The organism is Demequina iriomotensis, assembly GCF_000971395.1.
GTDB classification, from domain to species: Bacteria; Actinomycetota; Actinomycetes; order Actinomycetales; family Demequinaceae; genus Demequina; species Demequina iriomotensis.
In genome coordinates this window covers 56,341-169,907 of sequence record NZ_BBME01000015.1, presented here as the reverse complement: position 1 = coordinate 169,907, position 113,567 = coordinate 56,341, and the positions used below count along the sequence as shown (strand labels likewise).

106 protein-coding genes (2 of these 106 only partly in view) are annotated in these 113,567 nt (G+C 71.0%); 73 read left to right on the top strand and 33 right to left on the bottom strand.

The genetic code is table 11. The features are described 5' to 3' along the window. On the top strand, positions 1-153 hold the 3' end of the coding sequence (locus tag AOM09_RS10650) for a L,D-transpeptidase (RefSeq protein ID WP_062388022.1). It extends 651 nt beyond the left edge of the window; the window shows 153 of its 804 coding nt (coding positions 652-804); its start codon lies beyond the left edge, outside the window; the stop codon is at positions 151-153. Positions 154-224: 71 nt separating this feature from the next. Here the strand turns inward: AOM09_RS10650 and AOM09_RS10645 are convergent, their stop codons facing one another. After that, positions 225-2,354 (bottom strand): hypothetical protein, encoded by a 2,130-nt coding sequence (locus AOM09_RS10645; protein ID WP_062388019.1) that lies wholly within the window; start codon positions 2,352-2,354, stop codon positions 225-227. 343 nt (positions 2,355-2,697) lie between these two features. Between AOM09_RS10645 and AOM09_RS10640 the strand changes: the two genes are divergently transcribed. Further along, positions 2,698-3,363: an arsenate reductase/protein-tyrosine-phosphatase family protein gene (locus tag AOM09_RS10640; protein ID WP_062388017.1), complete on the top strand. Its 666-nt coding sequence runs from the start codon at positions 2,698-2,700 to the stop codon at positions 3,361-3,363. Here AOM09_RS10640 and AOM09_RS10635 read toward each other — a convergent pair. Further along, a complete protein-coding gene (locus tag AOM09_RS10635; RefSeq protein ID WP_062388014.1) occupies positions 3,351-4,109 on the bottom strand; it encodes a hypothetical protein in 759 nt (252 codons plus the stop codon). The two genes, AOM09_RS10640 and AOM09_RS10635, sit on opposite strands and share 13 nt — an antisense overlap. 116 nt (positions 4,110-4,225) lie before the next feature. Here AOM09_RS10635 and AOM09_RS10630 point away from each other — a divergent pair, with 116 nt between their 5' ends. From AOM09_RS10630 to AOM09_RS10585, 10 genes are all read left to right on the top strand, one after another. Continuing rightward, positions 4,226-7,096 carry an FAD-binding and (Fe-S)-binding domain-containing protein gene (locus tag AOM09_RS10630; protein ID WP_062388012.1) on the top strand — a complete coding sequence of 957 codons (2,871 nt, stop codon included), beginning with the start codon at positions 4,226-4,228 and terminating at the stop codon, positions 7,094-7,096. Beyond that, positions 7,093-8,214 (top strand): Gfo/Idh/MocA family protein, encoded by a 1,122-nt coding sequence (locus AOM09_RS10625; RefSeq protein ID WP_062388009.1) that lies wholly within the window; start codon positions 7,093-7,095, stop codon positions 8,212-8,214. The genes AOM09_RS10630 and AOM09_RS10625 overlap by 4 nt, the downstream gene beginning before the upstream one ends. An 86-nt stretch (positions 8,215-8,300) precedes the next feature. After that, on the top strand, positions 8,301-8,837 hold the full coding sequence (locus AOM09_RS10620; protein WP_062388007.1) for a YdcF family protein: 537 nt from the start codon (positions 8,301-8,303) through the stop codon (positions 8,835-8,837). After that, positions 8,831-9,292 carry a CAP domain-containing protein gene (locus AOM09_RS10615; RefSeq protein WP_062388004.1) on the top strand — a complete coding sequence of 154 codons (462 nt, stop codon included), beginning with the start codon at positions 8,831-8,833 and terminating at the stop codon, positions 9,290-9,292. Before AOM09_RS10620 ends, AOM09_RS10615 begins: the two co-directional genes overlap by 7 nt. Positions 9,293-9,546: 254 nt before the next feature. Next, entirely contained in the window at positions 9,547-10,065 is a 519-nt protein-coding gene (locus AOM09_RS10610) for a hypothetical protein (RefSeq protein WP_062388001.1), read from the top strand. Between the two features lie 135 nt (positions 10,066-10,200). Beyond that, positions 10,201-11,589, top strand: coding sequence for a sugar transferase (locus AOM09_RS10605; RefSeq protein ID WP_169747650.1), 1,389 nt, complete (start codon positions 10,201-10,203; stop codon positions 11,587-11,589). Between the two features lie 142 nt (positions 11,590-11,731). Further along, a complete protein-coding gene (locus AOM09_RS10600) occupies positions 11,732-12,679 on the top strand; it encodes a UDP-glucuronic acid decarboxylase family protein (RefSeq protein ID WP_369346098.1) in 948 nt (315 codons plus the stop codon). 62 nt (positions 12,680-12,741) lie between these two features. Continuing rightward, on the top strand, positions 12,742-13,620 hold the full coding sequence (locus AOM09_RS10595; protein ID WP_062387990.1) for a glycosyltransferase family 2 protein: 879 nt from the start codon (positions 12,742-12,744) through the stop codon (positions 13,618-13,620). Further along, on the top strand, positions 13,617-14,777 hold the full coding sequence (locus AOM09_RS10590; RefSeq protein ID WP_062387986.1) for a glycosyltransferase: 1,161 nt from the start codon (positions 13,617-13,619) through the stop codon (positions 14,775-14,777). Before AOM09_RS10595 ends, AOM09_RS10590 begins: the two co-directional genes overlap by 4 nt. Next, the gene (locus tag AOM09_RS10585) at positions 14,774-15,700 is read left to right on the top strand and encodes a hypothetical protein (protein ID WP_062387982.1); all 927 of its coding nucleotides are present in this window, start codon (positions 14,774-14,776) and stop codon (positions 15,698-15,700) included. Before AOM09_RS10590 ends, AOM09_RS10585 begins: the two co-directional genes overlap by 4 nt. Before the next feature lie 28 nt (positions 15,701-15,728). On the opposite strand, the gene AOM09_RS10580 is transcribed toward AOM09_RS10585, so the two are convergent. The 4 genes from AOM09_RS10580 to AOM09_RS10565 all read right to left on the bottom strand — a co-directional run bounded on the left by AOM09_RS10580 (position 15,729) and on the right by AOM09_RS10565 (position 20,469). Continuing rightward, positions 15,729-16,661: a hypothetical protein gene (locus AOM09_RS10580; protein ID WP_062387978.1), complete on the bottom strand. Its 933-nt coding sequence runs from the start codon at positions 16,659-16,661 to the stop codon at positions 15,729-15,731. 61 nt (positions 16,662-16,722) lie between these two features. After that, complete coding sequence (locus AOM09_RS10575) at positions 16,723-17,997, bottom strand: glycosyltransferase family 4 protein (RefSeq protein ID WP_062387975.1); 1,275 nt, start codon at positions 17,995-17,997, stop codon at positions 16,723-16,725. After that, positions 17,994-19,124 (bottom strand): glycosyltransferase, encoded by a 1,131-nt coding sequence (locus tag AOM09_RS10570; protein ID WP_062387971.1) that lies wholly within the window; start codon positions 19,122-19,124, stop codon positions 17,994-17,996. Before AOM09_RS10570 ends, AOM09_RS10575 begins: the two co-directional genes overlap by 4 nt. Before the next feature lies 1 nt (position 19,125). Next, the gene (locus AOM09_RS10565) at positions 19,126-20,469 is read right to left on the bottom strand and encodes a hypothetical protein (RefSeq protein ID WP_082099038.1); all 1,344 of its coding nucleotides are present in this window, start codon (positions 20,467-20,469) and stop codon (positions 19,126-19,128) included. Positions 20,470-20,761: 292 nt separating this feature from the next. On the opposite strand from AOM09_RS10565, the gene AOM09_RS10560 reads away from it, so the two are divergent. Next, positions 20,762-22,477 (top strand): tyrosine-protein kinase domain-containing protein, encoded by a 1,716-nt coding sequence (locus tag AOM09_RS10560; protein WP_062387965.1) that lies wholly within the window; start codon positions 20,762-20,764, stop codon positions 22,475-22,477. On the opposite strand, the gene AOM09_RS10555 is transcribed toward AOM09_RS10560, so the two are convergent. Then, the gene (locus AOM09_RS10555; RefSeq protein WP_062387962.1) at positions 22,474-23,019 is read right to left on the bottom strand and encodes an arsenate reductase/protein-tyrosine-phosphatase family protein; all 546 of its coding nucleotides are present in this window, start codon (positions 23,017-23,019) and stop codon (positions 22,474-22,476) included. The genes AOM09_RS10560 and AOM09_RS10555 overlap by 4 nt on opposite strands. Before the next feature lie 188 nt (positions 23,020-23,207). On the opposite strand from AOM09_RS10555, the gene AOM09_RS10550 reads away from it, so the two are divergent. Both AOM09_RS10550 and AOM09_RS10545 read left to right on the top strand, forming a co-directional pair. Continuing rightward, on the top strand, positions 23,208-24,959 hold the full coding sequence (locus AOM09_RS10550; RefSeq protein WP_156162337.1) for a DUF4012 domain-containing protein: 1,752 nt from the start codon (positions 23,208-23,210) through the stop codon (positions 24,957-24,959). 114 nt (positions 24,960-25,073) lie between these two features. Continuing rightward, the gene (locus tag AOM09_RS10545; protein ID WP_082099036.1) at positions 25,074-26,405 is read left to right on the top strand and encodes a glycosyltransferase; all 1,332 of its coding nucleotides are present in this window, start codon (positions 25,074-25,076) and stop codon (positions 26,403-26,405) included. Between the two features lie 30 nt (positions 26,406-26,435). Here AOM09_RS10545 and AOM09_RS10540 read toward each other — a convergent pair whose 3' ends face one another. The 6 genes from AOM09_RS10540 to AOM09_RS10515 all read right to left on the bottom strand — a co-directional run bounded on the left by AOM09_RS10540 (position 26,436) and on the right by AOM09_RS10515 (position 31,828). After that, positions 26,436-27,416 (bottom strand): GDP-L-fucose synthase family protein, encoded by a 981-nt coding sequence (locus AOM09_RS10540; protein WP_062387956.1) that lies wholly within the window; start codon positions 27,414-27,416, stop codon positions 26,436-26,438. Further along, positions 27,413-28,462: a GDP-mannose 4,6-dehydratase gene (gene gmd / locus AOM09_RS10535; protein ID WP_062387953.1), complete on the bottom strand. Its 1,050-nt coding sequence runs from the start codon at positions 28,460-28,462 to the stop codon at positions 27,413-27,415. Before gmd ends, AOM09_RS10540 begins: the two co-directional genes overlap by 4 nt. A gap of 117 nt (positions 28,463-28,579) precedes the next feature. Then, positions 28,580-29,173: an arsenate reductase/protein-tyrosine-phosphatase family protein gene (locus AOM09_RS10530; RefSeq protein WP_062387950.1), complete on the bottom strand. Its 594-nt coding sequence runs from the start codon at positions 29,171-29,173 to the stop codon at positions 28,580-28,582. A 141-nt stretch (positions 29,174-29,314) separates the two neighbouring features. After that, a complete protein-coding gene (rfbA, locus tag AOM09_RS10525; protein ID WP_062387947.1) occupies positions 29,315-30,208 on the bottom strand; it encodes a glucose-1-phosphate thymidylyltransferase RfbA in 894 nt (297 codons plus the stop codon). Between the two features lie 10 nt (positions 30,209-30,218). Further along, positions 30,219-31,211, bottom strand: a complete 993-nt coding sequence (gene rfbB / locus AOM09_RS10520) for a dTDP-glucose 4,6-dehydratase (protein WP_062387945.1) — start codon at positions 31,209-31,211, stop codon at positions 30,219-30,221. Continuing rightward, a complete protein-coding gene (locus AOM09_RS10515; RefSeq protein WP_062387942.1) occupies positions 31,208-31,828 on the bottom strand; it encodes a dTDP-4-dehydrorhamnose 3,5-epimerase family protein in 621 nt (206 codons plus the stop codon). Before AOM09_RS10515 ends, rfbB begins: the two co-directional genes overlap by 4 nt. A gap of 59 nt (positions 31,829-31,887) precedes the next feature. Between AOM09_RS10515 and rfbD the strand changes: the two genes are divergently transcribed. The 3 genes from rfbD (at position 31,888) to AOM09_RS10500 (ending at position 35,095) form a co-directional block, all read left to right on the top strand. Further along, entirely contained in the window at positions 31,888-32,751 is an 864-nt protein-coding gene (gene rfbD / locus AOM09_RS10510) for a dTDP-4-dehydrorhamnose reductase (RefSeq protein WP_062387938.1), read from the top strand. After that, on the top strand, positions 32,748-34,508 hold the full coding sequence (locus AOM09_RS10505) for a DUF4012 domain-containing protein (protein WP_062387935.1): 1,761 nt from the start codon (positions 32,748-32,750) through the stop codon (positions 34,506-34,508). Before rfbD ends, AOM09_RS10505 begins: the two co-directional genes overlap by 4 nt. A gap of 62 nt (positions 34,509-34,570) precedes the next feature. Further along, complete coding sequence (locus tag AOM09_RS10500) at positions 34,571-35,095, top strand: hypothetical protein (RefSeq protein ID WP_062387932.1); 525 nt, start codon at positions 34,571-34,573, stop codon at positions 35,093-35,095. 283 nt (positions 35,096-35,378) lie between these two features. Here AOM09_RS10500 and AOM09_RS10495 read toward each other — a convergent pair whose 3' ends face one another. Continuing rightward, complete coding sequence (locus tag AOM09_RS10495) at positions 35,379-36,758, bottom strand: tyrosine-protein kinase domain-containing protein (protein WP_062387928.1); 1,380 nt, start codon at positions 36,756-36,758, stop codon at positions 35,379-35,381. Positions 36,759-36,881: 123 nt separating this feature from the next. On the opposite strand from AOM09_RS10495, the gene AOM09_RS10490 reads away from it, so the two are divergent. The 8 genes from AOM09_RS10490 (at position 36,882) to AOM09_RS10460 (ending at position 47,180) form a co-directional block, all read left to right on the top strand. Beyond that, positions 36,882-38,357 carry a sugar transferase gene (locus AOM09_RS10490; RefSeq protein WP_169747649.1) on the top strand — a complete coding sequence of 492 codons (1,476 nt, stop codon included), beginning with the start codon at positions 36,882-36,884 and terminating at the stop codon, positions 38,355-38,357. A gap of 78 nt (positions 38,358-38,435) precedes the next feature. Further along, positions 38,436-39,551 carry a glycosyltransferase gene (locus AOM09_RS10485; RefSeq protein ID WP_156162336.1) on the top strand — a complete coding sequence of 372 codons (1,116 nt, stop codon included), beginning with the start codon at positions 38,436-38,438 and terminating at the stop codon, positions 39,549-39,551. Then, complete coding sequence (locus AOM09_RS15235; protein WP_156162335.1) at positions 39,548-40,534, top strand: glycosyltransferase family protein; 987 nt, start codon at positions 39,548-39,550, stop codon at positions 40,532-40,534. Before AOM09_RS10485 ends, AOM09_RS15235 begins: the two co-directional genes overlap by 4 nt. Next, positions 40,527-42,101, top strand: a complete 1,575-nt coding sequence (locus tag AOM09_RS10480; protein ID WP_156162334.1) for a hypothetical protein — start codon at positions 40,527-40,529, stop codon at positions 42,099-42,101. The genes AOM09_RS15235 and AOM09_RS10480 overlap by 8 nt, the downstream gene beginning before the upstream one ends. Beyond that, positions 42,102-43,550: an oligosaccharide flippase family protein gene (locus tag AOM09_RS10475; protein WP_062387915.1), complete on the top strand. Its 1,449-nt coding sequence runs from the start codon at positions 42,102-42,104 to the stop codon at positions 43,548-43,550. Between the two features lie 127 nt (positions 43,551-43,677). Further along, positions 43,678-44,580, top strand: a complete 903-nt coding sequence (locus AOM09_RS10470) for a sulfotransferase family protein (RefSeq protein ID WP_062387912.1) — start codon at positions 43,678-43,680, stop codon at positions 44,578-44,580. A gap of 249 nt (positions 44,581-44,829) precedes the next feature. Continuing rightward, a complete protein-coding gene (locus AOM09_RS10465; RefSeq protein WP_062387909.1) occupies positions 44,830-46,602 on the top strand; it encodes a DUF4012 domain-containing protein in 1,773 nt (590 codons plus the stop codon). Between the two features lie 53 nt (positions 46,603-46,655). After that, positions 46,656-47,180 (top strand): hypothetical protein, encoded by a 525-nt coding sequence (locus tag AOM09_RS10460; protein ID WP_062387906.1) that lies wholly within the window; start codon positions 46,656-46,658, stop codon positions 47,178-47,180. A 101-nt stretch (positions 47,181-47,281) separates the two neighbouring features. Here AOM09_RS10460 and AOM09_RS10455 read toward each other — a convergent pair whose 3' ends face one another. Further along, entirely contained in the window at positions 47,282-48,667 is a 1,386-nt protein-coding gene (locus AOM09_RS10455; RefSeq protein WP_062387903.1) for a tyrosine-protein kinase domain-containing protein, read from the bottom strand. 119 nt (positions 48,668-48,786) lie between these two features. Here AOM09_RS10455 and AOM09_RS10450 point away from each other — a divergent pair, with 119 nt between their 5' ends. Together AOM09_RS10450 and AOM09_RS10445 are read left to right on the top strand one after the other, a co-directional pair. Then, positions 48,787-50,250: a sugar transferase gene (locus AOM09_RS10450; RefSeq protein ID WP_169747647.1), complete on the top strand. Its 1,464-nt coding sequence runs from the start codon at positions 48,787-48,789 to the stop codon at positions 50,248-50,250. A gap of 31 nt (positions 50,251-50,281) precedes the next feature. Continuing rightward, on the top strand, positions 50,282-52,411 hold the full coding sequence (locus AOM09_RS10445; protein ID WP_062387898.1) for an acyltransferase family protein: 2,130 nt from the start codon (positions 50,282-50,284) through the stop codon (positions 52,409-52,411). Positions 52,412-52,420: 9 nt separating this feature from the next. On the opposite strand, the gene AOM09_RS10440 is transcribed toward AOM09_RS10445, so the two are convergent. From AOM09_RS10440 to AOM09_RS10430, 3 genes are read right to left on the bottom strand one after another with little or no spacing between them, the layout of a single operon-like run. Next, a complete protein-coding gene (locus tag AOM09_RS10440; RefSeq protein ID WP_062387894.1) occupies positions 52,421-53,368 on the bottom strand; it encodes a hypothetical protein in 948 nt (315 codons plus the stop codon). Beyond that, positions 53,365-54,900: an oligosaccharide flippase family protein gene (locus AOM09_RS10435; RefSeq protein ID WP_082099033.1), complete on the bottom strand. Its 1,536-nt coding sequence runs from the start codon at positions 54,898-54,900 to the stop codon at positions 53,365-53,367. The genes AOM09_RS10440 and AOM09_RS10435 overlap by 4 nt, the downstream gene beginning before the upstream one ends. A 42-nt stretch (positions 54,901-54,942) precedes the next feature. Then, positions 54,943-55,632, bottom strand: a complete 690-nt coding sequence (locus AOM09_RS10430; RefSeq protein WP_062387881.1) for a sulfotransferase family 2 domain-containing protein — start codon at positions 55,630-55,632, stop codon at positions 54,943-54,945. 250 nt (positions 55,633-55,882) lie between these two features. On the opposite strand from AOM09_RS10430, the gene AOM09_RS10425 reads away from it, so the two are divergent. Further along, positions 55,883-57,019: a glycosyltransferase gene (locus AOM09_RS10425; RefSeq protein ID WP_156162333.1), complete on the top strand. Its 1,137-nt coding sequence runs from the start codon at positions 55,883-55,885 to the stop codon at positions 57,017-57,019. Here AOM09_RS10425 and AOM09_RS10420 read toward each other — a convergent pair. From AOM09_RS10420 to AOM09_RS10400, 5 genes are read right to left on the bottom strand one after another with little or no spacing between them, the layout of a single operon-like run. After that, positions 56,979-58,304: an O-antigen ligase family protein gene (locus tag AOM09_RS10420; RefSeq protein WP_062387875.1), complete on the bottom strand. Its 1,326-nt coding sequence runs from the start codon at positions 58,302-58,304 to the stop codon at positions 56,979-56,981. The two genes, AOM09_RS10425 and AOM09_RS10420, sit on opposite strands and share 41 nt — an antisense overlap. 8 nt (positions 58,305-58,312) lie before the next feature. Beyond that, positions 58,313-59,443, bottom strand: coding sequence for a glycosyltransferase family 4 protein (locus AOM09_RS10415; protein ID WP_062387872.1), 1,131 nt, complete (start codon positions 59,441-59,443; stop codon positions 58,313-58,315). Further along, the gene (locus AOM09_RS10410) at positions 59,440-60,360 is read right to left on the bottom strand and encodes a sulfotransferase family protein (protein ID WP_062387868.1); all 921 of its coding nucleotides are present in this window, start codon (positions 60,358-60,360) and stop codon (positions 59,440-59,442) included. The genes AOM09_RS10415 and AOM09_RS10410 overlap by 4 nt, the downstream gene beginning before the upstream one ends. Next, positions 60,357-61,343, bottom strand: a complete 987-nt coding sequence (locus AOM09_RS10405; RefSeq protein ID WP_062387866.1) for a glycosyltransferase family 4 protein — start codon at positions 61,341-61,343, stop codon at positions 60,357-60,359. Before AOM09_RS10405 ends, AOM09_RS10410 begins: the two co-directional genes overlap by 4 nt. Next, on the bottom strand, positions 61,340-62,458 hold the full coding sequence (locus AOM09_RS10400; RefSeq protein WP_062387863.1) for a glycosyltransferase: 1,119 nt from the start codon (positions 62,456-62,458) through the stop codon (positions 61,340-61,342). Before AOM09_RS10400 ends, AOM09_RS10405 begins: the two co-directional genes overlap by 4 nt. Before the next feature lie 173 nt (positions 62,459-62,631). Between AOM09_RS10400 and AOM09_RS10395 the strand changes: the two genes are divergently transcribed. The 10 genes from AOM09_RS10395 to AOM09_RS15565 all read left to right on the top strand — a co-directional run bounded on the left by AOM09_RS10395 (position 62,632) and on the right by AOM09_RS15565 (position 70,077). Then, positions 62,632-63,603 carry a nucleotidyltransferase family protein gene (locus AOM09_RS10395; RefSeq protein WP_169747643.1) on the top strand — a complete coding sequence of 324 codons (972 nt, stop codon included), beginning with the start codon at positions 62,632-62,634 and terminating at the stop codon, positions 63,601-63,603. After that, the gene (locus AOM09_RS10390; RefSeq protein ID WP_062387859.1) at positions 63,600-63,920 is read left to right on the top strand and encodes a PqqD family protein; all 321 of its coding nucleotides are present in this window, start codon (positions 63,600-63,602) and stop codon (positions 63,918-63,920) included. Before AOM09_RS10395 ends, AOM09_RS10390 begins: the two co-directional genes overlap by 4 nt. Positions 63,921-63,950: 30 nt before the next feature. Then, positions 63,951-65,519, top strand: a complete 1,569-nt coding sequence (locus tag AOM09_RS10385; RefSeq protein ID WP_062387857.1) for a tyrosine-protein kinase domain-containing protein — start codon at positions 63,951-63,953, stop codon at positions 65,517-65,519. Between the two features lie 34 nt (positions 65,520-65,553). Further along, positions 65,554-66,921, top strand: coding sequence for an arsenate reductase/protein-tyrosine-phosphatase family protein (locus tag AOM09_RS10380; protein ID WP_169747642.1), 1,368 nt, complete (start codon positions 65,554-65,556; stop codon positions 66,919-66,921). Further along, positions 66,921-67,205, top strand: a complete 285-nt coding sequence (locus AOM09_RS10375) for a hypothetical protein (RefSeq protein ID WP_062387850.1) — start codon at positions 66,921-66,923, stop codon at positions 67,203-67,205. Before AOM09_RS10380 ends, AOM09_RS10375 begins: the two co-directional genes overlap by 1 nt. A 127-nt stretch (positions 67,206-67,332) precedes the next feature. Beyond that, positions 67,333-67,818, top strand: coding sequence for a hypothetical protein (locus AOM09_RS10370; protein WP_156162332.1), 486 nt, complete (start codon positions 67,333-67,335; stop codon positions 67,816-67,818). A gap of 78 nt (positions 67,819-67,896) precedes the next feature. Then, entirely contained in the window at positions 67,897-68,352 is a 456-nt protein-coding gene (locus tag AOM09_RS10365; protein ID WP_062387844.1) for a hypothetical protein, read from the top strand. Positions 68,353-68,406: 54 nt separating this feature from the next. Then, complete coding sequence (locus tag AOM09_RS10360) at positions 68,407-68,895, top strand: hypothetical protein (RefSeq protein WP_062387841.1); 489 nt, start codon at positions 68,407-68,409, stop codon at positions 68,893-68,895. Positions 68,896-68,988: 93 nt separating this feature from the next. Beyond that, positions 68,989-69,450, top strand: coding sequence for a hypothetical protein (locus AOM09_RS10355; protein ID WP_062387835.1), 462 nt, complete (start codon positions 68,989-68,991; stop codon positions 69,448-69,450). Between the two features lie 63 nt (positions 69,451-69,513). Further along, positions 69,514-70,077 carry a hypothetical protein gene (locus AOM09_RS15565; protein WP_062387832.1) on the top strand — a complete coding sequence of 188 codons (564 nt, stop codon included), beginning with the start codon at positions 69,514-69,516 and terminating at the stop codon, positions 70,075-70,077. 4 nt (positions 70,078-70,081) lie between these two features. Here the strand turns inward: AOM09_RS15565 and metX (AOM09_RS10345) are convergent, their stop codons facing one another. Continuing rightward, entirely contained in the window at positions 70,082-71,326 is a 1,245-nt protein-coding gene (gene metX / locus AOM09_RS10345) for a homoserine O-acetyltransferase MetX (protein WP_082099030.1), read from the bottom strand. Next, positions 71,323-72,681 (bottom strand): bifunctional o-acetylhomoserine/o-acetylserine sulfhydrylase, encoded by a 1,359-nt coding sequence (locus AOM09_RS10340; protein WP_062387830.1) that lies wholly within the window; start codon positions 72,679-72,681, stop codon positions 71,323-71,325. Before AOM09_RS10340 ends, metX (AOM09_RS10345) begins: the two co-directional genes overlap by 4 nt. 421 nt (positions 72,682-73,102) lie before the next feature. On the opposite strand from AOM09_RS10340, the gene AOM09_RS10335 reads away from it, so the two are divergent. Both AOM09_RS10335 and AOM09_RS10330 read left to right on the top strand, forming a co-directional pair. After that, on the top strand, positions 73,103-73,921 hold the full coding sequence (locus AOM09_RS10335) for a hypothetical protein (RefSeq protein ID WP_062387828.1): 819 nt from the start codon (positions 73,103-73,105) through the stop codon (positions 73,919-73,921). 162 nt (positions 73,922-74,083) lie between these two features. After that, positions 74,084-75,286 carry an acyltransferase family protein gene (locus AOM09_RS10330; RefSeq protein ID WP_062387825.1) on the top strand — a complete coding sequence of 401 codons (1,203 nt, stop codon included), beginning with the start codon at positions 74,084-74,086 and terminating at the stop codon, positions 75,284-75,286. 7 nt (positions 75,287-75,293) lie between these two features. Here AOM09_RS10330 and metX (AOM09_RS10325) read toward each other — a convergent pair whose 3' ends face one another. Both metX (AOM09_RS10325) and AOM09_RS10320 read right to left on the bottom strand, forming a co-directional pair. Beyond that, entirely contained in the window at positions 75,294-76,490 is a 1,197-nt protein-coding gene (gene metX / locus AOM09_RS10325) for a homoserine O-acetyltransferase MetX (RefSeq protein WP_082099029.1), read from the bottom strand. Between the two features lie 66 nt (positions 76,491-76,556). Beyond that, positions 76,557-77,783, bottom strand: a complete 1,227-nt coding sequence (locus AOM09_RS10320; RefSeq protein WP_062387823.1) for an acyltransferase family protein — start codon at positions 77,781-77,783, stop codon at positions 76,557-76,559. 183 nt (positions 77,784-77,966) lie between these two features. On the opposite strand from AOM09_RS10320, the gene AOM09_RS10315 reads away from it, so the two are divergent. Continuing rightward, complete coding sequence (locus AOM09_RS10315; RefSeq protein ID WP_156162331.1) at positions 77,967-79,376, top strand: NlpC/P60 family protein; 1,410 nt, start codon at positions 77,967-77,969, stop codon at positions 79,374-79,376. Positions 79,377-79,576: 200 nt separating this feature from the next. On the opposite strand, the gene AOM09_RS10310 is transcribed toward AOM09_RS10315, so the two are convergent. Beyond that, positions 79,577-80,101, bottom strand: a complete 525-nt coding sequence (locus tag AOM09_RS10310; RefSeq protein ID WP_062387818.1) for an inorganic diphosphatase — start codon at positions 80,099-80,101, stop codon at positions 79,577-79,579. A 77-nt stretch (positions 80,102-80,178) separates the two neighbouring features. On the opposite strand from AOM09_RS10310, the gene dacB reads away from it, so the two are divergent. From dacB to AOM09_RS10235, 15 genes are all read left to right on the top strand, one after another. Next, positions 80,179-81,615 carry a D-alanyl-D-alanine carboxypeptidase/D-alanyl-D-alanine endopeptidase gene (dacB, locus tag AOM09_RS10305; protein ID WP_156162330.1) on the top strand — a complete coding sequence of 479 codons (1,437 nt, stop codon included), beginning with the start codon at positions 80,179-80,181 and terminating at the stop codon, positions 81,613-81,615. Beyond that, complete coding sequence (gene tilS, locus AOM09_RS10300; RefSeq protein ID WP_228375119.1) at positions 81,605-82,654, top strand: tRNA lysidine(34) synthetase TilS; 1,050 nt, start codon at positions 81,605-81,607, stop codon at positions 82,652-82,654. Before dacB ends, tilS begins: the two co-directional genes overlap by 11 nt. Positions 82,655-82,668: 14 nt before the next feature. Beyond that, the gene (gene hpt / locus AOM09_RS10295; protein ID WP_062388126.1) at positions 82,669-83,208 is read left to right on the top strand and encodes a hypoxanthine phosphoribosyltransferase; all 540 of its coding nucleotides are present in this window, start codon (positions 82,669-82,671) and stop codon (positions 83,206-83,208) included. 247 nt (positions 83,209-83,455) lie between these two features. After that, positions 83,456-84,295, top strand: a complete 840-nt coding sequence (locus tag AOM09_RS10290; RefSeq protein ID WP_062387808.1) for a type IV toxin-antitoxin system AbiEi family antitoxin domain-containing protein — start codon at positions 83,456-83,458, stop codon at positions 84,293-84,295. A gap of 177 nt (positions 84,296-84,472) precedes the next feature. Further along, on the top strand, positions 84,473-86,530 hold the full coding sequence (gene ftsH, locus AOM09_RS10285; protein ID WP_062387804.1) for an ATP-dependent zinc metalloprotease FtsH: 2,058 nt from the start codon (positions 84,473-84,475) through the stop codon (positions 86,528-86,530). Between the two features lie 2 nt (positions 86,531-86,532). Then, positions 86,533-87,099 (top strand): GTP cyclohydrolase I FolE, encoded by a 567-nt coding sequence (gene folE / locus AOM09_RS10280; protein ID WP_228375118.1) that lies wholly within the window; start codon positions 86,533-86,535, stop codon positions 87,097-87,099. A 37-nt stretch (positions 87,100-87,136) separates the two neighbouring features. Beyond that, entirely contained in the window at positions 87,137-87,952 is an 816-nt protein-coding gene (gene folP, locus AOM09_RS10275) for a dihydropteroate synthase (protein WP_267127879.1), read from the top strand. Next, a complete protein-coding gene (gene folK / locus AOM09_RS10270) occupies positions 87,949-88,998 on the top strand; it encodes a 2-amino-4-hydroxy-6-hydroxymethyldihydropteridine diphosphokinase (protein WP_062387794.1) in 1,050 nt (349 codons plus the stop codon). The genes folP and folK overlap by 4 nt, the downstream gene beginning before the upstream one ends. 52 nt (positions 88,999-89,050) lie before the next feature. After that, entirely contained in the window at positions 89,051-89,518 is a 468-nt protein-coding gene (locus AOM09_RS10265; RefSeq protein ID WP_156162328.1) for a DUF3180 domain-containing protein, read from the top strand. 35 nt (positions 89,519-89,553) lie between these two features. Continuing rightward, positions 89,554-90,036 carry a PH domain-containing protein gene (locus AOM09_RS10260; RefSeq protein ID WP_062387789.1) on the top strand — a complete coding sequence of 161 codons (483 nt, stop codon included), beginning with the start codon at positions 89,554-89,556 and terminating at the stop codon, positions 90,034-90,036. Beyond that, the gene (locus tag AOM09_RS10255) at positions 90,033-91,661 is read left to right on the top strand and encodes a PH domain-containing protein (RefSeq protein WP_062387787.1); all 1,629 of its coding nucleotides are present in this window, start codon (positions 90,033-90,035) and stop codon (positions 91,659-91,661) included. Before AOM09_RS10260 ends, AOM09_RS10255 begins: the two co-directional genes overlap by 4 nt. After that, complete coding sequence (locus AOM09_RS10250; protein ID WP_062387784.1) at positions 91,654-92,583, top strand: Rossmann-like and DUF2520 domain-containing protein; 930 nt, start codon at positions 91,654-91,656, stop codon at positions 92,581-92,583. Before AOM09_RS10255 ends, AOM09_RS10250 begins: the two co-directional genes overlap by 8 nt. Next, positions 92,583-93,443, top strand: coding sequence for a pantoate--beta-alanine ligase (gene panC / locus AOM09_RS10245; RefSeq protein WP_062387781.1), 861 nt, complete (start codon positions 92,583-92,585; stop codon positions 93,441-93,443). Before AOM09_RS10250 ends, panC begins: the two co-directional genes overlap by 1 nt. A gap of 127 nt (positions 93,444-93,570) precedes the next feature. Next, positions 93,571-94,038, top strand: coding sequence for an aspartate 1-decarboxylase (gene panD, locus AOM09_RS10240; protein ID WP_062387778.1), 468 nt, complete (start codon positions 93,571-93,573; stop codon positions 94,036-94,038). Positions 94,039-94,183: 145 nt separating this feature from the next. Beyond that, positions 94,184-95,878: an L-aspartate oxidase gene (locus tag AOM09_RS10235; RefSeq protein ID WP_062387775.1), complete on the top strand. Its 1,695-nt coding sequence runs from the start codon at positions 94,184-94,186 to the stop codon at positions 95,876-95,878. 270 nt (positions 95,879-96,148) lie between these two features. On the opposite strand, the gene AOM09_RS10230 is transcribed toward AOM09_RS10235, so the two are convergent. Both AOM09_RS10230 and AOM09_RS10225 read right to left on the bottom strand, forming a co-directional pair. After that, positions 96,149-97,831: an FAD-dependent oxidoreductase gene (locus tag AOM09_RS10230; RefSeq protein WP_062387771.1), complete on the bottom strand. Its 1,683-nt coding sequence runs from the start codon at positions 97,829-97,831 to the stop codon at positions 96,149-96,151. Between the two features lie 104 nt (positions 97,832-97,935). Continuing rightward, on the bottom strand, positions 97,936-98,196 hold the full coding sequence (locus AOM09_RS10225; protein WP_062388123.1) for a metal-sensitive transcriptional regulator: 261 nt from the start codon (positions 98,194-98,196) through the stop codon (positions 97,936-97,938). 111 nt (positions 98,197-98,307) lie between these two features. On the opposite strand from AOM09_RS10225, the gene nadC reads away from it, so the two are divergent. The 3 genes from nadC (at position 98,308) to AOM09_RS10210 (ending at position 101,145) form a co-directional block, all read left to right on the top strand. Next, positions 98,308-99,234, top strand: coding sequence for a carboxylating nicotinate-nucleotide diphosphorylase (nadC, locus tag AOM09_RS10220; RefSeq protein WP_082099024.1), 927 nt, complete (start codon positions 98,308-98,310; stop codon positions 99,232-99,234). A 230-nt stretch (positions 99,235-99,464) separates the two neighbouring features. Beyond that, complete coding sequence (gene lysS / locus AOM09_RS10215) at positions 99,465-100,928, top strand: lysine--tRNA ligase (protein WP_082099047.1); 1,464 nt, start codon at positions 99,465-99,467, stop codon at positions 100,926-100,928. A gap of 1 nt (position 100,929) precedes the next feature. Beyond that, positions 100,930-101,145: a hypothetical protein gene (locus tag AOM09_RS10210; protein WP_062387765.1), complete on the top strand. Its 216-nt coding sequence runs from the start codon at positions 100,930-100,932 to the stop codon at positions 101,143-101,145. Positions 101,146-101,158: 13 nt separating this feature from the next. On the opposite strand, the gene AOM09_RS10205 is transcribed toward AOM09_RS10210, so the two are convergent. Continuing rightward, a complete protein-coding gene (locus AOM09_RS10205) occupies positions 101,159-101,347 on the bottom strand; it encodes a hypothetical protein (RefSeq protein WP_062387761.1) in 189 nt (62 codons plus the stop codon). Positions 101,348-101,623: 276 nt separating this feature from the next. Between AOM09_RS10205 and AOM09_RS10200 the strand changes: the two genes are divergently transcribed. The 4 genes from AOM09_RS10200 to AOM09_RS10185 all read left to right on the top strand — a co-directional run bounded on the left by AOM09_RS10200 (position 101,624) and on the right by AOM09_RS10185 (position 104,553). After that, on the top strand, positions 101,624-101,947 hold the full coding sequence (locus tag AOM09_RS10200) for a histone-like nucleoid-structuring protein Lsr2 (protein WP_062387758.1): 324 nt from the start codon (positions 101,624-101,626) through the stop codon (positions 101,945-101,947). Further along, the gene (locus AOM09_RS10195) at positions 101,944-103,011 is read left to right on the top strand and encodes a lactonase family protein (protein ID WP_062387755.1); all 1,068 of its coding nucleotides are present in this window, start codon (positions 101,944-101,946) and stop codon (positions 103,009-103,011) included. The genes AOM09_RS10200 and AOM09_RS10195 overlap by 4 nt, the downstream gene beginning before the upstream one ends. Positions 103,012-103,232: 221 nt before the next feature. After that, on the top strand, positions 103,233-103,976 hold the full coding sequence (locus tag AOM09_RS10190; RefSeq protein WP_062387753.1) for a phosphoglyceromutase: 744 nt from the start codon (positions 103,233-103,235) through the stop codon (positions 103,974-103,976). Between the two features lie 94 nt (positions 103,977-104,070). Next, the gene (locus AOM09_RS10185; protein ID WP_156162327.1) at positions 104,071-104,553 is read left to right on the top strand and encodes a hypothetical protein; all 483 of its coding nucleotides are present in this window, start codon (positions 104,071-104,073) and stop codon (positions 104,551-104,553) included. A 91-nt stretch (positions 104,554-104,644) separates the two neighbouring features. Here AOM09_RS10185 and phoU read toward each other — a convergent pair whose 3' ends face one another. Further along, complete coding sequence (phoU, locus tag AOM09_RS10180; protein ID WP_062387747.1) at positions 104,645-105,304, bottom strand: phosphate signaling complex protein PhoU; 660 nt, start codon at positions 105,302-105,304, stop codon at positions 104,645-104,647. A gap of 139 nt (positions 105,305-105,443) precedes the next feature. On the opposite strand from phoU, the gene AOM09_RS10175 reads away from it, so the two are divergent. The 6 genes from AOM09_RS10175 to pstB all read left to right on the top strand — a co-directional run bounded on the left by AOM09_RS10175 (position 105,444) and on the right by pstB (position 111,480). Next, on the top strand, positions 105,444-106,556 hold the full coding sequence (locus AOM09_RS10175) for a sensor histidine kinase (RefSeq protein ID WP_062387744.1): 1,113 nt from the start codon (positions 105,444-105,446) through the stop codon (positions 106,554-106,556). Beyond that, positions 106,553-107,248, top strand: coding sequence for a response regulator transcription factor (locus tag AOM09_RS10170; protein ID WP_062387740.1), 696 nt, complete (start codon positions 106,553-106,555; stop codon positions 107,246-107,248). The genes AOM09_RS10175 and AOM09_RS10170 overlap by 4 nt, the downstream gene beginning before the upstream one ends. Positions 107,249-107,488: 240 nt before the next feature. Beyond that, positions 107,489-108,628, top strand: a complete 1,140-nt coding sequence (gene pstS / locus AOM09_RS10165) for a phosphate ABC transporter substrate-binding protein PstS (protein WP_062387736.1) — start codon at positions 107,489-107,491, stop codon at positions 108,626-108,628. Positions 108,629-108,726: 98 nt separating this feature from the next. Next, positions 108,727-109,725 carry a phosphate ABC transporter permease subunit PstC gene (pstC, locus tag AOM09_RS10160; protein WP_062387732.1) on the top strand — a complete coding sequence of 333 codons (999 nt, stop codon included), beginning with the start codon at positions 108,727-108,729 and terminating at the stop codon, positions 109,723-109,725. After that, the gene (gene pstA / locus AOM09_RS10155; RefSeq protein ID WP_062387729.1) at positions 109,725-110,681 is read left to right on the top strand and encodes a phosphate ABC transporter permease PstA; all 957 of its coding nucleotides are present in this window, start codon (positions 109,725-109,727) and stop codon (positions 110,679-110,681) included. The genes pstC and pstA overlap by 1 nt, the downstream gene beginning before the upstream one ends. A gap of 19 nt (positions 110,682-110,700) precedes the next feature. Further along, complete coding sequence (pstB, locus tag AOM09_RS10150; RefSeq protein WP_062387726.1) at positions 110,701-111,480, top strand: phosphate ABC transporter ATP-binding protein PstB; 780 nt, start codon at positions 110,701-110,703, stop codon at positions 111,478-111,480. Between the two features lie 114 nt (positions 111,481-111,594). Here the strand turns inward: pstB and AOM09_RS10145 are convergent, their stop codons facing one another. Next, positions 111,595-112,059 (bottom strand): hypothetical protein, encoded by a 465-nt coding sequence (locus tag AOM09_RS10145; protein ID WP_062387723.1) that lies wholly within the window; start codon positions 112,057-112,059, stop codon positions 111,595-111,597. A 206-nt stretch (positions 112,060-112,265) separates the two neighbouring features. Here AOM09_RS10145 and AOM09_RS10140 point away from each other — a divergent pair, with 206 nt between their 5' ends. The 3 genes in view from AOM09_RS10140 to ispF are tightly spaced (each overlapping or abutting the next) and all read left to right on the top strand, a layout consistent with a single transcriptional unit that may run on beyond the window. Further along, positions 112,266-112,748: a CarD family transcriptional regulator gene (locus tag AOM09_RS10140; protein ID WP_062387720.1), complete on the top strand. Its 483-nt coding sequence runs from the start codon at positions 112,266-112,268 to the stop codon at positions 112,746-112,748. After that, a complete protein-coding gene (locus AOM09_RS10135; protein ID WP_156162326.1) occupies positions 112,745-113,428 on the top strand; it encodes an IspD/TarI family cytidylyltransferase in 684 nt (227 codons plus the stop codon). The genes AOM09_RS10140 and AOM09_RS10135 overlap by 4 nt, the downstream gene beginning before the upstream one ends. After that, positions 113,425-113,567: the start of a 2-C-methyl-D-erythritol 2,4-cyclodiphosphate synthase gene (ispF, locus tag AOM09_RS10130; RefSeq protein WP_062387714.1), read on the top strand. The gene runs 334 nt beyond the window's last position; only the first 143 of its 477 coding nucleotides appear in the window; its start codon is at positions 113,425-113,427; its stop codon lies beyond the right edge, outside the window. The genes AOM09_RS10135 and ispF overlap by 4 nt, the downstream gene beginning before the upstream one ends.

Genomic DNA, 113,567 nt, shown 5'->3' with positions numbered 1-113,567 from the left:
GACGCGGTCATCGGCATCCATGGCACGGACGACCCGGGCTCGATCGGCGAGGCCGTCTCCCACGGCTGCATCCGTCTGCCCAACGACGTGATCACGGAGCTGGTCGAGGACATCGGCATCCCGCTCGGCACGCCGGTGTACATCGAGGGCTGACCGGGAACGGCGAAGCCCGGGGGAACGGACCGCTGAGGTAGGTCCGTGCCCCCGGGCGGGCACACCGGGGATCAGCCGGTGTACGTGGCCACGCCGGTGACCGCGGTCGCGGGCGGGGCGTCCAGGACGACCACGATGTCCGTGGGCGGCTCCGAGTTGCACTCGGGCGTGGCCGGCGGGTACGTGACCGTGAACTCCTTGGTCGGGTTGACCTCGATGATCACCTGGGTGTCGGGCTCGCGGGTCCAGCCGTAGTTGCCGTCGCCGACGGGCTCCCACTCCTCGGTGGCCGCGTTGTACTCCCAGCTGGGCCAGGCGATCGCGACGCCGTCCTCGTCGACGTCGGCGCCCGGCCACAGGATCCGGCCCGAGCCGATGTCCACCGTGGTGGTCCAGTCGAGGGCCGCGTCGGTCGGGTGGACGAACCGGATGGTCGCCGTGCCGTCGTCGGTCGACAGCCCGTCCGGGTCGTCGAGCACGATGTCGTACGTGAGGTACGGCGCGTCGGCGGTGCACTGCTCGCCCAGGAGCGTGCCGTCGATCGACGGCTCCTGCGGCTCGCCGGCGCAGCCGTCGGTGAGCTGGTCCTCGATCGTGTACTCGACCGCCAGCTCGCTGGCACCGCCGGCGAAGGCGTGTCCCGCGGCCGCCACGAAGGTCACCGTGTGGGTGCCGGGCGTGGTCGCCGGCTCCTCCTGCGCGGTCGCGTGCTCCGCGGTCACGGCGCCGAGCGCCCCGGGGGCGTCGCACCTCGCGGGCGTCACGTCGATGGAGGCTGCCGCGTCCTCGCAGGGGACGACCTCCTCGAGGTCCACCTTCATGTAGAAGGTGCCCAGGTCCTCGACCGTGTCGACCACCCACTCCCACACGCCGTCGACCAGGGCCGGGGCGTACGTGGTGAGCGTGCCGGTGCGCCACTTGGTGTACGAGCTCACGCCGCACACGGGCGCGCCGTTCCAGTCGCCGTAGGCCGTGGTCGCCTCCATCGCGCAGTCGCCGTGCTCGTCGACCTCGACGCCCGCGGGCAGCTCGGCCTGGACGCCGTCGACGTTGAGGCAGAGGTCGGTGGGCGGCGGGGCGCACGTGCCCTCGTCGTCGACCTCCATGCCCTCGGGCACCTCGGCCTGGTCGCCCTCGATGTTGGCGCAGACGTCCACGGGCGGCGGCGTGGTGCAGCGGCCCTTCTCGTCGACCTCCATGCCCTCGGGCACGGTGGTCTGGTCGCCGGGGAGGTTGGTGCAGACATCGACCTTCGGCGGCTTGCACTTCGAGCAGGTGCCGTCGCTGTTGGCCGTCCACCCGGACGGCGCGGACGTCTGGATGCCGTCGATGTTCGAGCACACGTCGATCTCGGTCGTGCCGCAGTGCTCGGCCTTCTCCTCGGCGGTCATGGCGCGCGTCTTGGTCTCGGTGGAGGTGGAGGATGCGGTGGCGGGCTTCCACTCCCACGCCGTCGCGTCCCAGGTCCAGTCCGTGGTGGTGACGGTCCGCGTCTTCTTCACGGTGGACGTGCCGCACAGGTAGTCGGAGATCTCCCAGCTGCCGGTGGTCACCCGGGGCTCAGGCTTCGCCGGCTTCTCGCGCTCGCCGCACGACACCGAGCCCTGCCAGTGGTGGTTGGTGCCGGCGACCTGGATCCAGGTCACCGCGTACTGCGACCAGCCCGGCCACTGCGGGTGGGAGGCGAACGTGAACGTCTGCGTGCCCGACCACGTGCCGTAGCCCTTGTGGAAGTTCAGCGTCTTCGTCGCGCCGGTCGCGGTGTTCTTGATGGTGACGTTGACGTCCTTGGCCTGACCGGACGGCAGCGTCGCGGGGTACTCGACCGTGAGAGCGGCGCACGTGGGCGCGTCGTAGGTCCAGTCCCAGTCGAACGTGCGCCCGGTCGGGCAGGTCGCGCCGCCGCTGTAGCTGCCGTCGCGCGCGGTGGTGCGCCACGTCACCTGGTCGAGCACGTAGGACTGCCCGTGGCGGTCCTTGAACCACGTCCCGGTGGTCGCCGAGGCGCTCACCGCGATGGGGTTCTTGCCGCTCTTGAGCGTCTCGTCCACGTACGGGGTGCCGGAGTACTTGCAGACCCACACCTTCGCGGTGCCGCCGTCCCCGCCGGTCCCGCCCTGCGTCGCCTGTGCGGCGGGCGCGACCCCCATGATCATCAAGGCCGTCGCCACCATGGCGACAGCCAGCTCCCTCAGCTTCATGTCGTCCTCCCGACCTGGGAGGCTGACCGACGCCCTCAGCGATGTCGGTGGTCCTCCAGGTCGCCCCCATGCTCGGGCCGGGCCTCGGGGCCGTCAAAGGTGTGGCGACCGTCACATCAACGCATGTGCCGTGGATATACGGGCGTGAAGGATGTGACAGAAGTGAGAGCGTTATCGGCTCAAGTCTGACCCCGCCGCGGCCGACCGCACGCGAACGTGGCACGGCGTGTCGCAGGTGCATCGTCGCTGGTGCCCCGCGTGATCGCGGCGGGCGAGAGGCGCGAGAAGGGCGCGGCAAGGGTGCCCGGCGGTACCTCAAGCCGGGTTGAGATAACGTGTGTCCATGATCGATCGCGCCCACATGCTCGCCGCGCTCGCGGACGCGCATCGGCTCGCGATCGTCGACGCGCTCGCCGCGAGCGACCTCGCCCCGGGCGAGCTCGCCTCGCGCAGCGGCCTCGCGTCGAGCCTGCTCGCGCACCACGTCCGCGTGCTCGAGCGCGCGGGCGTGGTCGCACGCCGCCGCTCCGACGCCGACGGCAGGCGCTCGTACCTCACGCTCGTGTGGTCCCCGCTCGTGGTGGCGACCGTGGAGGCGGAGTCGCGTCCCGAGGGTCAGCCGGCGCCCGCGCGCGTGGTGTTCGCGTGCGCCGCCAACGCCGCGCGCTCGCAGATGGCGGCCGCGATGCTCGCCGCCGAGCGCATCGTCCCCGTGGCCTCGGGCGGCACCGACCCTGCCGGGCGCATCCACCCGCTCGCGCTCGACGAGCTCGACCGGCGCGGGCTTGCGCCGGCGGCCTTCGCGCCCGCGCGGCTCGACGATGTGCGACGCGAGGGCGACCTGCTCATCACGGTGTGCGACCTCGCCTACGAGGAGTGCGGCGGCGACGCCCACTGGTCCGTGCCGGACCCCGCGGCCGAGGGCACCACGCGCGCGTTCGCGGCGGCGTTCGACGCGCTCGCGCCGCGCGTGCGCCGGCTCGCGGCGACGCTCGCTCAGCCCGTGTAGCCCGCCGTGCCCGGCACAGGGTCCGCGCCGCCGACCCCCGCTACGCCGGAGCCGCCGCCGCCGTCGACGCCTCCCACATCGGTGCCGCCGTCGTCCGTCGGCTCCGGGGTGGGCTCGACCACCACGTCGCACGCGACGCCCGAGTCCGTGCCCGTCCAGGTCACGGTGGTGGCGCCGTCCGCGAACGAGTACCCGTCCGCGGCGATCGCGGTGACGATGAGGAGGTCGCCGTCCGTCGAGGTCTCGTACGTGTAGCCCTCGCCCGGCTCGGGCAGCGTCCAGGACGCGTTGTCAGGGCCGCACGGGTCGGTGAGCGTCGGCTCCTGCGGGGTCACCTCGACGGTGCACACCACCTCGCCGCTGAACGCGCCGGGGAAGAGCTCCTCGCCGTAGTGCGCGTCGACCGACCACGTGTAGTTGACGTCGGGCAGCTGGTCCGCGGCGACCACGCCGTGGAAGCCGCGCAGGTCCCCGTCCTCGTCGTCGAGCGTGGTGAGGTACTCGCCGTCGATGTAGACGTCGAAGGACCAGTCGAACAGCCAGGAGTTGAAGCCGTCCTCGGGGTTGTCCGGCGTGCCGTAGGTGAGGTCGAGGTTCATCTGCGTGCCGCACGAGACGTTGACCACGCCCATCGGCGGGTCGACCCCGGGGGCGAGCTCGCCGGACGGGGCGGTGGCGATCACGGCCGCCCCCGCGGTGACGAGCATGACGGCGCCGGCGAGCGCGGACGCGCGCAGCAGATTCATGGTGGCCTCCCTCGAGCCTGCTCTCATCATGCGTCCGATGTGCCCGGTTCGCGCGGTGAGCGCCGCTCGCCCCGGGCCCGATGTCCCTGGCACGAGCGCGGCGCGCGGGTGGAAGAATGGCCCGCGTGACGACGACGGCCTCGCAGTCCCTCGCCCCCGCCGACGCCGCGGACCTCGCGGCCTCCCTCGCGCGCGCGATGGAGGGGGAGGTCGACACGGGCGCGCGCCGGCGCGCCGAGTACAGCACCGACGCGTCGAACTACCGGATCCCGCCGCGCGTGGTGGCCTACCCGCGCGACGCGGACGACGTGCTCGCGGCGCTCGCGGTCGCGCGCGAGGCACGCGTGCCGGTGACGATGCGCGGTGGCGGCACCTCGGTGGCGGGCAACGCGATCGGCACGGGCATCGTGCTCGACGTCAGCCGCCACATGAACCGCATCCTCGACGTCGACGTCGAGGCGCGCACCGCGCGCGTGCAGCCGGGCGTCATCCTCTCGGACCTGCAGAAGCGCGTCGCGGGCGCCGCGCTGCGCTTCGGCCCGGACCCGAGCACCTCGACCCGCGCGACGCTCGGCGGGATGATCGGCAACAACGCGTGCGGTCCGCACGCCGTCGCCTTCGGCCGCACGGCCGACAACGTGGTCGCGCTCGACGTGGCCGACGGCCTGGGACGCCGCTTCGACGCGGTGCGAGGCGGCGTCGGGGCGGTGCCGGGGCTCGAGGACCTGGTGAAGGCGAACCTCGCGCTCATCCGCACCGAGTTCGGCCGCTTCTCGCGCCAGGTGAGCGGCTACTCGCTCGAGCACCTGCTGCCCGAGCTGGGCGGCGACCTCGCGCGCTTCCTGGTCGGCACCGAGGGCACCCTCGCGACCGTGCTCGAGGCGACCGTCGCGCTCGTCGACGTGCCGCCGGTGCGCCTCACCGCTGCGTTCGGCTACGCGGACATGCCCGCGGCGGCCGATGCGGTGGTGCCGATGCTCCGCCACTCGCCCCAGGCGGTCGAGGGGCTCGACGCGCGCCTGGTCGCGCGCGTGGCCGGGGCGACCGGGCCCGTGCCGGACCTCCCCGCGGGAGCGGGCTGGCTGTTCGTCGAGGTGGGCGGCGCGACCGAGGAGGAGGCGCGCGCCACGCTCGCCGCGCTCGCCGCGGACTCCGGCACCGACGCCTGGCGGGCCGTCGACGACCCGAGGGAGGCCGCCCGCCTGTGGGCCATCCGCGCGGACGGCGCGGGGCTCTCGGGCCGGACGCCCGACAACCACGAGGCCTGGCCGGGCTGGGAGGACGCCGCCGTCCCGCCCGAGCGGCTGGGGCAGTACCTGCGCGACTTCGACGCGCTCATGGACCGCCACGGCGTGGTCGGGCAGCCCTTCGGGCACTTCGGCGACGGTTGCATCCACGTGCGCCTCGGGATCCCGCTGCAGGAGGACGGCCGCCCCCTGCGCGCCTTCATGGAGGACGCCGCGGCACTGGTCGCCTCGCACGGCGGCTCGCTGAGCGGCGAGCACGGCGACGGCCGCGCCCGCTCCGAGCTGCTCTCGGCCATGTACAGCGCGGAGGCCGTGGACCTCTTCAAGGGCGTCAAGCATCTCTTCGACCCCGAGAACGTCCTCAACCCCGGCGTCATCGTCGACCCCGACCCGCTCGACGCGCACCTGCGCCGCCCGGCCGCGCCGCGCACCCCGAGCATCGGCCTCGCCCTCGAGCACGATCACGGCGACCTCGCGGAGGCGCTGCACCGCTGCACGGGCGTGGGCAAGTGCCGCGCGGACTCCATCGGCTCCGGCTCGGGCTTCATGTGCCCCAGCTATCAGGCCACGGGTGACGAGAAGGACGTGACGCGCGGCCGCGCCCGCGTGCTGCAGGACGCGCTCAACGGCACGCTCATCGGCGGCCTCACCGCGCCCGAGGTGCGCGAGAGCCTGGACCTGTGCCTCAGCTGCAAGGCGTGCAGCAGCGACTGCCCCAGCGGCGTCGACATGGCCGCCTACAAGTCCGAGGTGCTCCACCGCACGTACAAGAACAAGGTGCGTCCGGTGACGCACTACTCGATCGGGTGGCTGCCCCGCTGGCTCAAGGTGGTGGGCCTCGCGCCGAGGCTCATCACGGCGGTGCTGCGCCCCGCGCCGATCCAGCGGATGGCGGTGTCGATCGCCGGCATGGACACGCGCCGGCGCCTGCCCGCGTTCGCGGTGCCGTTCCGTCGTTCCGAGGTCGCGCGCACCCGTCGCGCCGATCCCGACCGCGCGACCCGCCTCGACAACCTCGTGGTGCTGTGGGCCGACAGCTTCACGGACGGGCTCGACCCGCAGATCCCCACGGCGGTGGTCGAGGTGCTCGAGGACGCGGGACTCGACGTGGTGGTGGTCGCGGGCGACGCGTGCTGCGGCGTCACCTGGATCTCGACCGGGCAGCTCGACGGCGCCAAGAAGCACCTCGAGCACCTGCTCGGGGTGCTCGGGCCGTGGGCGGTCAACGGCGTGCCCATCGTGGGCGTCGAACCCAGCTGCATGGGCGTGCTGCGCGGCGACCTCACGGAGCTGCTGCCCGAGGACCCGCGCGCGCATGCGGTCGCGTCGCACACCTACACGCTCGCGGAGGTCCTCACGGGCCGCGCCCCCGCCAAGCCCCGCGAGGACTGGCGCCCGCCGAGCCTCGAGGACGTCACCGCGGTGGTCCAGCCGCACTGCCACCAGTACTCGGTGCTCGGCTACGCCGCCGACCGCGAGCTTCTCGCCCGTGCGGGCGCGACCGTCACCGAGACGGCGGGCTGCTGCGGCCTGGCCGGCAACTGGGGCACCGAGAAGGGCCACTACGACACGTCGGTCAAGGTCGCCGAGAACTCGCTGCTGCCCGCCCTGCGCGAGGCGCCTCCCGGGAGCATCTACCTCGCCGACGGCGTCAGCTGCCGCACGCAGGCCGACGACCTCGCGGGCGTGCAGGGCCGCCACCTCGCGGAGCTCCTCGCGGAGCGCCGGGCGTCGCGATGAGCGCGCCCGTCCGCTTCGCGGTGGTCGGCACGGGCTGGCGCACCCGGTTCATGCTGCGCCTCGCCGCGATGGCGCCCGAGGCGCTCGAGCCCGTCGCCGTCGTGGGACGCACGCCGTCCCGCGCGCGCGACGCCGTGCGCGAGGCCCGCGTGGACGCCTCGCCGCACACCGCGCACCTGGACGATCGCCTGGCCGTCGACGGTCTCGACCACGCGCTGAGCCTCCGCCCCGACTTCGTGGTCGCCGCCGTCCCGTGGGAGGCGAGCCCCGGCGTGATCCGCGACGTGGTCGCCGCGGGCGTGCCCGTGCTCGCGGAGACCCCGCCGGCACCGGACCTCGACGGTCTGCGCGCGCTGTGGGACGCCGTCGGCGCGAGCGGACTGGTGCAGGTCGCCGAGCAGTACACCCGCATGCCCGGCCATGCTGCGCGCATCGCGCTGCTCGAGCGCGGCGTCATCGGCGCGCCGCACACCGTCGAGCTGTCGTCGACGCACCTCTATCACGCGGTCTCGCTCATGCGGACGATGCTCGGGGCGGGCGACGCGTCCCGCGTCACCGGGGCCACCGTGACCGCGCGCACGTTCACCGCGCCGATGGTCGACCCCCTCACCCCCGCCGGCTGGACCGGCTCCGGCGAGCCCGAGCCGCGCACCACCACCATCGCGACGCTCGACTTCGGCGACGGGCGCATGGGCCTGTACGACTTCGTCGACAACCAGTGGTGGAACCCCTACCTGCACCGGCGCATCGTCATCCGCGGCTCGCACGGCGAGATCGCGGACGACGCGGTGCTGCGCCTCACCCCGGACGGGCCCGTGGGCTCGCGTCTCGAGCACCGCCGCACCGGCCACGACCTCAACTTCGAGGGCAACGCGCTGTGGCACAGCTCGTTCGACGGGGAGGTGGTCTACCGCAACGCGTGGCACGCGTCCCGCATGTCGGAGGACGACCTGGCGGTGGCGCAGATCCTGCTCGACACGGGGCGCTGGGCGCGCGGCGAGGGGCCGGAGCCGTACCCGCTCGCGCAGGGCCTGTGGGATCACGCGTTGGGCCTCGCGATCGTGGAGTCCGCGCGCACGCGCGCCGACGTGGTCGTCGCGGACCAGCCGTGGGGGTGAGCCGCGCGTCCGCGGCGCTGCTCGCGATGGCACTCGCGCCATCCGGCGGCTGACCCTGCAGGTAGGGTGCGCGTGTGGGTCGGGGGATGAGGATCGTCATCGGCATGCTCGCGTGCGGCGTCCTCGCGACCGCGCTCGGCTGGCCGTTCTACGTCGCGCCTGCGCACGATGAGCCGCGCGATGTCGACGCCGTCTACGTCATCGGTCCGCCGACGGACGAGCGGATCGCGTTGGCGGAGGGCATGGTCCGCGACGGGCTCGCGGACACGTTGGTGGTCTCGCTCGGCGAGGATCCGGTGGAGCGATCCCAGCGACCGGCCGCCGTGCGCGCGTGCGAGGAGCCGCAGGACTTCGCGGTGCTGTGCTCGGAGCCCGACCCGTTCGCCACGCGCGGCGAGGCGCGCTGGCTGCGCGACCTGGCGGACGAGCACGGCTGGGATGCCGTCGCGGTCGTCACCACCACCCCGCACCTCACCCGGACGCGGGTCATCATGGAGAGGTGCTGGGACGGGGACCTCGCATACATCGACTCGGAGGAGAGGCTCTGGCCATGGCAATGGGCGTACCAGTACGCGTATCAGACGGCGGCGTTCGCGAAGGTGGCCGCGCAGGACGGATGCTGAGGCGAGCGGTCGCCCTCGCCGGGGCGGCGCTGCTGCTCGCCGGCTGCTCGAGCACGCCTCCGCCGCCGGACGAGCTCGCGCGCGAGATGTTCGACCTGGCCAACGAGGAGCGCGTCGCGGAGGGCGTCGCGCCCGTCGAGTGGAGCGACTGCCTCGAGGAGAAGGCGCTCGAGCGCGCGGAGCCCTTCATCGACAACCCTCAGCTCGAGCATGACGTCCTGGTGTCGACGTGCCACGAGGGCGCGAAGGCGGGCGAGAACCTCTCCCGTGCGGACCTGCCCGCGGCGGACGTGGTGGACGCCTGGATGAACTCCGCGGGCCACCGCATGAACCTCCTCGACGCCGACTTCACCATCGCGGCGGTGGGCTGCGTGGCCGCGGATCCGGGACCTGAGGGCCAGGACAGCGGCATGCGCGCGTGCTCGTTCCTCTACGAGGGCGAAACCCCCGACTGAAACCCCTGGTCCGCATCGATCTTCTCCAGATCGGAATGCCGCGAACAAGAAAATAGCGACATTCCGCCCGCACGGTGCTAGCGTCAGGGGAGCAGCCGCGCGGTCAGGGGGGCCACGCGGGTGGAGGGGGTTGAGGGACCATGTTTGGTCGTGCCGTCGTAGCGACACTTCTTGCCGGCGGACTGGCGCTTGCGCCAGCGGTCGCGGTCGCGAGCACCGAGCCGCCGCCGGACTATCCGAGCGGAGGGCCGCGCATGGCGTGCGCCCCGCTCTTCACTCCGCCCGGCAACCCGTTCATCGTGGTCATCACGGGCCCCGAAGGCGCCGAGGCCACCATCCAGGTGACCAACGACGGCGGCGACGCGATCATCGCGGGCAGCGTGACGTCCTCGCCTCGGGCGATCGTCGACGGCCGGGTGATCTTCAACATCACCACCGCCGCGGATGCGACGTCCTCCACGGTCGCCACGGGATTCGTCGACGGCGTCGAGGTGGGGACGTGCCGCATCGGCCTCATCGAGGTGCAGAGCGGCCCGACGCCGTCGCCGTCGGAGAGCACGCCGGAGCCCTCGGAGTCCGGCAGCACGCCCGAGCCGAGCGAGATCACCGTCGTCGAGAACGCGCCGCCCACCGACACCACCACGGGTGCGGTCCTGTCGGGCACGGGCTTCGACGGCGTTCCCATGGCGGCGGGTGCGGCGCTGCTGCTGGTCGCAGGCGCGGCCGTCGTGGTGGTCGCCGCGCGTCGCACCACGTCGAGGCAGAGCGAGTAGCGAGGAGACCGGCGCGCCGCGCCGACGGAATCACACGATGAAGCTGACGGGGGGTCGGTGATGTCGGTAGCGGTTGCCGCACCCGTGCGGGTCACGGTGCGCCCCTGGGAGGTCTCTCTCCAGAGGCGCATCGCCGTGACGGACGCCTTCGTGATCGGCCTGGTCATGGTGATCGCGCACGGCCTCCGGTTCGGGTGGGACCCGTTCGTGGGGCTGATGGGTCCGTCTGGCCCCGCGCCGTGGTGGCTGACCGTGTCGATCTCCGCGCTGTGGCTGCTGGAGCTGTCGTGGACCCGCTCGCGTGACATCCGCATCGTGGGCACGGGTCCGGAGGAGTACGAACGGGTGGCAGCGGCAGGCTGGCGGACCTTCGCCATCGTCGCGATCATCGGCTTCCTCACGCAGTGGGGGATCAGCCGCGGATACCTGTTGTTCGCGATCCCGCTGGGCACGCTCGTGCTCTTCGGGTATCGGCGTGCGTGGCGGCTGTGGCTGCAGGAGCAGCGCAACCTGGGCCGCATGCGCCAGCGCGTGGTGCTCGCCGGGCCGCAGCGCACGGTCGAGCAGATGATCCGTCGCCTCCGCCGCAGCGAGAAGGACCACCCCTACGAGATCGCCGGCGTGTGCCTGTCGGGTTCGCCCACCGCCGCGCTCGCCCCTGACATCGGGCCGATGCGGGTGCTGGGTCCCATCGGCGACGCGCCTCGCCTCGCGGGCGACGTCGAGGCGGAGTTCATCGTGCTTGCCGGCACCGAGGAGGTGTCGCTGCGCGAGGCGCGCAAGCTCGAGTTCGCGCTCGAGGACACGGGCGTCGGGCTGATCGTCGCGCCGACCGTCGCCGACGTCGCGATCCCGCGCGTCGCGGTGAGCGAGGTCGCGGGGCTGCCGCTCATGCATGTCGACCCGCCGCGCTTCACGGGTCCCACGCGGGCGCTCAAGTACGGGGCCGACAAGGTGAGCGCCGCCGTGATCCTCGCGATCGTCGGGCTGCCGATGCTGGTGATCGCGCTCGCGATCACGCTCACCAGCCCCGGGCCGGTCCTGTTCCGCCAGCGCCGGGTGGGGCTGGGGCACGAGCACTTCGAGATGCTCAAGTTCCGCTCGATGTACGTCGACGCAGAGGAGCGCAAGGCCGAGGTGATGGCGGCGGAGGACGACGGCAACGGCGTGCTCGCCAAGCGCCGGGACGACCCGCGGGTGACGTCGGTCGGGCGCATCCTGCGCCGCTACTCGCTCGACGAGCTCCCGCAGCTCATCAACGTCCTCAAGGGCGACATGTCGCTGGTCGGGCCGCGCCCGCCGCTGCCCGCGGAGACCGAGCTGTGGGACGAGGACGTGTCGCGCCGTCAGCTGGTGCGTCCCGGCATGACCGGGCTGTGGCAGGTGAGCGGCCGCTCGAACCTCTCGTGGGACGAGAGCGTGCGCCTGGACCTGCACTACACGCAGAACTGGACGCTCGGGCTCGACGCCGTGATCATGCTCCGCACCGTGCGTGCGGTCCTGGCCGGCAAGGGGGCGTACTGATGGTGCCCGGGCGAGGTCTCGCGCGCATCGTCGGGCGAAATATGGCTATTGAGCAGTCTGCGCACGTTGTGCTTGGATAACCACGTCATGTGAATGACGTCCGAAGGTAGGGGGGCCACGGATGGATATGGAACGTGTACTGGTGACCGGGGGCGGGGGCTTCCTCGGTTCTCACCTGGTCGACAGGCTGATCGCCGAGGGGCACGAGGTCCTCTGCGTCGACAACTTCTTCACCGGCTCGCGCCGCAACATTGACCACCTGCTGGGCCACCCGCGCTTCGAGCTGCTCCGGCACGACGTGACGTTCCCGCTGTACGTCGAGGTGGACCGCATCTACAACCTCGCGTGCCCGGCGTCGCCCATCCACTATCAGCGCGACCCCGTGCAGACCACCAAGACCAGCGTGCTGGGCGCCATCAACATGCTGGGCCTGGCGAAGCGCCTGCACGTGCCGATCCTCCAGGCGTCCACCTCCGAGGTGTACGGCGACCCCGAGGTCCACCCGCAGGACGAGTCGTACTGGGGCCGCGTCAACCCGGTCGGGACGCGCGCGTGCTACGACGAGGGCAAGCGGGCCGCGGAGACGCTCTTCTTCGACTACCGCCGCCAGCACGGGCTCGACATCAAGGTCATCCGCATCTTCAACACGTACGGGCCGCGGATGGACGCGAACGACGGACGCGTGGTGTCGAACTTCATCGTGCAGGCGCTCAAGGGCGAGCCGATCACCATCTACGGCGACGGCTCGCAGACCCGCTCGTTCTGCTACGTCGACGACCTGATCGACGGCATGGTGCGGCTCATGGGGACCAAGCCCGGATTCACCGGGCCGGTGAATGTGGGCAACCCCGTGGAGTTCACGATCGCGGAGCTCGCGGAGGCGACGGTGCGGCTCACGGGCAGCCAGTCCAGCATCGAGTACCGGCCGCTCCCCGCGGACGACCCTCGCCAGCGCAAGCCCGACATCGGCATCGCGCGGGACGGCCTGGGATGGACGCCGCACGTGCCGCTCGAGCAGGGCCTCGAGAAGACCATCGCGTACTTCCGTGGCGTCCTCGAGGCGCAGCGGCCGCTCGACCGGGCCGCGTGAGCCGGCGCGCCGCCGGCCTCCCTGTCACCACGACGTCGACCACAGCTGAAGGAACCGATGCCATGTCGCTCTCACCCGCCACCCAGGACGAGGCCACCATCACCGCCCTCCCGATCTCCGTCATCGTGTTCGCCAAGAACGAGGCCGAGACCATCGGCAACACCCTGTCGCACCTCGACGCGTTCGAGGACGTCGTGGTGATCGACTCGCTCAGCGAGGACGGCACCGCGGACATCGCGCGTGCCGCCGGCGCGCGGGTGGTCGACTTCGCGTGGAACGGCGAGTACCCGAAGAAGAAGCAGTGGAGCATGATGCACGCCGGCTCGAAGCACCGGTGGGCGCTGCTGCTCGACGCCGACGAGTTCCCGAGCGAGGAGATGGTGGACGAGCTCCGGGAGCTGCTGCCCGAGCTCGAGAGCGGGCGGTACGGCGCCTACGAGATGCACCTGCGCTACCGCTGGGAGGGCGAGTTCCTCAAGCACGGACACCGCGTCACCAAGCGCTCGCTCGTGGACCTCGAGCAGAGCTTCTTCCCCGAGGTGGACGATCTGTACGCGCCGGGCATCCGCGAGATCGAGCTGCACTTCCAGCCGCAGACCGAGCTCCCGATCGGGATGATGCGCACCCGCCTGGTGCACGACGACCGCGACCCCGTCACCAGCTGGTTCGCGCGCCACAACCACTACTCCGACTGGGAGGCGCACCTCCACATGCACCCCCAGGCGCGCCGCGACCTCGCGACCAAGCGCACCGCGAAGGGCGAGTTCTGGGATCGCGTGCCCATGAAGCCCCTGGTGTTCTTCGTCTACTCGTACATCGTTCGCCTGGGCTTCCTCGACGGCCGCCGCGGCTTCGACTACGCGTTCGGCCTCGCCGCCTACTACTGGCAGATCGGCGTGAAGGTGAGGGAGCTGCGGCGGCGCGAGCTCGCCGGGGCATGACCTGCCCCACCCCTGCGCGGCTCTCGGTCCTGCAGGTGGTGAACACGCTGGCCGTCTCCGACGGCGGGCCGGCGCGGCACTCGCTCGAGGTCAACGCCGCGCTCAACGCACGCGACGACGCGCGAGCGCGGCTGCTGTGGTTCCGCGGCGCGGCCCATGCGTCCCACCTCGCCGACGGCGTGCCCGCGCACGTGCGGACGGCGGAGCGCCCCAGCGGGCCGCGCGAGGTCTGGCAGCGGGTCGGCGCGTCCGAGGTGGTGGTGATCCACGGCATCTACCTCCCGTGGGTGCCATGGGTGGCGCTCGCGTGCCGGATCCGCGGCGTGCCCTACGTGGTGATGCCGCACGGCGTCTTCACGGGGTATCAGCGGCGGCAGTCGCGCCTGAAGAAGGCGGTGTTCGACCTCCTGGGCGGCCGCGCCGCGCGGCGCGGCGCGGCGTCCTTCGTGGTCGCGACCGAGGACGAGCGCGGCGAGCTCGCTCAGGCCTACCCGGGCATCGCGGCCGTCGCGGTGGGGGTCGGCACCGCTATGCCTGAGTCGCCGGCCGCGGGAGAACGCCACGAGCCGCTGCGCCTCGTGACCCTGTCGCGGATCGCGCCCAAGAAGCGCATCGACGTCGCGATCGAGGCGGTCGCGCTGCTGCGTGAGCGCGGGGTCGAGGCGAGGCTCACCGTCGCCGGTACGGGGGATCCCGAGCTCATGGCGACGTTGCGCGCCCAGGTGACGGAACAGGACCTCGAGGAACGCGTCGAGCTCGCGGGCGAGGTACGCGGGGGAGCGAAGGGCCCGCTGCTGTCGGGCGCGGACGTCATGCTCGCGCCCAGCGAGGACGAGAACTTCGGGATCTCCATCGCGGAGGGGCTCGCGCATGGCCTCCCCGTCGCCGCGACGCGCTTCGTGGGTGCGGCGCTGCCCGCGGACGGCGTCGCTGGCCGCGTGATCGCGGAGGTGTCCGCGGAGCAGCTCGCCGATGCTGTCGAGGAGCTGCGCGCGACGCCCGACTTCGCACGGCTGCGCGCCGGCGCGCGCGCGGTCGCCGCGGAGCACTACGCCTGGGAGGCGGTGGGCGGACGCTGGCACGATGCGCTGGTCGCCGCCGCGGGGGCGACCGGCCGGGCGGTGCCGGCCCCGGCTGCCGCGGGTGGCCGCGGATGACCGTCATCACCGGGCGTCGCGAGGAGGCCGCCGCAGGGCGCTCGGGCGGCCTCGCCCGCGTGCGCGCGCTCGCGGTGCGCGCCGGGCGAGCGGTGCGCGTGCGGCTCCAGGACCTCGCGGCCACGGCTGTCGTGGACGCGCACGCGGTCCTCTCACGCAGGCCGCTCGTCGATCGCGGCGGCTACGGGATCGTCACCTACACGTCACACGGCAAGCGTGCCGGGAAGGCGTGGCGCGCGGCGGTGTCGATCGGGCGCGGCGTCGAGCGGCCTGCGCGGTTGATCCTGTGGCTCGAGCCCACGGACCTGCCTGCGGTCAGCGGGCGGCGATGGGACCGGTTGCGCGCGCGCGGGCTCGAGGTCCTCGAGGCGCGGCCGGGCCTGGGCCCGCACACCAAGTACTTCGGCGCGCTCGAGCTGGCCGTCGCGAGCGGGCGGCCGCTCGTCACCGCGGACGATGACGTCATCTACCCGCGGCGCTGGCTGGCGGACCTGCGGGCGGCGCAGGAGGCGGAGCCGCGCGGAGGCATCGTCACGTGCTTCCGGGCGCGCGCCATGACCGCCCCGAGGGGCGCTCCGTCCCGCTACGACGCGTGGCCGCTCGCGACGGCCGCGACCCCCGCGGAGGACCTGTTCCTCACGGGCGTGTCCGGCGCGGTGTACCCCAGCGGCTTCGCGGCGCTCGCGCTCGCGCGCGGCACGGACTTCCTCAACCTGTGCGCGCGCGCCGACGATGTGTGGCTGAACCGCCTCGCGCGCGACGGCGGTTTCACCATCCGCCTCGCGGACCCGGTGAGCGTCGACTTCGCGGCGGTGGCGGGCACACGGAACACGGGGCTCAGCCGCGGCAACGTGGTGCGGGACGAGAACACCGCGCAGATCGAGCGCACCTTCGCCGGCATGGCGGGATGGCCCCGGGGCTGAGCCGCGGATCCGCGCCGCCGCCCGGGCCTCAGGCGCGGCGGTAGAAGCGCCCGATGAGCGACGCCGTGCGCTGCGACGCGCGCATGCGCCGCAGGTCGCGCTCGCTATGGCTGCGGACGGGGCCGTCGGCGTAGCCGAGGTAGGCCTTCGCCGCCTTCGACGGGGGTGTGCCGCGCAGCGCGTGGCGCACGAAGCGCCCGCGCCACGGCTTGTGCGGGCCCACGGCGTGGGCGAGATACTCGCCGCCCGGGGCAAAGTCCATCGCGGCCTGGCCCGCGGCGCCGATGGAGACGTCCGTGATCATGAACGCCATGTTCATGGCGTCCTGGTCGGGCGTCGAGAACAGGCTGGTGGCGTGGCCCGCCTTGAGCCCGGCCTCCTTGCCGAGCGCATCGCGCGCATCGGTGCACAGTCGCTGCCACGTCTCGAGGAACACGCGCGCGGAGCGGGCGGTGCTGACGAAGCCGCCGTTGAAGTAGACGTCCATGGGCCGGACCTCCGCGAGGCCCTTCTCCGTGAGGTGCCGGCGCCACAGCGCGCGCATCGGCGCGCTGCGGGGCAGGTGCGCGTTGACATCCTCGACCACGCACACGTCCGCGCTCTCGAGCCACGGCGCGAAGTTGCCCCACGGGCACTTGAGGACGATGTCGGGGTCGATGTAGGCGACCACGTCCGCGTCCGGCGCGTGCGTGTCCAGGACCTCGAGCATGAAGTCGGGCTTGTAGAGCGTGAGGTGCATCGGCGTGGTGAGCGGCACGAACCTCACGTCGAAGCCCGGCGCGACCGTCAGCGAGGTCGAGCCATCGGCGGCGGTGGCGCCGGGCTCGGCCCACGCAGGCGCGGGTCCGCGGACGCCGACCACCAGCTCGCCCGCGAAGCCGTTCGACGCGAGCGAGTTCGCCAGCGCCGCGACGCCGTGGTGGTAGTCGCCCTCGTAGAGAGTGCACAGCACGATGCTCACGATCGGTCCCCCCTCAGTCGTGCCTCGATCATGCCGCGCGCCGGCGGCCGTGTGAAGGGGCTCACGCGCGGTGCGCCCGCGGCGCGCCCTCTCGCGCGGGTGCCGGCCTCAGCGCCTGGTCCACCGCGGCGCCGAGCGCGTCGCGGTGGACGCTCCACGGCAGCTCGGCCGCACGGGCGAGCGCGGCGGCGCTGCTCGCCTCGCGCAGGTCCCTGTCCTGCGCGAGCGCGGCCAGCCGCGAGGCGATCGCGTCGGCGTCCCGGATGGGGACGATCCATCCGGGGGCGCCCTCGCCCGCGCGGTCGCCGACCAGCTCCGGGCCCGCGGTGTGGTCGGTCGCGATGAACGGCGTGCCTTGCGACAGCGCCTCGGCGAGCACCAGGCCGAAGCCCTCGAACAGGGACGGGAGCACCAGCACGTCGTGCGCGCGCATGAGGGCGAGCACCCCGGTCAGCGGCAGCGAGCCGATGTGGGTGACGCGGGCCAGCGCCGTACGGAGCGCGGCGTTGCCGGCGTCCGCCGGGCGCCCCACCACGGTGAGGGCGACGTCGCCGCCCAGCGCCGCGACCGCATCGAATAGGTACGAGATCCCCTTGCGCTGCGACAGGCCGCCGACGTAGAGCACCTTGAGCGGACCGGTCGAGGGAGTGCGCGCCTCGCGCGTGGGCTCCGGCACGCCGTAGGGGATCACGGAGACATCGAGCGCGTGCGCGCCCGGCGCGGCCTCGAGGGTGCGCCGCGTGAACGAGCTGGCCACCACGATGGTCGACGCGAGCTCGATCTCCCGGTCCTTGCGCGCGAGCTTGTCGGGCGGATCCTGGAGCCCCGCCATCGTCGAGGCCCACGCGGGCCGCCGCTCCGCCTCCTCGCCCAGGATCCGGCGCGCCTCGCGCCAGTAGCCGATCGGGAGGTCGTAGATGCGCGGCAGGCCCAGGTCCCGCGCAGCCTCGAAGCTGGTGGCGGCGCAATCCTCGTAGAGGTAGACCCCGTCGAACGTGCCCGTGCGGAGACGTGCGGCGACCGCGGCGTCGATCGCCTCGCCGCGGCGGCGGATCGAGAAGTAGCCGTCGCGCATGTCGACGCGGACGATCCGCTGGCGCTCGAGCAGCAGCCGGGTGGCCTCCGGGACGGGGTGCGTGCGGATCGCGCTCGCGAGGCGCGGGTCGAAGGAGCGCCGCCCGAGCTCCCCGCGCAGCCGCGCGGGGGCCCGGCGCGCGAGCCGGGTGGTGTCGAGGCCCACGTGGAACTCGGCGAGCAGGCCGCGCTCGTGGAGCGCGAGCGCGGCCTCGCGCACGTTGGCGTTGGCATTCGGGTGGCCGAGGATGACGCGGCTCATGCATGGACCTCGCTCGAGAGGTGGGCCTCCACGGCATCGGCGGTGGCCTCCCACGAGGCGAGGGTCAGCCCGGGAGCCTCCAACGCGCGGGTCATCGCCGCTCGCGTGGGCGCGGACACGCACAGGTCGCGCGCCGCGACCGCGTACGCGCAGACCTCGGACGCGGTGAGCGTCAGCGCTCCGGCGGTGGCCGCCTCGTGCAGGAAGCGGTCGGTGTCCGGGCCCCCGTTCGTGACGGTGGGCAGGCGGTGGTCGAGGCATGCGGCGAGGCTGCCGCGCTTGCCGCTCGCACCGTCGCCGAACGGGCAGAAGCCCACGTCGGCCGCGCGCAGGGCGAGCGCCGCATCGTCCGGCGCCGCCTGCGCGAGGACCACCGCGGGGACCTCCGCGCGGGCCGCCAGCGCGCGGGCCGTGGATTCGTCCTTGCCCACGTACAGCAGCCGGATCGGCGCATCGGCGCTCGCGTTCGCCAGGGCCGCCTCGAGGTACGCGAGGCGGCCGGGGTCGAGGTGACCGAACACCGCCGCGTACAGCGCGGCGGCATCGAGCCCGAGCGCCTCGCGGGCGGCCGCGCGCGTCGCGGTCGACTGCGGCAGGTTGGACGGCACCGGTACCAGCGTGACGTGGTCGGTGAACGCGCCGATGCGACGCATCCCCAGGGCGCAGTTGGCGAGCACGCCGTCGGCGCCGCGCGCGAGGGCTCGCAGCTGACGGCGCTGGTAGGCCCACATGAGCGTGTGGGACCACGAGCCGCGCGAGACGTAGGTCTCGTGGGCGAAGAGCAGCAGCTGCGCCGTCGGCGCGGCCCTGCGAAGGCGGCGCATGAGCGTGAGCAGCTCCGGGTTGAAGCCGTACGCGCCGTACGCGAACTGCTCGAACTGCAGCACCAGCAGGTCGGGCGGTGCCTCTCTGACGGCCTCGACCACGCCGGTGAGCCGCCGCAGGGGGCGATCGCCCCACGCGTCGATGTGGGGCGAGGGGTATCCGTGGCCCGAGGTGGTGGCGCGGGTGAGGATGCGCACGTGGTGGCCGCGGTCGCTCAGCGCGGCGGCGAGGCGCGCGGTGTGGTCGCCGATGCCGTTGAAGGGGACATCGGCGGCGGGGAACACCAGGTCGATGCGCGCCACGTCAGCCTCGCCTCGGGCCGGGCGCGGCGAGGGTGCGGGCTGTCGAGCCGGGCGCCTCGGGAGCGTCTCCGGGCGGGGGATCGAAGCCGCGGCCGGTCAGCACCAGCAAGGTGACCATGATCGCGAAGCCGCCCTGGGTGCTCGGCTGCTGGGTGACGCCCACGAACAGGAGCGTCGACGCGAGGATGGCGAGGACCATGAGCCGGTCGGGCGGTGCGGAGCCGCCGCGCACGATGATGTGGAGCAGCGCCCACACGGCGCCGGCGAGGGCGATGAATGCGAGCGCGTAGCCGAGCACCCCGAGCTCGGCGACGTACTTGTCCTTGTCCACCTCTTCCCACGAGGTGCCGAGCCGCTGCGAGCCCAGAGGTGAGTACGCGCCGGCACCGGCGCCCCACAGGTCCATGGGGCTGGTGATGAAGCCGAAGATGCTGTCGAGCACGCGGCCGCCGCTGTCCTCCTGCTTCGAGGCCTGGTCGACGCGGTCGGAGAACGCCTCGAGGACCGTGGCGAACACGCGGTTCGCGACCATGAGCCCGACCCCGACGGCGGTGAGCATCCCCAGCACGGCCATCGCGGACCGCACGGTGAACCGGCGGGCGGCGATGTAGAGCAGCACCACCACGAGCGCGACGCCCACGATCGCGATGGTGCGCGAGCCGCTGATCGCCGACATGAGCGCGAGGGCCCCGAGCGCGAAGCCGTGCAGGGTCCGGCGTCGCGTGCCGAACGTCACCCGCGAGACCGACACCGCCAGCCCGAGCGAGATGAACGAGGCGAGACCCATCGGCGCGGTGAAGGTCCCCGAGGGGCGCACCACGCCGTCGCCGTTGACGAAGTTGGCGGACTCGGCGACGGTCTCCTGGTTGATGACCGCGTCGGGCGCCGAGAGCACCTGGGTGATGACGATCGGCAGGCTGATGAGCGCGAGGATCGCGATGGCGTCCGTGAGCGTGTCGAGGATCGAGCCGTCGGCGTAGGTGAGGGTGAAGACCAGCAGCATCAGGCCCGACAGGTAGCCGCGCATGCCCATCGCCAGCGTCATCGGGTCGATGGTGCCGAGGATCATCGCGATCGCGCCGTGGATGCCGAGGATCAGCGCCCCCGCCCACAGGAGCGGCCACCAGGGGTGCCGTCGGCGCGGGAGCCCTTGGATGTAGAAGGCGAGCAGCGCGCCGACGAGCATGACGTCGCGGCCGATGTAGAAGACCTCGTCGAGAGCGCCGGGGCCCCACTTGCGGGCCGCCCCCTCGAGCACCCACAGCACCAGGTAGCCGACCACCACGCGACGCGCGGCGATGCGGGTGACGATCTCGAGCGTCTCGTGGGACACCGCGCGGGTCATCAAGCGGACGCGAGGGGCCGTGGCGGACACGCGCGCGGGAGGCGCCGCGACTGATGCGCGCATCTTCGACCCCCCTCGTCAATGCACGGAGACCGGGAGCCCGGGTCCGCGCTGCGGTCGGGTGGTCTTCCCGCCGATGGTAACCGTGCGCAGCTGCCTCTGCCTAGGGCCGGGGGCGGCATCGTGGGAGGGTACGGGCGCATGGATCGCAAACGAGGGCGAAAGCGATCTCTGGGAGGAATCGCCGGATACGCCTATGCTGTCTCGGAGAAGGGCGGGAGGGGGACCCGGCATGGAGTTTCGCGACTATCTGGGGGTGTTGCGAGCGCGGTGGCTGGCCATCGTGCTGTGCGCCGTGCTTGCGGGAGGGATCGCCTACTGGTGGTCCGACTCCCAGCCACGCGTCTACCGCGCGTCGGCCGAGGTGCTCGTCACGCCGGTGGGCAACGTGACTGCGGACGGCCAGTCCGTCAACGTCGACCAGCGGATGTCGGTCTACACCGAGCTGGCGACGTCGGATCAGGTGGCGGCCGCCGTGGTGAAGATGGACGGCATGAACGGCACCGCGGATCAGCTGCAGGGGCGCGTCTCCGTGTCGGGATCCGCCGAGACCGCGATCATGAAGTTCACCGCGAGCGGGCGCACCCCGGAGTCGGCCCAGGAGCTGGTCAACGCCTGGATCGACGCGACGTTCCAGGTGGTGAGCGACATCGAGCGATCGTCGCTCGGGATCTCGAACCCTGCACGCGCCGTCATCAACGTGATGGTGCTCCAGCAGGCGCGCCTCCCCGTGGTGCCGGCCTCGCCCGCGATCAAGCAGAACACCGCGATCGGCGTGCTGATCGGCCTGGTGATCGGGCTCGCCTACGCCTTCACGCGCGCCGCGCTCGACCGGCGCCTGCGCTCCCGCAACGATGTGGAGCTGCAGTTCGGCGTGCCCGTGGTGGGCACGGTGCCGTGGGACGGGGCGGTCGCGAAGCGCGGCCCGCTCAACGCCGTGCCCGCGTTCGCGTTCACCGAGGCGATGCGGCAGCTGCGCACCAACCTCCAGTTCATGGACGTCGACCATCCGCCCCGCGTGCTGGTCATCACCTCGCCCGTGCCCGGCGACGGCAAGTCGACGATGTCGATCATGCTCGCGGCGGCGATCGCGGAGTCGGGGCGCGACGTGGTCCTGGTGGACGCCGACCTTCGCCGCCCGACGCTCGCCAAGGCGCTGGGCATCACGTGCGAGGCGGGGCTCACCTCGGTGCTCGCGAACCAGGCGTCGATCTCCGAGGTCATCCAGCCCGTCGGCGACTCGGGCCGCTTCAGCGTCATCACCGCGGGGGTGATCCCGCCCAACCCGTCGGAGCTGGTCGGGTCCGACACCATGCGCGCGCTGCTGTACTCGTTCCCCGAGGACACGATGGTGATCGTCGACAGCCCGCCGCTGGTGCCGGTCTCGGACGGCGCGGTGCTCGCCGCGCGCACCGATGGAGCGCTGGTGGTGGCGCGCTCAGGCGCGACCAGCTCGGACATGCTCGAGGAGGCGCTGCGCATCCTCGAGCGGGTCCAGGGCCGCGCGCTCGGCGTGATCCTCGACGGCGTCGCCCCGGTCGGGCCGCGGGTCAAGCACTACGGCTACAGCTATGGCAACGCCGCGACGCCGGGCCTGTCGACGCTCACCGCGCCGATCGCGGCGGAGGCCACCCTCTCGGAGGGCGGCGTGGCGGCAGCGACGTCGCCGCCCGAGGCGGTGCTGAGCGTCGGCGACGACCTCAACGGCCTCGTCGGGAGCGACGACGAGCTCGCGTACGGCCCGGCGCCGGACGGCGACGACCTCGCGACGGAGCATGCCGGCGAGGACGATGCGCCGGACCCCGCTGACGCCGCGCCCGAGGAGCTCCTGGGTGGCGACGGCGGCGGTCCGGGCGGCGACGCGGTCGAGGTCGCCGTCGGCGGGAGCGGCGTGGAGGACGGCGACTCGATGCGCCTCGCGCACCTGGGCCGGCTGTTCCGGTCCTAGCCAGCGCCCCGCAGCCAGGCGTCGATCTCGGCGACCGCGCCGCGGATGAGCACGTAGGACTCGTGGTAGGCGGCCTCGTCCTGGCGGTACGGGTCGGGGACGTCGTCCAGGTCGTAGCCCGCGAGCACGGCACGATGCGCGGCGACGGCACGCGGCACGTCCGCGAGCCGCTCCTCGGGCGTCGCACCCTCGAGCACCGCACCGGTGCCGGCCGCGGCGGCCAGCTCCGAGAGCGTGAAGGTGCGCTTGAGCGCCGAGGGGCCGGTCGACACGGCCAGGCGACGGTGCTCGGCGGTCATGGTGATGATGAGGTCCGCCTCGCGCATGAGGCCGTCGGTGAGCAGGCGCGCGTGGTGGCCCGCGCCGTCGATGCCGTCGCGCGCGAGCTCCGCGAGCATCGGGTCCGGGATGCCGTGGCCCACCAGCGCGTGGGTGCCGGCGCTCGCGACCGTGGCGTGCGAGCCGAGCGTGCGGGCCAGCAGCAGCTCCGTCGCAGGTGACCGGCAGATGTTGCCGGTGCACACCGTGAGAATCGTCGGCATGGTGCTCCTCGCCTCGTCGGGGACGCGGCTCGACCCCGACCCATGAGGATACCTGACCGGATGCGGTCCCAGCAGGCCCGAATCGATGCGCACCCATGTCCGAATCACCCGGTTCTGCGTATTCTCGGAGGCAGGGACGCGGGGCCGCGGCTGAGGGGCGGCGGCGACCGGCGGGACTGGGGGCACGGATGGCTGAGGGTGGGCGCAAGCGTCGGCGGCGCTGGCCGTGGATCGTCGCGGGGGTGGTGGTCGCGATCCTGGTCGCGGGCGGCCTCATGGCGGCCGATGCGTGGCGTGCGTATCAAGCGTCGGAGGACCTGTCCTCGCACTCGACGGACGCGCGCGCCGCGCTGATCGCGCGCGACGCCGACGCCTTGCGGGCCGAGGTCGGCGGGCTGCAGGACGCCGCGCATCGTCTCGAGGACGCGACCGACGGTCCCTTGTGGGCGGCGGCTGCCGTGATGCCGTGGGTGGGGGACCAGGTGCGGCCGGTGCGTGCGATGGCGGAGTCCTCGGTCGCGATCGCCGACGAGGCGCTCGCCCCGCTCGCGGAGCTGGCCGACCTCGATGCGCTGTCCGGGCCGAGCATCGTCAAGGGCCGCATCGACCCGTACCTGCTCGAGCCGGCCCGCGAGCCGCTGGGGCAGGCGGCCGCGACGCTCGTGGCCCAGGAGGAGGCGCTCGGTGCGGTGTCGCTCGCCGGGACCGAAGATTTTCTCGCGGACCAATACCGCGACGCCGCCGACCAGGTGGGGGAGATGGCGGCGCTGGTCGACGGCGCGCATCGTGCCGCGGAGCTGCTGCCGACGATGCTCGGCGGCGAGGAGCCACGCTCGTACCTGGTGATGGTGCAGAACAACGCGGAGCCGCGCGCGACGGGCGGCATCACCGGCGCGGTGGTGAAGCTCAACGTGGACGACGGCCAGATCTCGCGCGGCCGCTACGTCGCGTCGAGCGACCTCATCGCGGCGCGGACCGCGGAGCCCGTCGAGGGGCTCACCGCGGAGGAGGAGCAGACGTTCTCGGTGCAGATGGCGATGTACCCCCAGGACGTCAACTTCACCCCCGAGTTCCCGCGCGCGGCGGCGCTGGTGACGGAGTTCTGGTCGCGGAAGTACGGCGAGGACGTCGACGGCGTGCTCGCGCTCGACCCGGTGGTGCTGGGCTACCTGCTGCAGGGCGCGTCGCCCGTCGACGTGGCCGGCGTCGCGCTCGATGCGAAGACGGTCGCGCCGCTCATGCTCAACCGGGCCTACCTGGAGATCGAGGACGCCTCCGCCCAGGACGCCTTCTTCGCCGAGGCGGCCGGCGCGCTGTTCCGCGAGGTGCTGCGCGGGGCGCCGGGGCTCGGCGCGGGCATCGAGCGCGCGATCGACGAGCGCCGGCTGCTCATCTGGTCGGCGGACGATGCCGAGCAGGCCGTCCTCGCGGGCTCCGAGGTGGCCGGGGACTTCCTCGACGGCGACTCCCTGGGGGTGTTCCTCAACGACGGCTCGGGCTCCAAGATCGGCTACTACCTCGACGCGGCGGTGACGGTCACGGACCACCTGTGCACCGACGGCACGGTGGCCGGGCAGACCGTCGCGGTGTCGCTCGACCACACCTTCGACGGCGACGTCGCGGACCTGCCCGCGTATGTCGCCGGCGGCACCTTCGTGCCCGCCGGCCAGTTCGCCGCGAACCTGCTGGTGGTGCCGCCGCCGGGGCTGACGCTCGTGTCCGCGACGCTCGACGGGGAGCCGCTGCCGCTGCAGGCGGACACGGTCGAGGGCCGGACGGTCGCGACGGCGCGCGTGGAGCTCGCGCCGGGGAACGGGCTGGTCGCGCAGTACGAGCTCGAGGGTCAGGGCGGCGCGGTGGCCGCGTCGGGCGTGGTGGTGACGCCGGGGCCGCGCGCCACCGAGGTGGTCCGGGTGGACGATGCGGCGGCCGGGTGCTGAGTCCCATTCGGCATCATCCGTGGTGAATATCCCTTTTCCCCTTTTCTTCCCGTCTGTTCCGTTCTAGTCTCGCTTCAGCGGGTCCTATGGGGGCGGGCCCGCGGAGGGGGAGTCGTGACGGACTCGGTCGCGCGGCACAGCGTCGCCATCGTCGGCATCAACTATCCGCCCGAGCGGACGGGCATCGCACCGTACACCGGCGCGCTCGCGCGCGGTCTCGCGGCGCGCGGCTGCGACGTGGCGGTGACCACGGCGCAGCCGCACTACCCGGAGTGGCGCGTCCACGAGGGCTACCACCGCTGGAGCAGCGACGAGCTCGACCACGGGCTCGAGGTGCACCGGCGGCTCCACATGGTGCCCAAGCATCCGCAGGGGATCGCGCGACTCGCGTCCGAGCTCGCCTTCGGCGGGCGGGTCGCGCTCGACGGCAAGGTGGGGCACCCCTCGGTGCTGCTGCTCGTGTCGCCCGCGCTGTTCTCGACCGCGATCCTCCAGGCGCGGGCGCGGCTGCGCGACCGGCGCACGCAGGTGGTGGTGTGGGTGCAGGACCTCTACGGCAAGGGCGTGAGCGAGACCTCGGGCGGCGGTGCCGCCGAGAAGGTGATCCGCGCGGTCGAGGGGCGTGTGCTGCGCGATGCGGACCGCGTGGTGGTGATCCACCAGCACTTCAAGGACACCATCTGTCGCGAGTACGGGGTCGACCCCGAGCGCGTGAGCGTGGTGCGCAACTGGACGCACCTCGCGCCGTGCGTGCCCGCCGACCGCCGCGAGGCGCGCGCCGCGATGGGCTGGGGCGAGGAGCCTGTGGTGCTGCACGCGGGCAACATGGGCGTGAAGCAGGGGCTCGACCACGTGGTGACGGCGGCGCGGGTCGCGGCCGAGCGCGGCGCGCGGCTGCGCTTCGTGCTCGTGGGCGACGGCGGCGAACGGGCGCGCCTCGAGCGCCTCGCGGCCGGGCTGCCCAACCTCGACTTCGTCGACCCGTTGGACGACGACCTGTTCCGCAAGGCCCTCGCCGGCGCCGACGTGCTCCTGGTGCACGAGGCCCCGGGCGTGTCCGAGATGGCCGTGCCCAGCAAGCTCACGTCCTACTTCGACGCGGGCCGTCCCGTGCTCGCCGCGACCGACCCGTTCGGCATCACGGCGGCCGAGGTGCATGCGGCCGATGCCGGCGTGGTGGTGCCCTCGGGCGATCCCGAGGCGCTGGTCGCCGCGGCGCTCGACCTGGGCGGCAACCGCGTGCGCGGCGACGTGCTGGGCGCCAACGGCCGGGCCTACCGTGAGCGCGTGCTCTCGGAGACGTCCGCCGTGGACGCCTTCGCGGGTCTGCTCGGTGTCGAGGACCGGCGCAAGAACCGCTCGTCGCTGCCGTTGCCCTTCCCGGACCGCCGTCGCGGCGGTGCGCCGGTCGAGGCGCCCGCGCGGCACGAGCCGCGCGTGGCGTAGCGCCGGGCGGCGGGCCCGTGGGCCCGCGCCTCAGCCGCGCAGGCTCGCCGCGTGCTCCTGGTACCAGGCGTAGGTGCGGCGCAGGCCCTCCTCGAGGGGGATCTGCGCGGTCCACCCGAGCGAGGTGAGCAGCGACACGTCGAGCAGCTTCTGCGGGGTGCCGTCGGGCTTGGAGGTGTCCCACTCGGTGGCGCCGGTGTAGCCGGTCACTGTCGCGATGGTCTCGGCGATCTCGCGGATGGTGACGTCGGTGCCCGTGCCCACGTTGACCTGCGACGGGCCGTCGTAGTGCTCGAGCAGGTGGAGGCATGCATCGGCCATGTCGTCGCTGTGGAGGAACTCGCGTCGCGGCGTGCCCGTGCCCCAGTTGGTGACGGTGGTCGCGCCGGATCGGGCGGCCTCGTCGTAGCGGCGGATGAGCGCGGGGAGGACGTGGGAGCCCTGCGGTGAGAAGTTGTCGTGCGGCCCGTAGAGGTTGGTGGGCATCGCGGAGATCCACGCCTTGCCGTGCTGGCGGCGCGCGGCCTGGATGTGGAGGATGCCGGCGATCTTCGCGATCGCGTACGCGTCGTTGGTCGGCTCGAGGTGGCCCGTGAGCAGTGCGTCCTCGGGGATGGGCTGCGGGGCGTGCTTGGGGTAGATGCAGCTCGAGCCCAGGAACAGCAGCCGCTCGACGTCGTGGGCCAGCGCCGCGTCGATGACGTTGGTCTGGATGCGAATGTTGTCGCTGAGGAAGTCGACCGGATAGGTGCTGTTCGCGAGGATGCCGCCCACCTTCGCGGCGGCGAGCACCACGTAGCGCGGCTTGGTCTCGGCGAAGTAGGCGAAGGTCGCCTCGCGGTCCTTGAGGTCCAGCTCCGCCGAGGTCCGTCCCACCACGTTGGTGAAGCCGGCCCGTTCGAGCCGACGCACGATGGCCGAGCCGACCAGCCCGCGGTGGCCCGCGACGTAGAACGTCGCGGTGCGGTCGAGCGGCGCCGGAGTATACTCGACGCTGTCGGGCGCGGTCACTTCGCGACCTTGATGGTGTCGTCCGTGGTCCACGAGGCGAGGTCCACGGTGTCGATCCAGTCGCCGCCCTTCTCGAGGGCCTCGATGTCGGCGTCGACCATGAGCTTCGCGAGCTCCTTGCCGTCGATGGTCGGGGTCCAGCCGAGCTTGTCCGCGGCCTTGGACGGGTCCCCGATCAGGGCGTCGACCTCGGTGGGGCGCAGGTAGCGCTCGTCGAACTTCACGAACTCCTGCCAGTCGAGCCCGGCGTGGCCGAACGACGTCTCGAGGAAGTCCTTGATCGTGTACCCCGTGCCCGTGGCGAGCACGAAGTCCTCGGGCTCGTCGACTTGCAGCATGCGCCACATGCCCTCGACGTACTCGGCCGCGTAGCCCCAGTCCCGGATCGAGTCGAGGTTGCCCAGGTAGATGTCCTTCTGCACGCCGGCCTTGATGCGCGCCACCGTGCGGGTGATCTTGCGCGTCACGAAGGTCTCGCCGCGGCGCGGGGACTCGTGGTTGAACAGGATGCCGTTGACGGCGAACAGGTCGTAGGCCTCGCGGTAGTTCTTGGTGATCCAGTAGCTGTAGAGCTTGGCCGCCGCGTACGGCGAGCGCGGGTAGAACGGCGTGGTCTCGCTCTGCGGCGGCGGCGTCGCACCGTACAGCTCCGACGTCGACGCCTGGTAGAAGCGCGTCTGGATGCCGGAGAGGCGCACGGCCTCGAGGAGGCGGATCGTGCCGGTGCCGGTGGTGTCGGCGGTGTGCTCGGGCTCGTCGAAGCTCACGCGCACATGCGACTGGGCGGCGAGGTTGTAGACCTCATCGGGGTTGATGGTGGCGAGCAGCGTCACCATGCGGGCGCCGTCCGAGAGGTCTCCGTAGTGGAGGAAGAGCTTCGCGTTGGGCTCGTGCGGGTCCAGATACAGGTGGTCGATGCGATGCGTGTTGAACGTGGACGCGCGCCGGATCAACCCGTGCACCTCGTAGCCCTTGGCGAGCAGCAGCTCCGCCAGGTACGAGCCGTCCTGACCCGTGATGCCGGTGATGAAGGCAACCTTGCTCATTGAATCGTCCCCCCTTGTAGCCAGATTCGTGATGAGACAGATGACCGTGACGAAGGAGCTCAGCACTGCGCGGGTGAAACGTCGCGCATGTCCCGGTAATCGCAGAGTAGTGCAGGTTCATCGACGGTCGAGAGGGGCATCGTGCGCCTGCTGCGCCACACCCGCCGTGTCGCCGACGGAGATCCACCCCGCGACCGTCGACACCATGTCCCGGATGATGCGGTAGCTCGCCTGATACTCGGCGGCCTTGCCTCCGTACGGGTCGGGGATATCGCCGGAGCGCGACCCGACCATGTCCTGCAGGTGGTGCGCGCCCATCGCGGGCACGCGCGCGATCCGCTCCGCGACGCTCTCGCCAGGCGGGGGCGGCACCGCCTGCGCGAGCGCCGCGAGGTGGCCCAGCACGAAGGTCCGCTCGCTCGCGTCGGGCGTCATGAGCGCGACGTACTGCCGCTGGCGCTGCGCCATGGGGATGATGAGGTCCGCGCGGTCGACCATGGCCCGCGTGATCCTGCGGGCACGATGCGCGCGGCCGTCGAGGCCGTTCGCGCGCAGCTCCTTGCGCATCTGGCGGGGGATGGCGTCGCCCTCGTTGGCGGCCGTGCCTGCGCTGATGACCTCGACCTGGTCGGGAAGGTGGGTCTGGAGGAGCAGGGCGGCGGCGGGGGAGCGGCACAGATTGCCGCTGCACACCATCAGCACGGTCGCCACTGGACACCCTCCTGGCGACGCGCCGGGGTGGCGTCGCCGTTCGCCACATTGCCGGCATGGTCATCTTTGCAGGCAATTTGCCAAAGCGAAAGGGTCTGGCGCCTTCCTCTCGGCAAGGCGCCAGACCCTTGGGGTTCGTTGCTAGCCGACCAGTGCGAGGGAAGGCTCGTGCGGCTGAGTCAGCAGCCGGCGCAGGTACTCGCCATAGCCAGACTTGGCATAGGTGTCGGCGCTTTCCAGCAGGCCCTCGTCGCTCAGGAACCCGCGGTGCCACGCCGCCTCTTCCGGGGAGCCGATGATGAGGCCCTGGCGGTGCTGGACCGTGTGGACGAACTGCGTGGCCTCGAGCAGCGATTCGAAGGTGCCGGTGTCGAGCCAGGCGGTCCCGCGGTGAAGCACCTCGACGGCGAGCCGTCCCTGCTCCATGTAGGTGCGGTTGACGTCGGTGATCTCGTACTCGCCGCGCGCGCTCGGCTTGAGATTGCGAGCGATCTCGACCACGTCGTTGTCGTAGAAGTAGAGGCCGGGAACCGCATAGTTCGACCGCGGCGCGGCAGGCTTCTCCTCGAGCGAGATCGCGCGGCCGCGCGAGTCGAACTCGACCACGCCGTACGCCGTCGGGTCCGCCACCCACGCGGCGAAGACCGCGGCACCCTTGATGTGGTCGAAGCGCGTGAGCTTCGACCCGAGGCCCGGACCGTAGAAGATGTTGTCGCCGAGCACCAGCGCGACCGAGCCGTCCCCGATGAAGTCCGCACCGAGCACGAACGCCTGAGCGAGCCCGTTCGGCTGCTCCTGGACGGTGTACGAGATGGAGATGCCGAACTGCGAGCCGTCGCCGAGGAGACGCTTGAAGGCGTCGGCGTCGTGCGGCGTCGTGATGATCAGCACCTCGTCGATGCCCGCGAGGATGAGCGTCGACAGGGGGTAGTAGATCATCGGCTTGTCATAGACGGGGACCAGCTGCTTGCTGGTCCCGAGCGTGATCGGGTGAAGCCGCGTGCCTGAACCGCCAGCGAGGATGATGCCCTTCATCTGTCGCTCCCTATCGTCCGAGTCGCTGATACTTGAGTTCGGTCTCGAGCTTCTGCGCGCGCCACCAGGGCTCGTTGTCGCGGTACCAGGCGATGGTTGCGGCAAGCCCGGCGCGGAAGTCTCCGTAGAGCGGCGCCCAGCCCAGCTCGTCACGCAGCTTGGTGGCGTCGATGGCGTAGCGGAGGTCGTGCCCGGGACGGTCGGCGACGTGCTCGTAGTCGTCGGGCGCGTGGCCCATGAGCTCGAGGACGGTTTCGATGACCGTCTTGTTGTCGACCTCGCCGTCGGCGCCGATGAGGTAGGTCTCACCCGCACGCCCCTTCTCGAGGATCGCCCAGACCGCGCGGTTGTGGTCGTCGACGTGGATCCAGTCGCGGACGTTCAGCCCCGCGCCGTAGAGCTTCGGCTTGACGCCGTCGATGAGGTTGGTGATCTGGCGGGGGATGAACTTCTCGACGTGTTGGAACGGCCCGTAGTTGTTCGAGCAGTTCGAGATGGTCGCCTCGAGCCCGAAGGATCGCACCCACGCGCGGACCATGAGGTCCGAGCCGGCCTTGGTCGACGAGTACGGCGACGAGGGGTTGTACGGCGTGTCCGGGGTGAACTTGTCCGGGGTGCCCAGCGGGAGGTCGCCGTAGACCTCGTCGGTGCTCACATGATGGAAGCGCACGCCGTGCCGTCGCGCGGCCTCCAGCAGCTGGAACGTGCCGATGAGGTTCGTCTGAACGAACGGCGTCGGGTCATCCAGCGAGTTGTCGTTGTGGGACTCGGCCGCGAAGTGGACCACCGCATCGTGCTCGCGCACCAGGGAATCGACCAGCTCAGCGTCCGCGACGTCGCCCTTCACCAGGGTGGCTCGCGGATCCTGAGGAACCGACGCCGTGTTGCCTGCATAGGTGAGCAGGTCCAGCACCGTCACCGACACCTCGGGCCGCATCTCGAGCGACAGGCGCACGAAGTTCGCACCGATGAACCCGGCCCCACCCGTGACCAGGAGCCTCATCGCGCGACCTCCGCACCGGCGCAGGCCATGGCGTCGGCGAAGCTCGGCAGGAAGCCCCGTGCCGATGCCTCCGCAAGCGTCGCAGCGGAGGCGTCCTTCGGTGAGAGCTGGAAGGTCAGAGCCTCGCCGTTGCGTCCGACGGTCGGCCACTCGATGCCGATCGCGGGATCGAGCGGGTTGATCTCGTGCTCGCGCTCGGGAGCGTACGGAGTGGAGCAGAGGTACATGACGGTGGAGCCGTCCTCGAGTGAGAGGAATGCGTGGCCCAGGCCCTCGGAGATGTAGATCGCCTTGCGGGACATGTCATCGAGAAGGACAGAGTCCCACTGGCCGAAGGTGGGCGAGCCCTCTCGCAGGTCCACGACGACGTCGAGCACGGCGCCCTTCGCGCAGGTGACGTACTTCGCCTGGCCCGGAGGCACATCTGCGAAGTGGATGCCTCGCATCACGCCAGCGGCCGAGACGGAGCAGTTCGCCTGCGCAAGCGGAAGCTCCTTGCCCACGCTTGCGGCGAAATGTCCGTCCTTGTACCATTCGAGAAAGATGCCGCGTTCGTCGCCAAAGTGGCGCGTGGTTATCTCCCACGCGCCATCGATGGATAGCGCTCGATAGCTCATCGTGCCCCTCAGCAGATTGATGTGCGCACATTCTAGCCGCTCGCCTACACTGCCTGACCATGCGTGTTGAGGGACAGACGTGGGTAGTGGTAGGCGCGTACGGCATGCTCGGCGTCGACATGGTCGAGGTCGCGAGCGATGGCGGCGCGACCGTGGTTCGCCTGGGGCGCGACGATGCCGACATCACCGACGTCGATTCGCTTCGCGCAGCGGTGCCCGAGTGCGACGTCATCGTCAACTGCGCTGCCTACACGGCGGTGGACCAGGCCGAGGAAGATGAGGCCTCTGCCCACGGCGTGAACGCGGACGGTGCAGCAAACGTCGCTCAGGTCGCGATCGAGCGTGGTGCCCGTCTGGTCCACGTCTCCACGGACTATGTCTTCGCGGGCGATGCCGATGCGCCGTACGGCGAGGATGCTGCGCGCGCGCCGCTCTCGGCCTACGGTCGCACCAAGGCCGCCGGTGAGGTCGCTGTCGAAGCGAGCGGGGCGGATGCCCTGGTCGTGCGGACCGCCTGGCTCTACGGCGCGCATGGTGCCTGCTTTCCGAAGACGATTGCGCGCGTGGCTGCGGAGCGCGGACAACTCAAGGTTGTCGACGACCAGGTTGGTCAACCGACGTGGACGCGAGACCTCGCCGAGTTCATCGTGGGATTGCTGGCGGCCGGCGCCCCCGCGGGCATCTATCACGGCACCTCGAGCGGGCAGACCTCGTGGTTCGGCTTCGCCGATGCCATCGTCGCGGCCAGCGGCGTGCCCTCCACGGTTGAGCCGACGGACTCGACGGCGTTCGTGAGGCCCGCGCCGCGTCCCGCCTGGTCGGTGCTCGGACACCGCGCGAGCCTGCAGGCGGGCGTCGCCCCTATCGGTGACTGGCGCGAGCGCTGGGATATTGCCGCATCGTCGGTGCTCGACGCTCGATGACGCGCCGTCATGCCTCGTCCATCCGCCCTCGCCGCGTCTGGCCGTGGGTGGTCGCGGGCGCCGTCGGGGTGGCGATGATCGGGGCCGCGGCGTTCGTCTGGGACGGGCTCCAGCTGCTCCACTCGAAGGATGCCCTCACCGAGAACGCCGCCGCCGCGAAGGACGCGCTCACGGACGGCGACCCGCAGGCCCTCACCGTCGCAGTCGACGATCTCGAGACGGCGGCGCGCGACTTCGCGGGTGCCACCGACGGCCCGCACTGGTGGATCGCGTCGCAGATCCCGTGGGTCAAGGACCAGGCGCGGCCCCTGGTGGCGGCTGGCCGCGCGGTCGAGGCGCTTGCCGCCGACGCGCTCGCGCCGCTTGCGGCGATGGACAACCTCGACGCGCTCGCGGTGCCCGGCTTCGAGGACGGCCGCATCGACCCCTACACGCTCGAGCCGTACCGCGCCGCGCTCGCGCAGGCGTCCATGACGCTCGAGGCGCAGGACGATGCGTTGGCCGCCGTCGACCTGTCGCGCACCCGCGACGAGGTCGCCGAGCCCTTCCAAGACCTCCGCGCGCAGCTCGCCACTGTTGGCGACCTGGTCGAGGGCGGGCACGTCGCGGCGGAGCTCCTGCCGACGATGCTGGGCGGCGAGGGCGCGCGCACGTACCTGGTGATGGTGCAGAACAACGCGGAGCCGCGCGCGACGGGCGGCATCCCCGGCGCGGTCATCTCGCTTGCCGTCGACGACGGGCGCATGGAGATGAGCACGTACTCGTCGGCGGGCCCTCTCACCAAACCCGAGGGCGTCGGAGGCCTCACCGACGACGAGGCCCGCATCTTCGGCGACCTCATGGAGATCTACCCCCAGGACGTCACGTTCACCCCCGAGTATCCGCGTGCGGCCGAGCAGATGACACGCTTCTGGGCGGCCGAGTACGGCACCGAGGTCGACGGCGTCATCTCTGTGGACCCGGTCGCGCTCGGTTGGATGCTCGAGGGCGCCGACCCCGTCGAGGTGGGGCCGTTCTCGATCACGGGCGACAACCTCGCCCAGGTCATGCTCAACGAGTCCTACCTCGAGTACCCGGACCCGCAGGACCAGGACGCGTTCTTCGGCCGCGCCTCGTCTGAGCTGTTCGGGCGCATCGTCTCCGGCGACGGCACCGCCCTGGAGGGCGTCGAGAGGTCCATCGAAGCCGGCCGCTTCATGGTGTGGTCCGCGCACGAGGACGAGCAGGATCTCCTTGACCGCACCGCGATCGCCGGTGCCTTCCTCGAGCGGGACGATGCGGTGGGCGTGTTCGTCAACGACGGCAGCGAGTCGAAGATCGGCTACTACGTCGACGTCGAGACGACGTTGACCAACCGGATGTGCACCGACGGATCGCTCGCGGGACAGACGGTCGACGTGACGCTCACGCATACGTTCGACGGCGATGTCTCAGCGCTTCCTTGGTATGTGAGCGGTGGCGGGAACAAGGTGCCCGAGGGGGAATTCGCGGGCAATGTGCTCGTCTTTCCCGCGGTGGGAACCGGCGTGACGAATCTCACTGTCGATGGTGGGACCTCCGGCCTGGCTCCCGAGATTCTCGATGGCCGGGCCATGAGCGAGGTTTGGGTGGAATTGGCCCCTGGGCAAACCCGGACACTCTCCTACGAAGTGGACGCGCTCGCCTCCGGGCTGCTCGCATCCGATCTGGTGGTCACTCCGGGAGCGAAACCTAATGTTTACGCAACCCGTGCCGAATACCTGGTAGACGGCTGTTAACCTATCCACCGTCTAGCAACCGGTCGCCGCTGAGGGCACCGAATGATCTGGGAGGCTCATTAATGAAGTTCCGTACCCTTGCGACCACCGCCATCGCCGCGGGCGCGCTCGCCCTTGCCCCGACCGCCGCGTTCGCCTACGGCGAGTCCGCTGGTGACATCACGGCCCCCGGCACCCTCACGGCAGGCGGCACCACGACCGTCGGCGTCTACGGCAACGAGTTCGACGTCGTGTACATCACCATCACCATCGCGGGCCACACCTTCAAGATCGGGCACCCGTACCCGATCGTCGCCGGCACGGTGACCTCGGAGTCCTACACCATCGCTGAGGGCGAAGTGGGCGCGAACTTCGATGTCGAGATCCCCGAGGACGCGACCGGCACCGTCGGCATCACCTCGTACGTCAACGGCGAGGTCGTCGACACCGCGACCATCGAGCTCGCCACGGACGCCGCCGCGGCTGACGAGCTGTCGAGCACCGGCTTCGAGAACGGCGGCCTCGTCGCGGGCGCGGGCGTGCTGCTCGTCGCCGGCGCGGGCGCCGTCACCATCGCGGCCCGTCGCCGCGCGGGTGCCAACGCGTAACTCGCACCAGCCTCACGAGGCCCTCTCCCGCCTTGGCGGGAGAGGGCCTCGTTGCTTGTGAGGTGCATTCCTCCACTCGCCCTCCTCGGCCCGCCGCTTCGATCCCACTGCGTAGGCATCCGTGTGACCGACGCATGGGCCGGCATTCGGCAGAGACCAGGCCAGACAGCCGGTCGCAGCCTGCCCAAGGCGCGGGTGCGTGACCTCAGAAGTGAGCAGCGAAGAGGAAAGGCGCCCCACCGATGACGGTGAGGCGCCTCTCCTCGTGGCGTAGCTCCGCGGGTCAGCCCGCGTTCGCGGCCTCCGCATAGGTATAGGAGTAGCCGTAGCGCCCGTAGCCGTAGGCGTCCGGACCCTTTGTCGGGAGCATGGTGAGCACCACCCCGGAGAGTGGCGCGCCCACGGTCTCGAGGGACTGGATGGCACTGACGACCTGCGGCGCGTGCGCGCGACCCGCGGCGACGATGAGCACGGTGCCGCCCACCAGACGCGCCAGGACTGCGGCGTCCGTGACGGGGAGCAGCGGGGGTGCGTCGTAGAGCACCACGTCGAATTCGCTGTCGAGGCGCTGGATGAGCGACTCCATGAGCGAACTGCCGAGGAGTTCCGAAGGGTTCGGTGGGATGGCGCCGGCAGGAAGGACGAACAGCTCGCTGCGGCCCCAACGCTGTACGGCGGTCTCAAGGTCGACGCGCCCGATAAGGACGTCGGTGAGGCCCACCGCGCTCTCCACCCCCATGTAGGAACCCGCCTTGGGGCGGCGCAGGTCGGCGCCCACGAGCAGGACTCGTGCGCCTGCGTCCGCAAGCGTGATCGCAAGGTTGGCGGTGGTGGTGGACTTGCCCTCGGACTGGATCGAGGAGGTCACCACGAAGGAGCGCTCGGCGCGGCCGGCGTCGAGGAACTGGAGGTTGGTGCGCAGCGTGCGGAAGGACTCGGCGCGAGGGCTCATGGAGTCCTCGTGGACGATGAGCGGGCGCTGCTTGGCCTTGGGATCGAAAACGATGCCGCCGAGCACGGGAGCGTCGGTGATGCGCTCGATGTCGCGTTCGTTGCGGATCTTGGTGTCGAGCGTCGCGCGGAGCAGCGCGAAGCCGACGCCGGCCGCAAGGCCGAGGATCACGCCCAGCGCGGCGTTGAGCGGGCGCTTGGGCGACGTCGCATTGGTCGAGACCTCTGCCTCCTGAACGACCGAGAGTCGCACGGGAGAACCTTCGATCGGGTCGGTGGTCTCGATATCCTCCACGGTCACGATGAGCTGCTCAGCGGTGGCCGTAGCCAGTGTGGCGGCGAAGACGGGGTCCTCGTCGTTCACTGTGACATTGATCACGGTCGTGTTGAGGGGCGTCGAGGCAGAAACCTGATCACGGAGCTGCGCAACGGAGCGCGGAAGCGCGAGGTCGGTGATGACCGGCTGGAGGACGGCCGAGGTGGTCACGAGGTCGGCGTAAGTCTTGACGCGCTGCTGGGTGAACGAGTTGCCCTGAGCAAGATCTGAGACGTTGGCGGAGTTGCTCGTCGACACGAATACCTTGGCAGATGCCGTGTACGTGGGGGTCGCAAGGTACGAGTAGCCGATGCCGGCACCCGCGCCCAGTAGCGTGAGCACGATGATCGCGATCCAGTACTTGCGCAGGATGCGAAGGTAGTCCTGAAGTTCCACAGCTCTCCTCTGGCCTGCGCACCCCCGGCGCCGCCGCGAGCATTCTTCCACGTATACAAGGCGGGGCCACGCGGCGCGGCGCGGATGTCCGTCGGTGGCCAGCCTCGCGGGTACCCTTGCGGCATGAGGCTGGGGGCGGCTGTACTTCCGCGCGCATCGGCGCAACAGATGCACGGTAGGAGCGGCTGGTCGCGAAAGTACCTTTTGCGGCTTTTGCTCTCCGATCTCTTCGTCGTCACTCTGATCATGGTGATGGCGCAGGCTGCCCGGTTCGGCTGGAACCCCCTCGAGCGAGTATCGGGCGACCTCGCTCCGCCGTACCTCCTGGTGACGATCGCGATCGGCGCACTGTGGATGCTAGAGCTTACGGCGACGCGCTCGCGCTCGGCGCGGATCCTCGGGCACGGCCCGCAGGAGTTTCAGCGTGTCATCGCTGCCGGTTTCTGGACCTTCGCGATCGTCGCGATCGCGGCGTTCCTGCTCAAGCTCGACATCAGTCGTGGCTATCTGTTCTTCGCGATCCCCTTCGGGACTATCGTGCTCCTCATATATAGGGCCGCGTGGCGATTGTGGATCCACTCGCAGCGCGACGCCGGGTACCTGCAGGCGCAAGTCCTGGTCGTGGGACCGCTCCGGACATCGCAGCAGATGGTGCGACGGATCAATGGCGCTCGCCGCGCTGGCTACCACGTCGTGGGAATCTGCACTCCTCCTGGGGACTCAGCGACAGAGGTGGACGAGGCCGAGGGAGTACCAGTTCTCGGTCCGCTGGGTGATCCTGTGCTGCAAGCCGCAGCCATAGGCGCGGAGTTCATCCTCTTGTCTGGCAGCGACGCCATGTCCCTGCGAGAAGCACGCTCTCTCGGCTGGTCGCTCGAGGGTTCGGGCATCGGTCTGATCGTCGCACCGTCGATGGTCGACGTTGCTGGGCCCCGCGTGCAGATGTCTCCCGTTGAGGGCCTTCCACTGCTGCACGTCGAGGAGCCGCATTTCAGCGGGCCCAAACTGGCGCTCAAGTCAATCGCAGACAGGGTGGGTGCCGTCCTCGCGCTAGTGATGCTGTCGTTGCCCATGCTCGCCATCGCCGCCGCAATTCGCATCACGTCGCCTGGGCCGGTGCTGTTCCGGCAGGTTCGCGTGGGACGCGACCATCAGCTGTTTGAAATGCTCAAGTTCCGCTCGATGTACACGGACGCGGAGGTGCGGCTCGCTGACCTCGAGGGTTCGAGCGACGGCAACGGCGTTCTCTTCAAGATGCGTCAGGATCCGCGCGTGACGCGCGTCGGCAAGGTGCTTCGCCGCTACTCGCTGGACGAACTCCCACAGCTCATCAACGTCCTGCGAGGTGAGATGTCCGTGGTGGGGCCGCGACCGCCATTGCCGAGCGAGACCGAGTTGTGGGATGAGCGGACCGCCAGACGCCAACTGGTACGCCCCGGGTTGACCGGACTGTGGCAGGTGAGCGGCCGTTCCGACCTCTCGTGGGAAGAAAGCGTCCGGCTCGACCTCTACTACACCGAGAATTGGAGCTTGGGCGGGGATGCGTTGATCGTCGCGAGGACCGCATGGGCGGTGCTGGCAGGCCGGGGCGCCTATTGACACGCGGATGACTACTTTGCAGGCAAGGAAAGACCATTGCGACCCAGGCGGCGCAATGGAGGATTGGATAGGACTTCAGTGAAGATCGCGATCATCGGCACGCGCGGCTACCCGAGTTACTACGGTGGCTTCGAGACAGCCGTCCGCAAACTGGCGCCGTTCCTTGCCGATCGTGAGCACGATGTAACGGTCTATGGTCGTCGCGGCGGCACGAAGGCCGACGACCCCACGCGCGATCCGCGTGTGAGGTCAATCGAGACGCCAGGCATCGAGAGCTCGGCACTCTCCACTCTTTCCCACGGCTTGACAGCGGTGCTGCACGCCCTCGTCAAGCGGCCAGATGCGGTACTGGTGATGAACGTCGCTAACGGATACTGGCTGCCGCTGCTGCGTTTGGCGCGCATCCGCACGGTGGTCAACGTCGACGGTATCGAATGGGAGCGGGCGAAGTGGTCGCGCCTTGGCAAGTTCGTCTTTCGTCTTGGGGCGCGGCTCACCGCGACTCACGCCACAGTGCTCGTGGTGGACTCGGTAGAGATCGGCAAGACGTGGGAGCAATTATTCGGTGCAACGACGACGTTCATCCCGTACGGAGGCGAAGAGGTCGCCGAACTTCCGCTCAAGGATGAGTTCGCGAGCGGCGAATACGTGCTGGCGGTGGCGCGCTTCGTTCCTGAGAATACGATCGAGGAGTTCTTCGACGCCGCCGAACTGATTGCGGCGGAGAGGCCGGTCGTGATCGTCGGGTCGAGCGGCTACGGCGGCCCACTCGATGAGCGAGCAGCCGCGCTCGCGGAACGCCACGCGAATGTCCATTGGCTGGGGCACGTCAGCGATGACCCGCGCTTGTTCGCGTTGTGGCAGCACGCGGGTGCGTACTTCCATGGGCATAGCGTCGGCGGCACCAATCCGGCCTTGGTGCAGGCAATGATGTGCGGCGCTCCGGTAGTGGCCCGAGATACCAAGTACTCGAGGGAGGTTCTTGCCGATTCTGCGCGATTCGTAAAGCCGGTGCTCCACGACATCGCTGAGGCTCTCTCCGAAGTTGCACAGTCGCGTGAAGCGCAAAAAGCCCTCGGCTCCGGGGCCCGTGAGCGCGCTCTGAAGCACTATAACTGGCAGGGTGTGTGCGAAGCCTACGAGACTGCGCTTCTCCCGGGGAGTGCTCATGACGTGGTCGGAAACGGACCATGAGTGCGCAAATCGCGGTCGCAAATGCATTGCCGGCGGCACTTGACCACTACGCACGCGAGCTTGGGCAAACTCTCGAGCGCATCGGCGTCACAGACAGTCTGCTTGGCGTGTCTCCAGTCGAGGGGCTCGATGGATTCCGTGGCCGGGCGCGCATGCTCACGAACGCGCTGGCAAATCGCTCGCTCAGATCGCGTCATGGTGGACCCGTGCTCGACTTGTGGCCCTCGCTTGGATTGCTCGAAGCACGGTCCGTCAGCGCCCCGCGCTCACCGCAGCTACTCGTGTTGCATGACCCGGTGCCGCTGCGACGGCAGGTCGGATTCGGGCCGTTGGTCACGCGATGGGCGGCTTCAGCACCATCGAAAAAGCGCCCGACAATTGTCGTGCATTCTCATGCCGCGGACAGGGTCGTTGAGGAACTGTTGCCGCAGCATGTTCGTCGCTTCGCGTTGCACCCAGTGCTTAGCCACGAGCCTATCGGTGCCGAATCCCTGTCGAATACTGTGCTGATCGCGGGGCAGTTCAAACCGGCCCGTGACGTCGAACTTATTGCGGCGCTCGGCAGGCTCCTGCCACAGCATGGGCTTCGTGGCCGAATCGTTGGCCGCGGTTGGCCCGACCTCGCAGGTTGGGAAGTCGAGAACCGATTTGTTCCGGAGAGTGAGCTCGATGAGCTTCTTGCCTCGGCATCCGCCGTCGTCCTGCCTTACTCGCACTATTTCCAGAGCGGCATCGCTGTTCGTGCACTCGAGAACGGCACCTTGACGGTGGGCCGTCGGACGGACTTCCTCGAGGTGCTTGTCGGTCGACGTTCGCCTTCACTCGTGGACTCGGGCACGGCACACGCCTATGCACGAGCGATTGTCGAGACGGTGTCCCTTGATCGCTCTGGCGCCACCCAGGCGCTCGGTGACTTCAGACGCCGTGTCGACGAGTCATGGAATGCGCTGCTGGGAGAACTGGCGGGTGATTACCGTGCCTAGCCCGATCAACACGGTCGAGGACGTACATTCGGTCACGAGCCCGCCTGTCTCGGACGAAGACGCCCATGTAGAGGCCCAACCAGCGGGGGCAGGCGCACCCGCTCTCCTGCTACTCGGGCTCTTCGTCATCGCGACGGTGGTGTCGTTGCAGGTCGGCGACCTATTTGGCGTGATCGCAACCCTCGCGGTCGCCATTGCTGCGTTGATCGTGCCTCTGGTTGTAGCGGTTCAGCGGAGCCACGATCTCGCGCCATTCTTGGCCGTCCCAACGGTGCTCTCGGTACTCCAGAATGTCTACCTGCTGCCGGTGGCGGGTCAGGTCAGTACCGATGCCATGCAGGCTGTGATCGTATTCAATTGGGCCTATGCCGTTGTGCTCGTTCTCGTGCTCGCAGCCATTGCGGGTCGAGGCAGAACTGTCGAGAACGAGCGTGTCGGTCGGCTCAAGCGCGTGGGCGCATGGTCGCTGGCGGTAGTGGCATTCTATGGCGCTGCGCTTGGCCTTCTACACGGTGCTTCGCCGATCGCGATGCTCGCGACAACACGCAACCTTACGGCCCCGTTCCTGTTCCTTCTTATCGGTCTCTACGCCAGCCGGCGCGCGAGTGCAAGGCGATACGGCTTCTACATCAGCGCGCTCGGTGTCGTTTCAGTAGCATTCGGAGTCTACGAGAGGTACCTGGTCCCGAGCTTCTGGATAGACGCGGGGATCGCGGAGCTCTGGTCCAAGAAGGGCATCGAGGTCAATGCGGGGACCGGGCTGCCGAGCAATTTCCATTCGTCCGAGATGCTGGGTGGGGAGCAGCTTCGGCGCATGGTCGGAACGTTTGCGGATCCGGTGAACTTCGGAACATTCCTTTTCGCCGCGTTCGTCCTCTCGTGGTACTTCAGGCGACGGTTCGTTGCGCTCCTCATGCTGCTCGCCGCCGTACCTGTAGTGTCCAAGGGCGCGTTTCTCGGTTTCCTCGTCTACGCCACCGTGTGGACGCGCTACTTGGCTGATCGTGTGGTGTTCGTCTTGTCGTTGGTGACCACCGTTGCCGCTGGCGTGGTGTTCTATGGATTTACTCAAAGTAGTTCCACCGGCAGCACGACAGCGCATATCAATGGCCTGTTCGCAGCGTTCTTGGAGCTGCCAACTAACCCATTCGGGCACGGCGCCGGGCGAACCGGCGTCCTTGCGGGGCTGTTTGGCGAGGGAGCCGAGTCAGCGGTTACCGAGAGTGGTCTCGGGGCGATCGTGGGCACGCTGGGAGTTGTCGGCGTCGCTGTGTTCACCGTATTTCTGGTCGGGCTCGCACGGGCGTGCCTGAGCATCGTCGACTTGCGCGCGCGCGTGGCAACGACGGCGCTCTTGCTAGCTTTTGTCCTCAACATGATGTTCAACGAAGTCGCGCTAAGCCCAAATTCCTGTGCGGTGTACTTCGTTGCGCTTGGCTTGCTCATCGGACAGTCCTTGTCGAAGTCAGAACCTGCTCGCGCTGCTTTGCCGCGCCCGTTGGCCGGGGCCTCGCGCCGGCGACGAAGCGCCGGACGTCGCTCCGGATTGCACGGGAGCGTGCAGTAGGTGGCGGCCCCGCGCGGCGCAAGTGCGCGCCGGGATGTCTTCGCGACTGTACTTTCGTCTGGGCTTGCAATCGGGGCTCAGTTCGTCGCGATGGCCGTCTTGGGGAGAGTGCTCGGTCCCGCAGAGTTCGGTTCGGTAGCGGTCGCAACGGCTATCGCGGCGCTGGTGCAGACTATTCTCTACATGGGTCTGCCAGAAGTTGAAATCCAGCTTCACGAACTCTCGCGGCGCCTCCACTCGACCCTATGGTGGGTCAATGTGGGCGTGGGGCTGGGCCTTGGCGTGATCGTAGCTTCGTCCGCCTCGGCAATTTCGGGATTCTACGGCGAGCCCGATTTGGCCAGCGCACTAATGCTCGTCGCGTTTGCGCCGGTGCTCTTGGGGACGCACGTGCAGTCGCGCGTAGCGCTCATCAGGCTGGGCAGACTCCGTGCTCTTGCATGGTGCGAGGTATCCGCCGGCGTGGTGGCGGCGACGGTTGGTGTCGTTCTTGGATTGGCGGGCGCCGGGTACTGGTCAGTCGTGGCGATTCCCGTAACCCAAGCGTTGGTCGTTTCTGTCGCTGTGATCGCGGTCGCGGGCTGGCGCCCCGGACGCCCTGGTCGGCTTGGTGACGCGCGTGACGTGCTCGCGAACGGCGCGCGCATGTTCGGAGTGCAAACGCTGAGGAACTCGGGACGACTCATGCTTGTTCCTGCCGTGGCAACAGCGCTCCCGTCGCACGCGGTCGGACTGCTTGACCGAGCGCAGCAGTTTGCCACTGTTCCGGTGACATCGGTTCTGAGCCAGTTGTCACGTGTGGCAGTGCCTCGCCTCGCACGTGACAGTGGCGCGGAGCTGTCTCGCCGCTGGCTACGCGTCCACCTGGCCGTGACCGCGGGCTCGGCGGTGATGTTTCTTCTGCTGGCAGTCTTGGCAGATCCGGTCGTCATGCTCGTGCTCGGTAACGGATGGAACGAGGCTGTGCCGCTCCTCCAGATCCTTGCGCTCGCGTCGCTCGCGCGAGCCTCGGCGCTATCCAGTGACTGGGTGCTGGCTGCATCGGGGCGGTACGCAGTGCTGTTGCGATTCAACGTGATAGCGCAGCCACTGGTGCTGGCATTCGGAGTGCTAGGACTTTTCGGGGGAGTTCGTGGTGTAGCAATTGGCACGTGTGCGGGCGCCTGGATCGCGACCGTGGTGCAGCTCGCGGTGACCGCGCGGATTGTCGGTACGTCGCAGTGGACCCTCTGGCGAGATACTGCGATCGCGATCCTCGGCATCGGTGCGCCTGCAGCAGGATGTGCTGCGCTCGTGTCGAGCCAGGTGGACGGGGTTCTGCCCACACTCGGAGCGGCTCTGGCGGCACCGATCGTTATCGCATGCGCGTTGGTACTCGGCATAGCGCCGTTGCGCGAGTACGCAATGTCCAAGGTAGGCCGACAAGCGGGCGGGCGGTCGTCTATATGACCGTGCATCTGGCTCCCGTCCACGCGGTGGCGCAAGCGAGACGTGTGAAGCGCGGACGCCTGCGAGTCGACTTGCATTTTCCAGTTGCACTAGGAACGTGGGGGAACCAATGAGCACAGAATCGAGAATGGTCTTCGTCGGTGGCCTGCACCGCAGTGGAACCACGCTAGTTGCGCGGATCCTTGCCGAGCACCCTGACGCTGCAGGCCTGGTGGACACCGGCGTAATGGAGGACGAGGGCCAGTTCCTACAGGACGTCTATGTCGATGACGCGCGCATGGGGACGCGCTGGGGCCGGGCCCGCGGTCAAACCTTGGCGTGGTCGCGACATCCGCTGGCCCACTTGACGGAGGTCGACGCGCGACGGATCCCGGATGGACGTGAGCGGCTCACCGCCGCATGGGCGCCCTATTGGTCGGTGTCTGGTGCATCGGTGCTCGTCGAGAAGACGCCCAGCAACATCATGAAGACTCGGTTTCTTCAAGAGATCTTCCCCGACGCGCGCTTCGTTGTAGTTATGAGGAATCCGATCGCTCAGGGCTTGGCCGTGCGAAAGTGGGCGCCGCGGGCGATGCAGATAGGCTTGAACTTTCACCGAGCAGTTGCGCACTGGGACCGCGTGCACAAGTCGTTCGAGATCGATCGTCCCTACTTGCACAAGGTGTTCGTTGTCTCCCACGAGGAGCTTGTTGCCGAACCCGAGCGCGTCATAAGGTCGTTGGACGATTTCTGTGGGCTCGCGCCCCGAACTCACAGCGAAATCGAGGTGCGCGACGAGTCTCGAAAGTATTTCGACTACTGGGATACGATCGGGAAGGGTCCAAGGGCTGTGGGACGCTTCGAGCCGCTGAACCCCATTCAACGGCGTCTCAGCTTCATTCCGCGGCTCCTCGAGACCTTCGTGGCTCCGGTATTCGGCCCCCGCAATCATCGGGTGCTCGCCCGAGAGTTCGCAGCAGGTATCCGAGCGCGCGGATACGATATCGACGATCACAACGTCTTCCCGACTATCGCTCAACTCAACCCGTAATCCGTAGATCGCGGAGGATACCGATGTGCGGAGCGCGTTTTTGGACGATGCCATGCGGAGACAGGGTAGTTCGCAAGTCGATGCCGCGGGTGCGGGGGATGATCGCGGCAGCGGCTGACACGTGTCACGTCGCTATCGCGCCGCTGCAGACCACCCTTGCGGCATAGGCCGTGTGATCCCAACGCCGGCAGGCTAGCGTGAGCGCCATGATCGCGATTACACCATGTCCACGCGGAAGCACGGTCGGGCGTGGCTGACCCCGATGACGATGAGGATGGTGCGCCGCGCGACCGCCGCCGCATCTGGCCCTGGGCAGTCACGGCACTAGCTATCGCGATCATCGCCTGGGCTGGTGCCCTCGCGTGGGACGCGCTCCAGCTCGCTGGCGCCGCGCGCGACGTCAAGCAGCAAGCATCGGCGGCCCAGGCAGCGCTCAAGGAACGCGACGCCGCCACACTCAGCGCCGAGGTCGAGGCACTGCAGCGGTCCGCGGCCACACTGGCCGCGGCTACGGACGGCCCGCACTGGTGGATCGCGACGCACCTGCCCTGGGTCAAGAACCAGGCGATCCCCGTCGTCGCCGTGGGCGAGGCTGCGACCGTCCTCGCCGACGATGTCCTTGATCCGCTCTCCGACCAGGCCGTGATCGACGCCCTCGAGGTACCCGGCTTCGAGAACGGGCGCATCGACCCGGACATCTTCGCGGCAGCCCAGGCGCCAATGACCCAGGCCGACGACGCTCTCGCGGCGCAGATAGACGCGCTGGCCGCCCTCGACCTCTCCCGCACGGACCAGCTCATCTCCGAGCGCATCATCGACCTCCGCGACCAGCTGCGCGAGGTGGGCGACCTAGTGCACGGTGGTCGCGTCGCGGCCGAGCTCCTTCCACCCATGCTCGGCGGCGAGGGCGCGCGCACTTATCTAGTCATGGTGCAGAACAACGCCGAGCCCCGCGCGATCGGCGGCATACCCGGCGCGATCCTTGAGCTCAAGGTCGACGAAGGCCGCATGGACCTGGGGGAGTACGTCGCCGCCTCGAACCTGGTCGACCGCGACGGCGTCGGCGGCCTCACCGCGGACGAGCAGCGCATCTTCACCGACCGCATGCAGGTCTACCCCCAGGACGTCACCTTCACGCCCGAGTACCCGCGTGCGGCCCAGATGCTGACGCGCTTCTGGCAGGCCGACGGTCGGGATCCCGTCGACGGCGTCGTCTCCGTCGATCCGGTCGCGCTGGGCTGGATGCTCGACGGTGCCCCTCCCATCGAGGTGGGCGACTTCACGCTGCGATCGGGCAACGCCGCGCGCGTGCTCCTCAACGAGACGTACCTCAAGTACCCGGACCCCAAGGACCAGGACGCCTTCTTCGCCGATGCGTCCGCGGCGCTGTTCGACGCCGTCGCGTCCGGCAAGGCGACGGCGCTCGGCGGGGTCGAGCGCGCCATCGAGGCCGGGCGCCTGCTCGTGTGGTCCGCCGACGCGGACGAGCAGCGGAAGCTCGCCGACACCGGCATCGCCGGTGCCTTCCTCGAGCAGGACGATGCGCTCGGCCTCTTCGTCAACGACGGCTCCGGCGCAAAGATCGCGTGGTACATCGACACCGACACCACGGTGACCGACCACCTGTGCACAGACGGCTCCCTGGCGGGCCAGACCGTCGAGGTCACCTTCACCCACACCTTCGACGGCGACGTCGACGCGCTGCCGTCCTGGGTCAAGGGCACCGAGATCACGGTGCCCGCTGGCCGGTTCGCCGCGAACGTGCTGCTCTACCCGGCTGCGGGAACTTTCGTGGCGGCGGTGCGCCACGACGGCGAGGCCGCAGCGATGAACCCCGAAGTCCACGACGGTCGAAGCGTCGTCGAAATGTGGCTGAATATCGGCCCGGGGGAATCCACCACGCTCGATTTCGACATTGACACCACAGCGACAGGCCTGCTAAGACCATTGTTCGAGGCGACTCCCGGCCCGAAACCCAATGTTTACACGGCTGCCAAAGACGGCAATTCGGACAAATGTTAAAGTGGCCACGTCCGCCAACGCGTGTGTTTTGCGCCGCAACCTTGGAGGTAACAATGATCGTGCGTACTGTCGCCACAGCCGCACTGGGCACCGCGATCGCGCTGGCTCCGGCCGTCGCCGCATCGGCTGAGACCTATCCGGCTCCCGAAGGCAGCCTTACCTGCAGCGTCACCCAGATCCCCGTCGATCAGACCTTCACGTGCACCATCACGTCGACCGGTGACTACGCGCAGCTCCAGACGGTCTTCTCCGGTGACGACGCGACGATCGCCGGCACCGTGACGTCTGCAGAGGTCGCGCTGGACGGGACCGCGGACTTCACTGTCACCGCCCCCAGCATCGTCGGCACCATCGGCATCACGGGCATCGTCGACGGCGAGGCGATCGACACCGCGTCCGTCGAGGTGGTCGCCGAAGACACGGGCGGCACGACCACCGGCGTCGCAGGCGCGGGCGGTGGCGGACTCTCCGGCACCGGCTTCGAGAACGAGGGCCTCGCGATCGGCGCGGGCGTCCTGCTGGTCGCCGGCGCCGCGACGGTCTACATCGCGGCTCGCCGCCGGGCGAACCACTCCTGATCTCCAGTTCGTAGGGCCCCGCTCGCTGAGGCGAGCGGGGCCCTACGTGCGTGAGGGGGTGAGTTGCGTGCGGTTCGGCGAACCGTAGCTCGCCTCCCGGGCTACCGCCGCGCCCGCTCGCTGCGCTCGTTGCTGTCGTAGCGGTACCCGTAGCGCCCGTAGCCGTACGCATCCGGGCCTTTGGTGGCGAGCATCGTGAGGACGAGCCCCGACAGCGGCGCACCCACGGTCTCGAGGGACGCGATCGCACTGTCGACCTGGTGCGAGTGCGTCTTCCCCGACGCGACCACGAGCACGGTCGAACCGACCAGTCGAGCGAGTACCGCGGCGTCTGTGACGGGCAGCAACGGTGGCGCGTCGTAGAGCACGTAGTCGTAATCCGCATCGAGGCGGTCGACCAGCCGCTCCATCAGCGAGCTGCCGAGCAGCTCCGACGGGTTGGGCGGGATGGATCCGGCGGGCAGCAGGTAGAGCTCCGAGTGGCCCCATCGCTGTACCGCCGAGGTCAGATCGACGCGGCCGATGAGCACGTCCGTGAGTCCGACGGCGTCCTCGATGCCCATGTAGCTCGCGATCTTGGGGCGGCGCAGGTCGGCGCCGACCAGCAGCACCCGCGCCCCCGCATCGGCGAGCGTGATCGCGAGGTTCGCGGCGGTGGTGGACTTGCCCTCGGAGGGCACCGACGAGGTGAGCACGAACCTCTTCTCGGGACGGTCGGCGTCGAGGAACTGGAGGTTGGTGCGCAGCGTCCGGAAGGACTCGGCGCGGATGCTGAGCGCGTCCTCGTGGACGATGAGCGGGCGCTGGCGTGCATGCGGGTCGTAGGCGATCCCTCCGAGCACGGGCGCATCTGTGATGCGCTCGAGGTCGCGCTCATTGCGCACGCGGGTGTCGAGCGCAGCGCGGATGAGCGCAATCCCCACGCCGAGCGCGGCGCCCACGACGAGGCCTAGGGCGACGTTGAGCGACTTCTTCGGGCTCTCGGGGTGCTGCGGGACCTCGGCCTCCTGCACCACGGTGAGCCGCACGGGCGAGCCGGCCTCGATGTTCGTGGTCTCGATCTCCTGCACCGTCGCGATGAGCTGGTTCGCCGTCGCGGTCGCGAGCGAGGCCGCGAACACCGGATCCGCATCGTGCGCCGTCACGTCGATGACCGTGGTGTCCAACGGTGCCGTGGCGCTCACCTGGAGACGCGCACGCGCGACGGGCCAGCTGAGCGCGAGCTCCGAGAGCACCGGCTGCAGCACGGCCGACGTCTTCACCAGGTCTGCATAGGTCTTCACGCGCTGTTGGGTGAAGGAGTTGCCCTGAGCAAGTTCGCCTACGCTCTCCGAGTCCGCGGTGGAGACGAATACCGTCGCGGAGGCGCCGTACGTGGGCGTCGCAAGCATCCCGTAGCTCAGGCCCACCAGACCGCCGAGCGCCGTCAGAGCGACGATGACCACCCAGTTCTTGCGCAAGATGCGGATGTAGTCGCCCAGCTCCACTCGTGCCTCCCGAGGGCCGAAGATGGCATTTGCCGCAATTGTCACACGGACGCGGCCGATGCGGGAGGGGCCTCGCCGAACTGGTTGGCATATTGATTTGTCCAGGTATGGTGGGTTTCGTGACCGCGGGAGCGCAGCACCGGATCTCCGCCGCCGAACGCATGTACGGCGGTCAGGGCTGGGCGGGCAAGTATCAGCGGCGGCTGTTCGTCTCCGACGTCTTCGTGGTGGCGCTCGTCATGGTGGGTGCCCATGCAGCGCGCTTCGGCTGGGATCCCCTCTACCGGGTCGCCGGCCCGTCCGCCCCGGCGTACGGCGTGGTGAGCGCCGTGATCGCAACGATGTGGGTGATCGCGCTTGGCGCGACCAAGTCGCGCGAGCCGCGCGTGCTGGGGCATGGGCCCCAGGAGTTCCAGCGGGTGGTCGCCGCCGGGTGGTGGACCTTCGCCGTCGTCGCCATCGTCGGCTTCCTCACGCAGTGGGACCTGAGCCGCGGCTACCTCATCTTCGCGCTGCCGCTCGGCACGCTCATCCTGCTGGTCTACCGGCTCGCCTGGCGCAACTGGATCCACGCGCAGCGCGATATGGGCAGGCTGCGCGCGCAGGTGCTGGTGGTCGGACCTGTGCGCACGTCCGAGCAGATGATCGCGCGCCTCACGCACAAGCCGCGCGCGGGCTACGCCGTGATCGGCGCCTGCGTGCCCGAGGGCACCGATCCGGCGCTCCGCGACCTGGAAGGGGTCCCCGTGCTCGGCGCGGTCTCCGAGGCGGTCGAGATCGCGAAGCGCGCGAACGCGGAGTTCGTGCTCATGTCGGGAACTGACGAGGTCTCGCTGGGGGATGCACGCCGCATCGGCTGGCAGCTCGAGGACACGGGGATCGGTCTGATCGTCGCCCCGGCGATGGTGGACGTGGCGGGGCCGCGGGTGCTCATGAGCCCGGTTGAGGGCCTTCCCCTCCTCCACGTGGATACAGCCCAGTTCCACGGCGCGAAGTACATCGCCAAGGAGATCTACGACCGGGTCTCCGCAGCGTTGATGCTCGCCTTCATCGCGGTGCCGATGCTCGCCGTGGCCGCGGCGATCAAGCTCACCAGCCCCGGTCCCGTCTTCTTCATCCAGCAGCGCATCGGCAAGGACGGCAGCCCTTTCGGCATGTACAAGTTCCGCTCGATGGTTGCCGACGCCGAGCGCCAGGCGGCCGACGTCATGGGCGGCGAGCTCACGCCCTTCTACAAGAATGAGGACGACCCGCGCATCACGCCGCTCGGACGGTTCATGCGCCGCTACTCGATCGACGAGCTCCCGCAGCTCATCAATGTCCTCAAGGGTGATATGTCCATGGTGGGGCCTCGGCCGCAGGTCGCCGCCGAGGTGGCGCACTACGGCGACCTTGCGCGTCGGCGCCTGCTGGTCAAGCCCGGGATGACGGGCCTGTGGCAGGTCTCCGGGCGGTCATCGCTGACGCCCGCCGAGTCCATCCGCCTCGACGCGTACTACGCCGAGAACTGGAGCATCGGCGGCGACGCGGTCATCATCATGCGGACCATCGCAGCAGTGCTGGGGAGCTCAGGGGCGTATTAGCGGACGAGGCAGTCTCACGGCGGGGGTGTCCATGGCGGGTGCGGAGGTCGGGTCTATCCCCGAGGCTGCAGATGCATCGTCGCCGCGCGGGGACGATGCGGGCGGGAAGCGTGCGGATATCCAGGCGTTGCGTGCGCTCGCCGTCGCGCTGGTGCTTCTCTTTCATCTGTGGCCGACCCGCGTGCCCGGGGGGTTCGTAGGCGTCGACGTCTTCTTCGTGGTGTCTGGCTTCCTCATCACCGGCGTGCTGATGCGCGAGCTTTCACGAGATGGCCGAATCTCGCTCGCGCGGTTCTGGGCGCGGCGTGCGCGGCGACTCCTTCCCGCCTCCCTTCTGGTCCTTGCCGTCACGCTTCTCCTCACCGTGACCTTTCTGCCGCAGACGCAATGGGCCGTGACCGCACCGCAGGTCATGGCGTCGGCGCTGTACGTCGAGAACTGGTTCCTTGCGCGGCAGGCAGTCGACTACTGGGCGACCGAGGGCGGGGCGTCGCCGGTGCAGCACTACTGGTCGCTCTCTGTCGAGGAGCAGTTCTACATCGTGGTGCCGGTGCTCATAGTGATCATCGCCGCCGTGATGCGGCGCCGTCCGTCCGGCGGCGTTCGCGCGCTCATCATCGTCGTGACCGCGCTCTCCTTCGCGTTGACGGTGCTCTACCCGGCCCGTGCGAGCGCCGCCTTCTACTTCGTGACTCCCACCCGGGCATGGGAGTTCGGAGTAGGTGCGCTGCTGGCCTTCGCCCCCGCGTCGCAAGGCTGGCGGCGAACTCGGGGGTTGGTCGCATGGGCGGCGGTCGCCGGCATCGTGGGGGTCGCCTTCATGCTCGACGGCGACACGGTATTCCCCGGTTGGGCCACGCTGCTGCCGGTGCTCGGCGCAGGTGCGGTGATCGCGGCCCGGGCAGACGGTGGCTGGTCGCCGATGATCGTCGGCCGCGCGCGTCTCGTGCAAGGTGCGGGCGATATCTCATACTCGATCTACCTGTGGCACTGGCCGCTCATCGTCGTCGCGCCGTGGGTCCTGAACCGCCAGCTTCAATGGTTCGACAGGGTCGGCATCGTGATGGCCACCGTGATGGTGGCTGTGGCGTGCTATCGGTATGTCGAACAGCCGGTTCGCACCCAAGGGTTCCTCATCCGACGTCCTTCCTCTGTCTCGCTGGTCGTCGCGCTCGCATCGTCCTCCGTGGTGGTGGCGGCTGGCGGGGCCGTCGTCGTGGGAGTCGAGAACACCAAGGCGCGCGACCGTGCCGTCGAAGCCTCCATCGCAACCGTGGTGGGCGACGCCCACGGCTGCTACGGCGCCGCCGCCATCGCGAACGGGCCCGACTGTGCGGACCCGGTGCTCGACGGAGTGGTCGCGCCTTCTGCGCTCACGGCAGTCGATATGGCAGCGAAGGTGTGCTGGGGCGAGAACGAGTCCGGGCTGGTGCCGTGTGAGTGGGGAACGGACGCTGCGCACGCGACCGAGACCGTTGCGCTCGTGGGCGACTCTCACGCTTCTCATTGGCGGCCCGCGCTCGTCGCGGTCGCGGAGCAGCGCGGGTGGCGCATCCTCGAACTCACCCGCGCCAGCTGCCCTTTCAACCTCGCGAGCAGGTCGGGGCCCGGGATTGCTGCGGCGACATGCGACGCGTGGAACCGCGAGGTCTCGAGGTTCCTCGGCGCCGAGCCGGGATTGTCGCGGGTGTTCACCGCCGGGTTCTCGCAGCAGGAGTACCTGGCGGATGGTGCCGCCGCCTCGTACACGGCCGGTGTCGATGGCTACGTCGACGCGTGGGCGGGCCTGCCGTCGACGGTCCATGTCGTCGCCCTTCGCGACGTCCCACGCCCGTTGCACGACGTCGTGGACTGCGTCGATGCACTCCCCGACGTTGCGACGATGCTCGAGTCGAACTCATGCTCGCTGCCCGAGGACGTCGCGCTGCTCGAGGACCCGATCGTCATGGCTGTCGTTGAGGCGCCGGGGAGGGCCACGCTCCTCGACCTGACCGAGTACTTCTGCCAGGAAGGGATGTGCGACCCGGTCATCGGCCACGCGATGGTCTATCGCGATGCGCACCACATCACCACGGGCTACGCCCGTTCCCTCGCGCCCTACCTTGCTGCCGGGCTCGAGGTGGGGGCCGATCGCCAGCTGGTGACCGCGGCAGCCGGCTGAAGCACATCGTCAGTCGACGGCGAGGCGAGCCAGCCAGCGGGACAAGTCGCGTCCGGTGAGATGCTTGAGCGCCTGTGTCTCCTGGGCGAAGGCAAGTCGTATCTCGACGGGCAAGGTCGCGGCATCGGGCATCGGCGGCGGTGTGCGTCCCGACGCGTTCGCCCTGCCGAGCAGATCGCGCACGCGCGCGCGTGCCGCGCGAGACGGCACCACGCGGTGTACTAGACGCTTCGCTCGTCCTCCCTGCCGGAACGTCATTGCGGAGAGGCGTGTGCTCCGGGGCACGGTGGCGACGTTCGATGCACGGGCGGCGGTCCACCCCGTCGGGTCTCCGTCATGGCCGACGGCCTCCAGGATTCGTGCGAATATCCGAGCGCCCACGTCGGGGTTCACCAGGTCCTCGAACAGGAAGGTGTGAACGTGGTGGCCCTCGCCGGACCAGCGTTGCAGATGGCGGTGATAGAGCCCGGTCCAGGCAAGCTTGTTCGAGGGGTCCGAGCGGCGATCAGCTGTGCGGATGCTCCGCTCGAGAGCGTCGCCGAAATCCGAGCCGCCCGCGGCCGCAGCCGCATCGACCTCGCGCGCGAGCGCGCCGGCGAAAGACGCGGGCTGATCGCGACCACGCGCTTGATTCATCAAGAACTGCGAGTAGGCGCGGCCCAGGGGCTCGCGGAGTATCGCGACGACGGGCAGCGCGCCGACGGTCTCGCGCACGCGACCCGGCGCCCAGAGCGAAGGCAGGCAACCAGGGTCGATCTCACCCCGCAGGGTGCCCGAGGCTTCGGCGAATCGAGCCAGATACCATTCCTCACCACGGGCGAAGACGTTCTCCTTGCTGAAATAGTAGGTCTCCTTCGGTGTCGGCAAGGCGATGTCGCCTTGCTCGAGCATCCAGTCATGGAGCGACGTGGTTCCGGCCTTCTGAGCGCCGATGCAGAGGAAGTCCACCAGCCTCATGCGATCCCTCCTCGGCTGCGTTCGTCGTGCGCCATCGGTTCGGATGCATCGTGCGGGTCGCCTGCCTTGCCACCTCGCACTGAGCGCGCGTAGGTCGCCAGGGAGCTGATGTCCGTGCGAGTGCGGCGCGATGCGGCGATGCAGGCGCCTGCGCCTGCGCACGCGAGGGCGCATCCGAGGCTGAGTGTGGCGAGGTCGTCGAGCCCGAATGGGCGCGCGGCGGCTGCGCACAGCGCGGTCGGGAGTGCGAACGTGAGCAGCGCTCGTGCCTGCGGCCGCACCAGCGCGAGCGAGTGGAATCCGGCGGCCCGAGCCGCGTAGATCGCCGCGCACGGCCAGTAGGCACACCACGCGATCGCCGAGGCGACGGCTACCCCCTCGACGCCCCAGGGGAGTCCGGCGAGCGTCGCTACCGAGACGGCCGGGATGGCGAACGCGCCGAATCGCAAGGAGGCGCGCGCGTTCCCGGAACCCAAGAACAGCCATTGCATCGACTCGCCCAGGGCCTGGAAGATCGCGGCGATGGCGACGAACTGGAGGATCTCGCCCGCGAGCGACCAGCCGTCGCCGAGTGCGACCCGCGCGACCTGGGGTGCGAGCGCTGCGACAACGGCCAGGGCAGTCGCCAACCCGTACGCCACCGGTAGCTGTGCCCGTCGTGCATAGCGCTCGATCAGGTCGGGCGTGTCGCGCACCCGCGAAAGCACCGGCACCGCGACCCGTTGAAGCTGCTGCACGCCCATCCCGACGGGGAGCTGTGCCACGCGTGTGGCGCGTTCGTAGGAGCCCAGCGCAGCAGGCGCCACCGTGAGACCCATGACGGGGACGATCACCGAGCGCGAAGCATTGCGCAGCACGTTATAGGAGAAGATGTGCACCGCGACCTTGACGATAGGGCGGACCTCGTCGTGCCACGCGCCCGGCCTCGTCGGGATCCAGCGGGCGACCGCGATGAGCGCGACCCCTGTCAGCGCGGGCTCGGCCATCGCCTGCGCGGCGACTCCCGCATAGGGGTACCCGACCGCGGCGAGAGCGAACGCGGTGCCGACCGCGATGACCTGGGCGCCGAACTCGACAGTCGCGATCGTGCCGAATCGAAGCTCGGTCACGAGCTTGAGGCTCGACTGCTGCCGCAGGCCGACCATCACGGGGATGAGAGCCGTCCACCGCAGAACCTCGCCGAGGACGGGGTCCTCGTAGAGGTGGCCGAGCGCGTACGAGCAGGCGAACACGGCGGCACCGGATGCCGCTCCGATCGCCGTGTTCGCGAGGAACAGCGACGACCGGGCCCGCTGGGAGAGCGGTGGCGCCTGCGCGATCGCCATCGGCAACCCGAACATCACGATCATCGTCGCGAAGGAAACGATGGCGGTGGCGATCGCGACGGTGCCGAACACTTCCGGTACCACCAGCCTCGCCATGACCATGAGGCTCACCGTTCGCACCGCGAAGATGCCGGCTTGCGAGATGACGACGCTCAGAGCGCCGCGCGCGCCTTGCCGCGCGAGGCCTTGAGGGCTATTCGGCGCCATGCCGCGCCCGCGCCACGTCGGCAGCCGTTCCGATCGCGTGGATCACGGCACGTAGCCGGTGATCTCGAGCTCGCGGCCGAACATCTCGCCGATCCGTGCGATCTGCGTGTCGGTGAGCACATCCCGGTAGGCGCGCCGATCCGCCCGATGCGAGGACTTCGCCCGCGGGAGCTCGAGCGGCTCGCCGAGCTCGAGGCGCGCACCGATCTCCGCAGCGCTTTCCCTCAGGTCCTCGAACCTGAAGAGCCTGTCGACAGCGACCTCGCCGTCGATGGTGAAGATGTCGACGTTGCGTTGAAGCCGGGTACACGCCTCGGACGCGAGGAATGCGTCCATCGGAGGACGGTCCGGGCCCTGGTGGGTCCAGTAGTACATCGAGATGACGGCATCCCACGGATTGCGCACGAATGCGAACTTGAAGTAGGAGTTCCAGACCTCCGAGCCGACCGTGCTGCGGATCCTGCGCGCGGGCATGTGGTCGAACAGCTCAGGCCTGCGCCGTTTGACCACGAGCGTCGCCACGTTGCGCGTGGTGTAGCGGTGGTAGGGGATGAGGTAGTTCTGTGCCCCGCTGCCTCCCACAGCCTCGCGCAGCTCGTCGTTCTCGTCTCCAGGGTGAGGTGTCACGATGTCGTCGGGCCCGCAGGTGGCGCTCAGCGCGAGCTCGAGGCTCGAGCCTGCGGTCTTGCGGGTGCGGACGAAGATGTAACGGTGCTCGTGGGAGACGATCATGGTGGTCTTCCTCCGACGTTTGGGAGCCTCGGCCCTGGTCTCGTCGCCTCATCGTGCATGGACTCCCGCTCGCCTCGCAAGGGCGGCGCGCTGACGGCTTTTCATACTGTTCGTCCGAATCGAGATCTGATTACGATGAGACTCATCGAACGGAGGGGCGCTGAGTGGACGTCAGGCGGGTCGAGCGATTCGCTCACGACGGTTGCGCGGCCGGCTCGCGCGTCCCGCCCGCGGAAGCCGCGTGCCGCTGATGCGTGTCCTCGTCTGGACGCGTGCGTTCCTGCCCGCCTCCGAGACTTTCATCCGTGCCCAGTCCGATGCGCTGCGTGGCTGGGACGTTTCCTGCGCGGGCCTCACCGCTGTCGAGTCGCCGTTGCGTCGCGCTCAGGACCTCGCGCTCTACGGCACCGGGCCGCTCGACTCGGCCCGAGCGGCGCTGGCGCTACGTGCCGGGCGCAGCGGGCGCATCGTCCGGCTGCTCGCAGAGCTGCGACCCGACGTGGTGCATGCGCATTTCGCGTCAGCCGCGTACCCGTTGCTGCGTGCCGTCGAGCGCGCGCGCGTGCCGCTCATCGTGACCGTTCACGGCCACGACGTCACGGCGGCCCTGAGTGGGGGGTCGGCCCTCGGGCGGTGGCTCCGGAAGCGGCGTGTGCGCGCCGTGCTCCGTCGCGCCGACCAGGTGGTCGCGGTGTCCTCCTTCATCGCCGCGCGCGCGATCGAGGCTGGCGCGCCCGCCGAGCGTGTCACGGTGCGCTACATCGGCACCGACGTCGAGGTGCCTCTCGCGGGAGACGACGAGGAGCGCGACGTGATCTTCGTGGGCCGCCTGGTCGAGAAGAAGGGGGTAGGCGATCTCATCGATGCGCTCGCGGTGCTTGCGGATCGCGGCATCGATGTGAGTGCGACGGTGGTGGGCGACGGGCCGATGCGTGCAACGCTGGAGAAGCGCGTGCGCGAGCAGGGCCTTCGAGTCGAGTTCGTCGGGTCGCGCCGCCCTGCCGAGGTCCGCGACCTGTTGGCGCGCTCACGCATGTTCGTGGGGCCGTCGAAGACGGCGCCGAACGGGGACGCAGAGGGGTTCGGCATGGTGTTCATCGAGGCCGCCGCTGCGGGCCTTCCCGTCATCGCCTATCGGCACGGCGGTGTGGTTGAGGCGGTCGCTGATGAGCGGACGGGCCTCCTCGCGCCCGAGGGTGACATCGAGCAATTGGCTGGACGTATCGCGCGCCTGCTCGACGATGACGAGCTGTGCGCGCGCATGGGCGCGGCGGGCCGCATGCGCGCACGCTCCGAGTTCGATCTGATGCGTAACACGGCAGCCCTAGCCGAGCTCTATGCGTCGTTCACGCGCGACGGACACGGACGGGTCGCCGGTGCACGGTAGTGACGCGCTGGGCACGGACACGGCGGCTCCGGCTCAGCCGCGGGCTCCGGCGCCGTAGACCGTGCTCGTCCGCCTCCTCCATGGTCCCGACCGCTGCACGGTGAGCCGCGTAGCCGACTCCCATCGTCATCCAGAACACGAGCGCCGTGGGAGGCAGCCAGAACGCACCCTCGACCGTCGACGCCACCGCGTATGCGGCGACACCATAGCCTGCGCCGCGCGCGACGGCCGAGGGGCTCTTGTGAAGGGTGCGCCACGTCCTCAGGACCACCGCGAGGAAGAGGGCGAGCGCGATGACGCCCCCCACCATGTACACCGCGCCGTACGTGATCTCGTATGCGCCGCCGCTGTAGGCCGCCACGCCGTCCGGTCCCACCAGCACCGCGATCGGGTTGCTGGCGGACGATTCGATCAGCGCGACCAGGCGCGGAGTTCGGCCCGCTGCGTTGACGAGCGAGTCCACATCGGGTGTCTGGAACAGCCGCGTGGTCAGCTGCGGGAAGAAGCCGAACAGCACAGGAATTGCGAAGAGGAGCCCCGCGCCGAGCATCACGCGCGCTGCGGCGCCGGCAGGCGAGGCCGCGCGGGTGAGCACGAACCTGAAGAGGATGTACGCCGCGAGTCCCAGCCAGACGCTGCGGGAGAGAGTGAGCATCCCCAGCACCAGGAACGCCGTGAACCCGACGAGCCGCCACCGCCCCTTCATGGCCTCGTGCGCGACACCGAAGATGAGGATGAGGTTGACCCCGAAGATGTTGCCGTTCTGATAGGTCGCGAACAGCTTCGAGCTGCCCTCGACGCGGTTGTCCTTGCGCAGATACCACTCGGGTCCCGACTGGAAGTCCGTGAGGTTGACTGTGATCCCAGGCAGGGCGACGGCGTTGACGCCCAGGACGTACTGCGCGACCCCGTAGGTCGCTAGGGCCGCGAAGCCGATGACGTAGATCCGTGCGAGCATCTCGATCTCGCCGGGGCGGCGGGCGCTCGCAACCACCGCGAAGAACATGAGGGGCGCGAAGACGAGGGAGAAGGCGAAGCCGAAGTCGAAGGTGCCCAGGACCGCCGACACGATCGTGCGGACGGCCATGTACGCGATCAGGAGGCCGACGAGACCGTTGAGCCCGGTATGCGGCACGCGGTTCCTCGCGAGGACCGCGATCGCCCCGATCGTCAGGAGCCCGAGGAACAGGATGTTCCCCAGCGTGACGGGAATGTCGCCCACCTTGACCCCGGCCTTCGGGATGACGAGGTTGACCGCGGCGACCACCGCGACATACGCGAGCATGAATCGCCTCATCGCGCGGCCCCGTCGAAGGTTTGCTGCAGCGACGCGCGGATCGCGCGCTCCAGGCGTGAGACCACCGCGTCGTCGCCATAGACCGCTGGCGCGTGTGCGGTCTCCTCGCGCAGCTGCGCGAGCCGTGCCGGATCTCGGACAAGCGACCCGAGGGCCTGTGCGAGGGCATCCGCATCCCCCGCAGGCACGAGGAGACCGCCTCCGACGCGTCGGACGATCTCCGCAGGTCCGCCCTGATCGGTCACGACGACGGGCCGTCCAGCGCAGAGAGCCTGCACCACAGTCTGCCCGTAGGGCTCCGGATCGATCGATGTGCTCAGCACCACATCGGCCCACTCGAGCGCAGGCGCAATGTCGTCGACGTGGCCGACCAGGTCGACGGTGCCGTCGCTGGCGGCAGCGCGTGCCGTGATATCGCGGAGGTAGTCCTCCTCGCCGAACTGAGGGGCGCCCGCCACACGAAGAGACACGCGCACCCCTGAGTGCTGAGCGCGAAGCCGCGCGATCGCCTCGATCGCGACATGGATCCCCTTCCACGGCGCGACGCGGTTGAGCGACAGGACTCGCAGCTCGCGGTCGCCGGTGAATGGCGACGAGGCTCCGTTGCCCTCGACTCGCCGAGATCCGCTGACCGAGTACGTGACCTCCAGGGGCACGTGTGCGAGCGACGCCGGGACGGTCGAGGCACTCCATTCACTGTTGGCGAGAACCGCGTCGAAGCCGGGCAGCACCAGGCGCGTATACAGTGCTTTGCGCCAGCCAGGCATCGCGGCGCGTGTGAAGCCGATGCGCAGGAGGCACAGCCGTGGGCGGACGCGGCTGCGCGACAGCCGGAGGGCCAGTGCGGCGCGAAGGCTGTTCGCGACCACGACGTCGGGAGCGAGGGCGTCGAGGGCGTCGCGCAGCGCCCGAGCTCGGCGAATGGCTGACGCTCGGCCGGTTCCGGGACCGAGCGTCACCACGTCGTGGTGTGCGGCACGGAGCCGTGCAGTCAGCGGTCCGTCCTGCAGGATGACGGCGCTTCGTTCGAGGTCGCTCGGGAGGTCGAGGTACTGGGCGAGCGCCAGCTGACCGCCGCCGAGTGCTCCGGAGTGGTCCACGAAGGTCACCTTCAGCCCGTCCTTCATCGCGTGGCCTTCCAGGTGGAGAGGTCACGCCCCAAGAGGTCCTCGAGGCGTGCGACGTCGGGCGCGAACCATGCCCGGATCTCCGCCTCGAGCGCGGGCGAGATCGCCTCGCGGGGCTTCTCGACCCGCATCTTCCCCTTGAGCGTGCGGACCGCCGGGGTGTCGTGCTCGAGCAGCATCATGCGTGCGGCATGCATGGGCTTCACCAGCGCCTTCGGCGGGTGCAGCAGCGCCTTCGACAGTGCGGGGAAGCGTGGCGCATGCGCCTGGTGCACCGGCGCGAACTCCGTGCGTCCGTCCCGTGGGAGGCCCAGAAAGTCGAGCGCGCGCGCGTACGCCGCGGCAGGGTCGGCGCGGAGGTCGTCGAGAAGCAGCACCAGGCGCTGGTCCTCGGGCGCCGCCGCGAAGAACCGCTCGACCTGATCTGCGAACGCCGCGACCCTGCGATAGAGCACCTGGTCGCCAACCGCGCCGGGTGGGAGCCCGTGCCCCTGTTCGCGGGCGTCCTGAAGCCTCCATGCCGCCTCGAAGTCCTGCAGGTCCTCGCAACGTACGTAGTACTGCTCCCCGTGGAAGGCCTGCACCACCTCTACCGGGTCGCGCAGCATCGCGATGAACCGTGCCTCGGGAACCTCGCCCAGGACTGCGGGGACCGCTGCCGAGGAACGCAGGTAGCTGGTCGATCCCTCACCGATCACGGCGTGGGTCGCAGGATCCGCGGCGGCGAACAGCGCCCGGTACTCGGCCAGGTTCGCCGGCACCATCTCGTGGCGGCCCTTGGGGATGTCGGTCGCCCAGAAGTGCGGCTCCTTCGGTTGTGAGAAGAACACATCGGGCCGCTCGCTCAGGTACTGCGCGAGCGCCGTCGTGCCGCACTTGGGTGCGCCGACGATGAAGGTGTTCGGCATCGCGGTCATCGGGACACCGCCGAAGCCTGCGCGGAGCGCTCGAGCACGGTGTCGACGCGCCGCGCGACGTGGTCCCAGTCGTAGCGTTCCCGCCACGACGCAGCCGGGGTCACCGTGCCGAGCTCGGCCGCACCGCGCATGCCTGCGGCCCACTCGTGGGGGTCCGTGGGGGAGCCGACCGGCACCCCGGCGTCGCCGACGATCTCCGCGATGCTCGGGCACCCCGCCCAGTAGGCGATGGGCGTTCCGCAACTGACGGCCTCGAGTGCGGGCAGGCCGAAGCCTTCTAGCGTCGATGGCATCACCAGTGCCGCGGCCGCCCGGTAGATCCCTGCAAGCGTCTCGTCGTCGACTCCGGTGACCACCTCGACTCGTGGCTCGACGCCGAGCCCGGCGGCGAGCTGACGGACCGCGGTCGCGTGGGGGGTCACCGCGACGAGCCGCGCATCGCGATCGACGGCGAGCGCGGCGAGCGCGGTGATGAGGTTCTTGTGCGGCTTCGTGTTGCCCACGTAGACGAACGTATCCGGGTCGCGCGTCGAAGCGGGGTCGGGGCGGAACGCGGGGGAGCAGCCGTTGCCGACGTCGACCACCTCGACGTGCGCATCGTCCACCCATGACTCGATCGCGCGGCGCGAGGTCTCCGAGACCGTCATGACCACCCGGGTCCGCCGGACGGCTGGGCGTACCACCCGCGAGTAATAGGCGCGCTTGAGGGGCGTCGCCTGTTCCGGATCTTCGAGATGGATGAGGTCGTGGATGGTGAGGAGCTGCGTCGCGCGCGTCGGTCCCGCGGCGTACCCAGGGGAGTAGAGGCGGTCGTCCTCGCGCAGGCGCCACCGCGCTGGCCGGAGCGCATCCAGCGTCGTCGTCGGGTTCCCATGGAGCCGGGGCACCGGTGTCCAGGCAGCCGTGAGCCGTGGCAGCACCTCGGATGCGAAGCGTCCGATGCCGTGGGCGCCCGCGTAGCGGGTGTCGACGTAGAGGGTCATGCTGCGTGCTTCACCGCGCCGTCGACGGCCGCGGTGATCCTCGCGTCGAAGGCCGCGGCGTCGAAGTGGCGGGCGCGCTCCCTTGGTCTGGCCATGTCGAGGTCGACGGCGGAGAGGATCGCGGCGGCGAAGCCGCGTGGCGAGTCGTCCTCCGAGAGCGTCCCGCCGCCGGTCAGCTCGACAGACTCGTGGGTCCCGCCATCGGGGTTGGCGACCACCGCCGTGCCCGAGGCGATCGCCTCGACCGGCATGATCCCGAAGTCCTCGACGGCGGGGAACACGAACACCGCCGCGGCCTCGTAGAGCGCGTAAAGGAGAGGTGTGGAGGGAGCCACCACGAAGGTGACGGGAACGCCGACCTCCGTCGCGAACTGCCGCAGGGAGGCCTCAAGCGGCCCAGCTCCGGCGATCACGGCGGGCAGCCCTGCAAGCGCGGCCGCTTCGATCACCGCGTCGAGACGCTTGTACTCGACGAACCTCGACGCGCCGAGGACGAAGCAGTCCGGGAGGGCATCGAGCGCCAGAAGCTCATCCTCGGTGAGCTGACCCCGCCAGGTGGCCTGCTGGATCCGCGCCACCTCGACAGGCGGATGAACGACGTCCGCGTCGCGCTGCCACGCCTCCTCGATGCGGTCGCGCACGAAGGCGCTGTTGGCGATCACGCCGTCGAGCTCTCTTGCACGTCGACGGTCGAGCCGTTTGAGCATGGGTGCTGCCGCACGCGCCTGAGGCGTGCGTCCGCGCGCGTCGTACTGAGGCGCCCAGACATAGCGGGCCGGTGTGTGGACGTAGGCGATCTTCGGCACGCGTCGGTCGTGCTCCGTGACGTGATGCGCGAACAGGTGGCTGCTCGCGAGGATCCAGTCGAAGTCGCCGTCGTGGCGGTCGCGCCATGTCGACGGCATGAAGGGCAGCGCGACGGCCTTGCTGTGCCACAGCGGACTACGCGCCAGCCAGGTCTCGTGCACCGTGCGGCCGGCGTACCTCGCTCCGCGCGTCTCGTCCCAGAGGCACAGCAGCTCGGCATCGGGGAAGGCCTGCATGAGGCGGTCGACCACGTTCTCGGATCCTCCGCGCGGTGCGATCCATTCGTGCACGATCAGCCCGTGGTCCATGCGTCGCGCCCTCCTCGCAGCTCGCGCGCGCCGGGTGCCGCCGCGCTCCAGTGCGCTCTCAGGGTGCCATGAATCATCGCAAAAAGTGCATAGTGGGACGCGAATCGCCTGGCAAGCCAGGTTGCAGCGGCCGGATCGTGCCGCCATCGACACCGCCCGATAGTGTGGCGCGCGTGGAGCCGAGCGTCCTGAGCGCCGCCGATGCGGTCGACCTCGCCCATGCGCTCGTGACGGCCGTGGGGGAGGCCCACGGGGTGCGCGTGCTCCTCATCAAGGGCCCCGGCGCGGCCCACCACGGCCTGCGGCCCGTGCGCACCAGCGCCGACGCGGACGCGCTGGTCTCGCCCGCGGACCTGGGGACGATGCGCGCGGCGCTCGAGGCCGCCGGCTGGCACGAGCGCGAGGGCTCCGAGCTCTCGCACCTCTTCGCGACCCACTCGGTGACGCTCATCCACCCCGGCTGGCCGTGCGACATCGACCTGCACACCCGCTTCCCCGGCTTCCTGCGCGACCCCGCCGAGGTGTTCGAGGCGCTGTGGGAGCGCCGGGAGCCTCTCACGCTCGGCGGCGCCCAGGTGAGCATTCCCGACCGCGCGAGCGCGATCCTCATCGCGGGCCTCCACGCGCTGCGCACCCCCGCCCAGACCACCCGCCACGGCGCGGAGGTGCGGCTGCTACTGGCGCGCGTGCTCCCCACGCTGGACGATGCGGCGCTCTCGGACCTCGCCACCCTCGCCGCCGCGACGGGCTGCCAGGACACGGGCCGCCCGTTCCTCGAAGGGTTCGTGCCGCTGCCGCCGTCCACGCCCGCGCGCGTCGACCCCGCGCTCGACTTGTGGCGCCTGCGCACCGGCGCGGGCGGCGTCCCCGCCGCCCTGCATTGGCAGATCATCACCGCGGCGCCCTGGCGCGAGCGCCCGCGCATGCTCTGGGTGGCGCTGTGGCGGCCCGAGAAGGACCTGCGCCGCGATCACCCCGAGATCGGGCCCGGCCGCCTCGCCCTCGCGCGCGGCAGGCTCGCCCGCCTCGGGCGCGGGCTGCGCGGCGCGCCGCGCATCGTCGCCGGCGTGCTCGGGTCACGGCTGGGGCGCACCGACCGGTCGCTCACCCGGCCCGGCAACCCCGACGCGGAGGCGCGGCCATGACCCACGCTTCGTCCCTCCGGCGCACGCCGGGCCTCGCGGAGGTGGTCCACCCCGACCGTGCGGTGGTCCTCAACCTGCCGCGCCTCGAGGAGCAGCAGTCGCCCTACCTGTTCGAGGCCGTCGCCTACGAGATCTGGTCGCGCATCGACGGCACGCTCACCGAGGCCCAGATCGCGGCGGAGCTGGCCGCGGCGCACGGCCAGGACCGGGCGACGGTGGCCGCGGCCGTCGAGGGGTTCGTCGCGCAGCTGCGCGAGCTGGGACTGGTCGAGGCGGCGAGCGTCCCCGGGTCCGTCGAGGGTGCGCCCCTAGACTGACCGCACGGGGGACGTGAGGAAGAGGGATCCATGGAGCTCCAGGACTACCTGCGGGTCTTCCGCGCGCATTGGCTCGTCATCGTCGCGGTGACCGTGCTGGGCGGCCTGCTCGCGTTCGGCTGGACCCTCACGCAATCGAAGGTCTACACCGCGACCGGCTCCGCGATCATCACCACCGGCGCGAGCCAGGACCTCGGCAGCGCGCTCGTGGGCGACAACTACGCCAAGTCCCGCGTGAAGAGCTACCTCGACATCGCGAAGTCCCGGAAGGTCGCGGAGTTCGCCGCGGGAGAGCTGGGCCTCGACGCGAGCCCCGACGCCCTCATCGCGCGCGTCACGGTCACCAACCCGCTCGACACCGCGGTGCTACGCGTCGCGGCGAAGGGCTCCTCGCCCGAGCAGGCGCGCGACCTGGCCGAGGCGTGGATCGCCGGCATGACCGCCGTGGTCGCCGACCTCGAGAACGAGGGCGCGACCGACGACGTCACCTCGGTGGTCGCCCTCCAGACCCTCGACAGCGCGGTCCTGCCGTCCGCGCCCACCTCGCCCAACGTCCGCCTCGCGGTCGCGCTCGGCCTGCTGGTGGGCCTCGCGCTCGGCATCGGCTACGCGCTGGTGCGCGCCGCGCTCGACCGCCGCCTGCGCAAGAGCGAGGACATCGAGCGCGAGTTCGACGTCCCCGTGGTGGGCGCGCTGCCCTTCGACGCGGGTCTCCCGCGCGATCCCGCGTACAGCGCGAGCAAGGACTTCGCGATGAAGGAGGCGGTCCGCCAGCTGCGCACCAACCTCCAGTTCATGGACGTCGACAACCCGCCGCGCGTCCTGGTGATCACCTCAGCGCTGCCCGGCGACGGCAAGTCGACCGTCGCGATCATGCTCGCCGAGGCCATCGCGGACTCCGGCCAGGACGTGGTCCTGGTCGACGCGGACCTGCGCCGCCCCGTCATCGCCAAGAAGCTGCGCCTGGTCGAGGGCGGCGGCCTCACCGACGTCCTCGTGGGCCGCGCCACCACCAAGGAGGTGCTGCAGGCCTACGGCGACACGCGCCACTTCTTCGTGCTCGCCTCCGGCGCGATCCCGCCCAACCCCTCCGAGCTGCTCGCCTCCGACGCGATGAAGTCCCTGCTCTACGGCTTCCCCGAGCACGCCACCATCATCATCGACACCCCGCCGCTCATCCCCGTGACCGATGCGGCGGTGCTGACGGCGCGCACCGACGGCGCGCTGGTGGTCGCCCGCTCGGGCAGGACCACCATCGACGTGCTCGACCGCGCGCTGCAGAACCTCGACAAGGTCAAGGGCCGCGCGCTCGGCGTCATCCTCAACTCGGTGCCGCGCAAGGGCGCCCACAAGGACCAGTACGCGTACTCCTACGAGTACAAGCAGGCTCCCGTGGCGGAGCAGGCGCCCGCGCCCGCCCCGGAGGACGATGTGCACGTCGCTCCCGCGCCCGAGGCGCCCCGCGCGCCCCGGGGGCCCAAGAGCCCGCCGCACCACGCATCGTCCCGCCGTCCGGCGGACACGCGGCCCGAGGGTCTCCTCGACTGGGACCACGTGGTCGCGCGAGGCAACGCGACGCCGGCGGCCGGCGAGGCCTGACCGGATGGCGGCTGAGGGGCCCGCCCGACTCCGGGTGCTAATCGTCGACACCCGCAACTCCGGCCGCTCCGCGGCGGGGGAGAGGATGCTGCGCCGCCACCTGCAGGGCCACGGCGTGAGCGCGGACAGCATCCGCGTCACCAGCGCGGGCCTCGACGCCGTCGACGGCGAGCCGATGCTCGAGGCGGCCCGCATCGAGATCGAGCGCCACGGCGCGAACGCCGCGGGCTTCCGTACGCGTTCGCTCAGCTCCGCCATCGTCGACGCCGCCGACCTCATCATCACGGGCACCAAGGACGAGTGGGACGTGCTGGCCTCTCGCCATCCGCACGTGTCGCGCCGCGCGTTCTCCCTGTCCGAGCTCGCCTTCCTCTACGACGGCGCTGTGCGCGCCGCCCCCCTCGCCGAGCATGCCGCGATGCTCGCCCGCCGCCGCGACGCCGCTCGCTCTATCCCGCTCGACTTCGAGCTCCCGCCCATCGAGCACTACGTGGAGCACGTCTCCCAGCTGGGCGACCGCATCGACCAGGCGGCCGCGTGGGTCTCTTCGATCTGGGCCGCGCTGCTGCCCGCGCCCACCGTGGCCGAGCCGAGCGCCGACGCGATGCGGCTCGACGCCTTCGGCGTCCGCGTCGCGGTCGACTTCGCCGGCGCCGACGTCGCGCCCGTGGTCGCCGCCGCGCGGCGGATGTGGAGCCGCTGCCTGGTGGCCGGGGAGGACGATGCGCCGGTCGAGGCCGCGCTCGAGGTCACCGTCGACCGCGATCCCGCGGTACTGGCCGAGGCGCGCGCACGCGGCGGCCTCGCGTACGACGACCCCTCCCACGCGATCCACTTCCTCACCAGCTCCATCACCGTGCGCGCGATCGAGCGCCGCGTCGGCGGGCCGGTGCTCATGCATGCCGCGGGGATCGCGTCGCCGACGGGCGAGGTGGTGGGCTTCATCGCGCCGTCGGGGACGGGCAAGACCACGCTCGCGCGCACGCTCGGCGCGCACTACGGCTACGTCACCGACGAGACCCTGGCGGTCGACTCGGGGCTCGGGGTCCTCGCCTACCCGAAGCCGCTGTCGATCCTCGACCGCACCGTCGGCGGGCTCAAGGAGGAGTGGGGGCCCGAGTCGCTCGACCTCGTGCCCGTGCCGGACGCACCCCTGCGCCTCACCCGCTTGCTGCTGATCGAGCGTGACATCTACGCGGACCGGCCTGTCCTCGAGGAGCTGCCCCTGCTCGAGGGGCTCGCGCACCTGTCCGAGCAGATCAGCTACCTCGCGCGCCTGCCGCGCAGGCTCCACACGCTTGCTGACATGGTCGAGGGCGTCGGTGGCCTCGCGCGGCTGCGCTACCGCGAGGCGCGCGACGTCATCCCGCTCATGCCGCAGCTGTTCGGGCGGGCCGCCTGATGCCCGCGACGGAGCTGCCCGGCGGCGCGCGCGTGCGCTCCGTGTGGGACGACGCGATCGAGCGCGACGGCCAGATGCTGGTGCTCGCGGGCAACGAGGTCTCGCTGCTCTCGCCCGTCGCCACCGCGCTGGTCCACGCGGCCCGGGACGGCATCACGCTCGACGCGCTCGGCGCGCGGCTGGTCGAGGACTTCGGCGCACCCGAAGGTCGCGACCCGGGCGAGGTGCTGCGCGAGTTCGTCACGGCGCTGGTGCAGCGCGGCGTGATCGTCATCGAGGGCTGATCCGCGCATCGTTCGTCCTGGTATGACCGGCTTTCGGGCGTTTCGTTCCGTTGCCCGTGGCGGCGTGCGCGCCTAGGGTGGGAGGACCGCCGGGTGAGGGTCCGGCGGACGAGCTGAGGGGTTCGTCGTGAGCAGTGCTGAGGGCGGCATCTCGCGTCGCCGGGTGGTCCAGGGCGCCGCGTGGCTCACGCCTGCGGTGATGATCGCGACCGCGTCGCCGCCGGCAGCCGCGTCGACGGTGTCGCCAGCGTTCTCAGGGATCTGGCTGTCGAGCACGAGTGACGGCGGGCGGTTCACCCTCGCGCGGACCGATGCGCTGTCCGGCATCACCGTGACCTCGGTGATGGTGACGTTCAGCGTGGCCAAGTGGCCGTTCTTCATCCCCGGCCTGTACTTCCCGGCGTCGGCGTCGGCATCGGGCTGGAACGTCAGCGTCGCCAACGGCGGCTTCACCGGGGCGACAGCCTCGGTCACCCTGACCCGCACCAGCGGGTTCTTCGGCACCTTCGACTACGCGCTCACCGGCGTCTCCCGCGCGCCCTCGGTGCTCACGGTCACCATCACCTACGCCGGCGTCTCGAGCGGCACCACGGTCCTCACGCTGACCCGGTGAGGCGCGCCACCCCTGGCGCGGCCGCATCGTGCCCTCTATCCTGAGCGCGCGGGGTGAGCCCGCATGCTGAGGAGCATCATGGAGTCACGCGTCGAGGGGCGCGGCGCGCTGTCGCGCCGCAGGGTGATCGCGGGGGCGGCGTGGGCCGCGCCCGTCGTGCTGGTGGCCGCCGCGGCGCCCGCGGCGGCGACGTCGCCGGAGCCGACGCTCGCGCTGAGCCCGAGCGGATCGTCGGTCGCGCACAAGTCGAAGACCTTCACGCTGACGGGGCGTGCGTCCAAGCCGCTCGCCGGCGGCTTCTACGTCGCGGTGTCGCTCTCGAAGCCCGGCGCCACGCTGAGCGTGCCCGCGGGCTCGGCCTGGGGTGTGAGCGGCATGGTGCTCACGCACGCCGCGTCGGTCGCCGCGAGCGGCGCCGTCTCGGTGACCTTCACCGCGACCTGGGGCCGCAACGACCACATCGCCGAGGTGACGGCGGCGCTGAGCCTCTACGACGCCGCGGGCACGCTGATCGGCACCGCCGCCGCGGCCTGACCTGGCGCGCCCGCATCGTCCCTTTTATCCTGGTGGCGGAGCCGGGGGTGCGGGATGGACGAGCGCGAGCGCGACGGCGGCGGGATCTCCCGCCGCGGGGTGATCATCGGCGGGGCCTGGGCGGTTCCCGTGGTCCTGGTCGCGACGGCGCCGGCGTCGGCCACGGTGTCGCCGGAGAACCCGCTCGACGGCTCTTATGTGGTGGGCTCCGAGTCCGGTAACGACGACCTCTACCTGGTCACCATCCATCTCCCCGAGGGCGTGGTGCTCGAGGGCGCGACGCTCACCGTGCACTGGGAGCCGACCAACGGGAACGGCGCGACCGTCGAGGTCACCTCGGGCGGCTCCGCGGGAGGAACCTCGTGGCAGCCCGGCGCGACGGACGACCCCGACGTGGTGTTCATCGCCCCGGGGCCGATCACGTCGGACGACCAGTTCCTGGTGACCTTCGACAAGGGGCAGAACGGCAGCACCTGGACCGCGACGCTGTCGGGGACGGTGGATGGCCAGGACGCGTCCGCCACGTACGTGGGACAGCTCTGACGCGCAACATCCGTGCGCGAATCGGTGCATATCCGACAATATGCGCTTAGCCTGGCCCTACGTGATCGCTCCCCACCCCACCGAGGAGGCACCATGGCCGAGGCGTCCGGCGACGGCATCAACCGACGGAGGATCCTGCAGGGCGCGGCGTGGACGGCGCCCGCGGTGCTGGTGGCGACCGCCACCCCGTCCGTCGCGTCGAGCTCGTTCGTCCTCGAGTTCACCAACGTCCAGGTCAACGACAACACCGGCAACCGTGCCCAGATCCAGTTCCTCCTGCAGAACTTCACCACCCCGGACACGCCCATCACCGATATCTATGTCGAGGTGACGTACAGCGGCTCGGGCACGCTCGAGGGGCCGGGCGACCCGTGGGAGGTCACGGGCGACGGCAGCCCGTGGATCTTCTCCGACGGAGACCTTCCCTCCAACGGGGACACCGCGTTCGCGCTCTTCTACATCGAGCCGTTTGTCGACGGCGACACCCTCACACTCACCGCATATGGGACGGCGAACGGCGGCACCCTCAGCACGTCGAGCGTGACGCTTCCGTAGGGCGCGTTCTTCCAGGACCTTCGCTGCGCGGAGATGACGCCGTGATGCCTCATACTTGAGCGCGTGACGGAGATCTCGCGCAGGCGTGTGGTCGCCGGGGCGGCCTGGGCCACCCCGGCGATTCTTGTCGCCGCCTCCACGCCCGCCCTCGCGGCGTCCGGCGGCGGCGGGCCTTCAGGCGCTCCCGCGGGCGTCGTGTCGCTCGGCGCGCAGTCGCACTACCAGGATCACTACTGGGTCGCGGACCTCGGCGCCAACGTCAAGGCCAAGGTGCTCGGGTTCTACGCCCAGCTCCGGCCCGACGCGGGCCAGACCACGGCGGTGGCGATCAGCTCGCTCACGCTCACCGTCGTGGTGACCAAGGCGGACTCGGCGTTGCGGTGGGGGATCGGGAACGCGCTCGGCGGCACGAGCACGTGGCGCGCGGTCGGCTCGCCCACCGTGTCCGGGCACACCGCGACGCTGGTGCTGACCTACGCGGGCGCGCTCCCGTCGCAGGCCTACGAGGGGATCAACCTCGACAACTTCTGGTTCGAGGTGAACAACGCGAAGGCCGAGATCGCCGCGTCGCTGTCTGCGACCGACGCGAACGGCAGGACGCTCACGGCGTTCTACGGTCCCGCCTGAGCGCTCAGGCCGCCGCGCGACCTCCCCTCGCCTCGGCGCGCGCCTCGACGCGCGCGAGCACCCCGCGCACCGCATCGTCCAGGTCCGAGCCCTCGACCAGAAAGCCGTCGTGCCCCACGTTCGAGTGCAGCAGCGTGACGCCCTCGCATCGCGGGAGCGCCGCGGCGAGCCGCTCGGAGTCGCTCAGCGGGTAGAGGCGGTCCGAGTCGATCGCGACCACCAGCGCCTCGCCGTCGAAGTCGGCGAGAGCGGCCTCGACGCCGCCGCGGCCGCGCCCCACGTCGTGGGTGTTGATCGCGTGCAGCATCCGCAGGTACGTGTTGGCGTCGAAGCGGCGTGCGAGCTTGTCCGCGTGGTGGTCGAGGTAGGACTCGACCGCGAACACGCCGCCCGGGCGCAGCACGTCGCCCTCCTGCGCGTCGCGCCCGAAGCGCCCGTTGAGCTCCGGCCCCGAGCGGTACGTGGTGTGCGCGATCGCGCGCGCGATCCCGAGCCCCGTGTGCGGGCCGTCGCCCGGGGCGGCGTCGTAGTAGTCGCCGCCGCGGAAGTGCGGGTCGAGGCGGATGGCCGCGCCCTGGGTCGCGTGCCACGCGATCTGGTCCGCGGTGGTCGCCGCCGTCGCGCCGATCGCCCCGATGGCGCGCACGCGATCGGGGAAGGTCGCCGCCCACTCGACCGCGCGCATGCCTCCCATCGACGGCCCGATCACCAGGGCCCACGCGTCGATGCCCAGGTGGTCCGCGAGCCGCGCCTCCGCCACCACCATGTCGTGCAGCGTGACGTACGGGAACTCCGATCCCCACGGATGCCCGTCGCTCGGGTGGGGGTGGGCCGGCCCGGTGGTGCCCTGGCAGCCGCCCAGCACGTTGGCGCTCACCACGAAGTACCGGTCGGTGTCGATCGGCCGCCCGGGCCCGACCAGCCCGTTCCACCAGCCGCCCGTGAGGTGGCCGTCGCCCGCGTCCCCGGCGACGTGGCTGTCGCCGGTGAACGCATGCGCGACGTAGATCGCGTTGTCCTTGGCCGCGTTGAGCGCACCCCAGGTCTCGTAGGCGAGCGTGACGTCGATCCCGCCGCGCGGATCGGCCTCGAGCGGCAGCCACCCGAGGTCGACGAACCTGCGGCTCCCCGGGTGGTCGCCGGGCCGCCAGGCGGACGATGCGGGGATCGGGCCCAGCGCGGCCGTCGCCTCCGCGCGCGACGGGGTGGAGCCCGGCGACCACGCCGTCTCGACATGGTCGCCGCTCATGCGAGGGCCGCCCGCGCATCGTCCCGCCGTGCGCCGACGGCCGCCGCGGCCTCGAAGCCCAGGAAGAGGTCCCCGAGGATGTCGTCGATGTGCTCGATGCCCACCGCGAGGCGCACCAGGCCCGGCGTGACGCCGGTGCTGCGCTGCTGGTCCTCGGTGAGCTGCGAGTGTGTGGTGGTGGCGGGGTGGATCGCGAGCGAGCGCACGTCGCCGATGTTGGCGACCAGCGAGTGCAGCTCGAGGGCGTCGACGAAGGCCTGGCCGGCCTCCTTGCCGCCGGCGATCTCGAAGGCGAGCACCGCGCCGCCGCCCTTGGGTGCGTACTTGCGCTGGAGGTGGTGCCACGGGCTCGAGCTGAGGCCGCTGTACGCGACGGACAGGACCTGGGGGTGGCCCTCGAGGAAGTCGGCCACCTGGACCGCGTTGCTCACGTGACGCTCGAGGCGCAGGCTGAGCGTCTCGATGCCCTGCGCGATGAGGAACGCGTTGAACGGAGAGATCGCCGCGCCGGTGTCGCGCAGCAGCTGGACGCGGGCCTTGAGGATGAAGGCGAGGTTCGCGCCCAGCGGGCTGCCGACCCCGAGATCGCGCGCGTAGACCAGGCCGTGGTAGCTCGGGTCGGGGGAGTTGTACTGCGGGAACCGGTCGGGCTGCCGCGCGAAGTCGAACGTGCCGCCGTCGACGATGACGCCGCCGATCGCGGTGCCGTGCCCGCCCAGGTACTTGGTGGCGGAGTGGGTGACGATGTCCGCGCCCCACCGCAGCGGGTTCACCAGGTAGGGGCTGGCGACGGTGTTGTCGACGATGAGCGGGACGCCGGCCTCGTGCGCCACCGCGGCCACCGCCTCGATGTCGAGCACGTCCTGCTTGGGGTTGGAGATCGACTCCCCGAAGAACGCCTTGGTGTTCCCGCGGGTGGCGCGGCGCCACGCCTCCGGGCTGTCCGGCTCGTCGACGAACGTCACCTCGATGCCGAGCCTGGGCAGCGTGTACGCGAAGAGGTTGTACGTGCCGCCGTACAGCGACGGCGAGGCGACGATGTGGTCGCCCGCCTCCGCGAGGTTCTGGATCGCGAGGGTGTTCGCTGCGCTGCCACTGGCGACCAGCAGTGCGCCCACGCCGCCCTCGAGCGCCGCGATGCGGTCCTCGACGGCCTGCTGCGTGGGGTTGCCGATGCGCGTGTAGATGGGTCCCAGCTCGCCGAGCGCGAAGCGCGCCGCCGCCTGGTGGGTGTCCTCGAAGACGAAGGACGTGGTCTGGTAGATCGGGAGGGCGCGGGCGCCCGTCGCGGCGTCGGGGGTCTGGCCGGCGTGGATCTGGAGGGTCTCGAAGGCCCAGTCGTGCGTGGTGGTCATGGTGGCTCCTGTGTGTGGTCGCGTGTCCTGCTGGTTTTTGGCGGGGCGGGGCCGCGCCTCCGGGCCAGGTGTCACCGACCGCCGGGCGTGCAAGCGCGCCGACCGTCCGCGACCCCGGAGGGCGCGGTGCGACACGTGCGAGCGGGCCCGTGATCAGGGGGTAGGGCCTACGGTCACCCCTCCGCCTCGGCGGTGGGGTTCGCGGCCGGCGCCCTCACGGGCGCACGCCTAACGTGCGCGGGTCAGCGGCACATTCGACGGAGCATGGGTGCGACTGTAGGGGGTCGGCGCCGGGATCCGCAAGGGCGCGTCATCCCGGGTTCGCGCCCGGTTGCTGCCGAAGTGCCCCTTGCGTCCGGCCTGGGTGGCGCCTATACCTGGGTCAAGCACCAATCGCCATCCCCGGAGCGTGGAGCAGCCGATGACCGGATCGTCGAACCGTCGCCTTGCCGTCTTCCTGCACTTTCACAAGGCGGGAGGCTCCAGCGTCGTCGAGCTCGCGCGGCGCAACGGCGAACGCTTCCACTCCCCTCATGTCAACGGGAACCCGCTCGACGCGCACGGGAAGATCCACCGGCCGTGGGACCTGTCCGACAGGGGTCTCGACGCGTACGTCGACACGCTGCTGGACGAGGGCGTCACCTTCCTCGCGACGGAGTGGGCGGTGCCCACCCTCGAGGTCCTCCGCGGCCGGCCCGACGTCCAGGTGGTGACCGTGATCCGCGAGCCGGTCGCGAGGCTCGTCTCGAACTTCCGCTACGACCGCGCGAAGGGCTACACCGAGCACACCGACGTCCTGTCCTTCGTCGACGACCACATCGCGCTGCACACGTCGACGGACTACTACACCAAGATGCTGCTCGGCCGGCGCTGGTGGGAGGACGCCCCCCGCGAGGACCAACTCGACGCCGCCGAGGCTCGGCTCGCGCATGTCGACGCGGTCGGCGTGCTCGAGGCTCCGGGCTGGGTCGAGGACATCTGCGCGACGCTCGGCTGGGAGCCGTCGGCCGTGAGCTCGAACCCGCATCGTGCCAGCCTTCCCTCGCGCGCGAAGAGCGCGGCGCGGTACCTCGGTAGCGGTCGGCTCGACCTCGCGGCCCGGATGTTCCAGGCGCCGCCCGAGGTGTCCGCCGAGCAGCGGGCGCAGCTGCGCGAGCGGTGCGCGCTCGACCTCGAGCTCTACGACCGCGTGGCGCGGGCGCGTCTCGGGGCGGCGGGGACGGCGGACGCCGCGGCCTGAGCGGGCGCGAGCAGCGCTCGCCATTGACACGGGCCGGGCGATATGACCCAATGTGGAGTGATGCGGCACACCCAGGCGCCGCTTCCACGAGGGGGGAATCGTGGCCAAGCCTGCTGAGGCGTCCGTGCCCGCGCCGGGTCGCGCGGGGCGGCGGTGCGGGCCATGAACGTCTCGATGAACGCCCTCCGCATCCTCGCGGCGATCCTCGTGGTGGTGAGCCACGTCCGCGCGATGTTCTTCGTCGACTTCGTCGACGCCGCGGATCAGGGCCTGGTGGCGCAGACGCTGTACGCCTCCACGTCGCTCGGCCACCAGGCGGTGATCGTCTTCTTCGCACTGAGCGGGTACTGGGTCGGAGGTGCGGCGATGCGTGCCGTGCGGCGCGACCCGCCGTCGCTCGGGCACTATGCACGCGCCCGCCTCACGCGCTTGTGGCTGGTGCTCGTCCCGGCGATCGCCCTCACCGAGCTGCTCGATCGCGTCGGAGCCGCGATCCGCCCGGACAGCGACGTCTACCAGGGGTCATCCGCCTACCACACGGTCGTCCCGGTAGGTGGGCCGCTTCCGAGCCTCGACGCGGTCGACGCGCTGGGCAACGCCGTGTTCCTGCAGCGGCTCTACGTGCCGGCGCTCGGCACCAACTCGCCGCTGTGGTCGCTCATGGCGGAGTTCTGGTACTACCTGCTGTTCCCCGCAGCGTTGCTGGTGCTCAAGCGCGGCGCCTCATGGCGCGTGCGCGTCGCCGCGGTGCTCACCCTCGCGGCGGGCATCGCCGTGGTCTCGTTCCCGACCGAGCCCCGTGCCCCGGGCGTGCTGGCGCTGTTCCCGGCGTGGCTGCTCGGCGCCGCGGTCGCGTGGCGCCGCGACGCCATCGCGGAGGTGCTCGACAGGATCGGCGGTCCCGTGCTCGCCTCGGTGCGGGCGATCCTGGTGGTCACGGTGCTCGCGTGCGCCGCCGTGGACACCACGCGCGGCACCCGCGCCACAACCCTCGCCCTCGCCCTGGCGACCGCCGCCATGGTGGCCTCGTTCATCACGGACATCCGCTCGCCGCGCGCGCGGCGCATCGTCGCCCCGGTCGCGACGTGGGCCGAGTGGTCGTACTCGCTGTACGCCACCCACATGCCGGTCGTGGCGCTGCTCGCCGCGCTCATCGTGCCGCTCGCGAGCGATCGGTGGGCGCTCACCCCGGTGACCTACCTGGGTCTGCTGGGCATCACCCTGGTGCCGGTGGCCGTCGCGCTCGGCTTCTACCAGCTGTTCGAGCGGCACACCGACCGCGTGCGGCAGCTGGTCACGCCCAAGGGGTCGCGCCGGGACGCGCGCCGTGAGGAAGCACCTGCGGTCGCGTCCGGCGAGCAGTGAGCCGAACTCAGAGCCCTCGCTCGAACTCGTCCATGAAGGCGATCATCTGCGCCGCCTCGACCAGGAAGCCGTCGTGGCCCACGGGGGAGTGCACCACCTTGATCCCGTTCGATCCCGACAGCGCCGCGTCGAGCCGCTGCGAGTTCGCCATGGGGTACAGGCGGTCCGAGTCGATCGCGATGACCAGCGCGGGATCGGTGTAGCGCGCGAGGGCGGTCTCGACGCCGCCGCGGCCGCGGCCCACGTCATGCGACTGGATCGCCTGCGCGAGCCGCACGTAGGTGTTGGCGTCGAAGCGTCGCGCGAGCTTGCGCGCGTGGTGCTGCAGGTAGCTCTGGACGGAGAACAGCCCGCCCCTGCCCAGCGGGTCGCCCTCGCCCTGGTAGCTGCGGTCGAAGCGGTCGTTGAGCTCGCCGGCGCTGCGGTACGTGGTGTGCGCGATCATGCGCGCGATGCCCATCCCCACGTGGGGGCCGTCGCCGTCGGCGGCGTCGTAGTAGTCGCCGCCGCGGAACTTCGGGTCCGCCTGGATGGCGGCCAGCTGGGCCGTCGACCACGCGATCTGGTCCGCGGTGGTCGCGCCCGTCGAGCCCACCGGCGCGATCGCGCCGACGCGGCCCGGTGCCATCACGGTCCACTCGAGCGCGCGCATGCCGCCCATGCTCGGACCCGTCATGAGCCTCCACCGGTCGATCTCGAGGTGGTCCATGAGAGCGATCTCCGCGCGGGCCATGTCGCGCATCGTCACGTACGGGAAGCGGGAGCCCCACGGCCGCCCGTCCTCCGGGTGCGCGCTGGACGGGCCGGTCGAGCCCTGACAGCCGCCGATGACGTTCGCGCACACGATGAAGTGGCGGGCCGGGTCGATGGGCTTGCCCGGGCCCACCATGGCGTTCCACCAGCCGCCCGTGTGGTGGCCCGGCTCGGCGGGGCCGAACACGTGGCTGTCGCCCGTGAGCGCGTGCGCGACGTACACGGCGTTGTCCTTGGCCGCGTTGAGCGTGCCCCAGGTCTCGTAGGCGAGGGTGACGTCGGGCAGCGTGCCCAGGGGGTCGGCCTCGAGGGCGAGGTCGCCCAGGCTGAGGAACAGCCGGCGCCCCGGGTGGTCGCCCTCGCGCCATGCCGCGCTCGCGGGGATGGGTGCGCCCGCGCCGGGCCCCTCGTCGGCGGCCTTCGCGTCGGTCTCGATGCCGTCGTCGTCCATGGCGTTCAGCCTAGAGGGCGCAGGCGGGCGCGCGGCGCCTCCCGTGCCCACGCATCGTCCCGGGCCCTAGCGGCGTCGGAGCGTCGCCGCGACCCGGGCGCGGAGGCGCGGTCCGTGGACGCCCGCGACGGTGCGGTAGCTCAGGCCGCGCCGGCGGCTGCCGGTCGCCGCGAACCTCACGGGTGCGAGCGCGTTGACCGCCTCGTACAGCGCGAGGGAGCCGACGAGGACCGCCGCCACCGTGACGGCCCAGCCGAGCCAGCCGACGATCCCGACGCTCATGAGCGCCGCTCCGACGAGGATGATGAGCGGCTGATGCACCAGGTACACCACGAGCGAGCTGTCGACCAGCCACGTGATGGTCCTGCTGGGGCGGTCGAGCCGGGCGGCCGCGACCTTGAGGGCGAGGACCGTCATCGCGAGGCCGCCGACGGTCCACGAGGCCGCGTGGACGGCGTTCACCGCGGCCGACTCCCGCTGATCCACGAGCTCGATCCATAGCACCGCGCCGACGGTGAGCGCCGCGACCGCCGCGACCCATCGGGTCGAGAGCGACAGCGCGGCCGCGAGGGTGGTGGGGGACATGCCGAGGAGCCCGCCCAGCACGAAGGCGGGCGCGAACATGATGAGGTTGCGCGTGAGCAGCGAGTGCGTCAGCGCCTCGGCGTTGCTCGCCTGCCACGCGGCGAGGCCGAGGATCACGGCGACGCCCGCCGCCGCGGCGAGCGCGAGCGCGACCGAGTGCGGACGGGCCGTGAAGGCCTGCGAGACGCGCGTGGCGAGTCGCAGGGCGCCCCGACGGACGGGCGTCGCGGCGATCAGCGCCAGCGCCGCCGAGTACAGCAGCAGGTTGAGCAGGAACCACAGGTGCATCAGCCACCTGCTCGACGGGGCGGCCGCGGTGGTCTCGACCGCCGCGAGCGCACCGGCGAGGTCGCCCGTGCGCGCCCAACCGATCAGCGCCCACTGGATCGGGTTGAGCAGCAGCATCCCGAACAGCAGCGGGAAGCCGAGCCGGACCGCCCGCCCGCGCAGCCAGGCGCCCGGAGCGCGGCGTCCCAGGATCATGGTGCTGAAGATGCCTGCGACCACGAAGAATGCGGGCATGCGCCAGATGTGGAGGAACTCGGCGAACGCGTCCAGCGACGGCGACTCCGTGGGGCTCTGGATGAACCAGGGGATCCCGCTGAAGGCCTGCGCCGTGTGGAACGGGATGCCCAGGAGCATGAGCGCGGCACGGAGCCCATCGAGGTACTCGATGCGTCCGCTGGCGGTGCCCGGGGCGGCGGCCATGCGCACACCTTGTCACGGCGATAGCGGACAGTCCAGGTATTTCATGCGTCGCGAGCATTTCGGGCGGATGCGGCGGCCGGAGGTCGGCTCGAGGTGCCGCCCGGGTCTTCCCCCGACGGCCCTCCGCGCCTAGTATCGGTGGCGGACGTGACTCGTGTGACGGATGTGACAAGGGCGGTGGATGTGACGGCTGGGCTGAAGCGGGTGCTCGCGCTCGCGGCGATGTTCGCGATCGCCAGCGCCGTGGTGGTGGCGGCGCCGCATCGTGCCCGCGCCGACGAGTACCCGGGCCAGGCCGAGATCGACGCTGCGCGCGCCGCGGCGAACGACGTCGCGTCCGGCATCGACGAGCTCGATGGCGCGATCGCGCAGCTCGCGGCCGCGCGCGACGAGGCGGAGACGAACGCCCTGGTCGCCGGCGCCGACTACATGGATGCGCAGGAGGCCTCGGACGCGGCCGACGACACGCTGGTCGCCGCGGAGGCCCGTGCCGAGCAGGCCGAGAAGGACCTCGCGGAGGCCCGTGCCAACCTCGCCTCGGTCGCGCAGGCCGCCTACCGCGACGCCGGCTCGATGAGCCAGATCGGCGCCGTCGTGGGGGCCGAGACCGTCGACGACGTCATCGCGCGCTCGGAGGCTTTCACGCGCGGCTCCGACGAGGCGGACATGTGGGTCCAGCGCGTCAAGGCGGCCGAGCTGGTCGCCTCGACCATGCACGAGTACGCCGACGAGGCTGCCACGGAGGCGCAGGCCGCCGCCACGGAGGCCAAGTCCGCGTACGCGGAGGCGCAGGACGCCCAGGCCTACGCCGAGCGCGCCGTCGAGCAGGCCAATGCCACGCGCGCCGATGCGGTGGTGCGCCTCGCGGAGCTGCGCGGCGTCACGGTCCAGCTCGAGGAGGAGCGCCAGGCCGGGCTCGAGGCCGCGCGTGCGGCCCAGGCCCAGGCCGAGGCGCAGGAACGGCTCGAGGCCGCCGAGCAGGAGGAGCAGGAGCAGTCCCGCCCGCGCCCCACGGCGACGAGGACCTCCGAGCCCGAGCCTGACTCCACCAAGACGTCGACCCCCAAGCCGACCAAGACGTCCGAGCCTGACTCCACTAAGACGTCGGAGCCGGAGGAGACGAAGACCTCCGAGCCCGAGCCGACCAAGACCTCGACCCCCAAGCCGACCAGCACGCCCGAGCCGGAGAAGCCCGCGACCACGTGGCGCTCGACCGCGGCCCAGGGCGTGGCGGCGGCGAACGCGGCGATCGCGCTGTCGGGCAAGCCCTACCTGCTGGGCGGCGCCGGCCCCACGTACTACGACTGCTCGGGGCTCACCTCGACCGCGTGGAGCTCCGCCGGCATCTACATCACGCGCACGTCGCGCTCGCAGTACGCCGCGACGTCGCACCTCGCGTACTCGCAGCTGCGCCCGGGCGATCTGGTCTTCTGGGCGACCAACACGTCCGACCCGTCGACCATCTACCACGTGGCCATGTACGTGGGCGGCGGCATGGTGATGGAGGCGTCGAACCCGTCGCGCCTGTCGGGCACGCGCGGGCTCTACGCGTGGGGCAGCGCGAACCTGATGCCGTACATCGGCCGCCCGTAACCCCACCCCCGGCGGGACACTTCCAACGGAGTTGGTCCCGGGTTGTCGGCGTGTCGGTGCGCGAAACCCGGTCGTGCCCGGCGTGTCGCGGCGAATTCCGTTGCCAGTGTCAGCGAGCCGGGCGGGGCGGGCCAGGGCGGGGCGGGGCGGGGCATGCGAAAGGCCCCCCGGCGATCCGAGGGGCCTTCCGCGTCACAGACTCAGTGGTCCTGCGGCGGGTGCAGGGGGTTGAGGGTCGCGAAGGGCGTGCCCTTGGCGCGCTCGAACGACGAGCGGATCTCGTCCTCCGCCTCCTCGCGCGACACCCAGTGGGCGCCCTCGACGGACTTGCCGGGCTCGAGGTCCTTGTAGACCTCGAAGAAGTGCTGCACCTCGAGACGGTGGAAGTCCGAGACGTCGGTGAGCTCCTGGCGCCACGTCTGACGCTGGTCGCCGACGGGCACGCACAGCACCTTGTCGTCGCCGCCGGCCTCATCGCGCATGCGGAACATGCCGAGCGCGCGGCAGCGGATCTGGCAGCCGGGGAACGTGGGCTCCTCGAGCAGCACCAGCGCGTCCAGCGGGTCCCCATCCTCGCCGAGCGTGCCGTCGATGAAGCCATAATCATCGGGGTAGCGCGTGGAGGTGAACAGCATGCGGTCGAGAACGATGCGACCGGTGTGGTGGTCCACCTCGTACTTGTTGCGCGAGCCCTTCGGGATCTCGATGGTGACGTCGAATTCCATGCCTGGCGTCCTTACGGGTTAGGTCAGAGGTCCTGGTGAGGAACGGTACTAGTGTGGCGCAAGTTCGGAGGTCGTGGGTGCGCAGAATCATCGCAGCGGTGACGCTGGGCCTGCTCGTGCTCGCCGGCGGCTACCTCTACCTCGACGCGCAGGACGTGGTCCCCGGCTGGATCACCGCCGCGCCGCCCGCGGAGCCGCAGGCGCCGTTCGTCACGCAGCAGCCCGTCACGGTTGCGAGCCCCGCGCCCGTCGAGGCGGTCGCGGGCCTCGACCCCGATGCGCCCCGTCCGTCCGCCGCCGCGGTCCAGGCCCTGGTCGACCAGGTCCGCGCCGACGACCGCACGGGCGAGTCGACGAACGTGTCCGTGGTCGACTACCTCGACGGCACGGTCTACGCCGACCTCGACGCCGCGGACCCGCAGGTGCCCGCCTCGACCACCAAGCTCCTCACCGCGATCGCCGCCGTCGCCGAGCTCGGAGCCGACTTCACCACCACGACGACGGTCGCGTGGGTGCCCGCGACCCGCACGCTCACGCTCGTGGCCGGGGGCGACGTCATGCTCGCCGCCGACCAGGGCCACCACGGCGACGTGGACGATGCGGAGGACGCCGCCGACGGGTGGGCCGGGCTCGGAGATCTGGCCGATGCGGTGCTCGAGGCGCTCGGGGACGATGCGACGGGCGCCGTCCGCGTCCGGATCGACGACTCGGACTTCCCGGGCCCTGCGTGGCCCAAGGAATGGCCCCAGTACGCCTTCGACATGGGCTACGCCGCGCCGGTCTCGGGCCTCGCGGTCGACGCCGCGCGCCTCACCGACGACAACTACGCGAAGCGCGCCGCCGACCCGTCCCTGCACGCGGGCGGCGTCTTCGCCGAGGCCCTCGAGGCGCGCGGGCTGACCGTCACGGGAGACGTGACCCGCGCATCGTCCCCCGTGGCGGACGATGCGCGCGCCCGGGAGGTCGCGGCGGTCGAGTCCGCTCCGCTGTCCGAGGTCGCGCGGCACCTTCTCTCCGTGTCCGACAACACCGTGGCGGAGCAGGTCGCGCGCGTGCTCGCGCTCGAGACGGGACGGCGCGCGACCCCCGGCGGCGAGGCGAAGGCGATCGTTGCGTCGCTCAAGGCGATCGGCGTCGACGTCGCGGGGATGGAGCTGTACGACGGCGCGGGCTTCTCCGACCGGAACCAGATCTCGCCCGCGACCATGACGAGCGCGCTGCTCGCGGCCCGGGACGAGCCGGAGCTCGCGGCGCTGCTCGACTGGCTGCCGCTCGCGGGGCTCGAGGGGACCGTCTCGACGCGCTACGAGGGGCTGCCGCCCGCGGGCTACTGGCGTGCGAAGACCGGCTCGCTCACCGGGGTCACCGCGATCGCCGGCGTGCTGGTCACCGCGGACGGCCGTCCCCTCGCGGTCGCGATCCTCGCGGACGGCATGCCCTACGGGCAGGAGCGGCCGATGGGGGCGTTCGACGACCTGCTGGGCGCGCTGGCAGAATGCGGCTGTGCAGGATGAGGGCGACAGGGTGACGGGACCCCATCCCGCGGTGGCCGCGTGCCGCGTGGCCGTGCGCGACGCGCTCGGCGACCTCGAGCTCGGGACGCGCGTGTGGGTCGCCTGCTCGGGCGGTCCCGACTCGCTCGCGCTCGCCGCCGCCGTCGCGTTCGCGGCCCGCAAGCAGGGGCTGTTCGCCGGCGCGATCATCGTCGACCACGGGCTCCAGCCCGACTCGGCCGTGGTCGCGGAGCGTGCGGCACGCGAGGTGAGGCGGGCCGGGATCGACACCGTGCGCATCGAGCGCGTGACGGTCGGCCGCGCGGGCGGCATGGAGGCCGCCGCTCGCGAGGCCCGGTACGCCGCGCTCGAGGCACGCGTGGTCGCGGAGGGCGGGCTCGACCCGCTCCTGCTCACGGGCCACACCATGGACGACCAGGCCGAGACGGTCCTGCTCGCGCTCGCGCGCGGCTCCGGCGCGCGCGCCCTGGCGGGCATCCCGGCCCGGCGCGGGCGCATCGTCCGCCCGTTCCTCACCATCCGCCGCAAGGACACCCTCGCGGCGTGCCAGGCGCTCGACCTCGACCCGTGGCACGACCCGTCGAACGCGGTCGACGACGGCCCGCGCCGCTCGGCGCTGCGCACGCGCGTCATGCCGTCGCTCGTGGAGGTGCTGGGCCCGGGCGTCGTGTCCGGCCTCGCGCGCTCCGCGGCGCTGCTGCAGGCCGACGCGGACGAGCTCGACCGGCAGGCGCGCTCCGCGATGGCGGTGCCCGTCGCATCGTCCCCCGTGGGGACCGCCGCCACGGGCGACGCCGAGGAGTGGCGCTGCGACATGCTCGCCGCGCTGCCCGACGCGATCCGCACGCGCATGCTCAAGATGCTCGCCGAGAACAGGGGCGCGGGACCCATGACCGCGACCCACGTGGCGGCGCTCGACTCGCTGGTGATGCAGTGGAAGGGCCAGGGCGCGATCTCGCTCCCGGGCGGCTACGAGGCGCGGCGCGAATATGGCAGGCTGGTCATCAGCCACCCGGGACATAAGGAGAGGCCAGCGTGAGCTTCCAGTACGACATGAGCGACTTCTCCGAGGTGCTCGTGAGCGAGAACGCGATCGGGCGCAAGCTCGACGAGATGGCCGCCGCGATCCGGGCGGACTACGAGGGTCAGGACCTGCTGCTCGTGGGCGTGCTCAAGGGCGCCGTCATGGTGATGGCCGACCTCGCGCGTCGCATGCCGCCCGCGGTGCAGATGGACTGGATGGCCGTGTCGTCCTACGGTTCCGGCACCAAGTCCTCGGGCGTGGTGCGCATCCTCAAGGACCTCGACGCGGACCTCACGGGGCGCCACGTGCTCATCGTCGAGGACATCATCGACACCGGCGTGACGCTGTCGTGGCTCACGGGCAACCTGCGCTCGCGCGGGGCCGCCTCGGTCGAGGTCGCGGCGCTGCTGCGCAAGCCCGAGGCCGCCGTGGTCGACGTGCCGGTGCGCTACCTGGGCTTCGACATCCCCAACCAGTTCGTGGTCGGCTACGGCCTCGACTTCGCGGAGGACTACCGCACGCTGCCGTTCGTGGCGGTTCTCAAGCCCGAGGTCTACGGGGACAAGTAACCCCTTCCCCTCCCGCCTCTACGCTCCGCACGGTCTGAGGTCCGCCACGCCGGTGATGCGGGGCGGATCGCCCATCGCGCCCGGCGTGTCGCGGGCCAAACCGTGCGCAGCGAATTCCGCGCGTGTGTACATAGGGCCACACGTCTCGCGCGTGGGGCGGTTTCCACGGCCCACAGGACCGCCCCGCGGTTCCCCAGGCCCGCGCGACGCGACCACGCGACAACGCCGGTGCCTGGAGTGTCGGTGCATGGATCCGATGCGCGCGCTGCTCTTGGCGAACGGGGTCGCTCGCTACAAGGACCTCGTCACTGCAGGCGTTCCGCTCAACAGGATCAGGGACCAGGTGGCCGCGGGACGGATCCTGCGGCCTCACCGCGGGGTCTACGCTCTTCCCACTGCCGACCCGATCGACGTCGCTGCCGCCCTGTTTCGCGCCGAGCCGTGCTGCATCTCGGTGCTCGCGCGAGCGGGTATCCCGGTCGTCCCCCGCGCAGCGAAGCCGCACCTCGCTCTCCCCGATGATCGCAGCCTCGGCCGTCCCGGCCTGCGGGATCTCGACGCTGCGGTCTTCCACTGGTGCGACCGCTACACACGTGAGGCGATGCGTCGCGTCCCCGTGGCGATCGACGTGGCGAGCAGGTGCCTCGAGCTGCCCGGGTTGCTGGCGGCAGCCGATGCCGCGCTTCGGGCAGGCAAGATGTCGCGGGCACAGATCCGAGCGTTCCGAACGGCGCCGGTGGCGACCCGCGCGTGGCTCGCGAAGCACGCTGATGCACGCAGCGAGTCGCCGCTGGAGTCCGTCACCCGCGCAGCGCTGATCGAGGGCGGCTTCAACTTCGACCTTCAGGTGCAGATTCTCGGGGTGGGACGTGTCGACTTCGTCGTCGAGAGACGGCTCGTGATCGAGTGCGATGGGTTCGCCTTTCACTCGGACAAGGAGAGCCATGCCGAGGACCTACGACGAGGACGCGCGCTCACCACCCAGTCGATCCCCCACCTGCGCTATGTGTGGGACGACGTATGGAAGTCCTCGGACGAGATCATCGCCGACGTGCGGGCGGTGCTGTGGCGGCTCGGATGCGCCTGATGCCGCCGGCGATATTCGCTCCGCACGGTCGCGGTTCCGCCGCGCCGGGAGTCAGGCGTAGTGCGAGGCTTCCGCACGGCGTGTCGCGGCTTCGACCGTGCGGAGCGAACTGGGTGGGCAAGCCCTGAGCGAAACCTTTCCGTCGTGTCGGAAGCACCGCGTAGAGTCGGGGGCACGATGAAGAACGTCCTCAACATCCGCCTGATCATCTTCTACGTCGCGGCCGCGCTGCTGGTCGCCTGGGTCGTGTCCGGGCTCCTGTCCCCGCGCACCCAGCAGGTCGACACCTCGGTGGGCCTCGACATGCTCGAGCAGCAGGTCGCCGACCAGGTGAAGATCGTCGACGGCGACCAGCGCGTCGAGATCACCCTCATCGACCCCGAGGACTTCCCCGACGGCGTGCCGTCGGAGTGGAGCGACTACCGCGGCAAGGTCGAGTTCTTCTACGTCGAGCCGCAGGGCACCGAGATCGTCGACGCCGTCAAGGACGCCGACCCGAAGCAGGGCTACAACTCCGAGGTCCCGCAGAGCTCCATCTGGGCGTCCATCGCGTTCACGTTCCTGCCGATCCTCCTGCTCGTGGGCCTGTTCTGGTTCCTCATGTCCAACATGCAGGGTGGCGGCGGCGGCCGCCTCATGAACTTCGGCAAGTCGAAGGCGTCGATGGTGACCCCCGACACGCCGACCGTGAAGTTCGAGGACGTCGCCGGCGTCGACGAGGCCGTCGAGGAGCTCAAGGAGATCGAGGAGTTCCTCGAGAACCCGGCCAAGTTCCAGGCCGTGGGCGCCAAGATCCCCAAGGGCGTGCTGCTGTACGGCCCGCCCGGCACCGGCAAGACCCTGCTCGCGCGCGCCGTCGCCGGCGAGGCGGGCGTGCCGTTCTTCTCGATCTCCGGGTCCGACTTCGTCGAGATGTTCGTCGGCGTGGGCGCGAGCCGCGTGCGCGACCTGTTCGAGCAGGCCAAGAAGAACAGCCCCGCGATCATCTTTGTGGACGAGATCGACGCCGTCGGCCGCCACCGCGGCGCCGGCCTGGGCGGCGGCCACGACGAGCGCGAGCAGACCCTCAACCAGATGCTGGTCGAGATGGACGGCTTCGACATCCACACCAACATCATCATGATCGCGGCGACCAACCGCCCCGACATCCTGGACCCCGCGCTGCTGCGCCCGGGCCGCTTCGACCGCCAGGTGGGCGTCGACGCCCCCGACCTCAAGGGTCGCGTCAAGGTCCTTGAGGTCCACGCCAAGGGCAAGCCCATCAGCCCGGAGGTCGACCTCGACGCGCTCGCACGCCGCACCCCGGGCTTCACCGGCGCCGACCTCGCGAACGTGCTCAACGAGGCCGCGCTGCTCACCGCCCGCCGCGAGAAGCAGCTCATCAGCCCCGACGAGATGGACGAGGCCATCGACCGCGTCATCGCCGGCCCGCAGAAGCGCACCCGCGTGATGAACGACCACGACAAGAGCGTCACCGCGTACCACGAGGGCGGCCACGCCCTGGTGGCGGCCGCGATGCGCCATACGGATCCGGTCACCAAGGTCACGATCCTCCCGCGCGGCCGCGCGCTCGGCTACACGATGGTGATGCCGCAGGAGGACCGCTACTCCAAGACCCGCAACCAGCTGCTCGACAACCTCGCGTACGCGATGGGGGGGCGCATCGCGGAGGAGCTCATCTTCGGCGACCCCTCGACGGGCGCGTCGAACGACATCTCGCAGGCCACCGAGATCGCGAAGCAGATGGTCACCGAGTACGGCATGTCGACGCGCATCGGCTCGGTCCGCCTCAGCGGCAGCTCCGGCGAGGTGTTCCTCGGACGCGACATGGGCCACGGGCGCGAGTTCTCCGAGTCCGTCGCGGCCACCGTGGACCAGGAGGTCCGTGCGCTGCTCGACAACGCGATGGCCGAGGCCACGCTCGCGCTCACGCTCAACCGCGCGGTGCTCGACAGGCTCGCCGAGGCGCTCCTCGAGAAGGAGACCCTGGGCGAGACCGAGCTCGCGGAGATCTTCGCGGACATCGAGCGCATCCCCGCGCGCGACGAGTGGATCTCGGGCTCCTGGATCGAGGCCGCCCCGGCGTCGGTCAAGGGCGGGGCCATCGTGACGCACGCCAAGCCGGTGGCGGCGGACGATGCGGCGGTCGAGGCGCGCGACGGTGCCGACGGTGTCGACGCTGCCGACGAGGACGCCGTGCCTGCGCCCGAGCTCGTCGAGCCGAAGGACCAGTGACGGTGTCGGTCGACAAGCCCCGCATCGAGGCGGCGGTCCGGGAGATCCTGGCCGCCGTCGGCGAGGATCCCGACCGCGACGGGCTCCGCGACACCCCCAGCCGCGTCGCGCGCGCCTACGAGGAGTTCTTCAAGGGCCTGCACGAGGACCCCGCGGACGTGCTCAGCGCGGTCTTCGAGCTCGGCCACGAGGAGATGATCCTGGTCAAGGACATCGAGCTGTACTCGATGTGCGAGCACCACCTGGTGCCGTTCCACGGCGTCGCGCACGTCGCGTACATCCCCGGCACGGACGGCCGCATCACCGGCCTGTCCAAGCTCGCCCGCCTGGTCGACGTCTTCGCCAAGCGCCCGCAGGTCCAGGAGCGCCTCACCACGCAGGTGGCCGACGCGCTGGTGGACGAGCTCGGCGCGCGCGGCGTCATCGTCGTGGTCGAGGCCGAGCACCTGTGCATGTCGATGCGCGGCGTCCGCAAGCCCGGCTCCCGCACGGTGACGAGCGCGGTGCGCGGCATCATGCGCGACGCCGCCACCCGTGCGGAGGCCATGAGCCTGATACTCGGACGCTGAGATGCAGCCGGCGGAGCGGGGTGCACGGACGCTCGTCATGGGCATCCTCAACGTCACGCCCGACTCCTTCTCCGACGGGGGCCTCTACGCCGAGGTCGACGCGGCCATCGCACGCGGTCTCCAGCTCGCCCACGACGGCGCCGACCTGGTCGACGTGGGCGGCGAGTCCACGCGTCCCGGCGCCGCGCGCGTCACCCCCGACGTGGAGCGCGACCGCGTGGTGCCCGTCATCCGCGCGCTCACCGCTGCCGGGGTCGCCACCAGCATCGACACGATGAACGCGTCGACGGCCCGCGCCGCGGTCGAGGCCGGCGCGAGCGTGGTCAACGACGTCTCGGGCGGACTCACGGACGATGCGATGGCGGCCACGGTCGCCGACCTTGCCGTCGACTTCGTCGCGATGCACTGGCGCGCGCACTCGCCCGCGATGGACGCGCTCGACGCGTACGAGGACGTGGTCGCCGAGGTCGGCGCCGAGCTCGACGCGCGCGTCGACGCCCTGGTCGCGGCCGGCGTCGCCGAGCAGCGCATCGTCCTCGATCCCGGCTTGGGCTTCGCGAAGGTGACCGACTCGAACTGGCCCCTGCTCGCGAACCTCGACGCGTGGGCGCGCGGGCGCCGCGTGCTGGTCGGCGCGAGCCGCAAGCGCTTCCTGGGCGCCGCGATCGCGCGCGACGGCGTCGACGCCGCCGACCCGACGGCCCGCGAGCACGCCACCACCGCGGTGACCGCCCTGGCAGCGGCCGCAGGCGCGTGGGGGGTCAGGGTGCACGATGCGCGGGCCGCGGTCGACGCGCTGCACGTCGTGTCGGCTTGGGAGAACGCGCGACGACCGGAAGGATGGGCCCCATGACGACGCCTGCCATCACCCCCTACGTCAAGGACGGGATCGAGCTCGATCAGATCATCGTCCAGGGCATTCGTGTCACCGGCTTCCACGGGGTGTACGCCCCGGAGAAGGAGTCGGGGCAGCTGTTCCTCGCGGACGTGGTCGCCCACGTGTCGACGCGCACGGCCGCCGACAAGGACGAGCTCGCGCGGACGGTCAACTACTCCGACATCGCCGATCGCACCGCCGAGGTGCTGGGCGGCGACCCGTCCGACCTCCTCGAGACCGTCGCCGAGCACATCGCCCGCGCGATCCTCGAGATGGAGGGCGTCCAGGCCGTCGACGTGGTGGTCCACAAGCCTCAGGCGCCGCTGCACGTCGAGTTCCGCGACGTCATGGTGAAGATCCGCCGCGACCTGCGCTCGGGCACGCTGTGGGCGGGCAAGCGCATCGGCTCGTCCGCGGGCGGCGCCGGGGACCCGTACAGCTCCGGGCCGCGCGAGGCCGAGCCCGCCGACGCCGAGCCGATCCAGCCCGTGACCGGCTACCTGGGTCTCGGCGGCAACATCGGCGACGTCGACGCGACGTTCCGCGAGGCGCTGTGGGAGCTCCACCGCATCCCGGGCATCGAGGTGCGGCGCGTCTCCTCGCTGTTCCGCACGCGGCCCATCGGCGGCCCCGAGCAGCCGGACTTCCTCAACGCCGTCATCGAGGTGCAGACCTCGCTCGCGCCGCGTGCGCTGCTGGCCGCGTGCCAGGGCATCGAGGTGGTGCACGGTCGCGAGCGGCACGAGCCCAACGGGCCGCGCACCCTCGACCTCGACCTGCTCGCCTACGGCGACGTCTCGCTCGACGAGCCCGACCTGGTGGTCCCGCACCCGCGCGCCGCCGAGCGCGCGTTCGTGCTGCAGCCCTGGGCGACGCTCGCCCCCGACCACGTGCTGCCCGGCGGCGAGCGCATCGGCGACCTCGCGGCCGAGGTGGGCACGGACGGCGTCGAGCTCGTGGCCGCGCGCTGGCCCGCATCGCCGGAGCCCGCATCGCCGGAGCCCGCGGCGCCGCAGGGGTGACGATGCGCGGGAGCCGGGCCGCACGGGCCGCACGGGCCGCACGGGGCGCATCGTGACGCCTCTCAGCCGTGTGCGCCTGGTGATCCTCGCGATCGCGATGGGCGTGATCGCGTGGGCGATCGCGCGCATGGCGGTCACGTCGGGGCGTACTCCTCTGGCCGTGCCGTGGACCGTGGTGCTGGTCGCCGCGCTCGTCGCGATCGCGGCGCTGTGGCTCGCGTGGACCGTGCGTCAGTACCGGCGCGGGAAGAACCCGGGCCTCAGCGGGCTGCGCGCGGCCCGCACCGCGGTGTTCGCGCAGGCGTGCTCGTACACGGGCACGATCATCGCGGGCGCGTTCAGCGGCTACGGGCTCGCCATCGCGATCGAGTGGTCGCACGCGCCGCGGCGCGAGGTCGCAATCTCCGCGTTCGTCGCGGCGCTCGGCGGCCTGGTGCTCGTGACCGCGGGCCTCATCGCCGAGCACTGGTGCAAGGACGGCGGCGACGGCGACGACAAGCGCGGCTCCCAGCCGGCGTGACCGGCCGGATCGCCCACCCCTGGCACACTGAACCCATGAGCTGGTACGAGAACTCCGCCGCTCCCTGGGTGCCCGTGTCGCGCACGCTCATCACCGCGCGGCTGGTGCCGCTGTGGATCGCGGTCGGCCTGCTGGCGCTGGGCGGCGTGGTCGTGGCGCTCGCGGTGGCTCAGGCGTGGGTGCTGGCCTTCCCGCTCACCCTGCTCGCGCTGGGCGCCTGGAGCACGTGGGTGGTGATCCGCCAGGTCACGGCCCACGCGTGGGCCGAGGGTGACGACGACCTGCTGGTCCGCAAGGGCCGCATGTTCCGCTCCGTCACGGTGGTGCCGTACGGCCGCATGCAGTTCGTCGACGTCAAGGCGGGGCCGCTCGAGCGCAAGCTCGGCATCGCGACCGTGCAGCTGCACACCGCGTCGCCCGGCACGGACGCGTCGATCGCGGGCGTGCCCACCGACGAGGCCGCGCGCCTGCGCGACCGCCTCACCACGCGCGGCGAGGCGAGGCTCGCCGGGCTGTGAGCACGCCGTCCGTCTTCACCGCGCCGCGCGAGTGGACGCGCCTCCACCCCGTGTCGCCCTTCCTGGGCGGCTGGGCGGTGCTGGGCCTTCTGTTCGCCTACGTCATCCACCAGCGCCTTCCCGACTGGGTCGCGGGCGACGACGAGGACTGGGAGTTCTTCGACCGCTTCCCGCTCATCGGGCTCGCGGTCGCCGCGATCCTGGGGCTTGCGATCACCCTCGCGCTGTCCGTGTGGCGGTGGAGCCGCACGATGTACCGCATCGGCGACGATGCGGTCTACCTCCGCCAGGGCATCGTCACCCAGCAGCAGCGTCAGGCGCGGCTCGACCGGCTCCAGGCCGTCGACGTGGTGCAGCCCTTCCTCGCGCGCGTCTTCGGCTTCGCGGCGTTGTCCGTGCAGGTCGCCGGCGGCGACCGCGCGGGGGTCGAGCTCAAGTTCCTCCGCCTCGGCGACGCCGAGGCGCTGCGCAACGAGATCCTGCTCCTCGCCGCCGGCCTTCGCGCCGCGGACGATGCGCGGGAGGGGGAGGCCGCGCCCGGGGACCCAGCGCCCGGCGACCCCGCGCGCGCCGCATCGTCCCTGCTCGACCACCTGACGGAGCGCGCCCAGGCGCTCCAGGACCCCGGCGCGGTGCTCGCGGGACGCGAGAGCGTCCGCACCTCGGTCGCGGCGGCCGAGGAGCGCGAGGTCTACAGGGTCCCGTTCGGGCGCCTGCTGCTGTCGACTGTCTTCTCCGGACCCGCGATCTTTCTGGCGCTCATGCCGGTGACCGCGCTCGTCGCGGCTTTCGGCTTCCACTACGACCTGCTGGGCGTGGTGCTCGCCGCGATCGGGACCAGCCTGTTCGCCATCATCGGTGCGCTCGGCGCCCTGCTGGGGTTCTTCTGGACCCGCATCAACGGCGGTTTCGGCTTCGCGGCCGCCGTCTCGGCCGACGGGCTGCGGCTCCGGCACGGTCTCACGGAGACTCGTCGCCAGACCGTGCCGCCGGGCCGCGTCCAGGCGATCCGCCTCCACCAGCCGCTGCTGTGGCGCGGCAAGGACTGGTGGCGCATCACCCTCAACGTCGCGGGCTACGGCGAGAACGACGAGTCGGTCTCCGTGCTCCACCCCGTCGCGACGCGCGAGGAGGCGATTCTCGCGGTGTGGCTGGTGCTGCCCGACCTGGGCGACCCCGACCCGCACGGCACGCTCGGGCATGCGCTCAGCGGCGCGGGCGAGCAGGGCGGCTTCCTCGCGAGCCCGGCGCGGGCGCGGCGCCTCGACCCGCTCCAGTGGCGCTTCCGCGGCGTGCGCGCCACCGACCGCGCGCTGCTGATCCGGCGCGGGCGGTGGGAGCGCGAGCTCACGGTGGTGCCGCACGAGCGCACGCAGTCGCTCGGGCTGACGCAGGGCCCGCTGCGGCGCGCGCTGCGCCTCGCGAACGTCGAGGTCCACTCGACCCAGGGCCCCGTGCGGCCCGTCGCCGCGCACCTCGACGTGGACGACGCGATCGCGTTGCTCGACGCGCAGGCACGGCGGGCCCGCGACGGCAGGCGGCGCCAGACGCCCGAGCAGTGGATGACCGCCGTCGGGCTCGACACGGATGTCCCCGCGACGCAGGGAGGAGACCGCGATGGATGACGTCCGCGGACACGCGATCAACGGGAACACGCGACGCCCGGGTCGCCTGCGCATCGGCCTCGTGGGCGCGGGCCGGGTGGGGGCCGTGCTCGCCGCCGCGCTGCGCGAGGCGGGCCACGAGATCGTTGCGGCGTCCGGCGTCTCCGACGCGACCCTGTCGCGCATCGACGCGCTGCTGCCGGGGGTCCCCGTGGCGGACCCGGACGAGGTGGTGCGGGCCGCCGAGCTGGTGCTCCTCACCGTGCCGGACGATGCGATCGGCCCGGTCGCGACCGGCCTCGCCAAGGTCGAGGCGTGGCGGCCCGGGCAGCTCGTCGTGCACACGTCGGGTCGCCACGGCATCGAGGTGCTCGCGCAGTCCGCGACGCCCGGCATCGTGCCGCTCGCGATCCATCCCGCGATGACCTTCACGGGCACGTCCATGGACCGCTCGCGCCTCATCGACGCGGTGTTCGCCGTGACCGCGCCGCCCGGGATGCTGCCCATCGCGCAGGCGCTCGTGGTCGAGATGGGCGGCGAGCCCGTGGTGGTCGAGGAGTGGGACCGCCCGCTGTATCACGCGGCCCTGGTGCACGGCGCGAACCACGTGGTCACCGCCGTCGCGCAGGCGAGCGGGGTGCTCGCGCGCATCGGCATCGAGGAGCCCGCGCGCGTGCTCGGGCCGCTCATCCACGCCTCGGTCGACGGCGCGTTGCGGGACGCGCCAGGCGCGGTGGCGACCCTCACGGGACCGGTGGTCCGCGGCGACGCCGGCACGGTCGCGGCGCACCTGCGTGCGCTCGACGGGCAGCCGGAGGCGCTCTTCGCGTATCGTGCCATGGCGCGCGCGACGGCGGACCTCGCGCTGAGCGGGGGCCGCATCGGTCCGGCGCAGTACGCCGACCTCATCGCGACGCTCGGCACCGACGGGATGGGAGATTGATGCGCATCGTCCACACGGCGAGCGAGCTGCGGGGACCGGCATCGCGGCCGGCCAGGCGCGCGGGCGACCGCGCCTCGCGGGCGGTCGTCATGACCATGGGTGCGCTCCACGAGGGTCACCTGGCGCTCGTGCGCGAGGCGCGCGAGGCCGCCGACGAGGTGGTGGTCACCGTCTTCGTCAACCCCCTCCAGTTCGACGACGCGGAGGACCTCGACCGCTACCCGCGCACCCTCGAGGCCGACTGCGCGCTGCTCGAGCCGCTCGGCGTCGACGTGGTCTTCGCCCCCTCCGTCGAGGAGGTGTACGCGGGCGGCGAGCCCGTGGTGACGGTGTCCGCGGGGGCGATCGGCGAGGTGTTCGAGGGCGCGCATCGTCCCGGCCACTTCGACGGCGTGCTCACCGTGGTCGCGAAGCTGCTCAACCTCACGCAGCCCGACCTCGCGTACTTCGGTCAGAAGGACGCGCAGCAGGTCATCGCGGTGCGCACCATGGTGCGCGACCTCAACTTCCCCGTCCGCGTGGTCGCGGTGCCCACCGTGCGCGACGCCGACGGGCTCGCGCTGTCCTCGCGCAACGTCTTCCTCTCTGCCGCGGAGCGCGAGCGCGCGCTGGTGCTGTCGGCGTCCCTGCGCGAGGCCGAGGCGGCGGTGCGCTCCGGCGCGGGCGTCGCGGGCGCGCTCGCGGTGGGTCGCGCGGTGCTCGCCGCGCAGCCCGGGGTCGAGGTCGACTACCTCGAGTTCCAGGACCCCGTGACCGCTGACGTGGTGCCCGAGGGTTACCGTGGAGAGGCGGTGCTCGCCGTGGCGGCCCGCGTGGGCGAGACCCGGCTCATCGACAACGTGGTGACGCGCTTCCGCTGATCCGCCCCGTCCGACACTTCCAACGGAGCTGGTCCCGACACGCGGGGGCCAACCCGTGCATCGTGACCCGATCTCCGGCGTGTCGCGGCGAACTCCGTTGGCACTGTCCAGATTCAGAAGGCTTCCCATGACCTCGCTCCAGCGCCCCATGATGATCTCCAAGATCCATCGGGCCACCGTGACCCAGGCGGACCTGCACTACGTCGGCTCCGTCACCATCGACGTCGACCTCATGGAGGCGGCGGATCTGCTGCCCGGCCAGCAGGTCGACATCGTCGACGTCACCAACGGCGCGCGGCTCACCACCTACGCGATCCCCGGAGCGCGCGGCTCGGGCGTGCTGTGCATCAACGGGGCGGCCGCCCACCTGGTGCACGCCGGCGATCTGGTGATCATCATCGGCTACGGCATGCTCGCCGACGCCGAGGCGCGGACCTTCGAACCGCACGTGGTCTTCGTCGACGGCGACAACCGCATCGTCGAGCTCTCCGACGAGCCGGGCCTGGTGCCCGACGACGCCGCGGGCCTCGAACCCTCCGGGCTCCCCGTCCACGAGTTCCACTCGCAGGGCTGGGACGCCTACCCGACCTCTTGACACTGGCAATGGAGTCGATCCCGACACGCCGGTGAGGATGGACGATGCGCGGATCGGGGGCGGCGCCGCGTCGCGAGATCCGTTGCTGGTGTCAGAGGCGAGGGGCGGGGCCGAGGTCCCGCATCCGCACCGCTAACCTGGCCTGATGACCGCCTTCGTGCGCAGCCTCGCCGCGCCTCAGCCCGGCTGGACCATCGAGACCGACGTCATCGTCGTGGGCTCCGGGATCGCCGGCCTCACCACCGCGCTGGACCTCCGGGAGCGGGTCGACCGCGTGCTCGTGGTGACCAAGGGCGTGCTCTCATCGGGGAGCACGGTGTGGGCCCAGGGCGGCATCGCGGCGGCGCTCGACCCCGAGGACACCCCCGAGGAGCACCTCGAGGACACCCTCGTCGCGGGCGTCGGGCTGTGCTCCGAGGAGGCCGTCCGCGTCCTGGTGACCGAGGGCCCCCACAGCGTCCGCAAGCTGCTGCGCCGCGGCGCGCAGTTCGATACCGGGCCCGACGGCGACCTCACGCTCACCCGCGAGGGCGGCCACCACCGCGACCGCATCGTGCACGCGGGAGGCGACGCGACGGGTGCCGAGGTCTCGCGCGCGCTGGTCGAGCAGCTCGAGGCGGTGCGCAACGACCCGGGCATCGAGGTGATCGAGCACGCCATGGTGGTCGACCTCCTCACGGCCGCGCCCGACGCGGACGGTCGCCCCGGTCCCGTGTGCGGCGCGACCATCCACATCATCGGCGAGGGCCAGCGCGACGGCGTGGGCGCGGCGCTCGCGAAGGCCGTCTTCATCGCGACGGGCGGCATCGGCCAGGTGTTCCGCTCGTCGACCAACCCCGCCTCGTCCACGGGCGACGGCCTCGCGGTGGGCCTGCGCGCGGGCGCCGCGGTGGCGGACGTCGAGTACGTGCAGTTCCACCCGACCGTGCTGTGGCAGGGAGCGAATGCGCGCGGCCAGCTGCCGCTCATCTCGGAGGCCGTCCGCGGCGAGGGCGCGTACCTCCTCAACGGCGCGGGCGAGCGCTTCATGGTCGGCACCCACCCCATGGCCGAGCTCGCGCCCCGCGACGTGGTGAGCCGCACCATCGTCGAGGAGATGCGCGATGAGGACGCCGACTCCGTCTTCCTCGACTGCCGCCACCTCGACCGGTCCTTCCTCGAGCAGCGGTTCCCGTCGATCTGGGCCTCGCTCAAGGACCACGGCCTCAACATGGCGCAAGACCTCATCCCGGTCGCGCCGGCGCAGCACTTCCACTCCGGCGGGATCCTCACCGACCTGCACGGGCGCTCGACACAGAAGGGCCTCTACGCGATCGGCGAGGCGGCCTGCACGGGCGTGCACGGCGCCAACCGCCTCGCCTCGAACTCCCTGCTCGAGGGGCTGGTGTTCGCGCGCCGCGCCGCGCGGGACGCCGCCGCCGCGGTCGCGGAGGGGCTGGTGAGCCAGCTCGATCCGGTCGAGCGGGCGGGCGAGTCGGCCCTGGTCCCGGCGACGATGCGCGCCCGGGTGCAGGGCATCGCCCACGAGGGTGCGGGCCCGGTCCGCGACGGCGACGGGCTCGACGACGCGGTGGCGAGGCTCGACCGCATCCGCGCGCGCTTCCACACCGACCCGGTCGCGCGTGTGGCGCCGCAGACGGCGGAGTGGGAGACCACGAACATCGTCGCCGCCGCCTCGGTGCTGTGCCAGGCCGCGCTGCTGCGCGAGGAGTCGCGCGGCGGGCACCAGCGCGCGGACTTCCCCGACACCGATCCCGCGTGGGCCGTGAGGCTCGCGGCGCGGCTGTCGCCCGACGGCGACCTCGAGTTCATGAAGGCGCCGCTCGAGCTGGGGGAGTAGGGCCGCGCGTCGCGCGGGCCAACCCTGCTCCGACCCCACGCGCCGCCCCCACTGGCAGACCCCACAGGCCGCCCCCCACAGGCCGACCCCGCGGGAATGGGGCGTTCACGGTCGCTTCGGACGCGCGGATGCCTCGCATGGGGCAACGGCGGTCGCTCGCGACGCGTGGCCGCGACGCGCGACGCTCAGCGCCCCATGGGGCTCATGGTGAGACGGAGAGCGACCGTGGTGGCCCCATTCCGCAGGCGGGCCACCACGGCCGAGCGACCGCTACGCGTTCGCGGGCTGGAACGCGCCGGTCGCGAGCTCGAGGCCTGGGACCGCCTCGACCAGCGTGAACATGCCGCCGTCGAGCGTCGCTGAGTCGAAGCCGTGCTGCGCGAGCACGCGGTGCGCGTAGTACGAGCGCACGCCCGACGCGCACAGGACGCGCACCGGCCGGTCGCCGGCCAGCTGACGCACGCCGTCGAGATGCTCCCGGAGGTGGGTGTGCGGGAGGTTGACCGCCTCGGGCAGGTGGCCCATCGCGTACTCGCGCTCGGAGCGCACGTCGAGGATCAGCGCCTCGGCACGGACCTGCTCGAGGTCCTGGAAGCGCCACACCCGGGTGGTGCCGTCGAGGACGTTCTGCGCGAGGAAGCCCAGCATGTTGACCGGGTCCTTGGCCGAGCCGAACGGCGGCGCGTACGCGAGCTCGAGCTCCGCGATGTCGGCGGCGGAGAAGCCCGCGCGCAGCGCCGTCGCGAGCACGTCGATGCGCTTGTCCGCGCCGTCGGGGCCCACCGCCTGCGCGCCCAGCAGCCTGCCGTCGAGCGAGAAGACCCCCATGAGGTGCAGGATCTGCGAGCCGGGGAAGTAGCCCGCGTGATTGCCCGGGTGGGTGTGGACCACGACGTGGTCGATGCCGGCGGCGTCGAGCATCCGCGGCGAGGCGCCCGTGGTGGCGGCGGTAAGACCGAACGCGCGAACAATGGCCGTGCCGAGCACCGGCTGAGCCGCGTCGGAGCGTCCCATGATGGAGTCCGCGGCGCGGCGGCCCTGGCGGTTCGCGGGGCCGGCGAGCGGCACAGGGCCCACCTGGCCGGTGACGCCGTGGCGCACGGCGGTCGCGTCGCCCGCGGCCCAGATGTGAGGATCGGAGGTGCGCTGGAGCTCGTCGACCACGATCGCGCCGCGGTCCGTCACCTCGAGGCCCGCCTCCGCGGCCAGCGCGGAGCTGGGCGTGACGCCCACCGACACCACGACGATGTCGGCGGGCACCTCGGTGCCGTCGCCGAGCGCGACGGTGACCGCCGCATCGTCCCCGCCGGCGCGCACGCCGGTGGCCGCGACCCCGGTGCGCACGTCGACGCCGTGCGCGCGCAGCTCCTTCTCGACGAGCGCGCTCATCTCGGGAGCGAGCGGCGGGAGCACCTGCGGCGCGAGCTCGACCAGGGTGACCTCGAGACCGCGGTGGCGGAAGGCCTCGGCCGTCTCGAGCCCGATGAATCCCGCGCCCATGACGACCGCGCGCCTCGCGGAGGCGGCGCGCGCGGCCAGGGATCGCGCCTCGTCGACGGTGCGCAGGTGGGTGACCTGGGGCAGGTCCATGCCGGGGATCGGGGGGAGGATCGCGTCCGCGCCGGGCGAGAGCACCAGGGCGTCGTATGCGAAGGTCTCGGTGCCGCCCGGCGTCGCGACCAGCACGGTCTGCGCGGAGCGGTCGATGCCGATGACCTCGTGCTCGATGCGGACGTCGAGGTCGAGCTCGGCGCGCAGCGACTCGGGGGAGTGGAGCAGCAGGTACGAGTCCTGCTCGATCTCGCCTCCCACGTGGTAGGGCAACCCGCAGTTCGCGAAGGAGACGTAGCGGCCCTTCTCGAACACGATGATCTCGGCCTGCTCGTCGAGGCGGCGCGCCCGCGCGGCGGCGCTCATGCCGCCCGCGACTCCGCCGATCACCAGGATGCGCATGAGTGGTCCTTCCGTCGAGGGTTCGTGGACCAGGCTAACAGATACCCCTGGGGGTATATTCCGACCTAGGTCCCGGTGCTCCCGACCAGGGACGATGCGCGGCGTCAGGCCAGCGACATGAACATCTTCTGCAGGCGCTCGCGCGCCTCCGTGGTGTCCTCGTCGGTCCGGATGCACTGCTCGAGGCCGGTCGCGATCATGGTGAAGCCCGCGCGGTCGATCGCCTTCGACACGGCGGCGAGCTGCGTCACCACATCGGCGCACTCGCGCCCGTCCTCGATCATCTTGAGGACGCCGGCGAGCTGGCCGTGCGCGCGGCGCAGGCGCTTGACCACGGGGTCCATGTCCTCGGGGCTCAGGTGGATCTCGGCCATGGCAGTCCTCCCATGTGGTGCGTGACGGCGAGGTCCCAGCATACCCCGAGGGGGTATATGCACCAGGAGGGTGACCGCCGCGGGTGGGGCCACAATGGGGCCATGACTCGCATGCCGCACCCCGAGGAGCTCGCGGTCGCCGCCGCGACCGTGGCCCCGCTCGACGCCGACGCGCTCGCGCGCATCGTCCGCACGTCGCTCGACGAGGACCTGGGCGGCGATCCGGGGCGCGACGTCACCACGCAGGCGACCATCCCCTCCGACGTGCGCGTCGCGGGCGTGGTCGCCGCACGCGAGGCGTGCGTGCTGGCGGGCGTCGACGCGATCGAGGAGACGATGCGCCAGGTCGCCACGCGTCACGACCTCGAGGTGCCGAGCGTGGTCCGGGAGGCCGCCGACGGGGACAGGCTCGCGCCCGGTGCGGTGATCGCGCGTCTCGAAGGTCCGGGCCACGTGGTGCTGATCGCCGAGCGCACGCTGCTCAACCTCATGTCGCGGGCGTCGGGCGTCGCGACCCATACGCGGCGGTGGGCCGATGCGCTCGCGGGCACCGGCGCGCACGTGCTCGACACCCGGAAGACCACCCCCGGGCTGCGCGAGATCGAGAAGTACGCGGTGCGCGTGGGAGGCGGCGTCAACAAGCGCATGGGGCTGTTCGACTGCGCGATGGTGAAGGACAACCACATCGTGGCGGCCGGGTCGGTCGCGGCGGCGATCGCGCGCATCGGCGACGCCTACCCCGACGTGCCGGTGCAGGTCGAGGTCGAGGATGCCGCGCAGGCGGTGGAGGCGATCGCGGCGGGCGCGCGGTTCCTCATGCTCGACAACATGGACCCGGCGACGATGCGCGCGCTGGTGTCGCAGGTGCGCGCGGGTGAGGCGGCGACCGGGAAGGTGTGGCTCGAGGCGACGGGCGGGCTGACGCTCGCGACCGTGCGCGACGTGGCGGAGACGGGGGTCGACTTCATGTCGGTGGGGGCGCTCACGCACTCGAGCCCGATCGTGGACCTGGGCCTGGATCTCGCCTGAGGCGTGCGCCCCTGCGGCGCAGGGCGAACCCCTTCCCGTCGAGATTGCTTGCCATGACAATCCTCAGGTTTGCCATGGCAAGCAATGTCGACGGGATGCATGACGTCCTGCGCTGTGCCCGGACGGCATGCCTGCGCGGAGCGCCGCGGTAGCAGGCGCCACGTAGAATTGCCCGCGTGACCGAACAGACCGCGCCCGCCCCCGAGACCATCGACGACGTCCCCGAGCAGATGCGCGTGCGTCGCGAGAAGCGCGACCGACTGATCGCCGAGGGCGGCGAGGCGTACCCGGTCACCGTGCCCCGCACGCACGAGATCGCTGAGGTAAAGGCGCAGTACGCCGGCCTCGAGGACGGCGAGGAGACCCAGGACGTCGTCGGCGTCGCGGGCCGCGTGGTCTTCATCCGCAACACCGGCAAGCTGTGCTTCGCGTCCATCCAGGACGGCGAGGGCGAGCGCCTGCAGATCATGCTGAGCCTCGCGGAGGTGGGCGAGGAGTCGCTGGCCGCCTTCAAGAGCACCGTCGACCTGGGCGACCACCTCTTCGCCCGCGGGCGCGCGATCAAGTCCCGCCGCGGCGAGGTGTCGGTGTTCGCCTCCGAGTGGGCGATCGCCGCGAAGTCGCTGCGCCCGCTGCCCACGCTGCACAAGGACCTCGCCGAGGACACCCGCGTGCGCCAGCGCTACGTCGACCTCATCGCCCGCCCCGTGGCGCGCGACACCGTCCGCAACCGCGCCAAGCTCAACCGCAGCCTTCGCGAGAGCCTGCACTCGCGCGGCTACATCGAGGTCGAGACCCCGATGCTGCAGACGCAGCCCGGCGGCGCGGCGGCGCGCCCGTTCGTCACGCACATGAACGCGTACGACATCGACCTCTACATGCGCATCGCGCCCGAGCTCTTCCTCAAGCGCGCGGCCGTCGGCGGCATCGAGAAGGTCTTCGAGATCAACCGCAACTTCCGCAACGAGGGCGCCGACAGCTCGCACAGCCCCGAGTTCTCGATGCTCGAGGCGTACGAGGCCTACGGCAGCTACGACACCATGGCCGAGCTCACCCAGAGCCTGGTCCAGGGCGCCGCCGACGACATCTTCGGGACGCAGGTGGTGACCCTCGCCGACGGCTCGGAGTACGACCTCTCCGGCGAGTGGCGCACCATCTCCATGTACGACTCGCTCTCGGAGGCGCTCGGCGAGGAGATCACCCCCGCCACCTCGGTCGCTCAGCTCGAGGCGCTGTGCGACCGCTTCGAGGTCTCCGTCGACCCCAAGCGCGTCAACCACGGCAAGCTGGTCGAGGAGCTGTGGGAGCACCACCTGGGCGACACGCTCCACCAGCCGACCTTCGTCCGTGACTTCCCGGTCGAGACCAGCCCGCTCACGCGAGACCACCGCACCAAGGACGGCGTGGTCGAGAAGTGGGACCTCTACGTCCGCGGCTTCGAGCTCGCGACCGCGTACTCCGAGCTGGTCGACCCCGTCATCCAGCGCGAGCGCTTCGAGCAGCAGGCCCGCATGGCGGCCCAGGGCGACGACGAGGCGATGCGCCTCGACGAGGACTTCCTCACCGCGATGGAGTACGCGATGCCCCCGAGCGGCGGCATGGGCATGGGCATCGACCGCCTGCTCATGGCGCTCACGGGCCTCGGCATCCGCGAGACCATCCTGTTCCCGCTGGTCAAGCCGACGGAGGACTGACATGCCGGTGTGGCAGCAGGTCCTCGTGGGCATCATCCCGTCCATCGGCGTCGGCGCGATCTTCTGGTACGTCATGCGCGGCGTGATCCGCGCCGACCGCAACGAGCGCGCCGCCCTCGCCGAAGCCGACGCTGCGGCCGATGCGGCGGCGGCCTCACCGTCGGACGATGCGGCGGCGGGGACGGGTCGGGCGCCCCAGGCCTCGGCCGGGTCCTGACCGCGCCGCGCCCTCAGCGCGCGGCGTGTCGGGGGGCCTGATCCTCGGCCATGAACGCGAGCACGCCCGCGCCCGCGACGCACGCGAGGGCGAGCAGGCCGAGCGCGGTCGCGACCCCGGCGAGCGGAGGCAGCATCGCAAGGATGACGGCGACGGCGGCGATCAGCCCCAGTGCGCGTGAGCTGCGCTGCTCCGTCCTCATGCCGGCTCCCGTTCGCAGGTTCTCTCCTATGGTGTGAGAACGCACGCTACCCGCGCGAGCGTGCCAGGGCAATGGCCGCCGCGAACCCGCTGGTGCGGCGCGGGTCCGGCGTGTCGTGGGGCTTTTCGCGAGGCGATTATCGGCGCCGCCCGGGGCGGTCGGCCGATTTTCCTCGACTTTCCGAGGAATGCGTTTTCCATAAACGGTGTGAATCGAATTGACGCGCATGCGTCCACAATGCGAATATCGGGGCACCTGCTGAGGAAGGAAGCTGCCGTGGCGCAGAAGGTTCAGGTTGTGCTGGTCGACGACATCGACGGCTCCGCGGCGTCGGAGACGGTCTCGTTCAGCCTCGACGGCGCCTCGTACGAGGTCGACCTCAACGAGGCGAACGCCCAGAAGCTCCGCGACGCGCTCGCGCCGTGGGTCGCCGCAGGTCGCCGCACCGTCTCGCGCAAGCCTGCGGGCCGCGCCCGCCGTACGGGCACCGGTCCCTCGGCCGCCGCGATCCGTGCGTGGGCGAAGGACAACGACGTCGAGGTGCCCGAGCGTGGCCGCATCCCCGCGAAGGTGCGCGAGGCGTACGACGCCGCACAGTGACGCTCCTGTGGGGCACCTATCCGGCCGCGGGTCTCGGCACCCCGGCCGGAGCGGGTGAGGGCATCTGGCGCTCGGCCACCCCTGACTCGGTCGCGTCCGAGCAGGTCCTCGAGCTTCCCGCGCCCTCGTTCCTGGTCGCGCACCCGCGCGAGCCGCTCGTGTACGTCGCGTGCGAGCTGCCCGCGAGCGAGCTGGCTGTGCTCGACGTCTCGCGCCCGGCCGCGCCGCGCATCGTGCATCGCGTCGCCACCGGCGGCGCCGACGCGTGCCACCTGCTGCTCGCGCCCGACGCGCGCACGCTGTACGTGAGCCACTACTCGAGCGGCGACCTCGCGGTCCTGACGCTGGGCGAGGACGGGCTCCCGACCGACGATGCGCCGGCGCAGCTGCTCGGGCACGCCGGAACGGGCCCGAACACCGCCCGTCAGGAGGGCCCGCACGCGCACTCGGCACTGATCGCGCCCGGGGGGCGCCACGTGCTGGTCGCGGACCTCGGCACCGACGAGCTGCGCCGCTACCGCATCGTCGAGGGCGGCCTGCTCGAGCCCGACGGCATCGCGGCGACCCTGCCTCCCGGCGCGGGGCCGCGGCACGTGGCGACGCGCGGACACCTTCTCTACGTCACGTGCGAGCTCGATCACCAGCTGCGGACGCTGCGGTGGGACGACGCATCGTCCACCGCGGACATCATCGCCGAGCGGCCCTCGACCCTGGTCGCGCCGCGCAGCGCGGAGCTGCAGGACGCGCATGTCGCGATCGTGCGTGGGCACACGGGCGATGTGCTGCTCGTGTCGGTTCGCGGCGCGGACGTCATCTCGATCTTCGACGTCGCGCCGGAGGGCGAGCTCGCCTATCGGGGCGCGTTCGACGCAGGCCGGTGGCCCCGCTACTTCGCGGCGCTCGGCGATCGGCTCGTGGTGGGGGAGGAGCGCGGTCACGCCGTGCGCTCGTACGCGCTGGCCGACGTGGTGACGATGCCGCCCGAGCTGGGCATCGGCGAGGTGGTGGAGCTGCCGCACGCCGTGGGCGAGGTCACCAGCCCGGCCTGCGTGATCGAGGTCTGACCCGCGCTGCCCGGCCCGCCCGGACACTGCCCGGCCCGCCCGGACACTGCCCGGCCCGCCCGGACACTTCGAACGGAGTTGGTCCCGGTTCCCCGGCGTGTCGCGCCCAGATCGGGCGACACGCCGCATCGTCCCGGCGAGATCCGTTGCCAGTGTCCAGGGGGAGGGGCGGCGGGACCTTGGGCCAGCGCGGTCGCGCCCGGCCCTACTAGGCTGACCGCATGACCTACACACTGATCCTGCTCCGCCACGGCGAGAGCGAGTGGAACGAGAAGAACCTGTTCACGGGCTGGGTCGACGTCCCGCTCAACGACAAGGGCTGGGGCGAGGCCAAGCGCGGCGGCGAGCTCCTCAAGGAGGAGGGCATCCTCCCCGACGTGGTGCACACCTCGCTGCTGCGTCGCGCGATCATGACCGCGAACCTCGCACTCGACGCCGCGGACCGCCACTGGATCCCGGTGAAGCGGAATTGGCGCCTCAACGAGCGCCACTACGGCGACCTCCAGGGCAAGAACAAGGCCGAGACCCTCGAGCAGTTCGGCGAGGAGAAGTTCATGATCTGGCGCCGCTCCTACGACGTGCCGCCGCCGGAGATCTCCGCCGACAACACGTACACGCAGGAGGGCGACCCGCGCTACGCGGGCGAGCCGACCCCCAAGACGGAGTGCCTCAAGGACGTCCTTGAGCGCGCGCTGCCCTACTGGGAGTCTGAGGTGGTCCCGGACCTCAAGGCCGGCAAGACCGTCATGGTCGCGGCGCACGGCAACTCGCTGCGTGCGATCGTCAAGCACCTCGACGACATCGCGGACGACGAGATCGTGGGCGTCAACATCCCCACGGGCATCCCGCTGGTCTACCACCTCGACGAGGAGACCCTGAAGCCCACCAACCCGCGCGGCACCTACCTGGACGCGGAGGCCGCAGCGGCCGCCATCCAGGCCGTCGCGAACCAGGGCAAGAAGTAGCAGCGCGACCCGCGCGATCCGGAGGGCCCCCGACCGTCAGGTCGGGGGCCCTCGTGCTCTCGCCAGCACCCGTCATACCCGCTAATCTCCGCATATGGAGCGTGCTGAGGGGCCGCGATGGAGCAAGCGTGCCGCTGCAGTCCTGCGATCGCGGAGGACCGGCGGCGCGCTCCTGCTCGCCCTCGCGGCGGTGTGCGCGTTCTTCGCATACGGGTTCGCCGACTTCGACGCTCACCTCGGGGCGGGCGCGCACACCGCGACGGCGTGGGTGCGGGAGGTCCACGTCGGCGAGGACCACGTCGAGGTCGAGCTCGCCTACCTCACGTGCGAGGGGCGCACCATTGTGACGACGACGACGGACGTGGCTGGCGAGCCCGAGGTCGGCTCGTCGCTGGACATCCGCTACTCGCTCGACGACCCGGAGTACTACGTGCGCGACGTCGCGCTCGGATCGAACGTGCTGAGCACGGTCGGCTTCGCCGCCTTCGGGGCGCTGTTCACGGTGCTGGGGGTCCTCACCTGGCGGCGGCGGACGCCGCTGTGGTCGCCGCCCGGCGAGTCCCCGCTGGTCGGGTGACCCGCGCATCGTCCCAGGAACGACGGAGGCCCCGACCATGCGGTCGGGGCCTCCGTGCCGTCCGGCGCGCGCTTCCCGCGCGCACCGCGCGTCAGATCTTGGCGCTCGAGTCGGAGACGTCGCCCGTGACCAGGTAGACGATGCGACGGGACACACCCACGGCGTGGTCGCCGAAGCGCTCGTAGTAGCGGGCGAGCAGCGCGAGGTCGAGGGTCTCCTGGGGCGAGCCCTGGTACTCCCCGTCCACGATGGCCTTGTAGGCGCGCGAGTGGAGGGCGTCGAGGTTGTCGTCGTCCGACACGATCGCCGCGGCGACGTTGAGGTCGCGCGTCTCCAGCAGGCGGACCGTCTCGGACGCGGCCTCCTTGGACGCGGCGGCCATGCCCTCGATGATCTCGCGGTGCGAGTCGGGGATCGCCGATCCGGGGTAGGCGCGGCGCGCGGCCTCCGCGATGTGCTGCGCGAGATCGCCCATGCGCTCGAGCGACGCGGAGATCCGCAGCGACGAGATGATGGTGCGGAGGTCGAGCCCCACCGGCTGCTGCTGCGCGATGAGCAGGACGCAGCGCTCGTCGACCAGCTGCTCGAGCTCGTCGAGCTTCGCGTCCTTGGCGATCACGCTCTGGGCGAGCTCGACGTCGGACTTGAGGATGGCGTCGGACGCGTCCGTGATCGCGGTCTCGACGTGACGCGCCATCGCGATCAGGTCGTCCGCGAGCTCCGACATCTCGGCATTGAACAGGGTGCGCATGGCTCTCCTTCTGGCTGTGCAGTCCCAGTCTGGCATCACTGCCAGGGGCCTTGGTCAATCCGCCCGGGGACCTCGGTGAACAATCGGTGCCTCGCGTGAACATTGGGTGAACGTCCGGGGGCGTGGTTACTGTGTCGCCATGAGCCCGGAGGTGTGGATCGCCGCGATCGTCGGCGCCGCCATCGGCGCCCTCGTCGTGTGGCTGGTGCTGCTCGTGCGCGAGCGCAACGCGACCATCGCGTCGACCCTCGTCCCGCATCGGACCAGGCAGCTCATGAGCGCGCTGCAGTCCGGCACCGTGGTCGTCCGTCGCGACAGGCGGAGCGCCTACAGCAACAGCGCGGCGGCTGCGCTCGGCGTCGCGCGCCCCGACGGCGCGCTCAACACCGACCTCGCGGACCTGGCGGAGGAGGCGTGGCGGCGCGACATGGCGCTCGAGGACGAGATCGCGGTGCACCGCGGCGTCCTCACCACCCCGCGCTTCGTCCACGTGCGCGTGACTCCGCTCGACGACGAGCTGTGCCTCGCGGTGGTCAACGACAACACCGAGTCGCGCGCCGCCGAGCAGTCGCGGCGCGAGTTCGCGGTCAACGTCTCGCACGAGCTCAAGACGCCCGTGGGCGCGCTGAGCCTGCTCGCGGAGACCATCGAGGACGGGGCCGACGACCCGGAGCTGGTGCGCCGGTTCTCGAAGAAGATGCGCAAGGAGTCGCGCCGGCTCACCAAGCTCATCCAGGAGATCATCGAGATCTCGCGGCTCCAGGGCGGCGGCTCCGTGCTCGAGCACGAGGAGCTCCACCTCGAGGGCGTGGTGCACGAGGCCATCGAGGGCTCGCGGCTGGGCGCCGAGACCAAGGCGATGCGCCTGGTCACCGATGTGCGGGAGCGGCCCATCGTCATGGGCGATCGCGACCTGCTCGTCATGGCGCTGCGCAACCTCATCGACAACGCGATCGCCTACTCGGACGAGGGCACCGAGGTGGTGGTCTCCATGACCGCGCGCGACGGCGTCGCCTCGGTCGCGGTGATCGACAAGGGCATCGGCGTCGACCCCAAGGACCAGGAGCGCATCTTCGAGCGCTTCTACCGCGCCGACCCGGCGCGCTCGCGCGAGACGGGCGGCACCGGGCTGGGCCTCAGCATCGTCAAGCACATCGCGCTTCAGCACTCCGGATCGGTGGCACTGTGGTCCGAGCCGGGCGTGGGCTCCACCTTCACCTTCAAGCTCGCCGTACACCGGGAGGGAACATGACCGAGGCACGGATCCTCGTCGTCGAGGACGAGGAGTCGTACCGCGACTCGCTGCAGGTGCTGCTCGAGCGCGAGGGCTTCTCCGTCGCGCTCGCGGCCACCGGGACCGCAGGCCTGGAGGCGTTCGTGCGCGACGGCGCGGACCTCATCCTGCTCGACCTCATGCTGCCCGGCATGTCCGGGCCCGAGGTGTTCAAGGCCGTGCGCGAGCGCTCGGACGTGCCGGTCGTCATGGTGACGGCCAAGGACGATCAGGTGGACAAGATCATCGGCCTCGAGCTCGGCGCGGACGACTACGTCACCAAGCCGTACTCCGGCCGCGAGCTCGTCGCGCGCATGCGGGCAGTGCTGCGCCGTTACGCGAGCGGCGCTCGCGACATCGCCGACGAGCCCGAGCGGCTCACCGTCGGCGGCATCACGCTCGATCCCGAGCGCCTCCAGCTCACGCGCGACGGGCAGACCCAGTCGCTGCCCCCCAAGGAGTTCGCGCTCCTGCACCTGCTCGCGCAGAACGCGGGCCGCGTGCTGCCGCGCCAGGTCATCATCGACCGCGTGTGGGGCTCGGACTACTTCGGCGACACCAAGACGCTCGACGTCCACATCAAGCGCATCCGCAGCCGCGTCGAGGCGGACCCGGCCGAGCCGACGCTCATCCAGACCGTCCGCGGGGTGGGCTACAGCTTCGAGGGGTGACCCCGGGGGGCGGCGCCCGGCGCCATCGTGCCCGGCGCCAACGCGCCCGGGCGGCGCGAAACCGGACGATGCGGACGCGGGCGCGCCCATCATCGTCACGTTTCGATCACGGCGCCGGGCAGTTCATCGGATGTTCACCCTGAGTTCAGAAAGCGCCCCGTGGCCCGTTACCTGGCGTCCCTAACGTGAGGGTCATCCGGCAATGAGCCGGGATCACAAGAAGACGTGAGGAAATCGAACGTGAAGCTTGCCATTCGTACCGGCGCGGTGTTCACCGCTGCCGCGCTGTCGCTCTCGCTCGCCGCCTGCTCGGCCTCCAACGAGGAGCCGCCGGCCGGCTCGAGCACCGGCTCGGAGTCCGCCACGGAGACCACCGAGGCCATGGCCGAGCTGTCCGGCAACCTCCAGGGTGCCGGTGCCTCGTCGCAGGAGTCCGCGATGGACGCGTGGCGCGCCGGCTTCCAGTCCGCGAACGCCGACGTGACCGTGGGCTACGACCCGGTCGGCTCGGGCGGCGGCATCGAGCAGTTCCTCGCCGGCGCCGTGCCGTTCGCCGGCTCCGACGGCCTGCTCGACGAGTCCGAGTACGCCACCGCGGTCGAGCGCTGCGACGGCGAGGGTGGCGCCTACCACCTGCCGATGTACATCTCGCCCGTCGCGGTCATCTTCAACCTCGACGGCGTGACGTCGCTCAACCTCGACGCCGAGACCATCGCGAACATCTTCGACGGCAAGATCACCACGTGGGACGACGAGGCCATCGCGTCGCAGAACGAGGGCGTCGAGCTCCCGTCGTCGAACATCACCGTGGTCTACCGCTCCGACTCCTCGGGCACGTCGGACAACTTCACCGACTACCTCGAGCAGGCGTCGGGTGGCGCGTGGCCGTACGAGGCGACCAAGGAGTTCTCGACCGCCGCGAGCCAGTCGGTCGGCGCCGACGGCACCTCGGCCGTGGTCGACACCGTGACCTCCACGGCCGGCGCGATCGGCTACGCCGACGCGTCGCGTGCGGGCTCGCTCGGCACCGTCGCCCTCAAGGTCGGCGAGGAGTACGTCCCCTACTCGGCCGAGGCCGCCGCGAACATCATCGCTGCGTCGCCGCTGTCCGACACCGCCAACGGTGACAACGACCTCGCGTACGCGATCGACCGCACCACCACGGACTCCTCGGCCTACCCGCTGACCCTGGTGAGCTACCACATCGTCTGCTCGCAGTACGACGACGAGACCGAGCGTGCGCTCGTCACCGCGTTCGAGAAGTACGTCGCCTCGGAGGAGGGCCAGGCGGCCGCCTCGGAGGCCGCCGGCTCGGCCCCGCTTCCCGCGGACCTCTCGGCGCACGTGACCGCGATCCTCGACGAGATCGCGGCGGCCTGACGGCCTCGTAGGACCTGACAGGTGGTGGGCTCACCCTCGACGGGTGAGCCCACCACCTTGCCCATTACGATGGGGCCGCAACCAAGGGAGACCCGAGCGTGACGACCACAGATCAGTCGCCGGAGACAGCGCCGCCGAGCGATTACGGCACCCATCCCGGCGCAGCCGCGAACCATGCGTTCAAGTGGGTCTCCACCGGCGCCGGGTCCCTCATCCTCATCACGCTCGCGGCGGTCGCGACGTTCCTCCTCATGGAGGCGTGGCCCGCGGTCTCGATGCCCGCGGCGGAGCTCGGCGAGTCCGTCTCCTTCATCAAGCCGGAGGACGGCCAGAGCCTCCTCGAGATCGTCGGCTACCTCGTCTACGGCACGATCCTCATCTCGGTGATCGCGCTGCTGCTCGGGACGCCCGTCGCGATCGGCATCGCGCTGTTCATCTCGCACTTCGCCCCGCGCAAGCTCGCGCAGGGCCTCGGCTACCTCATCGACCTGCTCGCCGCGGTGCCGTCGGTGGTCTACGGACTCTGGGGCGTCGCGGTGCTCGTGCCGTTCCTCCAGCCCTTCTACCAGTTCCTCGCGGACTACCTGGGCTGGATCCCGATCTTCGCGCCGCCGGAGTCCGGCGAGGTGTTCACCGGCCGGGTGGCCCTTTCCGCCGGCATCGTCCTCGCCATCATGATCATCCCGATCATCTCCGCCGTGTCGCGCGAGGTGTTCCTCCAGACCCCGAAGCTGCACGAGGAGGCCGCCCTCGCGATGGGCGCCACCCGGTGGGAGATGATCCGCATGGCGGTGTTCCCGTTCGGTCGCTCCGGCATGATCGGCGCGACGATGCTGGGGCTGGGTCGCGCGCTCGGCGAGACCATGGCGGTGCTGATGATCATCAGCCCCGGGCTCACGTTCTCCGCGAACATCCTGCAGCCCAACCAGCACAACACCATCGCCGCGTACATCGCGCTGCAGTTCCCCGAGGCCAACGCGCTCGGCGTGAACTCGCTCATCGCGATGGGCCTCGCGCTGTTCGTGATCACCCTGCTCGTCAACATGCTCGCCCGCTGGGTCGTCAGCCGTCGTAGCGAATTCTCGGGAGCCAACTGATGGCGACATCGACCATGCCCCTGGGCGCCCTGTCGCGCTCGCGTCGGCTCAAGAACGCCGGCATGACCGTGGTGATCTACGGCGCCTTCGCCGTCGCGGTGATCCCGCTCGTGTGGCTCGCCGTCACCGTGGTGGTCAACGGCATCGACCGCTTCTTCATCTCTGATGCGGAGGGGCTCGACGCGGGCTTCAACCTCGAGTTCCTCCAGCAGAGCATGCGCGGCGTCTTCGGCTCCGAGCCGGCGTTCGGCGGCATCCTGCACGCCATCTGGGGCACCGTGATGATGACCCTCGCGGCGACGGTGATCTCCGTGCCGGTGGGCCTCCTCACCGCGATCTACCTGGTCGAGTACGGCAGCGGCTGGCTCAAGAAGGCCATCACCTTCTTCGTCGACGTCATGACGGGCATCCCGTCCATCGTCGCCGGCCTGTTCGCCTACTCGCTCTTCGCGGTGGTCGCCGGCCCGGGCACCAAGCTCGGCATCGTCGGCGCGATCGCGCTGTCGGTGCTCATGATCCCCGTGGTGGTGCGCTCGTCCGAGGAGATGCTGCGCCTCGTGCCCAACGAGCTGCGCGAGGCCTCCTACGCGCTCGGCGTGCCCAAGTGGCTGACGGTCCTCAAGGTGGTGGTGCGCACAGCCATCGCGGGCATCACCACGGGCGTCACGCTCGCGATCGCGCGCGTCATCGGCGAGACCGCGCCGCTGCTCGTCGCCGTCGGCGTGACCGACTCGATGAACTTCAACCTCTTCGACGGCCGCATGATGTCGCTGCCGGTGTACATCATCTCGGAGTACGAGAAGGGCGTGCTGCCCTGCAACACCGCGACCTGCATCGGCGAGATCACGCAGTACCGCGCATGGGGCGCGGCCCTGGTGCTCATCCTCATCGTGATGGCCCTCAACCTCATCGCCCGCCTCATCGCCCGCTTCTTCTCCCCCAAGACCGGCCGCTGAGCCAGAACCCGGAGACACCGTGTCCAAGCGCATCGACGTCAACAACCTGAACGTCTACTACTCGAGCTTCCTGGCGGTCGAGGACGTGTCCCTCGCCATCGAGCCCAAGTCGGTGACGGCGTTCATCGGCCCCTCGGGCTGCGGCAAGTCGACGTTCCTTCGCACCCTCAACCGCATGCACGAGGTCATCCCCGGCGCGCGCGTCGAGGGCGAGGTCCTGGTGGACGGCGTCAACCTCTACGGGGACAACGTCGACCCGGTGACGGTCCGCCGCCACGTCGGCATGGTCTTCCAGCGCCCCAACCCGTTCCCGACGATGTCGATCGCGGAGAACGTGCTCGCGGGCGTCAAGCTCAACAACAAGCGCATCTCGCGGTCGGACGCCGACGACCTGGTGGAGTCGTCGCTGCGCGGCGCGAACCTCTGGGAGGAGGTCAAGGACCGCCTCGACAAGCCCGGCTCGTCCCTGTCCGGCGGCCAGCAGCAGCGACTGTGCATCGCGCGCGCGATCGCCATCCAGCCCGACGTGCTCCTCATGGACGAGCCGTGCTCCGCGCTCGACCCGATCTCGACTCTCGCGATCGAGGACCTCATGCAGGAGCTCAAGGACGAGTACACGATCGTCATCGTCACGCACAACATGCAGCAGGCCGCGCGCGTGTCGGACCGGACCGCGTTCTTCAACATCGCGGGCACGGGCAAGCCCGGCAAGCTCATCGAGATGAACGACACCCCGGTGATGTTCTCGTCGCCGTCGGAGAAGGCCACCGAGGACTACATCTCGGGCCGCTTCGGCTGAGCCGCGCGGCGTCACCACGCACGAAGGGCCGATGCGCAGCGCATCGGCCCTTCGTGCATCCATCTCCCTGGTGAGGGACGATGCGGTGGTTCAGCGGTGCGGCAGCACCACCGGTCAGAGGCTGTCGAGCTCCGGCGCGTACTCCGGCAGCGTGCCGTCGAGCACGGGCACCTGCTCGGTGACCTGGCCGGCGGTCTCGGTCTGGAAGGATACGTCCTGGAGCAGGCCCGGCGCGGCGGTCGAGGTGCCGGTGACGGCGGCCTCGCCCTCGTCGCCGCCGAGGCGGACCGTCGCGCCCGCGGGCACGTCGATCGAGGCGATCTCGGCGCCGTCGATGCTCGCGGAGACGGTGACGTCCTCGTCGCCCGCGTTGCGCAGCGATCCCGTCAGCACGGCGGCGGAGCCCTCGGCCTCGGTGATCACCAGCAGGTTCAGCCCCGTGACCTCGCCGATCTCGACGCTCACGCCGTCCGAGGCGTCGTACGCCATCTGGGTGGTGATCGGGTTGATCGTGCTGCAGCCGGCGACGGTGAGCGCGAGCGCGGCGGCGAGGGGGAGGAGGCGTGCGGGGTGCTTCACGGCGGGACCTTTCCGGGGTGACGTCACTGGAAGGATAGTGGCTCCGCGTGACAGCGGGCCACCGCGCGCACGAGGGCGGGGATCCTAGCGGTCCGGGAATTTGCCCCGATAGGGACCAACGGCCCATCACCAGGCATGATGCGCCTGTTATTGGGGTTTTGCGAACTGGTAGAATGGAGTTCCGTCGAGAAGGGGATTACTCCACCATGAACTTCGTCGTTGGCGAGACCGTCGTCTACCCCCACCACGGGGCGGCCCAGATCCAGGACATCAAGAAGCGCATCATCCGCGGCGAGGAGAAGACCTACCTCAAGCTCAAGGTGGCGCAGGGTGACCTGACCATCGAGGTGCCGGCGGAGAACGTCGACCTGGTGGGAGTCCGCGACGTCGTCGACCAGGCGGGACTGGAGAAGGTGTTCGGCGTCCTGCGCGAGCCCTACATCGAGGAGCCGACCAACTGGTCGCGCCGCTACAAGGCCAACGTCGAGAAGCTCGCCTCGGGCGACGTCATCCGCGTGGCCGAGGTGGTCCGCGACCTCTCGCGTCGCGACACCGACAAGGGCCTGTCCGCCGGCGAGAAGCGCATGCTCCACAAGGCGCGCCAGATCCTGGTGAGCGAGCTCGCTCTCGCCGAGAAGTGCGACGAGGCCGCCGCGGAGACCCGTCTCGACGAGGTCCTCGCCTCGTGACCGTCGCGGCCGTCGTCACGGCCGCCGGCTACGGGACCCGGCTGGGGTCCGACCTTCCCAAGGCGCTCGTCGTCGTCGCGGGCGCGCCTCTCGTGGTGCACGCGGTGCGGCGCATCGCCCGGGTCGCCGCGCGCGTCGTCGTGACGGCGCCGCCCACCCATCTGCCGGACTTCGAGCGCGCGCTCGCGGGCCTCGACGTGACCGTGGTGCCCGGCGCCGCGACGCGGCAGGAGTCCGTCAACGCGGGCCTGGCGGCGCTGCGGCTCGCGTCCCACGACATCGTCCTGGTGCACGATGCGGCGCGCGCCTTCCAGCCCGTGGCGGCCATGCGCGCCGTCGTCGCCGCGATCGAGGACGGCGCGGACGGCGCCGTGCCCGTGGTGCCGGTGGTCGATACCCTGGTGACCGCGCCCGCGCCGGACGGCTCGCTGGGCGAGCCCGTCGACCGGGCCGGCTTCCGCATCGTCCAGACCCCCCAGGCGTTCCGCGCCGCCGTGCTGCTCGACGCGCATGCGCGCGGCGGTGACGCGGCGACCGACGACGCGTCGCTCGCACGCGCCCTCGGGTACCGGGTGGTGGCGACTGCGGGCCACGAGTGGGGCGTCAAGGTGACGCATGCGGGCGACCTCGCGCTCGCCGAGCACATCGCGGCGCTGTCCGCGGAAGAGGAGACGGTGTGAACGCGCTGCCGCGGACCGGCATCGGCGTGGACGTCCACGCGTTCGGCGGCGACCGGCCGCTCATGGTCGCCGGGCTCGAGTGGCCCGGCGAGCCCGGGCTCGAGGGGCACTCCGACGCCGACGTCGCCGCTCATGCAGC

What these genes read in the sequence shown, in the direction of transcription:
- AOM09_RS10360 (WP_062387841.1), top strand. Translation starts at nt 68,407, where the DNA reads ATGGACGAGCGCGAGCGCGACGGCGGCGGGATCTCCCGCCGCGGGGTG.
- AOM09_RS10410 (WP_062387868.1), bottom strand. Translation starts at nt 60,360, where the DNA reads ATGACCGCGATGCCGAACACCTTCATCGTCGGCGCACCCAAGTGCGGC.
- rfbD (WP_062387938.1), top strand. Translation starts at nt 31,888, where the DNA reads ATGCGTGTTGAGGGACAGACGTGGGTAGTGGTAGGCGCGTACGGCATG.
- AOM09_RS10175 (WP_062387744.1), top strand. Translation starts at nt 105,444, where the DNA reads ATGAGCCCGGAGGTGTGGATCGCCGCGATCGTCGGCGCCGCCATCGGC.
- panD (WP_062387778.1), top strand. Translation starts at nt 93,571, where the DNA reads ATGACCTCGCTCCAGCGCCCCATGATGATCTCCAAGATCCATCGGGCC.
- AOM09_RS10420 (WP_062387875.1), bottom strand. Translation starts at nt 58,304, where the DNA reads ATGCTCGCGTATGTCGCGGTGGTCGCCGCGGTCAACCTCGTCATCCCG.
- AOM09_RS10610 (WP_062388001.1), top strand. Translation starts at nt 9,547, where the DNA reads ATGGCGTGCGCCCCGCTCTTCACTCCGCCCGGCAACCCGTTCATCGTG.
- AOM09_RS10440 (WP_062387894.1), bottom strand. Translation starts at nt 53,368, where the DNA reads ATGAGGCTGGTGGACTTCCTCTGCATCGGCGCTCAGAAGGCCGGAACC.
- AOM09_RS10615 (WP_062388004.1), top strand. Translation starts at nt 8,831, where the DNA reads ATGCTGAGGCGAGCGGTCGCCCTCGCCGGGGCGGCGCTGCTGCTCGCC.
- AOM09_RS10320 (WP_062387823.1), bottom strand. Translation starts at nt 77,783, where the DNA reads ATGGCCGCCGCCCCGGGCACCGCCAGCGGACGCATCGAGTACCTCGAT.
- AOM09_RS10355 (WP_062387835.1), top strand. Translation starts at nt 68,989, where the DNA reads ATGGCCGAGGCGTCCGGCGACGGCATCAACCGACGGAGGATCCTGCAG.
- metX (WP_082099030.1), bottom strand. Translation starts at nt 71,326, where the DNA reads ATGAGCGGCGACCATGTCGAGACGGCGTGGTCGCCGGGCTCCACCCCG.
- AOM09_RS10470 (WP_062387912.1), top strand. Translation starts at nt 43,678, where the DNA reads ATGGTCTTCGTCGGTGGCCTGCACCGCAGTGGAACCACGCTAGTTGCG.
- AOM09_RS10635 (WP_062388014.1), bottom strand. Translation starts at nt 4,109, where the DNA reads ATGAATCTGCTGCGCGCGTCCGCGCTCGCCGGCGCCGTCATGCTCGTC.
- AOM09_RS10230 (WP_062387771.1), bottom strand. Translation starts at nt 97,831, where the DNA reads ATGCGCATCCTGGTGATCGGCGGAGTCGCGGGCGGCATGAGCGCCGCC.
- AOM09_RS10290 (WP_062387808.1), top strand. Translation starts at nt 83,456, where the DNA reads ATGGATCCGATGCGCGCGCTGCTCTTGGCGAACGGGGTCGCTCGCTAC.
- AOM09_RS10550 (WP_156162337.1), top strand. Translation starts at nt 23,208, where the DNA reads ATGGCTGAGGGTGGGCGCAAGCGTCGGCGGCGCTGGCCGTGGATCGTC.
- AOM09_RS10565 (WP_082099038.1), bottom strand. Translation starts at nt 20,469, where the DNA reads ATGACCCGCGCGGTGTCCCACGAGACGCTCGAGATCGTCACCCGCATC.
- AOM09_RS10430 (WP_062387881.1), bottom strand. Translation starts at nt 55,632, where the DNA reads ATGATCGTCTCCCACGAGCACCGTTACATCTTCGTCCGCACCCGCAAG.
- AOM09_RS10505 (WP_062387935.1), top strand. Translation starts at nt 32,748, where the DNA reads ATGACGCGCCGTCATGCCTCGTCCATCCGCCCTCGCCGCGTCTGGCCG.
- AOM09_RS10630 (WP_062388012.1), top strand. Translation starts at nt 4,226, where the DNA reads ATGGCCCGCGTGACGACGACGGCCTCGCAGTCCCTCGCCCCCGCCGAC.
- AOM09_RS10645 (WP_062388019.1), bottom strand. Translation starts at nt 2,354, where the DNA reads ATGAAGCTGAGGGAGCTGGCTGTCGCCATGGTGGCGACGGCCTTGATG.
- AOM09_RS10375 (WP_062387850.1), top strand. Translation starts at nt 66,921, where the DNA reads ATGCCCGCGACGGAGCTGCCCGGCGGCGCGCGCGTGCGCTCCGTGTGG.
- AOM09_RS10575 (WP_062387975.1), bottom strand. Translation starts at nt 17,997, where the DNA reads ATGAGCCGCGTCATCCTCGGCCACCCGAATGCCAACGCCAACGTGCGC.
- hpt (WP_062388126.1), top strand. Translation starts at nt 82,669, where the DNA reads ATGAGCGACTTCTCCGAGGTGCTCGTGAGCGAGAACGCGATCGGGCGC.
- rfbA (WP_062387947.1), bottom strand. Translation starts at nt 30,208, where the DNA reads ATGAAGGGCATCATCCTCGCTGGCGGTTCAGGCACGCGGCTTCACCCG.
- AOM09_RS10365 (WP_062387844.1), top strand. Translation starts at nt 67,897, where the DNA reads ATGGAGTCACGCGTCGAGGGGCGCGGCGCGCTGTCGCGCCGCAGGGTG.
- AOM09_RS10400 (WP_062387863.1), bottom strand. Translation starts at nt 62,458, where the DNA reads ATGGACCACGGGCTGATCGTGCACGAATGGATCGCACCGCGCGGAGGA.
- AOM09_RS10445 (WP_062387898.1), top strand. Translation starts at nt 50,282, where the DNA reads ATGGCGGGTGCGGAGGTCGGGTCTATCCCCGAGGCTGCAGATGCATCG.
- AOM09_RS10595 (WP_062387990.1), top strand. Translation starts at nt 12,742, where the DNA reads ATGTCGCTCTCACCCGCCACCCAGGACGAGGCCACCATCACCGCCCTC.
- AOM09_RS10415 (WP_062387872.1), bottom strand. Translation starts at nt 59,443, where the DNA reads ATGAAGGACGGGCTGAAGGTGACCTTCGTGGACCACTCCGGAGCACTC.
- AOM09_RS10170 (WP_062387740.1), top strand. Translation starts at nt 106,553, where the DNA reads ATGACCGAGGCACGGATCCTCGTCGTCGAGGACGAGGAGTCGTACCGC.
- phoU (WP_062387747.1), bottom strand. Translation starts at nt 105,304, where the DNA reads ATGCGCACCCTGTTCAATGCCGAGATGTCGGAGCTCGCGGACGACCTG.
- panC (WP_062387781.1), top strand. Translation starts at nt 92,583, where the DNA reads ATGCGCATCGTCCACACGGCGAGCGAGCTGCGGGGACCGGCATCGCGG.
- AOM09_RS10385 (WP_062387857.1), top strand. Translation starts at nt 63,951, where the DNA reads ATGGAGCTCCAGGACTACCTGCGGGTCTTCCGCGCGCATTGGCTCGTC.
- AOM09_RS10250 (WP_062387784.1), top strand. Translation starts at nt 91,654, where the DNA reads ATGGATGACGTCCGCGGACACGCGATCAACGGGAACACGCGACGCCCG.
- AOM09_RS10310 (WP_062387818.1), bottom strand. Translation starts at nt 80,101, where the DNA reads ATGGAATTCGACGTCACCATCGAGATCCCGAAGGGCTCGCGCAACAAG.
- AOM09_RS10210 (WP_062387765.1), top strand. Translation starts at nt 100,930, where the DNA reads ATGCCGGTGTGGCAGCAGGTCCTCGTGGGCATCATCCCGTCCATCGGC.
- AOM09_RS10390 (WP_062387859.1), top strand. Translation starts at nt 63,600, where the DNA reads ATGACCCACGCTTCGTCCCTCCGGCGCACGCCGGGCCTCGCGGAGGTG.
- AOM09_RS10190 (WP_062387753.1), top strand. Translation starts at nt 103,233, where the DNA reads ATGACCTACACACTGATCCTGCTCCGCCACGGCGAGAGCGAGTGGAAC.
- AOM09_RS10330 (WP_062387825.1), top strand. Translation starts at nt 74,084, where the DNA reads ATGAACGTCTCGATGAACGCCCTCCGCATCCTCGCGGCGATCCTCGTG.
- folP (WP_267127879.1), top strand. Translation starts at nt 87,137, where the DNA reads ATGGGCATCCTCAACGTCACGCCCGACTCCTTCTCCGACGGGGGCCTC.
- AOM09_RS10460 (WP_062387906.1), top strand. Translation starts at nt 46,656, where the DNA reads ATGATCGTGCGTACTGTCGCCACAGCCGCACTGGGCACCGCGATCGCG.
- AOM09_RS10185 (WP_156162327.1), top strand. Translation starts at nt 104,071, where the DNA reads ATGGAGCGTGCTGAGGGGCCGCGATGGAGCAAGCGTGCCGCTGCAGTC.
- lysS (WP_082099047.1), top strand. Translation starts at nt 99,465, where the DNA reads ATGCGCGTGCGTCGCGAGAAGCGCGACCGACTGATCGCCGAGGGCGGC.
- AOM09_RS10555 (WP_062387962.1), bottom strand. Translation starts at nt 23,019, where the DNA reads ATGCCGACGATTCTCACGGTGTGCACCGGCAACATCTGCCGGTCACCT.
- ftsH (WP_062387804.1), top strand. Translation starts at nt 84,473, where the DNA reads ATGAAGAACGTCCTCAACATCCGCCTGATCATCTTCTACGTCGCGGCC.
- AOM09_RS10405 (WP_062387866.1), bottom strand. Translation starts at nt 61,343, where the DNA reads ATGACCCTCTACGTCGACACCCGCTACGCGGGCGCCCACGGCATCGGA.
- AOM09_RS15235 (WP_156162335.1), top strand. Translation starts at nt 39,548, where the DNA reads ATGAGTGCGCAAATCGCGGTCGCAAATGCATTGCCGGCGGCACTTGAC.
- AOM09_RS10140 (WP_062387720.1), top strand. Translation starts at nt 112,266, where the DNA reads ATGAACTTCGTCGTTGGCGAGACCGTCGTCTACCCCCACCACGGGGCG.
- AOM09_RS10590 (WP_062387986.1), top strand. Translation starts at nt 13,617, where the DNA reads ATGACCTGCCCCACCCCTGCGCGGCTCTCGGTCCTGCAGGTGGTGAAC.
- AOM09_RS10560 (WP_062387965.1), top strand. Translation starts at nt 20,762, where the DNA reads ATGGAGTTTCGCGACTATCTGGGGGTGTTGCGAGCGCGGTGGCTGGCC.
- folK (WP_062387794.1), top strand. Translation starts at nt 87,949, where the DNA reads ATGACGACGCCTGCCATCACCCCCTACGTCAAGGACGGGATCGAGCTC.
- nadC (WP_082099024.1), top strand. Translation starts at nt 98,308, where the DNA reads ATGACTCGCATGCCGCACCCCGAGGAGCTCGCGGTCGCCGCCGCGACC.
- AOM09_RS10515 (WP_062387942.1), bottom strand. Translation starts at nt 31,828, where the DNA reads ATGAGCTATCGAGCGCTATCCATCGATGGCGCGTGGGAGATAACCACG.
- AOM09_RS10205 (WP_062387761.1), bottom strand. Translation starts at nt 101,347, where the DNA reads ATGAGGACGGAGCAGCGCAGCTCACGCGCACTGGGGCTGATCGCCGCC.
- AOM09_RS10260 (WP_062387789.1), top strand. Translation starts at nt 89,554, where the DNA reads ATGAGCTGGTACGAGAACTCCGCCGCTCCCTGGGTGCCCGTGTCGCGC.
- AOM09_RS10500 (WP_062387932.1), top strand. Translation starts at nt 34,571, where the DNA reads ATGAAGTTCCGTACCCTTGCGACCACCGCCATCGCCGCGGGCGCGCTC.
- AOM09_RS10625 (WP_062388009.1), top strand. Translation starts at nt 7,093, where the DNA reads ATGAGCGCGCCCGTCCGCTTCGCGGTGGTCGGCACGGGCTGGCGCACC.
- AOM09_RS10435 (WP_082099033.1), bottom strand. Translation starts at nt 54,900, where the DNA reads ATGGCGCCGAATAGCCCTCAAGGCCTCGCGCGGCAAGGCGCGCGCGGC.
- gmd (WP_062387953.1), bottom strand. Translation starts at nt 28,462, where the DNA reads ATGAGCAAGGTTGCCTTCATCACCGGCATCACGGGTCAGGACGGCTCG.
- AOM09_RS10620 (WP_062388007.1), top strand. Translation starts at nt 8,301, where the DNA reads ATGAGGATCGTCATCGGCATGCTCGCGTGCGGCGTCCTCGCGACCGCG.
- AOM09_RS10235 (WP_062387775.1), top strand. Translation starts at nt 94,184, where the DNA reads ATGACCGCCTTCGTGCGCAGCCTCGCCGCGCCTCAGCCCGGCTGGACC.
- AOM09_RS10425 (WP_156162333.1), top strand. Translation starts at nt 55,883, where the DNA reads ATGCGTGTCCTCGTCTGGACGCGTGCGTTCCTGCCCGCCTCCGAGACT.
- AOM09_RS10335 (WP_062387828.1), top strand. Translation starts at nt 73,103, where the DNA reads ATGACCGGATCGTCGAACCGTCGCCTTGCCGTCTTCCTGCACTTTCAC.
- AOM09_RS10340 (WP_062387830.1), bottom strand. Translation starts at nt 72,681, where the DNA reads ATGACCACCACGCACGACTGGGCCTTCGAGACCCTCCAGATCCACGCC.
- metX (WP_082099029.1), bottom strand. Translation starts at nt 76,490, where the DNA reads ATGGACGACGACGGCATCGAGACCGACGCGAAGGCCGCCGACGAGGGG.
- rfbB (WP_062387945.1), bottom strand. Translation starts at nt 31,211, where the DNA reads ATGAGGCTCCTGGTCACGGGTGGGGCCGGGTTCATCGGTGCGAACTTC.
- AOM09_RS10490 (WP_169747649.1), top strand. Translation starts at nt 36,882, where the DNA reads ATGAGGCTGGGGGCGGCTGTACTTCCGCGCGCATCGGCGCAACAGATG.
- pstA (WP_062387729.1), top strand. Translation starts at nt 109,725, where the DNA reads ATGGCGACATCGACCATGCCCCTGGGCGCCCTGTCGCGCTCGCGTCGG.
- AOM09_RS10640 (WP_062388017.1), top strand. Translation starts at nt 2,698, where the DNA reads ATGATCGATCGCGCCCACATGCTCGCCGCGCTCGCGGACGCGCATCGG.
- AOM09_RS10585 (WP_062387982.1), top strand. Translation starts at nt 14,774, where the DNA reads ATGACCGTCATCACCGGGCGTCGCGAGGAGGCCGCCGCAGGGCGCTCG.